The sequence below is a fragment of the Sphingobacterium sp. SGG-5 genome, from assembly GCF_011043525.1.
In the GTDB taxonomy this organism is placed as follows: Bacteria; Bacteroidota; Bacteroidia; order Sphingobacteriales; family Sphingobacteriaceae; genus Sphingobacterium.
The window spans coordinates 173,014-288,356 of the sequence record NZ_JAAKGO010000006.1 but is presented as its reverse complement, the minus strand read 5'-3'; the positions used below and the strand labels follow the sequence as shown (position 1 = coordinate 288,356).

Sequence of the window (115,343 nt, the reverse complement as noted above, 5' to 3'; positions counted from 1 at the left end):
GATGGTCACATCTACAGTGTCTCCTAGTTGTTTCTCGTCTTCAAAATACTTGAACTCAACTAGTTTACGCTTAGGACTAGTCCCTGCTTTCGCAAAGTGTCCTTTTAAAGGAGCTGTCGTGTTCTTTTCTTTGGCCTCATCATAGCCAAGCTGAACAGCGGAATAGCCATCCTTTTCTACCGTACGTATCTGCGTAACCACGCACGGCCCAGCCTCGATTACTGTGCAAGGGATATTCTTCCCTTCAGTGTTGAACAGGCTGGTCATTCCTACTTTTTTACCAATAATTCCTGACATGTTATAAATTAAATTAATTAAAGTCCATCGAAGCAGTAGGGCTTCGCTCAAGACATACTCTCCCCAATAAGGGATTGCAAAGGTAAAAATATTTTTATAAGTATCAAACAGTAAGCAGATTATTTTTTTAAGGACCCCATTTTTATTATATTGCCCGTACAGCCAACAATGAACATGAGTAAAACCGGTTTTGTACAATTTTCAGATGATGATGCTACATATAATAATGACAAACCCTTCGATGGCTATTTAGCTTTTCTTCCCGAAACAGATCTATCCTACCGCTATTTCAGTGGAAAAGACTTCTGCTGGTTTGAATTTAAAGATACCCAGCTGACCACCGATTTATCGATGCAGGTTACGGCTCAAGGAAGCTATCTCTGGCTCCTCATCAATATGCGTACGGGAGTTTCGGTGACATTGGACAACCTGCAATTAGTCCCCACAGATCAACTGCTGTGCTACCAAACACAGACGAACAATCATAAAATCTTCTTACCCAACAAAAGCACATGGTTTATGCTATTGGGCATAGAGGGACACATGCTACAAGAGCTCACAGCAGAGTACACGCAGCTGAAATCATTGTTGGACACCACAACGAACAACAGTATGTATCATATCATTGGTACGGTGGCCCTAAAAGTCAAAGTCAAACGCGTACTGGAAAGCCTGCATCAGATTAAGTTTCGGCCATTCAGTACCTACTACCAGCTGGCAAACTGGAACACCCGCTTTTTTCAACATGTATTCCAGGAAATAGAAGCTCATTCTGTGGAAAAGACAGACCATGAAATCGAGCTCTATTATAAGGCCCTTGATTACATCCGAGAAAATTTCTACGATGATCGTACAAATACCGAAACTGTTGCCAAAGCCTTATACGTGAGCGAAAGCACATTAAAAAGATCATTCCAGGACAAAGCCCTATCGGTCACCGAACAAATTATCGAGTTTCGGCTTCAGGAAGCCAGGGAACTCATCCGCACATCGGACACCTCCATCTCAACCATAGCAGCTTCTTTAAACTTCGCCTGTCCGAAAAACTTCAAACGTCTTTTTACCAAACGTTTTAAGACCAGCCCACTGCAATACCGCGACAGCATGCAACTAAAACGCCTGTTTTAAGACACGTTTACATCCTTAAGTATATACCGCTACCCGATTCCTGCATACAGTTGCCTCATACGTCCTATATTTTAGACGAAACCACATCTACTCTGACTCAATCCACCATACCGATGAGCCTTCCTGTGATACGGATGTCCGATCCCAACAGTGTGTTGTCCCAACCGTATGCACGGAAGACGCAGCACATAGTGCGGCTGGATCAACCTACAGTACAGATGTCTCCGCATATATCACGCACCATTCAATAGGTATCAATGCTGGCTCAACCGTATGATATGCTGCTCCAAAAGTCATATGGAATACCTCATCTTACTGTACCGATGCCTCAAAACACATCACTGATGGGTCAACAGTAATGTATTTTGGCTCATCAGTGATGCATAACCGTGAGTCTCCACTCACCAAAAAATAAGCCTTCATGAGCTGTAAACACCGGTTTTGGGTCAAAAATCGAGACAGGGGGGCTATTTGGGTCACAAAAAAACGGAGTTGCACGCAAAATTGACCCAAATAGCCCCCCTCGTAGGAAAGCCCCCTCCTTATATTTGAGGCGTTAATTCATTTTTTTATAAACAATTTAAATTTTATCTATTATGGCAAAGCCAGTACTAACATCAAAAACGGGTACCGAAGCAAAGTTGGTTCAGTACGCCTCCAACGTGGTTAAAAAAGTAACGGAAAATGCACCGCTATTCCCGGACGCCACAGAGAAAGTAACGCTATTGGAAACAGCACTCGCAGATTACACAGCTTCCCTATCGGAAGCCGCTTTTAGAGACATGCGCCAGGTGGTCATCAAAAACCAGCAGGCGACCGTCGTAAAAGAACTACTCTACGACCTGTCCCTACATGTCGAGTCTGTCGCCAAAGGGGATCCCAATATCCTGTTGGCTGCGGGTTTTATACCCAGCAAAGAACACACAGAAAGCATAGGGATATCGCCCAAGGCTAATGACCTGCGTGCAGTGGTCACCCACCCGGGTACAAATACGATACAGCTGCGCGTCAACACTTGGCGTCCGGCGAGATTCTACCAATTTGAATTCCGCAAGGCAGATAGTCTCAACGAGTGGACGAAGGTGCTCAGCACCAAATCGAGAATAGCCATTTCCGATCTGGACTACCTGCAGGAATACGAGTTCCGGGTAACCTATCTCGGCAGTATTCCGACACCCAACTACAGCGACCCCGTACGTTGTGTAGTGGTCTGACACTTTCTAAACTATCTCGGGGGACGGCGCCTCGAGATAGTTTATTTACATTTACAAACTCATACACATATAAACTTGACAATTACCGTTGTTTTTTTGTATGTTTAAAACCTATATTCTAACATGAAGACGATCACAATAGACCATCCACTCCGCACGATCAGCTATCAATTGCGCGACAATAACTTTATGACAAAACATGAGCCTCTTGCTTTGGACAAGTACCGACTGGCTCATGATCAGGTCTGGCGCATGAAACGCTTATTCGAACAAGAAAAAGGCGAAGTTCAGCTTGCCCTTATAGACCTTCACAAATTGGATGCAGAGCGAGAAGAGCTAAACGAGATGCTTGGCTTTTATAAGGAGCAGGTCGACCTCTCCAGCGAAAACCTACATCTTGAAATGGACGTCAAGTTTCAGGTCGAAGTGCGAAGTTTCTTTAACGATGTCAATGAACAACATCGGAAGGTGATACGGTTTTATGATGTTATCGGCGAGCGCGATACGGAGTATATCACGATCACAGACACCTACTGCCGGGGAGAAAAACCTATTGACCCCTTACATTTCAAAGTCCTTGATTCGGTCTTCGAACATCATAGCGATATGCAGGTCGATGTCGCTTCCCTCGACAAGGACCTCCAGCAGTTCCTCGCCGTACTTCAAGACACCTACCTCCTGCTGGACACCTACATTCAATACTATAACAAGTTGTATAAAGCCTACGGCAATGTCTTACATAAGACAGCGCAGCTAACAAAGGATGCACAGGTATTACAACGGGTGTGGGGGGATAATTAGGAATTATTCTGAATTTCAAGCAACCGTTTGCATTCCAAAAACACTTTCTATCTCGGATGGATTTATCTAAATTCATGATGAATCAATATATCGACAATGAAAAAATTATTTTTGATCAGCCTGTTCATTCCCGGCTGCTTTCTGGCTTTCTCTCAAAGCAAAAACGACCTGAAACGATTTGGCCGTGAAGATCTGACCACATTAGACAGCAAGACCTCGGCAAAAAAAATTTCCACCATACAAGATTCGGTACTAAAAGAAGTAGCCACAGCTATATATCAGCACAATTACCCCCTATCCCAACGTTATAAATCATATACAAATTACTTAGATCCCAAGCTGCTCTCCGCACGACAAAAAACAACCGCCTATTCGCAGTTTGAAAACCCAACCGGCATCTATTTCCCCGCCGGCGAAGAGGCACTAATCTGGGTGGGCCGCACTTCGGGGCAACAGATCGCATTGGTGGTGGCCAACTGGGACGATGAGCATTTCAAAAAAAATACCTACCCTCTTTCCCCCGGCTTGAACCGATTTACGATCACCAACAAAGGGAATAGTTATATTCAGTATTTTACAGCAGATAACAAAGAACATCCAGATATCGATGTACACATCCTTTCCGGAAAGATCAATGGCGTATTTGACATTGCGAAGGACGACAATGCCGCCTATCAACAGGTACTCGCTCACACCTACGGCCCGGTCGTCGATCTGGTGGGCAAAAAGGTACATCTCGCCTATGCCGTAGAATCCTTAAAGAAAGAAAATCCCAAAAAAGGTGTAGAGCTCATGCAACTCTACGACTCCATCATCCACATACAACATGAAATGATGGGATTGGTCAAATATCACCGGGAGCCGAAGAACCATATGTTCGGGCGCGTGATCTGGAAAGGCTTTATGCACGCCGACGGTATGGGTGCCGCATTCCACAACAACACCATGAAAAATGTAGCTAATATCCCCCTTCTCCGCAAAAACTCCTGGGGAGTAGCACATGAGTTCGGACATGTCAACCAAGTACGCCCCAATATGAAGTGGGTGGGTACGACAGAAGTCACCAACAACATATATTCGGTCTGGACACAATATGTATATAACCCCAACCATCCGAAACTTGAGCGCGAACAACTGAAGGATTATGACGAACGCACTATAGGTGGCCGCATCACCGCCTATATGGAATCCGCTTTTGTACACCATCAACCCTGGCTCACACAGGCCGGCCCCGATCGCTGGAAACGTGAGCGCCCTCGGGATTGGGGTGGCGACCACTTTGTCAAGCTGGTACCTTTATGGCAGTTACAGCTCTATTTTGCTGTGGCTGGTGAAGGTAACGAATGGGGCAACAGGGATTTTTATGGAGATATTTTTATCAAGGCTATAGACAACCCCGTGATTAAGGCCGAACAGAACAGCTATTACCAACTGGAGTTTGTCAAAAATGCCTGTGATGTTGCTCAACTCGATCTCACCGATTTCTTTGCATACTCCGGTATTTTGGCGCCTATCGACCTGATCGTAGATGATTATACCGTAGGTCGAATGAAAATCACCGCCGATGATATCCGGCAGGTCAAATCCTACGCATCAAAATATCCAAAGCCCAGTACACCGGTGCTGCATTATCTCACCGCAAATAGTGTAGATATATACAAAAATCAGGCGACTATTTCCGGAACGAAAGATATTGGTTTCGAAAAACAGGGAGATAAAATCATCGTGGACAACAGCATGTGGAAAAACGCGGTAGCTTTCGAGACGTATGCCGGAGACCGACTGATCAAGGTTGCTTTTCGGGGAGCGGGTTCAGCCGATGTGAAAACCACAACCGTACGGACACCGAGAGGAACGACCGCTGTAAAGGCCGTGGGATGGGACGGAAAGAGGATAGATGTTTTGTGAAAGATAGATACCGCGTATGTTATGCCGTGCATAACATACGCGGTATCTATCTTTAGAAATACTGACCTGCCAACGGATGTTGGCCTTTTCCGAAGGAAACGCCCAAAGTCACTCCATGGACACCGCTTTTCGCACCGCTCGTCCTATTGCCCAACTGATGATCGTAGGAATATCCTATTCTGAACTTTTGGTTTACGGCAAACAATAAGATCGCATTCAATGAGCGTGACCGCTTGATTACCGTGTTCGACGTAGCAACGTTATCAGGTTGTGTAAACCAGTACGCTTTTGTACGGTACCCTATTCCTGTCCACAATTTATCACCGAATATCAATACCGTATTCACATCCAATGTCGTGGGTCGCTCAAAATCCTCTTGGATCAAAGCACTGGACCGCATCACGACATCGCTGGCCAATCGTACCAATGCTCCTCCCATCAGATAACTCTGCGGATTACGTGAAGTATTTCCAAGAGAATTTTGCACAAACTCACGGCCTTCCTCACTTTTCGCCCTATTGAACAGATCTTGTACAGACAGGCCCACAAACCAGTGTGGATTATGATAATAGACCCCCAGACGTAAATCGGGCTGCATAGTCGTCTGTTTATCAGTAGGCACAAGCGCATCGTCCTGTTCGACAGAAGAAAATTTATCACCATTCAGGCCGTATTGCGTGATTCCGGCCGCCAAACCCAGACTCAGGCGCTCGTCGCCATCTGCACTCAATTTCAGCCGAAGAGCATAGTTTGCATACGCACTGAGCACACTCTCCGCACCAAACCGATCGTTAGTCACCTGTAGACCGACACCATGCTTCTTTTCCACCGGATCCAATACCCCATCTACCGCCAATGAGCTGGCAAACGGTGTACCTTCCCATCCTGACCATTGACTACTCACGCCTAGCTGTCCGTACCACTGTTCTTTATAGCCCGTATAAGCCGGGTTGACCGACATGCTGTTCAATATATACTGTGTAGAAGGCTCCTGCTGCCCATAGACATCCGCAGTCATCCATAGTGCACAAAATAGTATAACTATATTTCTTTGTATCATTTTCATTTCAGATCAATTGTATAATTGCCGTCCGAAAAGAATAATCTCTAACGGAGACCATTCTTTTCGGACAGTCTCAGTACCATTAATAACGTTTTATCGTAACATATCCCCTTATAGTTTTCGTCTCTTGACCACTGATGGCTTTGACAAGGTACAGATAGGTACCACTATCCAATCCTTTCCCATCCCAATGATTGTCATACATCGCATTCGTATACAGGCGATCCCCATCTTTACTCAAGATGGTCAGTTCCACACGATCGTACGCTTCGAGACCGACGATATGAAAATATTGATTTTTTACATCTCCGTTTGGTGTGAAGATATTCGGTACAAACAATTCGTTAGTCCCTCTCACTTCGATGGTCGCAATCGCCTGCGAGCAGTTGCTTGGGTTCATCACCTCACAGACCAGATACGGATAGCTATACACGCCCATTCGCAAGCCTGTAGGCACAGTGATTACACCAGTATTGTCCATACGCAACCTACTCTCGTTGGATTCCAACGGCTGGAGTACATACTCCCCTGTCACCAGTGCGGCTCCACCCAGCTTATCGTTTTCCAAGACACTTGCTGTCCTAAACACGTCGGACGAGAGGTCCACCACAAAATGGTCTGCCCTGATGTCCAGATCCGCCCCTTCCACCAGGATAGTCGCTGTTGTCCACATACAGTTTTCAGTCGATGATCCATCTTCACACAACTGGTATTTGATCTCATAGCGACCTGCCGGAGTACGAGCACCGACAACGATATCGCCCGATTCGGTATTCAATACGGGCACCTGGCCTCCGCGGATAGGCACTGCCGGAACAAGTATCGCCAGCGTCGTACCTACAGCTGGGATCGGCCCACCATTGAACGTATCGTTGTCCAAGACATTGTATGTTCCTCCTGTATAGCCACTGATCGATCCTGTAACGTCTGCTACAGCCTGCAATACGTTGCGCACCACAACCTGTACGTGTGCCATCTCACAGCCAAGATCGCCCTCTCCATTCAGACAGATAGTATAGTCAAAATCATAGTTACCGCTCGGTATACCCAGCATAGCCGTGATCACGCCCGTCATGCTGTTCAGTTGCAGTCCCTCCGGAATATTGTCACTGCTCAGCGTGAAAGTACCGGCAGTCGTCCCGAGAGTTACCGCATGTTCATTGTGCGTATCGTTGGCCAATACACTTGCCGTAGATGCGCCCACACCGATAGGTGTACTGCTGAAATCGTCGTCGAGTACGACCACCCGTTGGTCGAACACTTTGAGATTGACAGCTACGGTTGCACAATTGGCAGGCGAGGCTCCGTTTTCACACACCGTGTAGTGGGCGGTATACAGTCCATTCACGGCATTGGCTCCTGCGGAGATGGTTCCGGTAGCGGGATTCAGACTGAGTCCGGCCGGCAGATCGGTACTGCTCACGGTCACGGTGCCGGGTACTGTACCGACTATGAGAGCATTGCCATTGTATGTATCATTCTCGAGGATACTGGGCGATGGTGTTCCGGTGGTGATGGAGATTGCCCTAAAATCATCCGGCTCGACGGCCAACTCGTTGAGTATTCTAACCTTGACAGTCGCAGTCAGGCAATTGTCCGGATTTCCGTTTGCACACAGGTTATAGTCAAAAGTATAGGTACCGCTTGCGGCGTCAGCCTTGGCACCGACGATACCCGTAGAAGTATTCAGCGTCAGCGTTGCCGGTATATTGGTACTGCTCAACGCGTACTCTCCGGGCTGCGAACCGATGATGGCGAGCGAACCGTCCACAAAATCGTTGGCTGTCACGCTGGGTGTACTTTCGCCGGCACGTATAGGTCTCTCTGTATAATCATCGTTGATAGAAGCGCGGATCCGGATATACTCCGAATAAGTCGTCGCTCCCGTATTGTCCACGATCCGCAGTTGATAATACCGTTCATTGTTCGTCGGATTATCATCCAAAAAACTATAGTTATTGGCCGTGGCCTGATTAAGGGCAGGTTTCTGACCGATGGATATCGGCATCATACCTTCTTCTTTGACCCATACCTCTATCCTGTTCACATTGACCTCATTCGTCGTCTGCCATTGCAGCTTGACGGTCTCGCCCTGCCGCTGTCCCGTGAAGCTCACGATATCCAATGGCATGGTCTGTTCCTCTTCGAGGTAAGCCACCACCGATTTTCCCGCTTGGGCTGCCGTAGTCGGCAGATTGACGGTCACTTCTTTGGTACCGTTGAAACCCGGCCAGGTGACCTTCACCGTCACTTGTGTCAGTTCTTTTGTCGGATCCGAGACATGCAGCCGTAGCTTGCCGCTTTTGATCGGCTGCACCATCAACAGACAGGGGCTGCTCACCTGTATATTCACGGTATCGCTGGTGAATTGAGCTGCCGCATCATGGAAAACAAACCCATGCAACCCCAAGCGCTTGTGCTTGACAGCCTGAAGGGTCTTCTCATTTTTCAATATACGGATATTGTCTTTCGCTTTATAGTTTTGCATCTGGACTGCTTCCCGGATATTTGGCACGACGATATATGCATATTTAGCATCGCTGTCAGCCTGCAATACACCATGTTTCATCCACAGGGTAAACACATCCTCCGTCTGCACAGCAGTAGACTGTCCGCTGCTGATGTCCGACCACTTGCCGCTCTGTGGCTGTGCGGTGAGTCCCAGCTGTCCGCCCTCGGGCAGCATATAGCCTATATTGCCCTGTACGACCCAGTCCAGATTGTTGTCATAGTCCAGACTTGTCGTATTGCCGCTGTAGGTCTTGACCGTGCCCCCTTCGGAGGTAATCACATCCGTCTGCAATAAGCTTTGGTTCAGCGTGGTCACGACTTCCTCCGAAACATTGTTCGTCGTAAAGATGCCTGCTCCGAGGCAGACGATCTCATCCTCAAAAAAGAAATAGGATTTCTTTGCCCGGGTATAGCTTTCGACCATATCGTATACGCTGACACCGTGTGTCGTATCCGACACCCCACCGACGAATTCCGTACCACCCGCTGTGCCCCATTGTGCGGGCTTGGGTATAGACGAATTTTTGCGGGTGGTGGTACCCGGTATCATGGTCCAGTTCCAGACCGGAAAGATATTGTAATACTCCGTACCGGTCACTGTGATCGAGGTCACGCCATCTGCCAGGAAGAATCCCTTGACATTCTCTCCGTTACCGTTTTCGTTGCGCAGAGTCCTGGTGGATACCGTACGCAGTTCAAAGGTATACTCCGGTCGGGTCTGCAGGGTATAGTCCGCCCTGTAAAAATGCGTATGTTGCGGCTCCACTCCATATCCGGCCGGCTGGCTCTTGTTCAACCGAGCCATCGCTGCATCCCAGGTCGACGTATAAGCAGGCTCCACCACCTTCATTCTCTTCAGCATAGTACCGAATCCCGACTGACTGATACCGCCGGACCGGGCCACGCCACGTCCCAGGGCATTGAACATAAAATTCTGTCCCCGTATAACCCGCAGGTATGCCTGGCGCAAAAAGGCCCCCAGGTTATCCAGATTAGCGTTTCCTTCCGCGTAGGGCGTACCCACTGTATACAAGGAGACCTTGGTCGCCACATTGACAATATCCCAACCGTAGCCACCGATATAGAGCTGCATACCGTGCTGCAGGTATGAGTAGTCGGGTTGCAAACCTTCACCGGTGACAAACGCTAAGGGCAAAAACACCTGCTGTACCCCTTTGTCCACGACCGCCTGATCCTCGGTCAGGCAGCCTCGGTATATCCAATGCATCGCAATATTCATCTTGTTGGCTCCCGTGCCCTGCGAACCGCCCTGATCCGGCGCACCACCCTTGCTCGCCATACGGCCGAGCGTGCCGATCTCTACTGCAAACGGAATCTTCTTCTTCCCGTTGCGCATCAATACCAAAGTTTCACCTATGCGCTGCGGATAGGCGATCTGATCATAAAACCAGTTGCTATGATCGGGATTTTTGTCATACCACCACTGTATACCGTTGACGATAGCTGTATATAGCTCATCATTGCCATAGAGCGAACTCTGATCATTGGTATAGGCCAAGGCCATGGTCTTCAACCGATCCAGATGTGCAGTAGGTACATCGCCTGTATAACTCAGTCCCGGCCACGAGCCGTCTGCATTCATGTCATCCAGGTAGCCCTGTGCGCTTGAGCTGATGGTATTCCAATTTCCTGCTTCCTCGTACAGTACCGTACGGATATTTTCCATGATCTCATCGTATACAGTAGGTACAAAATCCCCCGGCACGGTAAAGGGCTGTTCAGCGTCCTGAGTAATCACAATCCGTGGTACATAAGCCGGATTTCCATTCTCCCTACTATGGAAGTAAATGGACCAGTTTGATCCTGTAGCAGGAGATGAGGTCACAACAAGAGATAGCAATTTTCTGAAATCGTTGAAGTAGTCTTGTCGTAATGCCTCCGTGATATCCCAAGTCGCAGGACTACCGGAAACGACTACGTTGTTATTATCTAATGGAATAGAACTCCCGTATACCTTTCCTCCTATTTCACTGGCCACATCAGCATAGCTGGCATAATTGCTCCAGGTAACACCCATCTCCTCCCAAATATCTACTTTGGAGTAAGCTACCACAAACGGTGTGTTCTTAAAATCATTTGCTTTGGCGCTAGTCATCGCATCAGAGCCACTGGCAAACAACTGCAACTCTGCTTTGACGATACGTCCTTTACTTTCGTCGATATCGGATAGATCAAACTTCAATACGGAAGTTCGATTATAAGTAGGACTAGTTGTACTTGTACGCTTAATCTGCAACATTTCCCTGGCTCCATAATTACTTCCTGCACTAGCGGCATTTCCAATTAAGTACGCGTCAGCAATAACCGGTATCGTCAGCGTCTCCACAGGCGCGGCTTTCGTGGTAACAGCCGTGAGCAGGATCGGTTTCCCTTCCGTCCCATAGCTTGGTTCGGGCGATAGCCCGGGGACCTTCCATTCCGATACGCCCGGTATTCCACCGAACAACAGTGCAGCAGACAATAATACCGCCGCAACTAAGATTGATTTTACACTTTTCATATCAGGTTAACTCTATGTTTTTAGATTATCTTACAAACGTCCTTTCCATCGTCACTTCTCCCGTACTGTTCACGGTCTTCACATGTACCCCTTTTGCGGAGACTGTATAGAGGGACATGCTGTCGTTGTCATTGATGAGGATCGGAAAATTGTTGACATTTTTATTCTTTTCGATCAGTTGGAACCGGTGCGTATGCCCCGAGATCATCAGGTCTATCTTCTCTTTGTTCAGGATAGGCAAATACAGTTTGTACACCATATCCGGACCATGTACGCTCACCCTTGTGCTCGTACCGTCATCCTTGATCGGCGGGATATGCGCCATCACGATCCGATGCTTTGCCGCTTTGAATGCTTTTGTTTTGACCACTTGTTTCAGCCACTCTGCCTGCTCTTTGCGGTAATCTTCAAAAGCTGTCAGTCCCGAATAGTCGTGGTGCGAATCGGGCTTGTCCTCTCCGGTATCCAATAGGATAAAAAATGTATCCCCCAGAGAGTAGACACCGTAAAAATGTTTGTCTGGACGCTGTATATACCGGTCGTACGTGCGCGAGAGAGATCCTCGCGTATCGTGGTTGCCGCGGATCAGCACAAAGGGAATTTCCTTGGCAAACTTATCAACAGAGACATCGATAAAACTGCTGTAGGGCTGCCCCTCCCGGCTGAAATGGCTGAGGATATCCCCCAATAAAAACACCATATCCGCCTGATCTACGGCAGTATGCGACAGCAGTCGTTCGTATTTCTTGGCATCGTCGTGGATATCGCTTGTCGTCACAAATGTACAGCCCGCAGCCTTCGGGTTCACAGTCTTAAAGCTATACCAGTCCGTGCGTATCGTGTCCGTATACACATTGCGGGACAGCCTGAACTGCTTGATCCGCGTCGAGAACAAGCGGTACTCATACCGTGTATCGGGCTTTAATCCCTTCAATGCAATAGCATTCAAAGTATTGTTGGCCTGTATCAAGCCATCATCTATCGTTACATGCCGTGTGATCGTCCCGTCGTTGGGCTCACGCAATTCTATGCTCGAAAAACCTTTTTCAGAAGTCGTAAAATAGACCGTTACCCGCTCATCGGTCAGCCCCTGCAGGTAGGGGCCGTGATCAAAACGATACGGGCCTACCTCTTTTTGGGCCAGAGCCAACATCGGCCAGACCATGCAGACCATGAGAAATGCTTTATAGTTTTTTTGTAGTACCATTCCTTTTATGAATTATGAATGACGAATTATGAATTATGAATTACTTTGATGTTGAATTCGTAATTCATAATTTTCAATTCGTAATTCCTAAACGACTTTCTCTCCGTTCAACAATCTCCGATAGCGGATCAACGCTTCTACATAGTAATAGTCCGCATAAGTCAAGGGTACATCCACTTCTGTCTTGTGCGGTACCGAGCCTACGCTGTGCTTGAGGATATATCCACCCACTTCCTTATAGGCAGCTTTGTACGGCGCTTTCGACAAGGATTGCAGCATGATCTCCGCTTTCGAAAGATAATTTTGGCTTTCCTTGCCTTTGGTATACTGTGCCAGTTCGATCAGTGCCGAAGCCATTACAGATGCCGCTGATACATCCTTCAGATCTTTTTGCTTATAATATTTACTATCCGGTGTCAATTTATTCTGGTCCATATCCCAATAGGGTACCAGATCTGCCGGAAGATTCGGATGATTCAGGTAATACTTCGCAATTCCTTTGGCTTGCTCAAGATATTTTTTGTCTCCTGTCTCACGGTACATCATCGTATAGCCGTACAATGCCCAGGCTTGTCCCCGTGACCAGCCCGACTCATCAAATGCTCCTTGTGCCGTTTTCCTGGCGATCACTTCTCCTGTCTTTTTGTCGTAGTCGACAACATGGTAGGAGCTGTAGTCTTTACGGAAGTGATGGGTCATAGTTGTATTGGCGTGCGTTATCGCGATATCCATATACTTCTTGTTGCCCGTCATCTTGGACACCTCTGCCAAAAACTCCAGATTCATCATGTTGTCGATGATGACCGGATAGGCCCAAGGCTTGCCATCCCAGTCCTTTCCGCCGTCCCACGAACGGATGGCCTTCGTGGCATCCTTATACCGGGTGGACAAGGACTCTGCTCCTGTTGTCAATATCGGTACATACTTCGCCGAATCACCCGTGAGCCGCAAGGCATTGCCGAAACTGCAATACAGCATGAAACCCAAGTCATGCGTGCCTTTGTTATTTTTTTCTTTTTCCAACTCATGCAATTTGCGGTTGGCCTCCGCCAGCAACGCAGGGTCTTTGGAAAATTCGTAAAGGTACAGCACCGTACCGGGATAAAAGCCCGAACACCACCAGCTGCTTCCCCAATTGATATACCTGCCTTTGGAAAAAGTCGTCGGCATATCCTTTTCTTGTATAGATGATGCCAAGTATTTGATCTGTTGGGTAGCATCCTCCAGCTGCTGTTCAACAAATCCCTTATCCAGAGATAAATGGAAGCTCTTAGCCGGCTTCTGGCTTGCACATGACGTAAGCCCGATAAAAAAAGTAAAAAGCGTTAAAACGTAAATGGTTTTCAGCATGATATTGTTTAGTATGAAACTGTTAATTTGTAAAAGGGTAAAATTGTTAAATCGTTAATTTGCTAAATTGTAAATAAGCGGCTTAAGCTTGTCAAATTCGTAATTCGTAATTCGTAATTCGTAATTCTAATAATTCACATAATAATCTTTCGGAAAGGGTTCCCCTTCCCATATTTTCTGACTAGTCCATTGTTGCGGAACACATGTCCAAAATTCATCTGCAGCGGGCAGGCCCAACGGCAGAAAAGACAACGACGCAACATACATGGAACCAGCGTTCGTATAATAATCCGCCAGATTCGTCTGTCGGTCACCGACAACCCCCATGGTCAGCCATCCCGACTTGCCGAATGTCTTTTCGACATAGATATGGTGGAGTACGGCCGTAAGCGCTGCCCTGGCCTGCCCCCTGCTGATGTCCTTGGGCAACTTGTTGTCCAGGATCACCGCCGCCAAGGGTTGGAAAGCCGCATTCCTGTACGTAGAGGATCGACCTACCACCAAAGGATACCCTTGTGGCGATATCATCCGCTCCAAGTGATGGGCATAGCGCTGCATACGTTTGTACGCCCGGTCGTACATCTCTTCGTATTTAGCGTTGGCGGACAGATTATGCTTTAGCGCCTCTGTCTGCATACAATGGATCACATAGCCATTGTAATGATCAAAACTGAACCGCGCGCCGTCACTGTACCATCCGTCTCCTACATACCACTCCTGATCAAATTTATGCACCGCGTAGTCAATTTTTTGCCGTACCGGTTCCTCACCGATGCTATACAAGAATGTTTCGGTCATGGCCGCAAACAACAGCCAGTTGCTTTCGTTGGGCCGTATCTTGCGCAATAGCTTAAACTCTTCAATGACCCGCTCCTTCGTCCGATCGGACAGGGGTTGCCACAAGGCTTGCGGTGCACGCAGGAAAGCCTGCGCCAGATGTGCCGCATCTACCAAAGTCTGCGACGAAGGACCTCTCCAGGTGAAATAATCCGGAGATGCGGGGTCTACACCATATTGTATGCCCAACAAGGCCTGTTCTCTGAATTTCTGCCGGAGCTTGCCTTCTTCCGACCCGTCATCGGGCAGGGCCAGCCAGGGAGCCATTCCCGCCAGCAGACGTCCGAAGGCTTCAAGATAGCCTACACCCGGATCACGCTTATCAAAAGTAGGGCTCACCTCCATCGGCATGTTCCTACGCAAGGTCTGTTTGCTGATATTGTCCAGTATCGGCGTAGCGATGCGGCTCAGCACAGACACCCAGTAGGCGCGATCGCCTATAGGCTTCGTCTCCGTACGATGGCTATCCGAAGCCAAAGCATCGACAGCGACTCCTCCCAGACCAAATAGGGTTCCTAATTTGATAATATCTCTTCTGTTCATCATCTTAATTATTCTCTTCCGTACACATAAAATTCGGCTAAACGAACTACAGCATCGTTACTGGCACTACGGTCTCCGGCTGTAATATAAACCCGTATATACCTTGCCAACAGTGGCTCATCGAGATAATGATGTGTTCGGGCATTCGCTCCTGCATTTGTCCTCGTCATCGTCTGTCCATCATGGAATGTCACTCCATCAAAGCTATACTGTATGGTAAATGTTCCCGGTCCGTCCTGTACACCATTCGTATGGTTAACAAAACTAATCCCGGTCACATATTTGACTTCCAGCATATCTACCTGAATGTAATGAGGAAACACGTTACTAGGTTTTCCCAATGCATCAATATCGCTACGTCCCCATTCGTTCACCCAGCCATTGTCTACATTTGTAGCTCCAAAAAGTCCATCCAAAAGCCTGTCTGCAGTATAACGAACACCAGCACCTGAAATTCTGAATGAACTGGAGGTTGCTCCCCATCCTGTTCTATTGAGTTCTATATTGGTCGGACTAAGAGGGGCATCGCTTATCGTAGAACTAATCGTTCTGTTCAATGTTCCGATATCATCCGTAATCTCTACATCAATACTTGACCCCGCCATCACACGGTGCAAAGGCACCGAATACTTTATAGTATTGGCAGGGACAGTAAAGGTTTCTTCCTGATCACTTCCGGTTTTGTCCTTATAGGTCACTTTCACATCTACGGGTATAGATGCAGGATTTTTGACCCTTAGTGCTCCCAAATTGAATCCATACGAACTCACCGTCACGCCCTCACTCACCGTCTCTTTCACGCCCTTGTCTACAGTTACGGCTACCGTCTTATTATCAGACTCTTCGTCGGCTTCCGTATTGGTGAATTTGGCGACAATATTCATCGCACCTTCCGGCAGGTTGACGAGGGTATAAGCACCATCTTCTGCCGTGCTTTCGTAGGTTGCCGTCTTGGTCTGTCCGCTGACCACATAGGATAGATCCAATCGCAAATCTGCCTGCTGTGGATTTACCCAGGTCAAAAATGCCCGTCCAAATCCCGTAGCAGCTTCCAACGTGGAAAGCGCATAATCTTCTACCGACAGACCCGCATTGATGGTCAGTTGTTTCACCTCCGAAGCATACTCACGTACCGGATCCTTGACCTGTACATCAAAAGCAACATCCGCATTGGGTAGATTACGAATAGCAAGGGTATCGCGCAGCTTGGCACTCAACTTGGATGCCGATTTGGTCTGTCCGCCTTCCTCATACTTCACCACTACCTCCACTTCACGATCGGTTACATTTTCCCAATGCACATACACGACACCAAACTCACCATACCCCTCCAGTGTGGCAAAAGGATAATCCGTCAGCGCGGCGTACGGGGTCGCTTTTTTGACCACTGTCCGGGAAGTTACCCCGTCTGCCGTCACATAGGTGATCTTAAACTCATACTCCCGCAGGCTGAGGTTCTCTATCGTGACGACCTGATCAAAATCAGTCACTTCGATCGTCTTCACCTGGTTATCGTCTCCCATATATGTGATGATACTTTTCACAGCCCGATCGGGTTGTACTTCGGGATACTGAATCTCTATCGAATGATAGAAGGCAGAATACACCTCCACTTCACTCGGTCTCAAAGGCGGGCGTGTGGGCAGTATTTCCAGATTGTCGGACGTCTCCTCCGGCAAGATCAATACCTTCTCTGTACAGGCATACCATGTACTGAACGTAAACAGTACCAGCAATATGTTGCAAATTCTCTTCTTCATGATCTCATTAATTATTGTCTCCCCCTAAAAACTCTAACTCAAAAGGTTTTAAGAGATCGGCTGTAGACCAGCCATAGGTCTCATAGCGTTGTCTCAACCAATAGAAAATCAAAGGTGCAGCGTCTATGTTGGTCAATACGGTCACCTTTCTGGGATCCGTATCGCAAAAGGTAGCTACTCCGGTTGCCGGAAGGTGTTCGAGCGGTGCGGTCCCCATCTGTACCAAATTTGGTCCGGTCGCTATCCTATTGTTAAAGTCCTCTTTCAACGGATAGTAGCCGGTCAGATCCGCATAAGACGGATCCGATTCGGGCAGCTCCAACAGGCAGGCATGTCGCTCGATATCCGCTCTTGTGAGTGCCTTGTTAAAAATACGGATCTCGGAAAGCTCCGTATCTTGATTGTGGAAAGAGTTGTGTTCAAGACCATGTTGTATACGAAACGGCGCCGTATTGTTGAGCGTCGCATTGGCGGCCACCGTAAAGTCTGTCGACGAGATCAGCACTCCATTGCTGTACATACTTCTGTTTACTGTTGTACCTGTCTTTTTAATTGTCATCGCCATGTGGTCCCACTTTCCTTTGGTATAAGGAGTTGCAAAACCATCGAGTGTGGTCAAGGAAGTTTTGTCACTCATGACAACATAAACACCAGTTCCCTTGCTTCTTTGCAAGATGAACCATCCTTCATCTGTTTTGTTATTTTGGTTTGTTATACCGGCTTTTCCAAAAACAAACGTATTACTGACAGACTCATATATCTCATTGGCTTTCAAAAAAAACTCTACTGTCATTTCATCACCAGTCATATTGTAGGAGGTGCTGTTGGTCGCTTCTACACCATTTGCATCGTAGTCGGTACGGCTTCTACTTGTTTTGTAAAACCGTGCCCCCGACAGATAGTGCGGCACGTACTCGTAAGGTTGAAAACGAGGATGGTTCAGGATCACAAAGATATTCTTCGATTCAAAATCCCCTCCTCCTGTCTCCAGACCGGAGCCTCCATTGTTGGACTGGACGATGATCAGCCACTCTTCGTCGGCGTAGGTCTCCCGTGCTTTGACCGCATCGACCAATTGCCCGATATAACCGTCTACCGTCTGTATGGCCGCGGTGTAGTCTCCATTTGTGCCGGAGAAGCCCGTAGCACGTCCGGCCTCCATGACCGAAGACAACTGAACGATCGTCAGCATATCCTTTGAGGTCTTGAGGTAGTTTTCAGTATAGTCGGCTACTTCTGCATCCGTGGCAAAGAAATGCCTGTTTTCGACCTCGTTAAAAAGTTCTTTGGCCATATTCTCATCCCTCATCACGATACTGGTTTTGTAGTGCGGCTTGATCTCTTCCAGCCTGTACATGAAGCTAGGGAAATAAGGTATAGATTCGTGCGATTCGTCATCGCCTGTGTGCACCGCAAAATCATCGCTGGTGATCTGATGCTTAGAGACCGGCACCCCTTTGGCTATGCTCGCCCAAGTCGAGGCATAGTTGGTATTCGCATCGGATAACCCACCGAAGGTATACTTACTATTTGCAAGCAGTGCTGCAATACGTGGAGGCATCACTTCCTGTACGATCTCACCGACTGCACCATCCACATTGATCAACAGCACCCTACGTTTATTGATCTCCAATGAGGACACCTCTTCTTCGAATATAGGTGCTGGATCGTCAAATACGGTGCAGGACAGCACAGACAGAAGCCCTATTCCTAAAAATATCTTATTTAACAAATTTTTCATATTCATCGTCGTCGTTTAAAAATCAATAATCGCATCCCCACCGGTACCGTCCAATGGCTGGTATTCCCACAGCTTGGTCGTCATCCGCGGATACTTAATAGCCATACGTTCTCTCGAATAACTGCTCAACTTGATATCCCAGGCGTTAAAGAAAGGATACATATCCTGCTTTGCGTAATCACACAGCGCCTCATAAAAGAAGTCCCGCTTGTCGAGGTCGGAGATCGCCGTGTACTCCACGTGCCGCGCGCGTTTGTACAAGAAGGGCATAAAGCTCCAGCCAAACTCTTCGTCCGAAGGGTTGTCCAAGCTCCGTAGTTTGGCAAAAATCTGTGCAAAAGGCGTGATCTTATAAAAGGGATTGCCTGCGGCATGGTGTCCCGCATTCAGGGTAGCACCATCGGCACCTCCGCGTTCTTTCGCTGCCTGTACGGCTAGCGGAAACTGTGCACGCACCTGTGGGTGCTGCCCGACCCGATTAATGCCATTGCGGTGTGCGATCTTAAAACTAAACAGGTTGTTGGAGGTCTCACCCAATCCATTCCAACTCCAAACAGCAGTTTGCTGGTAGTTGTGTCCAAACTCATGTGCAGTACCCCACACATTTCCTTCACGAACCGCCTGTGCTCCTACAGCTTCGCTCAACCAACCGTTGTCGTCCTGTGCCACCACCGGCGAACCGTTGTGCCCATACCCGACGACGGGGTGAATATCCAATACCATCCGCTCGGGTGAGAGCGGCTTGCGGTCGATCAAAGGTGCGCTGATATCTGTCTCAAACCCCATCCATTCGTAATAGTCCTTGGCAAACACGTTCTCCCACTCGCGCATCGCATCTTCCATCGAGACCAATCGTCCTGTACGGATAAAATTTTGAACGCGTTCTGTGGGTACCGAGAATACAATAGAAGAAGCCCTCAATTCGAGCCAGGGCACCTTAGACTGCATCACTTCTTCTTTCCAGCTCGCATCGTCTGACTCGCCATAGACAAAATCGGGCGATTTGACCACACCCGATAAGGTCAGCTGGATCGGCTCGGCATAGGGTACCGTAGCAAAGATCCAGATCAAGCCTCCATACGGATTGCGTACATAGTTGGTTCCTCCCGGTATCAAGGCCTTTCGGGTGAAGATCAAAGGATCACGGCGTGCTGCCTCGACGGCGGACAGATTGTCCGTATGTACGCCTATCTGCGCGTAAAGACCATATTTACCCTCAGGCACCGTGATTTTGATCAATTCTCCTGCCGGAGCATAGTAGCCTATACTGAAAGCCGGTATCTGGGAGACCGAGATACGGTACACACTTGCCGGCTGTGGCAGTACGCTGACGTCAATTTCGGCCGTCACGTTGTCCAGTCGCGGCACATCCAGATCGACCAACCCTGGATAGATACGGGCACTGCCGTATTTCGAGCGGTCGACCAAGGCCGAAGAGGTATCGACATCCATGCCTACGGAGTCTCCGCCAGTAGGATTAAAACCGTCTACATAAGACAGGTCATAATTCCGGGCACAGGAGACTATTCCTATAGCCAAAATCAAGACACTCGCTATATATTGTATGCTTTTCATCGTGTGTATAGATTAATCTTCGTTAGTTACATAAAGAAAAGGCCATGCCTGTCCATCCATCTTGCTCATGACTGCTCTGTCCATCTGTAGCCAGTTGGCCACCACAAAGGGGTTGTCTACAGCGATCGGAACCACTTTAAAACTGGCGTCTACAAAGGGTGGACAAAAGACAGAAACAAATTCGTTGATCGACACTAAACCGGCATTTGTAATCGTAAACTTCTCCGAATTATCATCGGGATTGCGCAAGTTGGGTATCTGCGTTCCTTCTTGATTGCTCAGTAGCCAGTACCCTTTTAGATTGTCGTGATAGGGTGAAGATTCGTCCATCACGGTCTTGCAGTAGTTGTTCAGAATATATGTCTCCGGTAATGGGATATCATATACTTTTAGATCATAGAAGTCAGCGACCGGTGTACCATTTACAGTAGCGTTATTTCGACCCAAACGCAACGGGTATGCGTCGCCGATCTGCTGAGGTGAAAAAGCAAAATCTATTTTACCTCCAACATTTCCGTCGTGGTAGGTTCTCACCTGAACCCGACCCGAAGACAATTTTTCCCAGACCAACGTAATGGTATGCCAGGAGCCATCCCCGAAAGGATTGAGTGTAGTTATCGTATTTCCTCCTCCGGTTTTGACCTGTATGGCAGATGAGGTTCCACTACTGGACAATACATCAATACTATTGGCTCCACTAGCCCCCGATGTCGTGTTTTTGGAGATCAAGGTCGGCCAACTGCTCGTAGCACCGTTTCCGCTCATCCTGACTTTGAACTGATAGGTCGTTCCCTTTTCGGCAGCAGATACGTCTGCACTGAATTTGTTGGAGTTCAAAGTAAGGACCGATTGGTCACTCCCAGTATAAGCAAAATGCACACTTTGCGCAATAAAATTGAAATCGTCCGGTGCGACATACTCACGTTGAACGACTTTGGTTGAATAGTACATCGTAAATATATTTTTCGCCGGATTCAGAAAGTGATTGTTCGATGGATTGACAGGGCTATCTCCCCCTTTGTTGGATGTCACGACAATCAGCCAGTTCTCGTTGCTGTATGTCGTACGCTCCGAGACAGCTGTTGTGAGCTGGCCTATGTAGGTATCCAATGTAGTTATAGCTGCCATGTAGGCTGTATTTGCCGCTGTATATCCACCTGCCTGTGCAGCTGCCTCGGCCTCGCTAAACTCGACCATGATCAGATCATCATCTGATGAAGAAATCCGTTCCAACGTTTTTTGATAGGCTTCCTCATCGTTTGCAGCAAGCGACGACGAAGTTGTTTCTGTCCCAAAAGTATCGTAAAACAAAGCTGATGAAGCCACCATACTACTGCTCTTGGCCATGGACAAGATGGTCGGATTGGTATGCAGGTCCGGCAGTGCTCCTCCTCCTATAGCTCCGTGCTCGGATGGCTTCTTGCCGGTCAGCAAGTTGGACCAACCCAGCAGATCGTCCACAGCGTAGTTTTCTATATCGAGTAGTGCGTCGTAAGAATACAACGCATGTTCACTCATCTTTTGAATAGCCTCAGGCTGCACATTTCGCAATACCTGCCCATTGACCCCATCCATAATGATATACAAGACTTTCTCCTTATTCTTCTGTAGCTCAGGTTCGGCATATTTGTCCTGCAGCAGGTTCTTGTACTCCTCATTACATGCAGTTGCGAAAACCAGTACCAGCCCGAAGGTTAGACCACGTCTCAGTTGATATAATATTCCTTTCATATCTTTAATCTTTAACTTCCAAAACCAATAATCCCGACACATCCTTATTGTCAAACCGGCGTATACTTCCCATGATCACCACCGACGGGCGGGCGGCGATCATCGTCTCGTAGACGTTGTAAACCGTGCCCTCGAATGAGCCTACATTGTTATACTCCTGCAACGCGGTACCATCCTGCTCCAGAAACAACAGCCCGCTGCGCTTTACATTATCGTATTCGCCAAATGAGCCTGACACCAATACCTTTCCGTTGTCCAGCAACTTGGCGAAGGTGACCACACCTTCATCGATATTCCGAAACTGAAATGTCGGTACGACAGAACCATCTGTGTTCAGCATCACGACGCCATTGCAGGCGACTCCGTTGAAGCTTGAAAATAGGCCCGTAAGGAGTATTTTTCCGTTTGCGCGCTGTATGGAGAGAATCATGCCATTGGCACCCGTACCCACAGCAAAACTGGGGTCCACCAACCCATTCTGGTCTATACGTACGATACTAGGTGCATCTTTGTCTTGAAACTTGGTGAATTTGCCCACCAGGATCACTTTATTGTCTTCTTCCTGTATAGCCGCATCAAACACGATACCATTGGCACCACCTACCCCTTTTTGGGTGGCCAGATCATAGTTGTAAGCCGAGTCCAAGGTACCATCTGTCTCCAGACGGATAACATTGTCGATAAAGCGGTACTCTACATGCCTATTCTCCCGTGTAGGCCGGAAATCGTATCTATACTTGTAGTAAGTGCTAAAATTGCCTATACAAATGATCTTCTCTTTTCCGTCTTCAGTGACCAAAAAGGACTTACGCACCTCACCCAATATGTTCCCGTTGAATGCGGGTACGGTATCCAGATTGAACAGCGGATTTTCGGTCTCGTTGATCACGCGTATACTCATGGTATCCAGCTTGCCATCGTGCTGCAAACGGGTAATTCCGCTCGACAATGCACGCCCTTCGTATGTACTAAAGCTTCCCGACACAATCAGTTTTCCGTCGGCCAAAGGATGTACGGATGTGAGGTAACCACCCCCTTCTACGCCAAGAAAGGACTGTACCGTGGTGATTTTGTCACCCTGGTTGTTGAGATTGACTAATCCGTTGATGGGGTTTTGTGTGACGGCAAGTGAATTGTAGTCGGTAAACAGACCTGTATACACATACGACGACGCTGAAAGACGGGCATAATCAAATACTGTACCACGCCCGATTCCTCCGCCTGTACCTCCGGCACTGTATCCAAAGCCGGTAGTCAAGTTATAGTTGCTGTTTACACCGATCTTGCCATTGACGACAAAGCGGGGGCCAAAAATCACCTGTCCGTCCACGACGATGGAGGCCCCACCTGTACTGACCAACTCGGGCACGATCACTCGTATCGTACTGTCGGTCATATCCACGATATCGGCAAGCTCTTCATTAATATAAAATGCAACCCGCCCTCTGTAGGCCTCTAATCCCTGTACCTTAAACAGGATTTCATCTCCGGGATTGCCCGAGCTCGGGCTGGGGTTGGCATTCTTAAATTTTATCCCTAAAGCTTCCTTTCCTCCAGCATAAGGATCCTCACCAATCATATTCGGGTCTTTACACGCCTGTAACAGAACCAGGGAAAACAATATATATTTCAGTATTTTCATTACTCTTCGATTAGTCTTCTGTTAAACCTCCATTGATGATTGAATCGTACAGCTTCTCGACAACAAAACCAAAGACATGGTTCTTAGCGCGCAAGACATGCACCACCCCGTTATAGGGTTTGATGTTGGACGACGATACCGGCACATTGATACGGGTGCTCCGTACATCCGCGAAGTCACGGATATACGTATAGAGAACCATGCGGTATCCGGCATATTCTACACCACCTGCATTGTGGTACATCACGCCTGCATTCATAACGCGTCCGTTGTGAGAGATAAAATTTTGCCCTTCAAAGCGGAATGTGGTGGTGTCGACTTGTGCAATATCCTTGAGCATATAACTATTGTCAATGATATACAGATCTAAGTAGTTTTTCCATACGTCGGGCTTGACATCTCTGACATCTCGGATAGTGTCGATATTGTTGATATAAAGCGTAGCATTGATGATATCCAATGCATTGTCGATACTGACGTCCTGAGGGGCAAAGAAAGTGATATCTTCTTTTTCAAACATCTCCTGCATATGCGTATAGTCGATGATCTCCACCAGTTTTTTGAAATGCTTGGGATGCGCTCTCAAGTACTGCATCATGCTGCCCTCATAGTTTGCTTCATGCACACCCGTGTCTTCAAAATAATCGTTTTTCTGACAGGACGCTAACAGTATCGTCCCTAATATCATATATAATAGTGCTCTTTTCATGGTCTTATAGCCAAAATTTGTTAAGTGTCATATATGAATTATTATACTTGGCCGTCGGCGTAATGGGCCAGGTCCAGGCACCGGCTTCAAAATCTTCGACATTGATCGTGCTTCCCCAAAATACATACTCCGGATCCACCGCTTTTTTGGTGCGTACCAAGTCAAAGTAAAACTGTGCCTCTCCCATAAACTCCCGGTTTCTTTCCCAAAAGATATCGTCTTTCAGATCCTTGCCGATATTCTCCGTATTGTCCAGCCCGGCTCGGTTGCGTACCATATTCAGATAAGTCTGTGCCTCTTCATCATACCCCAGCTCTGCCAGTGCTTCTGCCCGTAACAGGATAGGATCGGCATAACGGAATATCATCTGCGAGTCGTTGGGTACAGCATCCTGACCTGTGGTCACATAGAAATTGGAAAATTTAAGAAATACAAACTGCCCATCACCACTGAACATATTGGTCGGGTCAAACCACAGCTGCTGCCGCATATCGGTATTGCCTTCGGGATAGAGCTTTTTCAAATATGCAGGCATATAAAACACGAAAGCTTTACCCGTGGTACTCCCGCCAGTAAACTTGTACGGCGGACGCAACACCTGATTTGGAAAAAACGGAGGATTTCCAAACTGCTCACCATAGTTCAGATCCTGTGTGATCTCAAAAAGAGACTCTTTCGATTTGCCGATAAAAATATCCCTGAAGTCTGCTATCGGCAACAAGGTATAGGCACCGTCGGACTCTTCCATGATCTCTCTGCCCAGATCAGCCGCACGTGCATAGTAGGTGTTTTTGACATTGCCCTTAGAAAAGCCCGCGATCCACATATTCATGTGCATCATCAGGGTCACTGCTGCACCGCGCATAGCACGCACACCGATGATATTGGGGTCATCAAAGGTCCAAGGAAGATCATCCTTGTGTGCAGCCATATCGTCTATGCAGTACTGAAGTACATCTAGCATATTCTCGCGGCCCAACGGAGCGGTATGGTAGGCATCTGTGTAGTACGCGACATCTCCAAACTGCCGTATGATAAAGAAGTAACATAGGTTGCGCATAAAAGAGGCCTCTGCTTGGTACTGCCGCTGTTCCTCTTCGGTCAACAAACCGGACTCCAGCCTGCCCACCTCAAACTCCAGAATGTTGCACATCCCGATGATGTCGTAAAAACGTTCCCAAGAGGTGTTTTTGGACAGTCCATAGCTTTCTACCGTGGCGTAATACGACCGCAATGGATCTAAAAGGGCCCGGATGTCATTATTTTTTAAATGTATACTATACGTTCGGTTGGCATTCTCACCGACCCCCACCGGAGCTAGGCGCAAGTCCCCCACTGCGGGAAAATAAAGGTTACTCATCGTCGCCGATTTGAACTGATGGTACAAACCCCAGGTGAAACGCTCTACGTCTTGGCGCGTCTCCCAATAATTGTTACCCGAAAGATCGTCGATAGGGTCGATGTTCAGGAACTTCCGGCATCCTCCTGTCAGGATAAGCATGGAGCTTATTAATGTTATAACTAATATATTTTTCATGATCGTTCTCCTTCTGAATTAAAACTGTACATTGAGACCAAAGGTGAAATTTCGTTTATTCGGATATCCTCCGGAACTGTCTCGACCGGCTGAGGACACAATCTCCGGATCGGGTCCGCTGTACCGATTAAAATTGTACACATTACCCATTGTGCCGTACACGCGCAGGGACGATATCCCGTACCGCTGTGAAAAATCTCTGTTGATATTGTAAGACAGTGTAATCTGGTTGATCTTGACATAAGATCCGTCTTCCATCCACAACGTCTGGTCATAGCGGAAAGGCTGTATAGAACCATAGCGCATATAATCAAAAGGATTGGGATAAGCTGCGCCTGTATCGCCGTACTGTTTCCAAAAATCAAATGCAGTAATAGGAACCAAAGCCTTGATGTTGCCTTGATTGTTATCGTAATCCAATCCACCATTACTGGTATTTGCGGGATTCGAATAAGCGCGTAACAGATCAGCATTGGCATTATTCAGCACATCACGGATCAAGGTAAACGAGGTATTGACATTCAGGGTCCATGATTTATACTGCAGGTGTGACGATATACCCCCTGTCAGCAAAGGCTGTGAGTTTCCAATGACGACGTAGTCATTTTCATCGATGATGTAGTCTCCGTTCAGGTCGGTCCATATCGGATCCCCTGCGCCAAAAAACAATCCGCTGGAAGTGCGCAACCGCAAACCTGTCATGGGATTCACAGGTACATCATCATCGGTAGCGTAGACTCCTCTGTAGTGTAGCAATAAATTGGAGAAAGCGTTGCGCCCTAAGCGGTTCAGAATAGCCTGTTTAGTATCTCCACCATCGATGACCCACTGCCGCATATTGTCCGGCAAATGTGTCGTGACATCCTTATTGTACGCCATATTTCCACTCAACGTCCATTTAAACTGGCTTTCCGAACTTAAAGGGCGAACCATCAGACTCAGTTCATGCCCGTAGTTGACCAAAGCTTTCTCATTGGTCGTTACCTTATCAAAGGCTGCAATATCCGAAATATCTTTCTTGTCCATGATACCCATGGACTCCTTGTAGTAGGCCTCGTACGTAAAACTAAAGCGTCCATCCATAAAACCACCTTCCAGTGCAAAGTTCCACTGGGTATTGGAGGTAGGCTCTAAGTGCAGGTTTGGTGCGGTGCTTCTATTCAAAGCGGTAGCCAACTGGTGGTTGTACAGACCTCTCAAACTGATATAACGGCCGTATATATCAAATATATTTCCATTCGGGTTAATATTCCGCCCCCAGGATACCCGGAAAGAAGCATAATCCAACCAGGATACATCTTCCATAAAGCGCTCCTTGCCAAAGTTCCAGCGTGCACCTGCCGATGGATTGATCTTGTATGGATTGAGCGGTCCATTGGACGAGGTACCGTCTACCCGGTAGTTGAAATCGAACACGTAGCGGGTATCGTAATTGTAGGAAGCGGATCCGGCAAATGCAACGGAACGCACTTCAGATAGATTGTCTAATGTACCACCACGAGAAGACGCATAATTCAGACCGATAGGTCCCAGGATCTGATCATTAGCGGTACCTATATTACGGATCTGATCGGCAGCAAATGCGGTCATATTCAACTCGTTGAAGATATTAGCAGAGAAATTATGTACTGTGGCAACCTGTTTTACATACGAGATCATGTTACGGTTATAGAGCGTCCTTCTGTTATCGTTGTACGCGTCATATAGATTGGAATTGTCATTCAGGCTCGATGGGGTGAACTTATCTTTTGTAGATACCATATAGTCATAACTACCTGTACTGATCATCCGCAACCCTTCCAGCGGCTCATACTGTAGCTCCAGATTGGCCTTGATATTAGTAGATTTGTTTGTACTGGCTACATTGAAAGCGGACAATACATCATTGCTGGCTGTGTATAAGGACGGTGAAGGCAACAGTGATGAGGTGTTGGCTCCATCGGCCACACCGGACTGCCGTAGGGAGTTGCCACTACCTTCTGAGTTTTCACCCACATTGGTGCTGATAGCCGATACCATTTTGAACTTGTTGCTCGGCATATACTGTCCGTTCATCTGCAACGAATACCGTGTAAATCCCGTATTGCGGACGATACCCTTTTCATTGTAAAGGCCGGCATTCATCTTGTAGTTGAAATTGATATCCCCACCGGAGATATTGACATTGTGCGACTGGTTGTAGGTCGTCCGGTAAAAGACAGACTGCCAGTTTGTACTATTGTTGTAGTAGGGGTTCAAACTGTCGGACAGAAAAGCCGTCTCATCGATCGTTTCATAAGCCATTGATCCGTCCAAACTCAAATCATAATCGATGAGCTGATTGATACGCATACGGCGTTCTCCCTTACCACCTATGATATTGCGGAGACGCGGAGGCGTATTCATAAAAAAGTTGCTCGTGTACTGTACGATCGGCACTTTGGATTGTCCTCTCTTGGTGGTGATGATGATAACACCATAGGCTCCCCTACTCCCATAGAGAGACGTTGCCGAGGCATCCTTCAGGACCTCTATCTGCTGTATATCTTCGGTAGGGATCAACGAGATCGGGCTGATACCAGGACTCGCCTCCTCAAAACCGTACGAATAGCCTGAGTTGTCGTCGATAGGCACGCCATCGACAATGTACAAAGGAGATGTAGGTGACAGAAAGGCATCATTACCACCTCCGGTCACATTCAGTGTCGACACGCCCCGTATAGTCACTGCTCCGCGCATACCGGGAGCACCATTATTGTTTTGGATATTCAGACCGGGTACACGTCCCTGCAACAGTTCCATCACGTTACCAACAGGAAGGTCCTGTATATCCTTGCCCGAAATGATCACGTTGGATCCGGTCAGTGTCTCTCTGGAGCGCTGTGCATACCCCACGACGACGACCTCATCCATCGCATTCTTAGCGGTCTCCATGACGATATTGACTTGGTTGGTTTTCGAGTCTATAGCCAGGGTATAATCTTTATAACCCATCAACTTGACGATCAATGTTTTGGTCTTATCATTGACCGGTATAGAGAAGCGTCCATTATTGTCTGTTGACCCCAAGGCGATCTTGAGTTCACGCGAGTGTACAGTCGCACCCGACAAGGCCAAATTGGTCTCTCCATCTACAACATGGCCAGACATCATCCTGCTCTGTGCAAACACAGCAGTGGTCAGGACTGTCATCAAAATGGCTACATATATCTTTATAATTTTCATATCAAGTCTATTATCGGCTATTAATCATCTTCAAATTTGGGGCTCTCTCTCGGAAACAGGAAGACGATCTCCCAGTCTCCCGGCTCGTATATAGCAAACTCAAAGTCCATTCCGCCCATGGTCACCATCTGACCGAAACCTAAGCGCTCATACATAAATGATACGTGAGCAGCCGTACCCTGACCATTGGTGTACCATGTTGGAATTTCGGTCAAAGGAATAGGATATGCTACCCGATAACGTACATATTCCGAAGTTTTCTCCATATCAAACCCATGCACAAGGTATTTCCATGCTGTCTTATTGAATTTGTCAGGATTGATATTGTTACCTACCGAATCGACGAAACGGAATGTTAAGGTGTTGCCGCCCAATTTATCATCTTCATCTTTCGTGATGCTGACTCGTATATCTCCACTAAAAAGATAGCCGCCCCGGTCTCCTACCATATTATAGACTGTAGGGGATAAGTATGGATTGGTAATCAAACCAGACACCGCGTTCATATTGATCGGCGCATAAGGGCGCTCTTTGAACGGCTTGAGACGCAAATCCCTAAAATACTTACGTCCGCCGGAATTGCTGACCTCCACGTCAAACATATAGCCCGAATCGGGTTGATTTTTGACGAAAGAAGACTTACCCGATGGCCAGAACAGGATACTGCCGTTGCTTTCGCCGATCTCCAACAGGGAGCGGTACTCCGTAACCCGTTTACTCTCGATCTCAGCCAATGAGGTTTCTAAGCCAGTATATAGCTCCTTCCAGACCTTGACCGGGTATTTTTGTGTCAGTTCGGTAGCCGGCTCTCCGTCAAAACGACGGACGTTGGTTAAGCGAAACTGCAAAGGTAGGGTAGAGTTGGCGGTCGAAAAATTGTTGCGTATCCAATTGTAACGCCCCAATATAGGTTCGTAATCTGTTTGGGTAAAGCGAGCTTCTACTTCCAGAGAATCTCGATCCTCCGGCAAAAATTTCTCACATGAACTCAGTATCATACCGAGTAACAGCGAAGTTAAAAGCAAAGATTTGTTATATATCGATCGTCTCATAAACGCTAATTATTAAACAGTTTAATAAGCTTGTTAAATCCAAAATCATGTCCTGGTGTCAGCATGTGGACATAGCCGTTGCGGGTCTTGACATTGATGGATGCTGTGGTTGTTCTTGTCCAAAACTGATGGAACCTACTCCCATTGGTATCGCTGAATATGATCTGCTGGGGACCAAATTCGACCAGTCCCGATGCGGCTGTATTCTGATATTGCATGTGCATCTGGTACTCATACTTGTAGCCGTACACAAACTTACCGTCCCTCAGGTTGGCTATAGATTCGGTATTGTAAGCCCCCTGGATGATATAGTAACAAAGCAGACGCTCCAGTAGCTCCTCGTCGAGATCTTCCAGATACAGGGGCTTTTTATTTCCCTCTACCCGTACCCTGTTTAGGGTCGCCAGTGATAGCTCAAACCCACGGTTGTTGGGTGCAAACAATGTCATCCCGTCGGATGTCTGCAAGTAGTTCTTTAAGTCGGGGTAACGCTCTATAGCCATCACCAGCGAGTCGTACACACCGTACTGCGAATAGATATAATCCCAGGTACTGCCATCAAATTCGGTAGTCGAAATCTCGAAATCCTTAAAATAAGTGTTCGACTTTTCGCAGGAGGTGAAAAGCAAACCTATCCAGGTGCATGCCAACCAAAATGTATATTGAAATACTTTCATTTGTATACCTTATTATCCTTGTTAATCCCAATAGGGGTTCTGTTTCAAACTCTTGTTATTATCCAACACGCTTTGTGCTATCGGCCAGTATATACCACCATTCGCAATCAGATCGTTGAAGGCTGCATCATCTTTCTTAATCTTGTGATAACGTACCAGATCGTACCATCTCCAACCTTCGCCCATCAGCTCTCGGCGTCTCTCTCCGAAAATCGCATCCAAGATCTCATCATCCGTCTTGCCTGGGCCATTGTATAACCTCAACCCACGGCGACTACGTATATTGTTCAACATTGCCACAGCATCATCTCCCCGCTTGAGGACAGCAAGTGCTTCCGCACGCAATAGGGCCATCTCCTCCAAACGGGTAAACACCATGGCCGACGAGTATTTCGCATAGGTTCCATCATCGACCACAAGGGCTTTGATCTTACTGAATACAGGAGTCTCGCCATTGACGTTGACAAAGTAGGCTGTCCGAAGTTCTCCCGTCAGGGTATCCACACCATACCGCACGTCACCCGGCTCGTCAAAAATCATATTGATGGCGTCCTTGTCCACATAGATATCCGGTGAGGTTTTGGAAATAATCGGCGAGGCCAACGTCAAACTCTCGATATGGCCGTCTGTCGTTGCTTCTCCAAAGTCATAACTAAAGCCAAAACCGATCAGGTGTCCGACCCTCGTACCGGAGAAGAAACTATTCTGACCAGCAGCTGTCAAGGTCCCTGTAGACAGGTAGTCTATTCCGTTGGCCAGCTTGGAATAATCATTGAAAAGCAGACGTGTATAGCGCTCTACAGACAAGTAATCTTCCTTGAGAGCAGACATATGAGCCAAGAGGGCATAGGCTGACACTTTGTTCATGAGTACACCGGTCCAACGCTGCGCATCAAAATAACCATAATAAGACACAGGTGATACACCATAACGATAAGGAAGCTGATCCAACACGCTCTCTATATCCTGGATCAGGAAGTCTAGGACAACTCGCTGATCTGTGGTTTCAATCTGTGGAAAAGAACCATTATCGTGCGAACGTATGATAAGAGGCACATCTCCCCAGATACGCATGGCATAATAATAAGCGAAAGCGCGAAGAACACGGGCCTGCGCTCTATCCAAGATCATATTTTCCTCGGTGTACAATCTATCGGACTCCAGCACTTGAGGTACTTTTTCCAAAAATAGATTGGCTGCGTTGATCACCGCATAAAACCTGCGCCAGTCGGACAGCCGCTGCAACAGGTCGAAGGACGAATTGAGATTCCCGTGAATGATCGCTTCCAGATCTTTCCGATTGAAGGAAGTAAAATCTCCCTGACGCAGGTCTCCGTACATCCAATGTGCATTATTGGCGGTAGTAGCTGTACGCATTAACGAATAAATGCCCAATAGTCCTGCCCGCGAGTCCTGAATCGTCCGCCAGTGGTTTTCTTCCGGAGAGAAACGCTCCGAAGGTACGTCTAATGTCTTGTTACAGGACACCAGACTTTGATACGAAATGGCTAATAATAGCAGGTGTAATATATATCTTGACAACTTCATAGTATGTAATATTATAAACCTAATTGAAATCCTAGGGTAAACGACTTGACCATCGGCAAAGCATACCCTGAATAGTTACTCATCGACGTAATTAGCTCGGGGTCGGTACCCGAAAATTTGGTCCAGGTGTACAGGTTGTTGCCTGTAGCATAGACGGTCACACGGGTGAATTTATTGAATATGCCATCTGTCGCATGGCCTACCGGAAAGTTATAAGCCAGCGTCAAGGAACGTAATTTCATGTAGTCGAGCCGCTCCAGAAAAAAATCCTGCTGTAGCCGATAAGGATTCGTGCCGCTCCAAGGGTTGTAGACCGGGTATCTGCTGATATCGACATCCTGCTGCCAAAAGAAAATCTCTCGTACCGAGTTGATGTCATTTCTATTCTCCAGATTGATAAAATCGTATACATTAGCCGAACGCTGATTGAGTGCCGAATGGCCTAATGCAAAGTAGAGGTCTACATTCAGGGAGAAGTTTTTGTATGAAAAGTTGTTGTTGAAAGAGCCAAATAGTTTGGGCATACGCTGTCCTTTGAGTACACGGTCCTTCTGATCTATTCTACCATCGTTGTTCTGGTCGATCCATTTTGGATCGCCTACTCCCAAGGCTATACCGTCTGCCGTCAGGCGCTGTCCGTCCATCAGCGGTACTTCCGAGAGATACTCATATGCTCCTGATCCTTCTAAGATCCAAAAGTTATCGATACGGTCGCCTACCTTCAGCACACGGTCTCCCAAGATCAGCTGATCATTCCCTTTAGGTAGTGCGGTGAGTTTATTGACGGTATGGTTGAGGTTAAGATGTGTATTCCACCCCAATTTGGTATCTTTCAGTACACGAGCACCAAGCCCCAGCTCTACACCTCTGTTTCTCACATTCAGACCATTGGCATACGCGCCCACATACCCAAACTCTGAAGCTATGGGCACGCTAAGTATCTGATCGATGTCGTCTTTTTGGAAGATACTCAGATCCAATTGGACCCGATCCTGTCCCAAGGCCGTACTCAAGGTCACATCGGCCTGCCGGGTAATAGGCCATTTGACATCATACCCCACCCAGCCTTGTGAATAGGGTCGTGAGATAACTGCAAAGCCATTAAAAGAAGGGATATTGACTTCGTTGTCCCAACCAATGTCAACGCGATATTGAGGTCCTCTGCTAAAACGGTCGTCCAGCAAGGATTTGCCAAACTGGCTCCAGGAAGCACTCAACTTCAAATGGTTGAATAACTGATCGCCCTGGTCTATAAAGGTATATCCAGCTTTGAAGGCCGGTGAAAATATCCAGCGGCTGTCCGGCTGTATATTGGAAGCACCGTCATAACGCAACAGCGCATCGACTTTCAAGGCCTCGAGTGTATAGCCGATATGACTATAATAAGAAGCTATCCGTATGCGTTCTTTGTCGGTATTGCGGTAGATTTCTCCGGATATGGGTTTAAGATAATTGGCATCAGAGGTTTTACCACTCACGACAAAAACTTTGATAAAATCACTTGGCCCTCTGTATCCATATGAGTAGTTGTATTTGTACACATCAAAGGATAGTGTCTGTCCGACTTCAACATCCAGAGCTGAGTTATGTGAAAGCTCAAAATTCCTTTTCAAAAAGTTATTGAAATATACACGCTCGCTGTATCCAAAGTAACGGGATGCGTAATTATTTCCTTCCAACATCGTAGAAGGATAAAAGAGATCTCTCCTGCCTTCGCTATAATCATAGGACAATCTTGAATTTAAAAAATAACCGGCATGGTTTAATGTGAACAGAATGTCTCCCTGGATAACGGTAGATAAATTATCATCTATGGATTTTTTATATTCATCCAGCAAGTTTTGATAAACCGCTCCATTAGGAGGGATAGGAACACTGAGATCTGGCAAGTAACGCATCTCTTCCAGTCTATCCCGCATGTTTTTGTTGCGACCACGGTCGGTCAATTTGCCATTGATCATCCCGGAGACTGTCCACCAGGTAAAAGGAGCCATATTGATCGCAAAGCTGGCATTATAGGCTTTGAGGTTTGTGGCATCTGCGGGATTAGAATTACGGGTATGGCCCCCAAAGAATCTAAAATTGGCACGCTCAGAACCTCCCGACAACCCAAAATCTACGTTGTATAAGGGAGCAGCGTGGTAGTACCTGTCCGACCAGTCGGATGGGCCATAGTAATGGGTATTGGTCGAATCGGCCAAAAAGGAAGGGTATTTCAATCTTTGATCCAAATCGGCATACTTATCATAAAATTGTTGTCTAAACAGGTTTTCATAATAGGCGTTGGTTGGAATGATTGCTGGCTTGGCTCCTATTCCAGTGTAGGCATTGACCGTGATATCATTACGCCCTGCTTTGGCTCCTTTGGTCTTTATCCATATTGCACCATTGGAGGCATAGGGTCCCAGCTTCGCCAAGTTCAACGGATCTTTTATCACTTCTATACGCTCGATATTGTTGATATTGATCCCGGCAAATACATTCGTTGCAGGGCCAATCTTGGTGCTTTTGAACTGTTGTACATCATACACAAATGGGTTGACCGTCGTCACAGGCACACCATTGATATAGACCTGAGGCTGCAAATCGTCTCCTGTACTTGCATTCAAAATTGGAAAACTCAACCCTCTCAAATACATCAACTGCTCTACGCCGGGTTCCCCATTGCTCTCCTGTACATACAGGCTATTGGACTTTCCTTTTAACATTTGTTGCAAAGAAATCAAAGGTAACTTGTCGACCTGATCAATACGGACCGTATCGTAAGAACCTAAATTCGCATAGGGTGAATTAAGCTTGGATGCAATCTTCAACGAATCCTCTAAAGACAGCTTGACGGTATCTTGTTGCCCCAAGGTGCCCGCATGTGACACTCCCGCGGCAGTAACCGACAAAGATAGTAGCATATAGAGGGCAACTGCGGAAACAGACCTTAATGAAGTACAGATTAATTTCATTCTATTTCAAGTATTAATAAATAGGTATTATTTGCATTCTCTTTTTATCAAATCAAGGTGGCTATAGACTGTCATTTTTTAGGCCATCTCACATTTTAGGTATCTTCAAAGTATATCGAAGTTTTACTGTGACACTAATATTCGACAACTTTGGATAGCACAAATAACGATTAAAATTTCTACCCTCGAGGGGTAAAATCTTAAACATATAGGGGTAAAATCTTAAATAAATGAGACTGAGGTCTGTTATGATCGATAATCTATTCAAAAAAGCATATTTTTACATATACGACACGTAAATTGTCGAAACAGACAGCCTATTATGCTCATGAATCCTCTTAAAAGTGCTATTGTTATTTCTCTCCTGACAGGAGTTCTCTCCTTCTGGTCGTGTGGCATCTGCATTGGTCAAAATCTCAAATTCCATCATTTGCAGAACAAAGATCTACTGGACAATCAAAGCATCCTCAGCATAGCTCAGGACAAGGAGGGTCGGCTCTGGTTTGGCGGTAAAGAAAAATTGTATGTATACGACTCACGCAGTATAAAGAATATATTTGAAAACGACAGCACATTCACAGCCGGAGAGTATTTAAACAAAATTGCTATAGACGAACATAACAACATCTTCTTGGGTACCGCATACAGTCTGTTGATATACAATGTTTCGTCGCAGAAATACATTGTTTCGAAAAACCAGAGTCTAATCAATAGGCAGGTCAACGATATCAAGGTGAGTAAGGGAAAGACTTTTGTAGCTTCTTCGGAAGGACTCTACCTCATCACGTTCGACAGCAAGCAGAAGAAATACCGTATTGAAAAACGAATTACGGATCAAAATACGCAAACGGTCACGCTGGTCGATGAGAATACTATCCTTTATGCCATCGGTAAACAAATATATAGACAATCAGGCGATCAAGAGCCTCAACTGGAGATTTCATTGCCACTCCCTCATGATTTTATCACTACTATATATACGCAGGAAGGAGAAACTTGGATAGGCACCCACAGCAACGGGATATTTGTCTACCACAACAATCAATATCTAAAACAGATAAATGAGAATACCTCGACACTTCTGAGCAATAATATTCGAAAAATCACCAAAGCAAACAACACGATCTTTGTCGGTACATTGAAAGGATTAACGACGATCTCGTTGAATGGCCACATGACGAATTTCACACATGAGACGAATATACCTTGGTCCTTGTCTCAAAATTCTATTTACGACATCTATCAGGATAATCAGAACATCGTATGGATAGGTACATATTTCGGAGGGATCAATGCGATCTATCCCAATCCTTTTCCCATTCGTACCCTGACCGGGGAATTGACTTCGACCTATAGATTACGGTCGGACATTGTCAGTTCGATCGTAGAAGACAAGGATAGACTCTACGTGGGAACAGAGGAGTCGGGCCTGCAGATCATTGACAAGGCATCTGGAAAAACACAAAACATTCCGACGCCTTCCAATCTGGTCAAAGCTCTACTATTGCAGGACAACAAATTGTATATCGGCCAACATAATGGTGGGCTCAGCATTCTCGATCTTCGGACTTATAACATCCGAAACGGCATCTTGCCCGGACATTCTAACTCACGGGCCAATAATATTAATACCCTAACGGCAGATCCCAGTGGCCACATATTCTTGGGAACGGACAACGGGATATTTCAATGGGACGGACAAAACGCAGCGCTTTTAAAGGAAACCAACTCTTTGATAGGACAAATCTGTGACAATGGTGTGGACGGCCTATTCACATTATGGAGGGGTGATCTGCTATTTAAAAAATACACAGAGCAAAAATTTGAACCATTGCATATCAAAGGGTTAAAGGAGCCTATACGCTATCTATCAACCGACACCAATGGGGATCTGTGGCTATCCACAGACCATCATATCTATGTCCTCAATGGCACAGATGCCGTATTGATCTATGAGAATTCACTATTTAAATTTGGACGTACCCTGCATCTGAACAACACCCTCTGGATATGCAGTGACAATGGACTTTTGCGCTACAGCATCAGCACAAAGAAACTTCATGTATTGACAGTGGAAGACGGTCTAACCACTAATTTTCTCCAAGACTCACGATTTTATGTCAATGATGATGATCATATCTACCTGACGTCTCTTAAAGGGCTCAATACATTCAATCCGCAAACGCTCAAATTCAACAATCAAGCGCCTATGGTACTGTTCTCTAAATTCTCTGTTTTTGATAAGGAGGTCCTGTTAGAGCAACAGGAACGCGACACCGATATTCCGTACCATATCGACCTGTCCTATGATCAAAATTACTTTACGATAGAATTTGCTTCCTCTAATTTTATTAAACCTCAAAAAAACAAATACAAGTATAAATTGGAAGGTTTTGACAAAGATTGGAAAAGAAGTCCGTATCCTGTAGCCCGATATATGAATATTGCTCCTGGTAAGTACACCTTGTGGATGATGGTCAGTAATAATGACGATGTGTGGAATGAAGTACCCATGGGAATAGCGATAAACATCGCGCCCCCACTTTGGCGAACGTGGTGGGCATATGTATTATATATCCTGATCGCAGCCGCTATTCTCCACTTTATGATTAAGTTTATTGTCGAACGACAACTGTTGATCAATTCGGATAAGGAGCATGAAAAAAAGATAAAATTCTTTACGCAGATCTCACACGAGATACGCACTCCGCTCACGCTTATCACTGTTCCGATAGAGGACATCATCCATTCGACCCAAGATATGCCGGTTATCCAGGCGAAGGCAAAGCGTTTAAAAAACAATGCGGACAAGCTCCTCGGTATCGTCAATGAATTATTGGAGTTCAAGAAGATAGATGACGGAAAAGAAGTTTTAATATTGCGACCTGTTCAGATCAAAACTTATTTAGAGGACTTCTTTTATCTCTTCAGTGATCTCGCAGTTACAAAACATCTACACTTTTATATCAAACAGATCGAAGACATCGGCAGTATTCTATTGGATACCAAACAATTTGACAAAGCGCTCTTCAATCTTCTGTCGAATGCCGTGAAATATAGCCACGATGGGGGAACTGTCTTTCTGGAGGCAAGGACAGAAGATGGCTACTATACGATACGAATCGCTGACAATGGGATAGGCATATCCGATAAAAATCAATTCAAAATCTTCGAAGAATATTACCGTGATCCGAAAGCTCAGGATACTATCGGCACCGGAATAGGCCTGGCCCTAACCAAAAAGGTTGTCGAACAACATAAAGGAGAGATCAGCTGTACAGCACAACTCATCGAAGAGCAAGAATTTACGGTTTTCACGATTAGAATTCCAGTAAAATACTTTTCCAACCAAATCTCCATCCCTTATGATGGGAACGAGGAGGATTATACCGATCCTGTGCTCGCCATGAATAAACTGGACAAAGAAACGCTCCTTTTAGTCGAGGATAATCACGAATTGTCTGAAACAATTGCCAATCTCTTCATGGATCACTATCATGTCCTTAAAGCTTATGATGGGGAAGAAGGATTATTGATGGCTTCAAAATACCTTCCGGACATTATTGTCTCGGACGTCATGATGCCTAAGATGAACGGTATCGACATGTGTGAAAAGATAAAATCAAATATATTGACTACACATATACCGCTTATTTTATTGACCGCAGATACCAACGAGACTTCGCATATATCGGGCTTAAAATATGGCGCCAATGTGTATCTACAAAAGCCATTTAACACCAGTGTTTTGCTTCTAACGGTCAAAAATCTATTGGAACTGGCCTCGAACAAACGGAAGGAGTTTAATATTCGGGACCTCTCCGTACAATCGGACATCGATCAGAACTTTTTACGAAGTCTGGAGAAAATCATCGACCGTAATCTTCTGAACAATGAGTTTAATGTAGAGTTTATATCCAAAGAAATAGGTATGAGCCCACCTATCCTCTACAAAAAGCTGAAGGCAGTCACAGGTCTCTCGGTTAATAATTTTATTAAACAATACCGCCTAAAAAAAGCAGTAACACTTTTAAATACGAATAAGAATATAAGTGAAGTCGCTTATGCTGTGGGATTTTCAGACAGAAAATACTTTAGTAGGGAATTCAAAAAGCTCTTCGGAGTCAATCCTTCGGAGTACCCCATAAACCCTCACTAACGTTTATCTCAATGTTTTATGATACCCTTATACATTTACATCAGTTTCATTTTATGAAAAATCTCTTCAAAACTATTTGTTTTCTATACGTTATTATTTTTATCACTTTTACTGTTCAGGCGCAATCTTCCTTAAAGTCTTCGTATCCCTCCATCGAGGGATTCAGTTATGGCAGAATGAATGCTCCTTCTGGTAAGGAGTGGGAAACGCCTGAAGCACTTTCGCTCAATAAAGAATTGCCTCATGCTTATTTCTTTTCATTCCAAAATAGAGAAGACGCACGTCAGGTATTACCGGCACATAGCCCATACTGGCGGTCTTTAAATGGGACTTGGAAGTTTCATTGGGTAAAAACCCCCGATGATCGTCCTAAGAATTTTTATAAAACAACATTCGACGTATCCCAATGGGATGATGTGCCAGTGCCAATGAGCTGGAATATATATGGTATTCAAAAAAATGGTATACTAAAATATGGAGTACCGATTTATGTCAATCAAAAAGTTATTTTTCAGCATCAAGTCAAAGTAAATGACTGGAAAGGAGGAGTGATGCGCACACCCCCTCAGAATTGGACCACCTATATCTATCGAAATGAGGTTGGTTCATATCGGCGCAATTTTACCGTACCGAATCAATGGGATGGTCGAGAAGTATATATTAATTTTGATGGTGTAGACTCATTTTTTTATTTATGGATTAATGGAAAATACGTAGGATTTTCGAAAAACTCACGTAACCTTGCTTCATTTAATATTACCGCGTATCTAAACAAAAGCAAGGAGAACACCGTAGCAGTAGAGGTATATCGTAATTCAGATGCATCGTTTATTGAGGTGCAGGATATGTTCAGGTTACCCGGTATTTTTCGAAATGTATCCTTAACGTCAAAACCTCAAGTTCAGATCAGGGATTTACGTGTAATTTCTGATTTAGATGAGAACTACAAAAATGGTACGCTAACGATCTCAACCGATATTTTCAATCTGACCAAAAGATCTATCAAAGCCCATAAAATCCATTATAGCCTGTATGCCAATACACTGTATGCTGATGACAACAGCCTCGTTGAGCCCCTCTCGGTTTCACCTACATCCGTCGAACTCGATGCACTCCACAGCAGCACTGTAAAAAGCACTTTAAAAGTCAATCATCCGAATAAGTGGTCTGCTGAACGTCCTTACCGTTATACGTTGGTCGCTGAACTGAAAGATCATAGAAATCGTACTATAGAAACAGTTTCTACGCATGTGGGATTTAGAGAAGTAGAGATTAAAGATACAAAAGCAGAAGACGATGAATTTGGTTTAGCAGGTCGGTATTTTTATGTCAACGGCAAGACCGTAAAGTTGAAAGGTGTAAATCGGCATGAGACCAACCCGGAGAAAGGTAAAGTAGTCACACAAGACCAAATGGAGGAAGAAATTAAATTGATGAAAAGGGCAAATATTAATCATGTTCGTAATTCGCATTATCCAAATGATCCCTATTGGTATTATTTGTGTGATAAGTATGGCATCTATTTGGAGGATGAAGCTAATATTGAAAGTCACGAATACTATTACGGTGAAGCTTCGTTGTCACACGCAGCAGCGTGGAGGAATGCACATGTTGCCAGGAATTTAGAGATGGTTCACGCCACAATAAATCATCCCTCCATCGTCATTTGGTCATTAGGTAATGAAGCAGGACCTGGCGAAAATTTTGAAGCGGCCTATGGTGCTATAAAAAAAGTTGATAACTCAAGGCCGGTACAATACGAAAGAAATAATAGTATCGTAGACATGGGCTCCAATCAGTATCCATCTATAGGTTGGGTAAGAGATGCGGTAAAAGGTACATACAAATTGAAATATCCTTTTCATATATCAGAATATGCCCATTCTATGGGCAATGCAGCAGGCAATTTGATCGATTATTGGAAGGCGATAGAATCGACTAATTTCTTTATGGGAGGAGCAATTTGGGATTGGCATGACCAATCTATGTATTATTACGATAAAGATACGGGGGAGAAATTTTTGGCATATGGCGGGGATTTTGGAGATATTCCCAATGATGGCACATTTGTTAATAACGGGCTGATATTTGCCGATATGAAACCCAAACCGCAGTATGAAGAGGTGAAGAAGGTGTATCAGAATGTAGCGGTAAAAGCAGTAGACATAGAGCAAGGTAAGATCGAAATTTTCAATAAGAATTATTTTGTCGGATTGGACGACTATGAACTCGTATGGTCTCTCTATCAGGATGGTATAGCAGTTAAAGAAAACAAAAACTTCGTAGAAAATTCTTTGACTATAGGTCCCCGTCAACGGAAAGTGCTGACGATTCCATTACATTTCAACACACTGGATCCGCAATCGGAATACTTTGTGAAAGTCCAATTTTTGTTAAAAAAAGACCAACTTTGGGCAGAGAAAGGCTATGTGCAGATGGAAGAACAGATCTTCTTGAAGTCAGCTAATGGAGTCCCTTCTATCGCATCTATACAACCTAAAAATAAAATAAATATCATCGATCAGAATAACCTAAAAATAGTTCGAGGAGACAATTTCATTGTTAAGTTCGATACAGCGAGAGGGACGATTTATAGTTTAAATTATGCCAGTGATACGATTATCCGCGAAGGAGAAGGGCCGAAATTGGATGCCTTGCGTGCTCCGGTGGATAATGACAATTGGGCCTACAAGAAATGGTTTGAAAACGGCCTACATAATCTAAAGCATACCGCTTTATCTAATAAGACTTACATGCGTCCTGATGGAGCGATCGTACTTTCTTTTGTTGTTGAATCACAAGCTCCGAACAGCACTGCATTGCTTGGAGGCACATCCGGCAAGTTTACATTAGTTGAACATACAGATAAGCCTTTTAATAATCATGATTTCAAGTTCACCACCCACCAAATATGGACGGTGTATGCAGACGGAACAATAGAGCTTGAATCAAGTATAGCATCCAATGATGAAACATTTGCTCTTGCACGGTTGGGCTATGCACTACAGCTGCCGAGTAAATATGAAAATTACACCTATTACGGCCGGGGGCCTGTTAATAATTATGCAGATCGTAAATCTGCACAAAATATTGAGTTACACAAAAGCACAGTAAAAGATCAGTTCGTACCATGGACTAATCCGCAGAGTATGAGCAACAATGAAGAAGTTCGTTGGGCATCCCTGACAGATGCACAGGGAGATGGTGTCATCTTTATAGCGAAAGATGTGATGTCAACGTCCTCTTTGCCTTGGAACGAATTGGAAGTGACATTAGCAAGTCATCCATATAAACTACCGAAAAGTTCGGGAACTTATGTGCATTTGGATGCTGCGGTGACCGGTTTAGGGGGGAATAGCTGCGGCCAAGGGCCACCCTTGGAGCAAGATCGCGTCAAGGCTAAATTGACCAATTTTGGATTCATGATCCGCCCCGTTAAAAACTATAATTATTCAGCGCAATCCAAAGTAGTCGTCGCAGGAGATGTCCCACTCGGTATATCCCGCGACCGCCGAGGAGAGGTTACAATTACCAGTGAGGGAAAGAATGCGGTAATTCTATACCAAGTCGGCAATGGCAAGCCAAAGATCTATGGACAAGGTTTTAATCTCCGTGAAGGTGGTAAGGTTACGGCATGGTATAAGGGTAATGAAAGACTTAAAACAATATCTGATTTCCCCAAAATAGAGACCGTGCCATTAGAGGTTGTTTTTGTGTCCAGCCAAGAAACGGGAGAAGGCAATGTAGAGCATCTTGTTGATAATAATCCAAACACGATGTGGCATACGATGTATTCGGTGACGGTAGCACAATATCCACACTGGGTAGATTTTGATATGGGCGAGACTAAAAAGATCAGTGGCTTTTCGTATCTACCTCGTCAGAACGGAACCAACGGTAATATCAAAGATTATCGTATCCAAGTCAGTCAAGATGGGGTGACGTGGAGTAAACCAATCATAGAAAATGCTTTTGATAAGAATACCAACTTACAGACTATCCGCTTTACTCGTCCGGTCTCCGGACGTTATATTCGCTTTACAGCCTTAAGCGCACAGAATGGACAGGATTTTGCCGCTGGTGCTGAATTTAATGTACTGGTCGAATAAGATAGAACACGAGCAACCTCATAAAAAACCCTGCGTAAGTTTCCAATACTACGCAGGGTTTATACATAAAGGGGTAATATGACTACAATGGGTTTTGGGGGACAACAGGTTCCTCCTCCAATAATCTTTTATACCTGACCAACGCCTCTACATAATAATAGTCCGCATACGTCAACGGTACATCGACTTCTGAATTAAGCGGTAAAGCTCCGACACTATGTTTTAAGATATACCCTCCATTGTCACCGTAAGCCGCTTTATACGGGGGCTCCGAAAGATTCTTGATAATCGTCTCTGCTGCTGAAAAAAAGCGGAGGCTCTCCTTTCCTTTTGTATACTGTGCCAATTCCAGTAAAGCAGAGGCATACAGCGCAGCAGCGGATACATCCCGCAGCGTACGATTAGCGTACATCTTGCTTGTCGACGGGATTTTATCCATATCAAAATCCCAATACGGTATCATATCTGCCGGAAGATTAGGATGATTAAGGATAAATTTTGCAATATGACGCGCTTGCTTCAAAAATGCTTTTTTTCCAGTTTCCCTGTACATCATGGTGTACCCATATAATGCCCATCCCTGACCCCGGGCCCAGGCCGATTCGTCCGCAGCCCCTTGATGTGTCTTCTTGGCGATCACTTTGCCGGTATTGCTATCATAATCAATTACATGATAAGAGCTATAATCCTTTCTAAAATGGTTTTTCAGCGTTGTCTCCGCATGCGTTACGGCAATATTATAATATTTTTTATCACCCGTCAGCTTGGATAGCTGTGTCAAAAATTCCAAATTCATCATATTATCAATGATGACCGGATAATGCCATGGCTTATGATCCCACGATCGGATAGCCTTTGTTTTGTCACTGTAACGCGACGAGAGCGACTCTGCACCAGCCACCAAAACCGGCTTATACTCCGCATTACCGGTGAGACGAAGCCTATTTCCAAAGCTGCAGAATAACATAAATCCCAAATCATGTGTCCCCTTATTATTCTTTTCTTTTTCCAGATAAACCAATTTATCTTCTGCCAATTTCCTCAATTCTGCTTTTTGCGTACCTTCATAGAGATACCATAATGTGCCGGGATAAAAGCCGGAACACCACCAGGAAGAACTGGAAAATTTCTGCTGGTTTTTTTCAAAGGTTTTTGGAAACTTATCTTTGGGCGTGGCTGCCGCTAATACTTCTATCTGTTTGGCTGCTTGATCCAAATTGGCCTGGATAAATTCTTTGGAGAGCTGGAATTTATGCTGTGCCAATGCCAAGGTTCCAAAAGCGCTATATACTAAAGCAACAAAAACGAAATGGATTTTTCTCATGATTCGATAATAATAAGTTGACAACGAATATATCCAAAAATCCCTTTCCAAAGAATTGAAAAGGGACCTTTGATCTTATTATTAGAAAACATTCCGAAAACAAACGTTTTCGTAACAACAATATTATTTTAATACTGTCCTGTATTCAACATCACCAAGGTACATCCTTCCACGACCTCAACCCCCTGCTCTTCCAACATTTTCGCCAGCTCTGGATTTTCGGCTCCGGGATTAAATATCACACGATTAGGTTTAGTGTTCAATATATAATCATAATAAGGAGGCTGATTTTTTGGCCCCACATATAATGTAATCGTATCGATATCCGCATGGAGCGTCGTGGCTGTCTCAATGGTAACCCCCGCAACTTCACCTACTTTTCTCCCCACATTGACGATGGGATATCCTTTTCGTACAAGTTTATTTGCCACCAGGTACGAATATCGGGCAGGGTTCGTACTAGCCCCTAATATTAAGGTTTTTTTCATATAGTAAGTATTGATATTATTCTCATTCATGGTCCATAAACCCACCATTCGAGTCGTATGCATTTTTTCTCAAAATAGGCATTTCCAAAATTTTATACAAATTATCGAGATGATTTAGACTCCCATTAACCATATTGGAAAGAAGCACTATCGTAATATCATCTGTCAAATCGCGTACATACAGGTTCTTAAACCCATGCCACCATCCGGTATGATAGACAATCTGTGCATGAGGTGGGGAGAATGTCCTCCATCCATAGCCGTAGCTGAACAGACCACGTTTGGGATCGCTCCTCCCTATATAAGCAGAATCCAACAGCTCTTTTTTCAACAATCGCCCCTCTTTCAACGCGATATCCAATAAATACATATCCTGCACCGTACTATAAACCCCTTTATCACCAACAGGCCCATCCAGATAATTCTGTACAACGGAACGCCTCCATACACGGTCATGTCCTATTACATCCGTAGGTATCTGATCGTACTCCGCTTTCGAAAGAATAGCTGTATTCTTCATGCCCGCTGGCCTAAACACATGCAGCTTCATATAATCGGCAAAACTTAAACCGGTAACCTGTTCGACGACAGCTGCGAGAAGCATATAGTTCGAGTTATTATAAAGAAACCGACCGTCCGGTTTCCCATATCTTGCGGGCTTATGCTCTATAAGCAACTTCACTACATCGCTATTCGTCATGCCTTTCTTTCGATCCGGCCAAACTGTTTCTGCAAAATACACGTAGTTCGGTAGACCTGACCGGTGTGTTAATAACTGCTCGACGGTTACCCCCGGATAGGGAAAGCCCGGAAAAAATTCTTCGATCTCCTGATCAAGCCGGATTTTCTCCTGATCGACAAGCTGCAATACAGCTAATGCGGTCATAGGCTTCGAAACAGAGGCCAATTCAAAACGGGAGTCGATCTTAAGACTGTCCTTATGCAGGTAATCAGCCCATCCGAACGTATTTTGGTAGATAATTTTTCCCTTCTTTGCGATGAGCACATTTCCATTAAAGCCAGACCGTTTATGGAGATTATGCATAAAGGCATCAATTTGTTCATCCGCCTCCAGCGGGTTATACAATAAAGCGATACTGTCTAATTCAGCTTGATTTTTTTCGATCTGTTGCTGTTTCTTCTGGGCATTAGAACAAGCGATGAACAGGAAAAATAAGAATGGGGCAAAAAGAAATAACGTAAATCTCACAAGTCATGGAATTTTATCAGTCAAACATCGCGTAAAAAAAGCCACTTTATCAGGATAGAGTGGCTTTTTTATGCTTAATAACACGAATTTATGCCAACAAGCGGATAGGTGCTTCCAATAACCCTTTTAAGGTTTGTAAAAACTGAGCTCCGGTAGCTCCATCGACAACACGATGGTCACAGCCCAATGTTAACTTCATCACATTGCCCGGTACAACAGCACCATTCTTTACCACCGGAACCTGCTGGATTGCGCCAACAGACAAAATTGCACCATCCGGCGAATTGATGATCGATGTAAACTCATCAATACCAAACATACCCAAATTAGAAACCGTAAATGTAGATCCTTCCCAATCGGATGGTTGTAATTTCTTCGCTTTCGCTTTACCTGCAAAATCCTTCACTTCTGCTGAAATGTGGGAAAGGGATTTACCATCTGCAAAACGTACAACCGGAACGAGTAAGCCGTCTTCTACAGCAATAGCCACTCCGATATTGGTATGTTCGTTAAATCTGATCTTGTCTCCTTCCCATGACGAATTAACAGCAGGGTGCTGTTTCAAAGCTATAGCAACGGCTTTGATAACAATATCATTGAAAGAAACTTTTACCGGAGCTACTTCATTGATCTGTGTTCGTGCTGCCATGGCATTATCCATGTCTATGCTGATTGTCAGATAGAAATGCGGTGCAGTAAACAAAGATTCGGACAATCTCCGTGCAATAGTCTTCCGCATCTGCGAAACCTTTACTTCCGTATATTTTTCTTCACCAATATATTGCGGCAGCGTAACGGTGGTTGCTCCCGAAGCTGCAGATGATGCGCTATCAGAAGCTGTCGCAGCTTTCGCCTTCGGAACGTAATTTTCGACATCCTTCTTCACGATGCGACCGCCATCTGCAGAACCTTGAACATCACTCAGATTAATACCTTTCTCTTTGGCAATTTTACGTGCCAGCGGGGAAGCTTTCACTCTCGAGTCATCCGATGATGTTTCGGATGTTTCGGCCGGTGTATCCGGTGTTGCAGGAGCTGGTGTAGCATCCGCTTTTTCAGCTGCTTTCTCTTCCGCAGCAGGCGCTGCTGCCTTCTGATTCAACAAAGGTGTCACATCCGTTCCTTCCGGGCCTACGATAGCAATAATATCATTTACCTTCGCCGCCTGCCCTGCTTCGAGTCCAACGTATAACAATGTACCTTCCGCATAAGCCGTCACTTCCATCGTCGCTTTATCCGTTTCGACATCAGCAATCGCGTCATCCGATTTAATCGTATCCCCTACTTTAAAATTCCACTGCGCAATAACGCCTTCTGTCATCGTATCACTTAGGAGCGGCATCGTGATTACCGTCACGCCCAAATCCTCAGCGGAGACCGGAGCAGCGGACGACTCTGCTGCCGCATCTTCCTTTTTATCCGCTTTCGGTTCCTTTTCTTCGGGTTTTGGTGCGTCAGAGCCACCTTCCTCCAATAATGCTTTATAGTCCTCGCCTTCCTCTCCCAAAATAGCAATAACTGCATCCACAGCTACAGCTTCCCCTTCTTTCGGACCAATATACAACAAGGTACCTTCCTGATACGACTCAAAGTCCATTGTTGCTTTATCTGTTTCGACTTCCGCTAAAAGGTCGCCGGAATCAACTTTATCTCCTACTTTTTTGTGCCATTTTGCGATTACACCTTCTGTCATGGTGTCGCTCATTTTCGGCATTTTTACTACTTCAGCCATGTGTTTTTAGTAGATTATTTTTTTGTTTTTAACCTGTAAAGTAAATCAATCCATAATGAATGGATAATCCTCTTGTACGTAGATATCCTGGTACAATTCCTCTACGCTTGGATATGGAGACTCCTCTGCAAATTTAACAGCGTCATCCACAATTTGTTTGACTTCCGACTCTACTTTATTGAACCACTCCTCATCGGCATATTTATTTTCGAGGATGGCATGCTTCGTACTCAGAACAGGGTCTCTGTCTTTATATGATTCCAACTCTTCCTTGGTGCGGTATTTTGCAGGATCGGACATGGAGTGCCCTTTATAACGATAAGTGCGGATTTCTAAAAACGTAGGGCCTTCACCGGCACGAGCACGCTGCACAGCTTCATCCATAGCGGTATGAACAGCAACAGGATCCATCCCGTCTACCGGCATACTTGGCATGTCAAACGCCAACCCGATTTTGTAGATATCCTCCATATTGGTCGTACGTTTTACCGACGTTCCCATGGCATAGCCATTGTTCTCACACACAAATATAACAGGCAACTTCCACAGCATCGCCATATTAAAGGTCTCATTCAACGACCCCTGACGCACTGCTCCATCCCCCATAAAACACACATTCACATTATCCGTACCCAAATACTTTTCTGCAAATGCAATACCTGCTCCTAAAGGTATCTGCCCACCCACGATACCGTGGCCTCCCATCATACGATGTTCTTTGGAGAAAAAGTGCATGGAACCACCTTTACCTTTCGAACATCCTGTTATTTTGCCGTACAGCTCTGCCATACATGCATTCGCCGATACTCCTTTGGCTAAAGCTTGTGCATGGTCACGATACGATGTAATGACCGAATCCTCGGGTCTGGTCGCAGATATCGTACCCGCCATGACGGCCTCCTGACCAATGTATAAATGACAGAAACCGCGAATTTTTTGCTGTCCGTAGAGCTGGCCAGCCTTTTCTTCAAATTTACGCATGAGGTACATGGATCTGTACCACTCCAAGTATGTTTCTTTTGTTATCGGTGTTGCACTCATTTCAAAGTTTATTTCTTCTTTAAATCGACCACAAATCTAACAATTTATATCGATAAAAAGGAGACTTTTTAAAGGGGAATTAAGTAAAACATTCAGCTTTTAAATAGTTTTAGAGCAATATGCTTACGCATCAGCTGAAAATGTTTGTCCAAGCTCCATAATTCTAAATTGGAATCCATACAGTGCTGAGCAATCATTAAATCCGGCAAACCCACTTTATTAATACCATTTTTTATGTTCAAATTTTGAACCAACCTAATCCCCTCCCAAAACACCGTGTAAGGCACACATGGTAAAGCTTGCAGGGCCTCGATCAAATCTTTTTGATTTCTATGTAAGAGAGCAGGGAGAAGTTCTGTAAGAATAATTTCGTTTGTACAAACCACGTCCAGTCGAACAAGATTACTTAATTCTTCGGAATATTCCCCTCCTCTAAAGTAGTCTATCCACACGGAAGTATCGACCAAAATCATATATTGGAAACTCTGTTTCTGGTAATATCTAAGTCAATATCCAGATCTATTTTTCCTCTGAAATTAAGTAATTTCAACCGTTTATTGCGTTCGATCATTTCTTGCAAAGCCTGCTTAATAGCCTCTATCTTTGATTTAGAACCGCTTACCCTTACTGCTTCATCTATCAACGCCTCTGGCAAATCGATTGTCGTTTTCATCTTGATTATATATAAAATAACATACGAATATATATAAATTCATATACATATCAAAGTTCCAGCTATTGTCCATTAATAGCCAATTTCTGCACCAGCTCCTTTTCACTGACCTTAGTTTGCGCACCGCTTTCCATATTCTTAAGCGTATAAAGGCTCGATGCGATCTCCTCGTCACCGACAAGCAACACAAACGGGATTCCCTTCGCATCGGCATAAGCCATTTGCTTTTTGAGCTTAGCACTGTTGGGGTACAGCTCGGCAGCAATTCCGTTATTACGCACAACCGACAACAGAGGGAGCGTAACCATTTCTGCGGCCTTATCAAAGTTCACCACCAGTAATTTTGTATTCGACACATGAATATCCGGATACAGATCAAGCTCTTCCAGCACATCATAAATCCGGTCCGCTCCAAAGGATATACCCACACCCGTCAACCCCTTCAGCCCAAACATACCCGTCAGATCGTCATAGCGACCTCCCCCGCCGATGCTACCCATCGCCACCTCATTCGTTTTGACCTCAAAGATACAACCCGTATAATAATTTAAACCTCTGGCCAACGTGATATCCACTTCAACAAACGCGTCCAAAAGATCACTTGAACCCGTAAAAGCACGCACATAATCAAACACTTCATCTATTTCTGCTACACCCCTCAACCCTGTCTCCGACTGTGCCAATACCGCTTTCAACTGCTGCAATTTCTCCGCATTATTTCCTTGCAATTCGATAATCGGCTGCAACAGATTTAAATCATCTGCCGTAAAACCACGCTCCAGAAGTTCTTTATTGACACCTTCTAAGCCAATCTTATCCAGTTTATCGATCGCAACGGTCATATCCACGATCAGCTCAGGCTTACCAATGATCTCCGCAATACCACTCAGTATCTTACGGTTATTGATCTTAATCGTAAAATCTTTTAATCCCAGGTTTTTGAGCGCTTCCTGGTAGATCAGCACAAATTCCGCTTCATTGAGCAGGCTCTCCGAACCCACCACATCCACATCACATTGATAAAATTCACGGTAACGCCCTCTTTGCGGGCGGTCTGCCCGCCATACCGGTTGGATCTGGAAGCGTTTAAAAGGAAGCGCTATGTCGTTTTGATGCATCACGACATAGCGCGCAAATGGCACGGTAAGATCATACCGCAATGCCTTTTCGGTAATATGAGGAATAAGTTGATTATGTTGATTTTTTTGCAACAAATCCTCGGGTACTTTAGATAAATAATCCCCCGAATTTAAGATCTTAAAGATCAGTTTATCACCCTCATCACCATACTTTCCGGTCAACGTATTCAAGTTTTCAAAAGAAGGCGTCTGGATTTCACTGTAGCCAAACTTTTGAAACACCTGTCGCAGTGTCCGAAATATATAATTTCTTTTCTCCATTTCCACCGGAGAAAAATCACGTGTACCTTTCGCTAAAGATGGTTTGATATTTGCCATACCGCAAAGGTAAGATAACGGAACGAATAATAGCTTTTTAGCAGCTACAAAATCTTAAGATGTTCGCAGGCTCGCTCGGCAGCGAGCTTCTCGGCACTTTTTTTATTGAAATCGCGGCCTAACCCACAGGGTTCTCCACCCACTGTGACTTCAATGCTGAACATTTTTACGGATTCGCCTATAGGATTATCAACCTGAACAAAAGATACTTCTTTTCCTTCTTGTTGACACCATTCTATTAACCGGCTTTTAAAGTTGGTTTCTGTATTTTCAAGCAGATGAATATCGACATGGGGTTTGATAATACGGATCCACAGAAACTCTTTGGTAAACCGATACCCCTTATCCAGGTACACAGCTCCGACCAACGCTTCAAATGCATCCCCCAATAGGGAGCCTTGTTTATTGGGATAATGGATCATCCGGGCATCGTATTGTATCAGTTTGTCAAATCCCAGTTTACGTGATAGCTTATTGAGATTGGCACGGGAGACAATCTTTGAGCGCATTTCTGTTAAAAAACCTTCATCTTTATACGGGTAAAGTTTAAACAGCAGTTCTGCGACCACGGATCCGAGAACTGCATCCCCTAAAAACTCTAAGCGCTCATTGCTATTCTTGACGCCTTCTTTAATTGTGGTGGCCACAGACTTGTGCCTGAATGCCATCCGGTAAAGCTTAAGATTACCGGGTACAAATCCGAGGATATTCTTCAGTTGCCTGATGTATTTCCTGTTCGGCGAAAGGTAAAGATTATAGAATTTAAAAGACATGCTTCCCTTTATCATAAGAAAATAGGTAGCCTTTCTTCAAAGCCACCTATTCAGAAATCTTATTATGTATTTACACAGACATTAGTCGAGGTATTTTTTTACGATAACAGTCGCATTATGGCCACCGAACCCAAATGTGTTACTCAACGCGGCTCTTACCTCACGCTTTTGGGCTTTGTTAAACGTAAAATTCAATCGGTTGTCGATTTCCGGATCATCGGTAAAATGATTAATTGTCGGAGGGACAATATCGTTCTTAACCGTTAAAATAGCAGCTATGGCTTCTATAGCTCCGGCTGCACCGAGAAGGTGACCCGTCATCGATTTTGTCGAACTAATATTCAACTTGTAGGCATGTTCACCAAATAAGTCGACAATAGCTTTTGCTTCACTGATATCTCCTACAGGAGTAGAAGTACCGTGTACATTGATATAATCGATATCGGAAAAATCCATTTCTGCATCCTTTACCGCCATAGTCATGGCCAATTTGGCTCCTAACCCTTCAGGATGTGAAGCGGTAATATGATGTGCGTCAGCACTCATCCCGCCACCAACAATTTCAGCATAAATCTTTGCTCCCCTGGCCAAAGCGTGTTCTAAGCTTTCCAATATAATTGCCCCTGAACCTTCACCGGATACAAAACCGTCCCGATCCTTATCAAAAGGACGTGATGCCGTCTTTGGATCATCGTTACGCGTTGAAAGGGCATGCATCGCGTTAAATCCTCCGATTCCGGCTTCATTGATAGTTGCTTCCGATCCACCGGTAATAATGATATCGGCACGACCCATACGGATATAAGTAAATGCATCAATCATCGCATTGGTAGAAGATGCACATGCCGACACGGCCGAAAAGTTAGGCCCACGCAAACCATACCGCATGGAGATATGACCCGGAGCAATGTCAACTAACATCTTGGGGATAAAGAACGGATTAAAGCGTGGGGTTCCATCACCTTTTGAGAAGTTAACCACTTCATCCGTGAAAGTCCTAAGCCCACCTATACCGGACCCCCATATAACACCGATACGATTCCGATCCAACTTATCAAAATCAAGATCGGCATCTTTAACAGCTTCATCCGTAGAAGCTATCGCAAATTGCACAAATGGATCAACTTTACGTGCTTCTTTACGATCCATAATATCGTGTGGATCGAAGCCTTTTACCTCACACGCAAACTGCGTTTTAAATTTTGATGCGTCGAAATGCGTAATAGGAGCAGCTCCACTTACACCATTTATTAATCCGTTCCAATAATCTGTAACGGAATTACCTAACGGTGTAAGTGCACCTAACCCTGTAACAACTACTCTTTTAAGCTCCATTTATGATGTTTAGCCTAATAATTAGTTAGTTAACGTTTTTTTCTAAGTAAGCGATAGCTTGACCAACAGTACTGATGTTCTCAGCCTGGTCATCAGGAATTGCAACATTGAATTCTTTCTCGAACTCCATGATCAACTCAACTGTATCAAGTGAGTCTGCACCTAAATCATTCGTGAAAGAAGCTTCTGGCGTAACTTCATTTTCATCAACACCTAACTTTTCAACGATAATTGCTTTTACTCTTGATGCGATATCTGACATGATTTTATAGTTTAATATGTTTAATAAATCTGTGCAAAGAAAAAATAAATTTCCCCAAAAACCAAACCTTTTTGATTTTTAGACGAAAATATAAGAGCGCCAACCCTTTATCCACACCATAACGACGGAATAAAGCCTATTCAATAATAACAAAATTAGCATATAATAGCAAATTATTTTTTTCACTACAACTTTTATAATTCAAGAAAAACTAGTACCATGTTGTAGGATCGTCCCGATAATTGTAAATTTCCTCTACTTTATCTAAGTTTGTTTCTAATCAACGAGAATATCGAATTGAATAAAATCACTTTCAAAATTGACTTCGACTTTGATCTGGAATTAGATTTCACCTTAATCGGCATTAGTACGTCATTGCGGGACTACCGATTGTGCCATTTTATCAATAAAGAGACAGGGCTAAATCTTATTTTCGGTAAAGAGTCACCATTAGATCATAACGGTAATTTAAAGAACAAGCCTCCTGACGAACTGGATTACCACATATTGCACGAAAAAAGCAAAAGCAAAAAAGAAGTTACTCATCACTATCAAATTTATCGGTATTGTAACGATATTTTTGAATTCGAGTACTATTTGGTCAACAACAAAAGCTTGGAAAATGGCGTTTTAATCCCCGAAGCTTCTAATTTTGATTATTTTTTACTTATCAAACATTACATTGACGAAGAAGACCTTATTCTCCTCATCGAACAGATCCGATCCATTCCGCAAATCATGTTAGTAAAAGAAATTGATCCAATAGCATTGAAATCTAAAGAAAATCTGATATTTTAGCAAACTATTTTCTAAGTGTACAAATTACACCATGCAAAATTATTCAAAAGAACATATTCTTCCTTTACTTGGTTCTTCCAGTAAGGAAGCTAAAATTTTATATAGATGAAAAAAATCCAAAAAAGAACAAAAATAGTAGCGACTCTTGGTCCAGCATCAGCACCTAAGGAAATATTATCCCAAATGATTGCTAAAGGCGTAGACGTGTGTCGCCTCAACTTTTCCCACGGCAGTCAGGATGATCATCTTAAGGTAATAGAGACGATCAACGCCATAAATGAGGAGTTTGGCTATAATGTAGGTATTTTAGCGGATCTACAAGGACCTAAAATTCGTATCGGAAAGATGAAAGAAGGCGGAGCAATCCTCCTGAACGGCTCTAAGGTGGAGATAACAACGCAAGAACTTATCGGAGATGAACGCCGTATTTATATTACGTACGAAAACTTTCCAAATGATGTGCAAGAGAATGAAATAATCCTACTGGATGACGGAAAGTTACAGTTGCGTGTTCTTTCAACAAACTATAAAGACACCGTAACGTGTGAAGTCGTACATGGCGGCGTCCTCACTTCACGAAAAGGTGTTAATCTACCAAATACGAAGGTGTCTATTCCTTCACTGACAGTGGAAGACCTCGACAATCTTAATTTTGCATTAGATCACGGTGCTGATTGGATAGCGATGTCTTTTGTACGGTCAGCAGAAGATATTATTCAAGGTAAAAAAATCATCGCTGATAAGGGAAGTCACGCCAAGATCATTGCCAAGATAGAAAAACCTGAAGCTATTGAAAACATTGATGCCATTATTGAAGCAACAGATGCAATCATGGTGGCTCGTGGTGATCTCGGGGTAGAGATGCCTATGGAAGAGGTTCCTGGGCTACAGAAAATGATCGTACAAAAATGCCGCAACTTGGCTAAACCTGTTATCATCGCTACACAGATGTTGGAAAGCATGATTACAACACCTCGGCCTACACGTGCCGAGGTAAACGACGTGGCCAACTCAGTATTGGATGGTGCTGACGCCGTGATGCTTAGTGGTGAAACTTCCGTAGGTGAGTTTCCCGAAATTGTTATCGAAACAATGGCAAAAGTTATCACACATGTGGAAGCGACTTCTTATCCTTATTATAGTGAAAAAGAAGACAGCTACACCGATGTGAGTTTAATACCGGATGCCATTTGTGGATCATCTATCTTTTTAGCCCAAAAAACCAAAGCATCAGCTATAGCGGTCATGACAGCATCGGGATACACCGCATTTGAAATATCCAGCTATCGCCCGGATGCAAATATCTTTGTATTTACAGGAAATAAACACCTGCTCCGTCAGTTGAGCTTGCTTTGGGGTGTAAGAACCTTTATATATAGTAAATATGAAAGTACGGATGGGTCTGTTCAGGATGTTAACGGCCTGCTAAAAGAATATCACCTCGTCGAACCGGGACAGATTGTCATCAATACAGCTTCCACACCGTTGCACGAAAAAGGAAAAACCAACACGATAAAGGTATCGGAGGTAAAATAATTACAACAAACACCTGACAAGCAAGCTGTTAAATAGTGTTAAATGGATAGTGAGAGCCGTTTTCATTGCTATTTTTGTATAGCTGCATGAAGAAAAGAAGTATTACACTTATAATATGGCTGATGTCTATTGCACTCTTGGGAGTAATGGCTATGCAATATTATTTTATTCGGGAAACGTACCGGCAGAAATCTATTTTATTTGACGAAGCCGTCAATGCATCGCTTTCGAAAGTTGCTTCCATCATTGAGAAAAACGAAGTTCTGAATCTTGCGAGAACACAACGCAAGATCAATCAGGAAAAATATGAAGCGGAACAACGTAAACAGGCGGCATTAGCGGAACAGCTCAAAATACAAGATAGGATACAGCTGCTTCGTACGCAACAGTACGAATATTACCAAAACTTCAAAAACACGGAAGACGAGCTCAAAGCCACTTTTCCGAACCTTATCTATATCGAAAACTGGTTTTATGAAACTTATATCCGGCGACCCCAATATAAGCGGTTCTTAGACATCAACGTCATCCAGGAACCCATACAGGGGACAACATTATATCGGGAATATGTCGACGTCAGTGCGACCCAGACTCTTCCAGTGATAGCAGCAAAGGATGACTCGGTGCGCTATATCGTCGCTGATATTGATCCTTTTCTCAAAAAAGCTTCACGGTATACGGTAGCCACACTGCAGCCCCAAGCGAACGCAAAAATAGCTTTTGAGCTTAGGGATCTGGAAGAGCGGCTTGAGAAATTAAACAACGAATTCCTAGCAAATAACGCTGATAATATTTTTGATACGCTTGCTGTTATCGGTGGAAAAAAACCTACTCTCATCGAAGACGTTGCCTTGGGTCTTACGCTGGCAAACCGCCCGCTCCGCGAGCGCATAAACATCAATTTAATTCATACGCTTTTAGAAGAGGAACTTCAGTCACGGGATATCCGTGCACCCTTCAATATTGAAGTCCGGGATAGCCATAAACTGATCTATCATACGACTAACGTCGCTTCTCTTAGCAATCAGGAACAACCTACCCGGTACACGACAGCATTATTCAAGGGCGATGTCAGCACACCGACAGGGCGATTGTCTATCTATTTTCCGGATAAAAAGGGAGTGATATTCGACAATATGAGCTACCTAATCCTGCCAACCTTAGCATTATTTGCATTACTGGTGGGTAGCTTTGCCTATACCCTGACCATCGTTTTCAGGCAGAAAAAAATATCAGAAATGAAGACTGACTTCATTAACAATATGACGCATGAATTCAAAACTCCTGTAGCTACTATTATGATCGCTAGCGAATCTCTACGCGATCCGGAAATAGCATCCAACGAAAACAGAGTTAATAAATTAGCTAATATCATCTACGATGAAAATGTCCGTCTCGGCTCTCATATCGAACGTGTACTTAATATTGCACGCCTGGAGAAAGAAAATTTAAAAATCGAGCGTGTTGATGTACAGATCAACCCATTGGTAGAAGGTGTATTAGACAGCATGCAGCTCCAGCTCCAAAAGGCAAGTGGCATACTACATGCTGATCTCCGTGCGCAGTACGATCTGGTCATTGGGGACGAATTGCATCTTTCAAACGTATTTTTTAATTTAGTAGACAATGCCATAAAATATAGTCCAAATTCTCCTGAAATAACGGTCACGACCTTCAATCATAAAGGGAATATTATCATATCCGTAGCAGATAAGGGATTAGGAATGACCAAAGATCAACAAGAAAAGATATTTGATCAATTCTATCGGATTCCAACGGGCAATGTACATAATGTCAAGGGGTTCGGCCTAGGGCTGAGCTATGTAAACGACATCGTCAAGCGCTTAGACGGTACCATTCAAGTTAAAAGCGAAAAAGATAAAGGTACGGTATTTGAAATCACATTACCTTTAAAAAAACAGAATTGATAATTAAACGAGTTCAGTTATGCAAAAAATATTACTCGCGGAAGATGATCCTAATCTAGGCGAACTACTAAAAGATTACTTGGAATTAAAAGGTAAATATGAGGTGGTATTAGCACAAGATGGTGACCAAGCACTTGAACAGTTCCGTAAAAATCATTTTGACCTTTGTATTCTCGACGTCATGATGCCTAAGAAAGATGGATTCTCCTTAGGTAAAGATATTCGTAAGATGGACGATACAATACCTATCATTTTTGCGACTGCAAAAGGTATGATGGAAGATAAAACACAGGCTTTTGAGTTGGGTGGCGACGATTATATTACCAAGCCATTCCGCGTGGAAGAGCTTTTACTACGTATCCAAGCGCTCCTAAAACGTGTTTCAAAAGAAAAGGAGGAAGAACTTGCCGACAAGTTCGAAATCGGCGATTATTTTTTCGACTACACCAGCCAGATCATTACCTACAAAGGTCAGCAGCAAAAGCTATCTACAAAAGAAGCCGAACTTTTACGTCTTTTATGTTTGAAAAAGAATGACGTACTTACACGTGAGGAAGCCTTGATAAAAATCTGGCACGATGACAACTACTTTACCGGGCGCAGTATGGATGTCTTCTTAAGTAAACTCCGGAAATACCTAAAAGAGGACCCGAATGTCGAGATTGTAAATGTACACGGAAAGGGCTACAAGTTACTGGTTAGCTAAAATTTAAAAGCCTTGCAGGTTATAAAACCTGCAAGGCTTCTTTCTAATTCTCCTTGATAAATTCAAACTTATCAATAATCATTTCATATGTCTTGCTATCGGAAGGAACTTGGCCTCTAAATAGCCATAAATTCATCCGCAACCGTTCTGCCGTTCTATTTGGTGGAATGTTATCTCCGCGATATGTCCACTCATGAATAAGATTATCGCCATTAACCGCAAGTCCGTGCCCCTGAAGACTGACAAATTCGATCCTATCCGATTGCCAATTGAAGGCATGTGTGGAATATTCCGTGAGAAGATCCAAATTATAACGCACCTTATTCCCCACCAAATGTGAAGGCTGTACAGCAAATTGTGAGTCCTCATTATCCGGATCTGACCATCTTGAAAATTCAATATCGATCTCCTCTTCATCATTAAAGTAGGTAAAGAGACCAGCTACGATATTTTGATCCAATTTACTGACATCATTGCCCACATAGAATACATACTTACCATAGCCCAGCGGCTTTTTCAAAATTACACCGGAGCAATACCATGTCCCTCCTATCCGAACAATCTTCAGGTGTAATCGGCCATCATCATCGACCCAGACGTTATCCTCCGAATCAGAAAAATAATTCGGCCCCGGTCCTACCTTATTATCATTGGATGTGCGCACAATCCATTCGTAGCCCGAGAATTCAATAATTCGATCCGTCGATATAGGCGGAGGAATATCCGTTTCCCCCGAGGACGAACATGAACTGAACAATATAGCTACGCTAAAAAATATTTTAAACCTATTTATAAGATACTGTATCATCTATCATTGAATATTAATCTTGACCTCTATTCCTTCAAGTTCAACACCTGTCCGATCTTTCGCCGACAGCACCAAGGTATCCTCGCCACTACTCTCCCCATCATGGATATAAAGCAGACTCAACGACTGAATATCAGCTTGCGTGAATTGTCCACCCTGACCAAGTATATCTGCGCCCCGGACAAGCCATCCTTTTGCCGGGCCCGTTTCTATCGTATAAATAATATCGGAAGCTTCCGCCCCGGATACTTTCAATATATCATCATTTAGCACAAAAGATCCTCCGTTAAGAACAGTCGCTTGCTCGTTGGTCTCTACAACCAACACGTTCTGCCCTGTCGCCAATGTTGCTATAAGCATAGGTGGAGCTAGCGTAGCATGCTCCTTTGATGCAAAGTCATCTGTTCCGTTTGCCCAAGGCTCGGTATCCAACATAAAAGAAATCCGACCACTGGGTGACTGATTTTTATAAAAATCAGTGATATCAAAGCTCATAGCAGACGCTCCATTCACACTTGGTGCAAATGCGATTCGTCCCCCTTCAGGCGCCGGTGCATTGGCAAATGTAATCGTAGTTTCCGTCCAATTGTTATCCGGCACGTTGTAAAGCTCTACGGCATAGCCACCACGACCAAATGATACCGCCAATTTGACGGTCATATCCACAAGGATACCTGTTTTGTCAAAATCATCTGTATCGAACATAAGGTATGCTTTACGATCATAAGTACCGTTTCCATCAACACTACCACTAGCGGGTAATCTTTTAGGCCGGAGTGTGGTTGCTGTACCGTAATTTGTCGTACTATTATCTGAATCACCAGGGGAATGCCCAGCCACATAAGAATCGTGCAACACATAGATTGTATCTCTAAGAAGCGTAGGGTCTTCGCTATTGTCCACGGCTGGAGCTGAAAAATAGACAATATAATTGACCGCATGCATCACGCCATTGGTCGGCTCCAGATTGGACGTCCGGATTTCCCACTGCCGTGAGGTTCCCTGATTAATCAAGCCTATATAATTATTGTTACGGGATAGAAACATATTCTGTCCATTTTCGGTCTCATAGGCGACCGGCACATCCCGGGCAATATTGGGATCCGTAAAAATAGCACGGCCCTTGACAATATGATACCGCAACATATTGCGCAGAATCGGCAATGGAATATCGTCTATCGAACTGTAGCCACCACTTTGCAGGTAGGTATTGAAAGCCGTATTGTTGGGAATAATGAATGTCCTCTCCTCATTTTGATAGAGGTTTTGGAGGCCCGCTCGTATAATCGCACTTTCCAGCTGCTCAAAATCATCATTTGTCTGGATAAACTCCCACGCTGTCATATCCAGTTTCCCGGTTACTCCAGAAGGTTCATATTTAAAATTTTCCTGAACCTCACAGCTCGCCATCCAGAAGAGTACCGCGACGCAAGCTGCTAAAAATCCTTTTAAAGTTCTTTTCGTTTGCATAATAAATTATCTTATTATCCATGCCGGTGCATCGGATTATTTGTAAAACTCATTTTGTTCCAGACCCGGATTACGATTGATCGCATCCTCATGTATTGGCCAGAGGATATTGTCGGGATCGGTCAATTCGTTGATCGGTCCCATAACCTCTATTGCTTTATCTGTTCGCACGAGGTCAAACCAACGATGCCCCTCGTAGCAAAGCTCTATCGATCTTTCATGCATAACCGCATCCTCTACTGTACCATATAGCTGCTCTGCTTCATCCTGATCCAATGAGGCAAGTCCTGCACGGTTTCGGATTCTGTTCAACAGAGGCAAGGCCAGATCCGCTTCGCCTAGACGAGCATGTGCCTCCGCTTTCAGCAACATGATATCAGCCAGTCGCACCAAAATAATGTTATTCTGAGAGGGATCAGGACTTTCGTCATTAAAGCCTTCGCCAAAAAATTTCCATATTTTCCGTGGAGGTATCTGGGCATTATCCCAAATCTTTGGTTTACGTAAATCACCATCTTCGAAAGAGGTCATAAATTTTTCGCTCGGGAAATACTGTGCATCATTACCCTGCGCATACAGAACACGCATCATATTCGTCTGCGTTTCGTTGTAACCCACCTCGAATATGCTCTCAGTACTCAAGCCTGCGGAAAACATATTGTTCCAATTGCCGATCGAGACCAAGGAGTACAACGGATTATCCAATACAAGCTCCGCTGCTGCTATGGCCTCTTCATACTGCTTACGCCACATGTACACCTGTGTCAACAGACCGTTGGCACCCCCTTGGGTAATCAAAACCCGATCCCGTTCACCTCCGTATCCAGGCGAACAGTATTCCGAAGCATAGAGAAGATCATCTACGATCTGTTTCAGAATAATCTCCTTATCTGTTCTTATAGAGAATAAGTCCTGATCTACACTTTCATAAGGCTCTAATGTATAGGGCACATCTCCCCAGACCCTGACTAAGTAGAAATAAGCAATTGCGCGCAAAGCTCTTGCTTGCCCAAGCAACTGGTTTCTTAACGCTGTTTCATTCTCAAAAACTTCCGGAATATACTTTATCGCATAATTCGCTCGGCTAATTACTCGATAAAGATTTGTCCAATTGGCGGAAGTGTTGGTATTCGATGAGGCAATAATACTTGTTAAGTTATTGCCGTGCAATGCAGAAGGGTCTCCTGTCTGATTGGTTTCTATATTGTCCGCTCTTCCCTCTCCCCAATACGCAAAATTGATGCGGAGTGCAGACTGCAAACCATTATATATCCCATATACCCCAGCTTGTGCATCACTCACCGTTTTATAAAAGCCTTGTGCGGAAAAGCTCGTGACCGGCTCTTTGTCCAAGAAAGAACAGGAACCTATCAATAGCACAGAAAAGAGAGCTATCAGTTTTATCACATTATTTTTCATCTTCTTATTTTTTATAAAATATTAAAGACCTATATTCAAACCAAAAACAAACGTACGGCTCTGTGGATAGGCCCCTTCGTCCACACCGACCCGCAATCCTGCATAGGAATTGACATCGGGATCGAATCCTGTATATTTCGTCCACGTAATCAGATTCGTGCCGCTGACGAAAGCATCCAGGCTTCTCAGTCTTATCTTATTGACCAGCGTAGATGGGAAACGGTAACGAAGGTTAACATTTTTCAGTTTAATGTAGGACCCATCTTCCACCCACCGACTCTGCACCCGGCTATCACTCTGCATAGGGTCATCCCTCACTGGCCGCGGATAATCTGTAATATCGCCCTGCTTACGCCACCTTCTCAGCGCATCTGTAGAAAGGTTGTTGTACCGGACGATAGAATTCCGCTGATGATTGATCTCGCTATATATATCATTTCCATAGGCATACTGCAACAGTACATTTAGTGAAAAATTCTTATAGCTGAAATCGTTGGAAAACCCTCCAAAGAATGTAGGCTCGGCGTTACCAATAATCTGTCTGTCATCTTGATTGATGACCTTGTCTCCATTGAGGTCATGCCAAATCGGGTCTCCTCCTTTAAACAAGGGTCCTGATAAGCCATTCGTAACCGCTTGCACGTTATCTTCATCACGGGCATAAACCCCATCAAATCTCCATCCATAGAATATTCCAATGGGCTCCCCCTCTTTCAATATATGGTAGGTGCCATTCTGAATATAGCCGTTGGTAAGCAACTCCTTCGGAAGCGACACGATTCTATTTCTATTTGCACTGATGTTAAAGTTTGTCGTCCACTCGAAGTTGCCCACTAAATTTTTGGTGGATAGCAAAAACTCTACGCCCTTGTTTTGGATGTTACCGATATTCTGGGTGATTGTACCAAACCCTGTTGTGGTGGGAATAGGAACACTATAGAGCAAATTCCGTGTATTTTTTATATAATAGTCGGCATTCAATGTAATTCTATTTGCTAAAAATGATAAGTCTATTCCGCCATTGTATTGCGTTGTGGTTTCCCAAGTGAGGGCAGCATTGGGCATGACCGTAGGTGCAGCGCCCGAATAATCTAAATAATTGAGCCCAACTAAAAACTCGCCTTGAGCGGTATAGTTACCAATAGAATGATTTCCGGTACTACCCATGCTAAAGCGTAGTTTACCATCATTTATGATATTTCTTACGTTGTTAAAAAAAGCCTCGTCCGAAAAACGCCATCCTACTGAAGCCGAGGGAAAGAACCCGAATCGTTTATCCCGGCCAAACCGCGAAGAACCGTCAGCCCTTAGATTTACTTCCGCCAGGTATTTTCCCATATAATCATACGACATCCGGCCAAAATAGGAAAGCATGGCACTCTCCCCAACTGCATTGATATCCTCCCCATCTGAATCTTTGTTGGAAATTACGCTCGCGGCATTTAGTGTCCTGATATCATCACTCGGAAAAAACATTCCATCCAAGCCGGTACGTTCATAGCGCCAGTCCTGCAGACTAAATCCGAGTAATGCACCAAAATTGTGGTCCGCATTAAACACTTTATTGTACCGCAAGATATTCTCATTCGCCCAAGTAATATTGTTCGTGTTTCTTACGCCTCCCGTATTATAGCCTTCCCTATAATCCAATATTGACGGCATAAACTCATCCTCCTTCATCGTAATCAGATCAAAATGCAGGTTACTCCGAAAACTCAGTCCATCCAGAATTTTGAAATCTATATATTCACTCCCAATAAGACGATGACTCTTATTGTAATGCGTTGCGTGCATAGCTATTCCTACCGGATTACGCCTCCCCAATTGATAACCATTCAATGATCCGTCCGGAAAATACATGGACATGACCGGGGGTCGGACCAGGAGTTCACGGATGACGCTTAAGTTCCCTACTCCGCCCGCATTTATACGATGATTCGTCGCGTTTGTATAGGCCAAGCTCTGTCCGATTGTCAACCAATCCGTTACGTCAAAATCGACATTCAACCGCGAGGTTATACGCTTGTAATTATTACTGATAATAATACCATCCTGATCCAAAAACGAATTGCTCCACGCATACTGCACCTTGTCACTACCGCCACGAATAGCCAAATCTACTTTATATTGCCCGGCAGATCGCAACAATTCGCGCTGCCAGTCGATATCACCATTGTTGGATGGGTTTAAGGAATCAAGCACCGTCCAATAAGGTTCTTCAAAATTGTCCATATTATAGTACGAATCGAGTACCGCTGCACGATATTGACTAGCGTTCAACACGCTCAGATGACGGGTAATCGAACTTACGCCTGTCATAAAATTGGCCGTTACCTGCGCCTTACCCTCTGCCCCCCGCTTGGTCGTTATCAGTACCACACCGTTAGCGGCACGCGAACCATAGATGGCTGTTGACGCCGCATCTTTAAGGATCTCAATCGAAGCAATATCAGCGGGATTGATATCGGCTAATGGGTTTAGCCCGAAATTTTCCGATCCATTCAAAGAAGACAAAGAATTAGACTCTATCGGTACTCCATCCACTACAAACAAGGGATTATTTCCTGCATTGAGCGAAGAGTTCCCCCGGACGCGGATCGTCATTTCCCCACCCGGAGCTCCGGAATTGGATGTAATCTGTACCCCTGGCGCTCGACCCTGCAAAATGGAAATCGGATCTTGAAGCGTTGTTTTTTCAATCTCATCACTGCCCACCGAAACAACAGACCCGGTCAGATTTCTCTTTTTCTGCTGACCGTAAGCAACCACGACCAGATCATCCATGACAACTGTTTGATCGCGAAGTACAATCAGCAACTCCTTTCTATCTCCCACAGTAATCGTGACCGACTCTTTACCGATATAGGAAAATGTAAGTCTATCTTTTGAACTGGCAAGAATAGAAAAATCTCCATTTTGTCCCGTCAAGGCGCCTTCGCTCATACTATCATTAAGGCGTATAGTAACGCCCGAAATCGGTGCACCATTTGTATCTTGAACTTTCCCTCTGATCCGATCCTGCTGATGTATCGGAAGCGGCTTTATGGACGCCTCTTTGTTCAAAACGATATTTTTTCCCGTCTGCTTATATTTAATCCCAAAAGGCGCCAGCACTTCGTTAAGCACCTTGTTGAGTTGTGCATCTTTATAATTCAGGTTTACCCTTGCAGAAGCAGGAATAATGCGTTGATCGAAGAGGATATTATACCCGGTCTGCTTCTGCAGCTCCCGGAGCACATAGTCTAACTTGACATTTTTTCGCTGAAGGGTAACTTCTTGTCCAATAGCAGATGCACTGACCTGCAGTGTTGCCGCGAGTAGAAAAGGGAGGGCTAAGGATAGCTTCATTACTACCGGATTTATTTTCGTACGGCATATTTCCCATAGCAATATGCCCAACCAATTTTTTTTATACATTTGTATTCGGTTGATTTATAATTTAACACGTTAGTTTCAATCGCTAGTCTATTTGACTAATTTATTAGGGGGTGCTGGTAACACCTCCTATTTTTATGGCGGTTTCTTATTTCATGACTATTACCCTCCTTCCACTCAATTGTAGTTTTACAGATCCCGTCCATTCTATCGTCCGAAGTAGCGTTTCAATATCCTCAAACTTAGACACCTTTCCTGAAAATCGTACGTCATCTACTTCTGACTTATATTCTACACCGATGTCATACCATCTGGCAATATCTTCCATGACATCTTTCAATGGTACATTGTCGAACGCAAAATCTCCACTTTTCCATGCTGTTACATAATATGGATCTATCTGTGCAATTTTTACCTTTTTCGATGATGCATCATAAATTAGCTGATCATTAGGTTTAAGGACATGGGGTTGTCCTAGAGACTCGCTATCAACGGAAACCTTGACACTTCCTTCTATTAATGTGGTGATTATTCGGTTTCTAAAAGTATTCACATTGAATTCCGTGCCCAGTACTTCTAAAATTTGGCCTTTTGATTTTACGACAAACGGAACCCGTTTATTGTTGATCTCCAATTTCGCAACATCAAAATAAGCCTCCCCCTCTAACTCGACTTCCCGCATGCTTGAACCGCTGAACGAGACAGGATATTTCAACTTGGAGTTTGCATTTAGCCAGACTTGGGTACCATCCGCCAATCGAACGGCATATTCGCCACCAATTGGTGTGATTAAAGTATGTATTTGACTTGTCTGTCCCCCCATTCCAGATTGTTCGTGGTAAACAATCCCATCAGCATCATTACCTACCGTAAAAAACCGATTTTCTTTTAAACCTGCCGTTGATGCTCCTCCAAGCTCCTGATACGTTCCGTCTTCAAACACAACCCGAGCTTTGTTGCTACCGGGCGACACTTCTGCTTGCGTTTTTTCCACCTCCGAAAAAGCTTCTCTTGGTCCGGAATTGGACTGAAAAACGATAAGGTACGCACCCCAACAAATTAAAAGCACAGCTGCTATCGCAGCAACCTTTCGAAACCTCTGCCACATAAGCTGCTGGGAATTAGCTTTCAACACATCGCGCACTTCCCACCGGGACAATATCCGTCGATACAGCCTATTACTTTCCTCTGCCGAGATGTCCATAGACTTATCTTCATGCAATTTATCCCAAAGCAGCAGAACTTCCTCTTCTATCTCTGGATTTTGCATGAGCTCATACAGCTCAGCATTTTCAGCATCAGAGCATATCCCCTGTTGGCGTTTCCGAATGAGGTCTATTAATCGTTGCTTATCCAATTGTTGTATGCTTTTATTTACATAAATCGCACAGCATTGGAAATCGTACTAGGTGAGTTCAAAAAAAATCAGAAAAAAAGATACATTAGCCGCTGTAGTTTAACCCGGACGGTTTTTGTGGCTACGGTTAAATGGTTTTTAACGGTGTTTTTTGAAAGGGCAAGCTGTTCTGCAATCTCCTGGTAAGACAGGTCATCCAGCTTGTTTAATACAAACACTTTTTGTTGTTGCTGAGGCAATTCGCTTATAATTTGCTCAAGTTTGTCCTTCAATTCTTTGACCAAAACCGTCTCTTGCGTATCGTATGGATTTCTGAGAGCGCGTTCTGCGGTATACGTTACGGCTTCTTCACGAATGATTTTCCTACGAAAATGCGATATGGCAATCCTTTTTGAAACGGCGTACAGAAAAGGCAATATACTTTCTTCGTCTCGCATTCTATCTCTGTAGACAAAAAGTTGGGTAAAAGCATCTTGTACAATTTCCTCGGCTTCCTCCCTTTGATGGCAAAACCCATAAGCATGCTGTAGAATAGCGTGGTGGTGCAAATCAAACAATATTCTAAAAGCTTTTGAATATCCCGCTTTAAAATCAACAAAAACTGCTTTAGACACTTTCTTCATTCGGTCTATTTTTTAGGCAACTGGTATAGGAATACTAATCCTACAAGTTATTTCGACGAACTGCTCATTCAAAAATATAAAATAACGGTAACCATTACAAAACAAAAACTTAACAATTGGCGATTTTGTTTTTAAAAAATCGTTTAAGTTTGTCCAAACGCTTTAGGGCTGGTCCGATTTATTCCGAGATAAGCGCTGATGAAGCAATCGGATCTTTCTATTACGGTATTCGTTCTCCTGTTTCAGCTCTCCATCATAAAAAGAGTTTTTGTTCAACCGCATAAAACGTTCGTCCAAATTGGCGGTATCCAAGGCTTCTAAATCGGCTAATACACCTGGCACATCTTCCGCTCTAAAATCCACCGAATTCACCCTTTTCTCTATATCCATATATTTCAGATATTGCAAGCGGATATCCGACATCAAACGATAATGTTCAAATTCATGCGCGTTCAAGGTCGGTTTAAGTCGATGCATCGTAGCAGCTACTACCCTTGCACTGTCCAAAAAAGAGGACATGGCAATATTAGGATTGCTGATCTTCCCTTGTACGATTTCATAGGGAATAGCTTTCAAAGCTATCCAAAATTCTTCTGCCTCTTGTTGGTTAAACCCATATCGTTTCTGTGCATACTGATGGACAAAACGTTCGACAGGTAAAGGTTTAGGATGGTTAGCCGCTTCAAAAAAAGCCGTGATTAACATATTGAAGCCTGTGATCGGATATACGCGGCGAATGGCTTGCAGATCCATAATATCTCTCGTCGATTCCCAAATTGTAGAATATAATCCCGAAGTCGACCAAGAAGTCATGACGATACCTGTATATCCGAAACCTCTCGCCAATGGAATAAAATCTCTGATATTATTCAAATGTTTTTCCCATTGGGTTAAAAAATAATTATCGGGATGGCTTCGTATGGAAGGCGCGCCCCATATTTCAAAACCACTGTTCAATAAATTATCATGATTCCCAAACATATGGATATCCCAACCATAGTTCCAGTCTACAAATATCGTTCCTTTGGGCAACCCCTGTAAAGCATCTGGATACTTTAATGCAATGTCAGCCCAAAGCACAGGCCGCTTTCCCAAGCCCACAACAATATCACAAAGCAACTTGATAAAGTCTCCGTAAAGCCTTCCCTTACCCAGTTCTGCCACTTTTTTCTTCGATTCGGGCGAATGTCCCAGCAAGTATGTCTCATCTCCACCTATGTGAATGTATTCCGAGGTGTGTGTAGAAATAAGATCTTGGTAAAGTTCTGTAAATAACTCTCGGTTTAAATCTTCTTTCAACGGATTGACTTGTGAATAATCCTTTTGATCTTCCCGCAGATCTTTATAGCGCGAATGCCGGAGGATATATTCTACATGGCCAAAGCTCTGTTGGAGCGGGATCACATCAATCTTCAATTGATTACAATAGGCTATAAAGTCAATGACTTCTTCCCGCGAATAAGCAAAGCGGTTCGCTATCAATGGGTGCTTCCTAAATGGATATGTTCCTTCCCATTCCATCACAAGCGTATTGATGCCATTTTCACTTAATTTTTTTGCGAAAGCTTTCAACGCAGGCATGGTCATAACCTGTATCCGCATATCCAGGTGGAATCCCTTAATCTTAAAATCGTGAACTGCCCCATTCGAAGATTGACCTTGCAAGGACGGGCAACTCAACAACCAAATGCTGAGAACAAATAAAACGTAATTCTTAAGACGCATAGCGTTGTCATATGCTTGATTCTATAATAGATCGCACAGCAACGAAAATCGTACCAGGCAAGATGTAAAAAAGTCGAGGCACCAGATTGTGTGCCTCTATCTCATTACAAAGATGTTAGCAAGCGCGTAGGAAAATCACTTATCTTATCAATGGATATTTGTTGCATAACCTGATAAAGATGCGCTTTAAACATATTGATGGTATGCTCTCCACCCTGATTGCCTAAGGCACCCACACCATACATAAAAGGTCTCCCCATAAAATTAAAATCAGACCCTACGGCACATGCACGAGCGATATCTACACCGGACCGCATTCCTCCATCCAACATGATTTTCATTTTACCTTTATAGGTCGGGTTATCGACCAAACGCATTAAGGATCGTATAGAAGACTCGCCCGCATCTAACTGTCTTCCGCCATGATTGGAGACAATAACACCGTCTACGCCAATCTGTATCGCATCATCCATATCTTCTTCCGTCGCAATCCCCTTAAGTACCAATGGCCCTTGCCAGATGTCGCGTATCGCTTTGATCTTTTCAAAGGTCACTTTGCCCGTAAATGTCCGGTTCATAAATTGGCCCAGCTGACTTAAATCCATACCCTTCTCCATATAAGGCTTCAACGTCGCAAATGAAGGGATACCATGCTGCAAAGTTTTTACACCCCATGTGGGACGTATCATGGCCTGAAAGATGTTCGATATATTCATCTTAGGTGGCATAGAAAGTCCACTTTTAATCTCTCTATAGCGTAAACCGAAAGAAGGGACATCAACCAATACGACCAGTACCGGATACTGCGCTTCTTTTAGACGTCGCAAAATATCGTCCCGCAATTTGTCTTCGGTAGGGTGATACAGTTGAAACCAAGCCGTACCTTCAGACGCTTCGGCGATACGCTCAATGCCCCCGGTAGATACGGTGCTGAGAATATAGGGTACGCCTTGCCTGGCTGCCGCTTTAGCTAATATTTCTGGCGAATTGGGCCACATCAATCCCTGCAGACCTATCGGTGAGATGCCAAAAGGAGCTTGATACCGGATACCGAATATTTCCGTAGACATATCAATATCACCTGTCTTTTGCAAATACCTCGGTTTAAGGAAGATATCATCAAAATCATTTTCGTTCCGGGACAAATTTAATTCTTCATTACACCCTCCTTCGAGATAATCGAAGGCAAACTTAGGAATCATGCTCTTCGCTTTTTTTCGAAGATCTGCAACAGATGGATATTTAGGGTTGTAAGAGAAAACCTGCTTGCTGGCCATTACTTATTAGATTTATGTTGTTTTGAAAGCCAAATGTACGTAGTAAGTTTTAAAATTGCATCCTGCGCTGTTATTTAAGAGAAACTATTTATACGAAAAGGTTTTCATTTATCTTGACATTATAATCTCCAAGGGAATGTTAAGCATCAAGCGCCTTACGAGCAAACTCAACACATTTTGCTATCTCCTTCACCTCATCGGAGCCATCCGGAATTTTATATTCAAGCTCTATGGTAGCCGGAAACTTATAGTGCGATCTCGCCATTTGCTGTAATACCTCGACAATAGGCGTGTCGCCTTCTCCCCAAGGTAGATTTGCACCGCCATGCTGTTTATTCTTTCGGTCTTTGACATGCATACTCACCATATGTTTATGCTTGGCATGAACAAAGGCTTTCGGGTCGAAGCCCGCAGCGACATAATGTCCCATGTCGAAATTAATTGCATTGTATTTGGATTGGGCTACTGCGGCGTCCCACATATCAAATGTTTGCTGCAGATGACCGTGATAGCCGACAGCGATCTTGTATTTAGAGGCAATAGATGATAGCCGTTGCGTGTGTGCTAGATTATCTGGATATTCTACGTTGACCTGATTAGCCCCTAATGCACGCGCCGCCCGGCAAGCATAATGAATCTCGGCATCCGTATTATTTATTCCCAAAGCGCTCGGTTTGTAGGCATAAATGTTCACGCCAGCTTTGTTGTAGATACGACGCAACTGCTCGAAACGTTTTATATCCACTTGGGCACGCCACGGAGCTAATGCTTTCGCATAGGCCTTCCATGCCTCAACATCTGCGCCTTTTCCCCATTTGGGTGCACTCGGCGCCTTCGGTGCCCCCACGAAAGCCTCTGCGGGGTCACCCATCAGTTCTACACCGCTGATACCACATTCCAAACAATATTTGAGCAACTGTTCTGCATCGTTCGTCAGATGGCGAAAAGAATAGGTGATAACACCAATCTGTACCCCATTAAATACCGAATTTGGTTTCCCGAGATTCTTAATATATGCAGGCATACCCCATACATTCGTGTTCGGGGAGACAGCTCCTAAGGCCGCTATGGACGAAAGCTGCAAAAATTTTCGCCTTGATAGATGATTCTTCATGAGCGCAAGTTATTCAATTTTCACGTTTCTGCCCTTATCGGGACTTAAAAAAATGGTCGTACTGAGCCACCCAGTGATATTGTTCCTCAGGTCGCGATAGGAAGAGCCGCTTTTCTCCCGCCATAAACCACAACATATACAGCGCATCTACCGGAGAGCTTGCTACAGGATGATATCCGTCTGGTATCAGGATCGTATCCCCATTCCGAAGAAGATAAGCATCATCTCTGGTCCTGTCGTCGGTATAACTCAACTGTATCCCAAACCCCGTCTGAGGCTGGATTCTAAAATGATAGATTTCCTCCATATCCACTTCACGTGGCAAATCATCCTTGTCATGCCGGTGTGGGGGGAAAGCCCATTTCCCGGGGGGTAAGAGGGTTTCTCCTAAAAAAAGGTGTTGTGAATTGATGCTTTGATCAATAATAAAGTGTGCTTTACGCTTCCAGTTCCCGCTTCCTAATTCTACTTCTTTGACGTCTTCGGGGTTAATCAACACTGGCGCATATTTCACATTTGCCTCAGCCGAACAAATTGCTAACTCCACATCTGTTATAGCTGTGAACTGATAACTGGTCTGAATAGGGAGATAGACCGTGGCGGGTCTACCCGAAAAAACATCCTTTCTGCTCCCGATATTTGTATATGAAAAGTCATTGCCATTGGCATGACAGGAGCCAGAAAGGACAACAAATGCCGACTCAAGATTCCCGGTATCTCCCGTATACGTTTCTCCCGCTTTGAGATTTAGCAGATCAAAGGTTGATTTTTTTAACCCTCCTTCGCCTAATGTTACAATTTGCTGTCTGCCTGTTCCGGCTTTATATTTTTTTCTCAGTTCCATCACCTGTTTGTTTCTATTTATTTCTGTTAGCCTTTTTTATCTATATTTTGATATGCAAATTCGGCAATATCAAGTACGTTTAAGGTAGTTGTTGCTGAAATATGCTGCTTCGCGGTTGCTGAAAGGACGACGATCATATCCGCCTGAGCTTCTTCCGCCTTAATACTGATTTTTTCGCCGAGATCTTTTCCTCGGTCAAAAACTCTATCATCAAAAGTAAAAGCAGCCTCTCCTGCCGATTGCATGTATTCGTGATGCCATTGCATCTCGACGACCTCTACGCCAGGAACCGATGCTATAACCTCACGAGGAGCTTCATATATTTTGTTCAACCGCCCCAAAAACTCCGAGTCGGCCAACGTCACTTTCCCTGGATTTGGTTTAAGTCGTAACGCACCTGATTGGAGCAGACGCAACAGGTATTCGGAAACATGAAGCACCTCTCCTTCAAAGGAGGTACCCCAAGCCGGATAGTCATTCCGCAAAGCATCATAAAGCAAGGGATCGGAAACGACAACTGTCATACATCCCGTAGCCCGTATGCGCTTTAAGAGCCTACCCGCCTTATCTTTAGCCTCCTCACGGTATCCCAATAAATCCAGTTCTTTCCCGCTTGTCGGTTCATCTTTCAGCAACGTATATTCTTCTCCACAGCTGTCCAACACCTGTGTAAAAGCCCGGGCAATTTCAGGATGCTTATAATTGACCCCCTCTCCTAAAAGATATAATATATTGGCTTGCTTTTCCTGAATACTGGCCGTGTAAGAAAGACTTTTATCAATCCCAAAAGTGTTATCATACGCCAACAAAGCATTTCGGATATTGGCCACAGATTGAGGAGCCAGCCCTTGTTCGACAATATCCCGTCGTGCAAACTTGATGAGTTCAGGAATATCATACCCACCGATCTCTTGCCCTTCGCACCAACTTTTACAAGCACCACATAAGAAGCAGTTGTAGATCGCATCGATGGTCGATTCCTCAAAAGGCTTACCGCCTTTATAAACGCTATACAACAGCATAGCGCGGCCACGTGGAGTGTCCGATTCCTTATAATTTATAAACTCTGAAGGACAAGCGTGCCTGCACATCGGACAGTATCGGCACGCATGTATCGTATTCAGTTCTTTCTCCGTTATTTTCATATCTTTTTCCTTTTTTTCCTTTTTTTGATTACACCCCAAAACCCAGTTTACCCGGATTCATGATACTATTGGGGTCAAGTGTAGTCTTTATATTCCGCAATAACTGGAATGCATTTCCGTACAACTCAGGTGTGAGGCGGCTCAGCTTCAGGCCTATACCATGATGCTCATTTAATACCCCACCGGCAGCCATAGCCGCACGAAGTGCATCATTCCAGATACTATTGTGTAAATAGATTGCTTCATGTGGGTCTTCGGGCGGATTGTCAATAATAAATCGACCATATAACATCGCTCCCCACGGGAACCAATGTGAAAAATGGCCAATAAACCGTGCCATCGGATATTGTTTTTCCACCACATCCTTCATCGCGTTGTAAACATTCTGAATGTTACTATAAGAGGCCACGGTGTCCAACGTGCCAAAGAGTTGGGGCAAGCGGTACATATAAGGAGGAAAGAAAAATTTATAGCGGTTTTCCCACCATTGTGCTCCTAATTCGGCCCCCAGATCTTCGCCCTCTTCACTCATAGCTATCGCATATGCATATTTGAGCTGGAGATCGACCATCTCGCTATTTCCGTCAAAGCCATACACCATATAGGCTCCGGTTTTTTCAATTCCCAGCACTTTCTTGATGACTTCTTTGGTCTCATTCTCACTGTAGAGACGTATGACGGCGGGTTGCAGATTTTCGGAGACCAACCGTTGTCCAACGCGCAGACCTGTTTCCAAATCTTTGAAGATAAAGGCACGGAATTCTCTCTTTTCCGGCAATCGGTGGATGGTCAGGGTAATCTTCGTCACAATTCCCATCGTACCCTCAGCACCGATAAATATTTGATTCAGATCTGGGCCACAAGCCGTCTTAGGGACCGTCAGTGTATGGATGATATCTCCCGTCGGCAGCACAACTTCCATATTGACGATCATGTCTTCTATTTTCCCATACTTCGTAGACAACACACCTGTTCCCCGATGAGCAATAAACCCGCCTACGGTAGCGCATCGAGCTGACCCCGGGTCGTGCATGGTAGAAAATCCTCTCTGTTTCAGTTCTCCCTCCAGAATTTCGTGGATAATCCCAGTTCCTACCTCCACGGTCATGGACAGCTCATCTATTTTATAGATTGTATCCATCCGCTTTGTATCCAAAATAATCCCTCCGAAGACCGGAAGAGCACCCCCTTGCGAACCACTCCCTCCACCCCAGGCCGTAACAGGTATTTTGTAGTTGTTAGCAATACGAAGTATCTTAGAGACTTCTTCTGCATCTGCCGGATGAACAATAAAATCGGCCATCGGACGTGTAATATTACTACGACCCTGACGGTCATGGCACATCTCGGGAAGCCAAAAGTAATCGACAGAATACACCTCTCTATCCGAATCCCGAACAGAAACATAATCTTTCCCAACAATGTCCCGTAACTCAAACAGGAGCATATCAAACATATAAGAAGTTTTTGCTGTTTTCATCTGATTTATTTGTTTTTTCTCTCTTATTTATTCATTTCAGTATATAGATGTTGCAACTTATCACGTATCTCGCTGTAATAGTTGAATTGCTTTTCATAGTAAACATGGTTTTGAAGATCGGGCATAAGTTCGTCTTCCGTATGTACACATCGCTGTACGGCATCCAAAAGATCTTGAAAAATGCCAATACCTACTCCCGCAATCAATGCCGTGCCAAAAGAAGCATCCGTGACTGTGGGTCTGGTTACCTTTTTGCCCAAGACATCACAAACAATTTGTGACCAAAGTCTGCTTTTCGCTCCGCCACCGATAAGAATGAATTCCTCCACCGGTAGTCCTATTTCCTCAGCAAGATTAAAGCAATCCTTCAAAGAGAAGGCTACACCCTCCATGACGGCTCTCATAAAATGTCCTTTTCCATGTGCCATAGACGCACCGATAAAGCTTGCCCTTAAGTTTGGATCCCAATAAGGAGCTCGTTCGCCCATCAGATAAGGATGGAACAATAGCCCATCGGATCCCACCGCGATTTCGTTAGCTGCCTTTTCTATCAGTTGATAAACATGTTGACCTGTACGATCGGCCTCCTCTTGTTCCTGCGCACAAAATGTATCGCGAAACCAGCGCATACTCGATGCTGCCGTATTTGTGGCAACAGCGGTATACCAGAGGTCTGGAACAATGTGAGAATACGTTAACGTCTTCGGATTAGGGGTCGCCTGCGCCGTCATAATATTCAGATTGCCCGCAGTTGCCAGTTTTATGATACATTGGCTGGGCTTTATGGCCCCGGCGCCATAGTCCTCTGCCGTGACATCCGAGGTACCGCATACAACGGGAATACCTTCCCGAAGCCCCGTAAGCCGGGAGGCTTCTGCGGTAACTGCCCCCGTCACATCGGTAGGCTTGCATATCGGTGGCAACACGCGTGACGGTAATCCAATCAAGTCGCACAGCTCGGAAGACCAATTGCCTTTTTTTATATCAAAGAATAAGGTACCCTGGGCATCAATAAAATCTGTTTCCCACGTACCGGTCAGCAGATACCGCACATAATCCTTGATAAACATGAGCTTGTCTATCTTACGAAAATTGTCCGGTTCATTATTCTTTATCCACAACAATTGAGGCAATGTCCAGGTAGATGCAACCTTTTGGTAGCCGATTCTAAAAATATCACCTCCCCAGTGCTGCTCCAAAAAAGCCACTTCTTTGGTGCTTCGCTGGTCCAGCCACATGATGGTAGGGCGGATTATCTCCATATTTTTATCCAAGAGTACCGCATTGTGGGTGGACGAATCTAAACTTAAACCAACAATACGTCCCATATCTATCTCACTTCTTATTTTTGAAAGGCAAATCAAGAGAGCCGCGAACCAGTCGTCCGGATTTTGTTCGCTATAAGAAGGATATGGATGATACGTTCGATAATCCTGAGATGCCTCTGCCATAACCACACCTGTTGTATCGATGACTGTTGTCTTACAACCTCCTGTACCAAAATCGATTCCTAAAAGCAACGTGTTTTCCATCTTCATTTTTTACATGCGTTTCATGACGTTTTTACCGTATTCATCAAATTAGCACGTCTCCCTTTACTTCGCTCTTCTGCATTTTTCAGCGCTTCACCTGCATAAAAGCTAACTATCGTATACCCTTCAATATAAGGTACGGTGATACGAACACGACCTTTCGTCGCCTGTACAGGTACAATCCTAATGTCATCGGGAGCTTCCAAACGAACAATCTTCGCACGCTCTACCACAACGCCATCGGGTAATTGTATGTGCCATGTGCTTTCTTTAACAGGATGAAACACGTCTTGCTTTTCATCAATATTTCCATTCACCAAGTGTAAAGACAAGACTTTTTTTCCTTCGTCAAGCTGCAAACTTGCCCAGACTTCCTTAGGCGCATCGGTTTGGATGAGATGATGGTCTTCCAACAGTTTTGTAACCAAGGGTTGGAACGTTGTATAAAAACGATCATAATCCGCAAGTATGTCAGGGGATAATTTCGTCAGCTGTTTTCCGCTATTCAAAACTGAACTTGAAATAGGTTCGACGTTTTCATCATATAGCTTTGGCATAGACAGCGTAATGATATGTCCACCCCTCTCTTTAAATTTCTTCAACATTGCCAGCTGTTCTTTCGTAAAGCAATCTGCTCCCGGCAAGATGAGCAATTTATAACGAGAAAGTCTCTCCATGGATAGCTGGTCGCTTCCCAACAAAGGATGCCACCAGCAGTTCACTTCGTATGCGACATGCATCTCCTCTAATGCCATCGCGAAGGCGTAAAACCATTTTTGGTATTTTTCAGGACTAAGCTCAAAAGCTGCACTACGTTTCCACATTTGTGTCGGCAAAGAATATATCAATCCCACATTTGCATACCCATCACAGCGTGAAAACAGGTGTCGATGATCTTGCATAAATCGGCATATTGCTGCCTCTGTGTCAAAAAACCAGCCGCTTTGGCCCGGAGCCGTCGCCCAGGTGAATGGTGTGCCGTTATTCGCCAATGATTGGGCAGAAATAAAGCGCAATCGGCTTTTTGCGGCTACAGGTGAATGGAAAAGGGCGGAATATTGCAACCAAACCGGTCTTCTAAATTCACCCGATGCATACCCCAGTTTGACCAACAACAAGGCTTTAATACGGTCGAAATGAGCGAATGTGGCGTTCGTCCCTATATTACTTTCTGTACACACCACGTCTCCGATCTGTGACAAGGCAACAGAAAAGGGCTTTTCGCCGTTATTGCCGTACTGGTTTCCCATCACGGCTATCGGGTGATTGGCATTGCTTTTAATCTTGTCGACAGCATCTTTCCAAAGATGAGCTTGTGACACATATTGGAAAAGAAGGTACACTTTGAGTACCGGATTGCGGAGAACAAACGACTCTCCTTGGTGCTGTATCTCTGCTTTGACGTCGCCTACATACGAGAGTATATCAAAAGATTTAAAATCTTTGATACCTGTACGTTTCACGATATCGGAGGTTTTATTTTTATCTAACCACTGGCAAAACTCTTTTTTACACCAAGTACAGAAGCACCCTTTGCCCCATCCCTGAAACGAAGGCATATTGATATTGTCCTGCGTAAATAAACTGATATCAGGACTGATTCTCGTTACCCGGTCGATATAATACCGGCGATATGCAGGTGCATTATGGCACATCTGGTAACCGGGCCAAAGTAGGCTGGTCCCGATTTTTTGCCCATCAATATCCCGGGCAATGCCGTTATCTTCAAAATCCGCTAGCCTCGGATCGTCTATAGAGACATGATTATATTCTTGTTCCCAATTCCCTCCACCGACAAATACACCCTTATCGGCAAAAAAACGATCCCAGTTGAGATAGACCGCATTGTGGCCTGCTACCGCATCTGGACGAAGCTCCTCCAGCAGTAGCGATCTATTATCTGCTATTTTATCGACCGTTCGGGAAGCATTAAAATAATTTTGTGGATTCCACCATACATAGTCGTCACGTTGGAGGTTGAACTCATCGGCATAGTACAAACACGGGAATTGTTTTACGGATTTGGCATATACAACACACCGGACTTCCCGTGTCTCAGCACTTGAAAAAGCAATACTACCCTTCGTCCAATCTCCCCGTACGATATCCACCTGTTTTTGAGCGATCACCTTATCTGTTATATCAAGTACTGCTATCCACACTTGCATACTATCTTCCTGCTTTGTCCCAAAGTAAGAACCCCCAGGCACATGGATTAAGACCTCGAATGTATAATCTGCATGCGGATCTACAACTGCTGTCAGGCCTGCACCGCTTTCCGGGCCTTCCTGTCGAATCAGCACACCGCCATTTCCACGAACACTCCTGCTGGTCAACCAACGAATGATAGCCTGTTTCCAGGGAACAATACCGTTCTCCGCTGCAGTGTACACGCCTGCCATTTTGCCCCCGACTGCCGCAGCTGGCATCGAAACAACGACAAGATCTCTCACCCAATCGGTAGGAAGCTCTTTTTGTTTGCGTTCTATATCCTCAGGGTCGCTTACCCTATTTTCTTCGCTGTCCATATCCAACCAAGGGACTGCTCTACCCTGAACCGAAAATGGGAATACCAACCCGGCAAGCATTCCTGCCCCCCATTGTAACGACTCACGACGTGTTATTCCTTTTTCACTTTTCTTTTGCATGTGTATTTTTCTTAATCGATGTAAAACTGTAAATCCCAAGGTTGAGGAAAATCTATCGGATCGCCAATCTCTTGTAACACACCGGCATCGGGGTCTATATGGAACCGATGAATCTGATCGGAATCACGAGCTGAGACAAATAACCACCGCCCTGTGGGATCAATATTGAAATGTCGCGGATGTTTCCCGGTCGCACAGTGTTGTATGAGAGATAACTCTCCAGAACGGATATTTCTGCTAAAAACAGCGATCCCATCGACCAAACCGTCGCCAGTGGAACGATTGGTAACATATACATATTTTTGATTCGGATGTAATCGTATCTCCGATGCCATTTGCCTTTCAAAACTGCTATCTACGCCATGTGGCAATGTCGAAAGCACTTGTACGGGTTCGAGTATTCTTCTATCCTTGTTATAACTATAGACTGAAATTGTGTTCTGCAATTCATTGACAACGTAGACATACTGCCCGTCGTTACTGAAGCGCATGATACGCGGCCCTGCCCCTAAATGGATGGAGCTTTGTACGTGACCGTCGCGAACGATTTCTCCTTGTTGCTCATCCAATCGAAAGCGGGTGATCTGATCTGTTCCAAGGTCACTGACAAACACAGTATGGTCTATTGGCTGCATGCTGATACAGTGTGGGTGGGCCTTGGTTTGTCGGATCGGATTCGTACCTCTTCCCTCAAACCGGTGTACTTTACCCGAGCGCATCAACGAACCATCTGCTTTGATTTGTAAAACCGATGCTGCCGCAGTAGAAAAGCTCACTTGAAGCACAAAACAACCATCTTCCGATACCGCAACAAACGTAGGCAAGCCGGCTCCGGTCTGCTGTCGATTCAACCGCTTCAACATTCCGGTATTCGTATCAACCGTATAGGCCGCGATACAACCTTGATTTTCGGCCATAGCACCCTCGATTCCTACACTATACAGATAGCCTTTTGGGGCGTATTGTGTCATAATACCCGCTCTTTCGAGATCGGCGACTTTCTTAAAAGCAGTCACCTCCCCATTCGTGTAATCCAGCCTGGCACAATAGATGCCACCACCCGCCGGACCTGTATGTGTACTTATATATAAAAATGAATATTTGCCCATCTGTACATTTATCTTTCCCAGCTATCTGTCCGGAAAGGCGATGCTGGTAATCCCTCTCTATTGTATAAATTATACCCTTCCGGATTGCTGCCCCATGCATACCGCACAGCCTCGGGATCTTTTATATCTTCACTCCAAACCACGACCTGATCATCTTCAATTTTCGCCGATGCCCAGACAAATTTTTTGTCCTTGCCGGCAATAGCGAATCGAGCAAGCTGACCTCCATCGGCCATTAATCCACTACCGATATTCGTAAACGACAAAATAATTTTATTGCCTTCCTTCTTCATCGACTGATAGGTCGGGCCACTATACACCACATTTTTATCGTGATAAGCTATTCTTTCGGCAGCCAATGCTAACCTCCTGCCCACTTCTTTTTTATTTAAAGGATGGATATCCTTGGCCTCACCAATATCAATAGCAACCGCTAACGCTGTATTGGGAACGGTCTGGGAAACTTTCAATTGGGATTCCCGTATCCATGCCCATCCACCTTCGGAAGGTCGTTTTTGAGGGGCCATATAATTCGCCAATTGTACGATCAAAAATGGCAAATCACCCTGCTGCCAACGGCTACGCCAACCTTCGATCAGCGCGGGTAAAAGTTTTGCATATTCCTCCGCCTTTCTCGTATTCGCCTCCCCTTGATACCACGCAAATCCTTTGATGGTATAAGGAATCAACGGTGCGATCATTGCGTTAAACAATGTAGCCGGCTGGTAATGCATCCTTATTTTCTTTTGGCCATTACGCTGGTCACTCTGTATCTCATTTTCCTGATTTAATGCAGCTTGTAGATTTACCGTATCTCGGTAAAAGTTATATTTTTCCAAATAGTCCGGGAATGCTTTTAAATCTTCCGCTGCAGTCCAAGCTTCGGCAGGCGTACCGCCCCAACTGGAGTGAATGATCCCAATCGGTATTTTATATTTTTCATAGAGATTTTTGGCCATATAATAAGCAACCGCACTAAACCGGAGAACATTTTCCGGATTGGCCTGTTTCCATTTTCCGATGACATTCTCCCGCGGTTCAAAACTGTATTGCCGTTTTACCTGAAACTCACGGATATTCGTGTTGGTAGCATGCGCAATATCATCAGCTTCCTTTTCAGCCAGACTCGACATAGCAAAAGACATATTACTCTGTCCTGAACATACCCATACGTCGCCGAACAGAATTTCCTTTATTTTTATAGATTGACCCGCTGTACTTATCCCAATGCTATAGGGTCCTCCAGCTTGCGTCGCCTCAAGGGTGGCTACCCATTTTTTATCTTTGTCTGGATTGGCCCTATAGATTTTATCTTTAAATAAAATAGTTACTTCCTTGTCCGACAGACTCCATCCCCATATTTTTACCGGTTGGTCCCGCTGTAGTACCATACTGTCAGCGACCAATGCCGGCAACTTGAGTTGGGCAAGAGCTGTAAATCCGGTGAGAAGTAAAATAAAAAATGAAATTCCTTTTTGCATCATAAAAAACATGTTAAATGGATTGACTTGTGTTATTAAAATAATGCCCGACGATCTCTGAAACTCGTCTTCCAGTGTTCTCATCCATAACTTTAAAAGGCACTGTCATGGTACGTCGACAAATCCCCTGTTGCTCCAAGATATATTTTATCGTTTGTATGGATGATGTCGCACCGATACCCGACGAATATATGCGTCTGTAGTCCGAAAGGGTACTTTCCAAGCGGGCTACTTCAGAGACATTGTTGTTTTTTATGGCTTGATAAAAAGAGGACAACAACCTCGGGAAGATATTAGCTCCACCCAATACTCCACCATCCGCTCCGGCTTCCATGGACTTGACCAACAGTTCTTCAGTTCCCGTCAAAACCGTCCAATCTGGACGGGCCTTAGCTACGTTGAGCACATCTTGAAAATACATCCAATCCCGCGAGCTATCCTTAAATCCGATGATATTTTTTTGATCCGCCAAACGTCGTATAGTCTCTATGTCAAAAGCTGTTTTAGTCAAACGTGGAATATTATAAAGTAGGACTGGCAAAGGGGAATGGTACGCAATATGGCGCACATAAGCCTCTAATTCCTCTGGCGTAAAAGGAAAATAAGACGGTGGCGCCAAAACTACGGCGTCGGCACCATTATCTGCTGCTATGCCACTCCATCGGATACTTTCTTCCGGAGAGGTGTCGATAATCCCAACCAAGTTTTTCATACGTCCTCGAAGGTGCTGATTCGTATAGCTAATGAGATCCCTCTTCATTCTATTGCTTAGGCAAGGTCCTTCTCCCGTCGTCCCTAGTGCAAAAACGGCGTCAACACCTCCTTTCACAACATAGTCGATCAAACGTGCCAGGCCCATTTCATCTACCGCTGCCTGATCTTTCAGCGGTGTAATAAGCGGAACAACTACACCTTGTATTTTTTTCTTCATTTGTGACACGTTTTAGTTCTCCTCACTCTCAAACCTAGATTTCCATACGAAACCTTGCGTTTTATCCTTCATCGGCTTTGGCCACAAGAAGCTGAATACCAAACCGATTACATAACAGCTAATCACGCCGATCAACGCATACCATAAGAAGGAAATATCCGTAGCAAATACAACAGCTATAGTGACGAGCGTCCCAGACAACCAACCGATAATAGCACCTTGTGCGTTAGCACGCTGCGACAACATACCCAACAAAAACAAGCCCAGTAACGGACCACCCAACATCCCAAAAATCCGTACCGGCGCTTCTAAGAGTGATCCAAATCGACCAGCAGAGAAAGCAATCAATGTGATGACAATTCCATATATGATTGTCATGATGCGTGCATACCGCACCTTTTTATCTTCATCGATATCCTGTTTTGAATAAGGTGCTATCAGATCAACCAATGACACGGTCGTCATGGAGTTAACGCCCGAAGAAATGCTTGACATCGACGCCGCCGCAATTCCGGCAATTATCAATCCGGCAAAGCCCTTTGGCATCTCATTGACAACGAAATAGGGAAGAATTTGATCCACATTCAACAATGCCCCAGAAGATACCGGATCATATCCGGAGTCCCGGTAGAAGCAATAGATTACAAGTCCGGTGAAATAAAAGAGAAATGCACAAGGCACCCACACAAAAGCTTTGATCCACATCGATTTCCGAGCAGTTTTTAAATCTTTGGCTGTCATATACCGTTGAATAGACGTCTGATCTGTCGCTAATAGGACAAGGTTGTGCACAGCCCCTCCAAGTATAACGCCCCAAACAGTAACCCGGACGGCAGGATTGAAACTAAAGTCGAAAGAGATATGACCTGTTTCCTTACCGATAGCCCAGACACCGTCTAATCCTCCTTCTGTACCCAGTACGGCTACGATGAGTATAGCAATTAGGCCGCCCATTAATACAACAAACTGGAGGACGTCTCCCCATATTACCGCTTTCATTCCTCCCAATGTGGTATAAAATGTCGTAATACAACCCATCGCCAGTACCAATATCCAAAGTGGAAAACCCGTGACATGCTCCAGTGCCAACGCAGGCGCATATATAACCAATGACAGCCATAAAAGCGTCCGACTCAAAAAGATGATGGCAATAGTGGTCCGGAGCTTGCCGGTAAACCTCGCTTCCAAATATTGATAAGCACTAAACAACTTCACGCGATGAAAGAAAGGCATGAATAATGAGTTGACAATCGGTGTCGTGACAAACGATGTGAAAGCCAATAAAGAATACCCCATACCATTGGAATAGACCTCTGCCGGGAACCCTAAAAAGCTAATGCCGGAGAAGACACTGACCATTACCGTAATGGCGACTACCAGCGACTTCATACTCTTGCCGGCCATCAGATATTCTTTAATATCTTTTTGTCCTTTGGAGAAATACAATCCGATGGCAATGGTTATTAAGAGATAAAAGATAAAAATACCATAATCGACCCATCCTAGATGACTCGTTGCATGCAGGGCGATATTACTTTCCATACGTATTGCTATTACGTGTAAACCATTCTTTAGCGCCTTCAGGCCTTATCGCCGTCAGATCTCCCCGGTAGTGACGTAAGGAATGGGATTTGTAAGGGTGCTTTTCTAATCCTTCTTCCCGCAGCGTAATACCAATCCCGGGTTTATTTGGCACAAGCATCTCGCCCTCTTCTACAAAAATCTGTTCATCACTCAGCTCCGTCCGCCATGGCACGTCATTGATCATTGTTTCCAATAGGAAAAAGTTAGGTGTAGACGCTGCAATATGAAGCGTTACGGCATTCGTCAAAGGTCCCATCGGATTGTGCGGACAAAATCCTATGCCACTAGCTTCAGCCATACTGGCAATCGCCCGCATATCGACAATTCCGACCTTGCTCGCATCCGGCTGTATGAAATCGGCATAACCCTGCTTGATAAAATCCATTGCCTGATATTTATTATAAATACGTTCACCCGTCGCTAGCGGAACATTTATTTTACGCCGCAGGTCGGGCATCGTGTATTGGAGCTCAGGAAACAAGGGCTCCTCCATCCACATCACATCAAATTCCTCTAATCCATGTGCAATACGCGTAGCACTTTCCAGATTAAACCGGCCATGGCACTCGATCATCAAATCCACACCTTTGCCAACGGCTTCTCGTACAGCTGCAACACAAGCCAATGATCTGTCCAACTCACTTGTACTGATATCTCGGTAACAACTGCCAAAGGGATCCCATTTTAAAGCTTTCCATCCCCCCTGCATAGCAACTTTTGCTTTTGCTGCGAACTCCTCAGGCGTCTTAGCTCCCACAAACCAGGCATTTGCATAACAGGACACCTTGTCTCGCATTTTTCCACCTAAAAGTTGCCATATAGGTTCACCCCACAGTTTTCCTTTAATATCCCATAAGGCCATATCTATCCCCGACAAAGCGCTACTTAACACAGGCCCACCGCGCCAGAACGAGTCTCGATTCAAATCATGCAAAATTTTGTCGACATCTCTCGGGTCTAACCCAATGATTTTACGTTCAAGATCCTTGAACATGCCGAGGATAGCATGTTCGAACTGCCCTATGGAAGACTCACCATATCCGACTATCCCACTATCTGTCTCAATTTTGACAAAAGCGAAATTCGTCCGATATGCATCACACAGCCAAGTTTTTATGTTTGTAATTTTCATCTATTTAAATTTGTTTTTTATCGGTGATGAAGCTATCAGATTTTTCACCAGCGTTTACATAAGGGGAGTAAGCTCGCAAGCTCAGTTTATTCACTCCCGTGTGTGGTTTAAAATCATGATGGTTTCATCTATTTAAAGTTTCTTAAGGTTTATCAAGACAGCACAAATCGGCCGCCATTGACAAAAATTGTTTCCCCAGTAATAAAATCCGAATCGATAAGAAATAAGACTGCTTTTACCACATCGTCCGGCTTACCTCCTCTGCCAACAGGCACAGAATTGGCGTACTGTGCCATTTTTTCCTTGCCCCATCGTCTTTCCATGACCTCGGTCTCGATATAATCCGGTGCAACAATGTTGGTCGTAATACCCGATGTCATTCCACGTTTTGCAAACGAACGACTCAACCCCAACATGCCTGATTTAGCACTACTGTACGCGATCCAATCCTCTTCTGCTTTCCCTGCGTAGGCTTGTATGGATGAAATATTAATAATACGGCCATAGCCCTGTTGCTCCATTGCATCAAAACAAGCCAAAGAACATAAATAAGCCCCTTTTAAATTCACCGCAAAGATGCGGTCCCACCACTCGCCAAGCGAAAATTTTTCTGGCCGCGGAGGTTCTGTCCGTGCATTGTTTATCAATATATCGATGGGCCCAAATTCGGCTATAATCCCATTAATCATCGTGCGCACGACCCCCTCATTAGAAACATCGGCACATTTCACATAGGCTGTTCCTCCAGCCTTAAGGATCTCGTCAACGACTTGGTTTGCCCTATCGGCATTCACATCGTTCACGAAAACGACAAAACCTTTTGCAGCCAAACTTAAGGCCAACGCACGACCAATACCTTGTCCAGCACCTGTAATCAATGCGATCTGTCTATTCTTTTCTCGAAGCATTCGTATTTGTTATGATCAAAAAACTAGTGTATTGACCGATTGTGCATCCAATGTGAGCGTGCCTGCATTAAGGTTTGCCTTTTTTTCGCTCCACAATTTATGTTCAGTCGACGTTACGACCCGAGGTGTCATCGTAGGGATATTTTCCAACTTTACGACGACAGGTTCGTTCTTCAAATTGACCAATTGTAAAATCATTTTATGATCTGCATTAAATCCGGCTAAAGAAAGAATATCCTTATCCGAACTTTGTGCATCGATTACCTGTACATTATTCCAGAAATCAGTTTGGTGTCTTGTAATATAATAGACGGGGTACTTGGTCAACGTGTCAGCGGACATGATCTCGTAATTATTTTGCCAAGTCCAGAACATGGAGACTTCTGTCCCGGAATACTTAAAAACCCGATGGGATATCTTCGCAAAGCGAAATGCATAATCCCAGTTTTTATTGTAATCCTTCGTTTTATGAGCTACGGCATTATGTCCCAATTCCGTACACCATACGGGTCTCCCCCATTTTTTTGCTAGTGCGGCGATACGTTCAAATTCTGAATCTGGGAGATTCTCAGACCACCAGCTGTGAAAGCTTAGCGGTCCGAGGTATTTCACGATACTGGGATCAGCAGCGATTTTAGAAGCAAAGGCGACTGTGGGTTTTGTTGACGACGTGTCACCCCACAAGAAGACAGTCTTCAGTCCGGCCTGCTCAAATCTTGGTCCGGCCAGCTTAAAGAATTCAATCGTCTCCTCCGGCGTAAAAAGAGTCATGTATCCCCCATTCGATTCGTTGAACGAGAAATAGTCCACTTCGACATCGTACCGTTCTTTGGCTTCAACCAAAAAAGCTTCGATCATATCAATGACTTCACCATAATATTCTGGTTTTATACGTCGTTTGTTATAAGCCTCCGGATTTTCAACCAGTTCGTTAGGCACTCTCCACACGGACAATGTAAAACTAACCACTCCATACTTTTCTTTCATTCTTTTCATGGCCCGTAGCAGGGAGATTACGGCGGGTTGTTTGAGGATCCGTTTGCCCTTATAAACTTTATAATCTAACCAAAACTGTAAAGGGAGCGCGACGCGTACATGTGTCGGTTTAAATTCCTCCAATGTGGCTTCTCCCACCAAGTCCCATGCATCGCCTTTATAATTGGCTTGGCAGTAATTCCCGCCAATTGAAATTATTTTCTGCTTCTTACTTTCTGGGAGAACTTTTACCACTGCACGTGATCGGGTTGCATCGTTGTCTTTTGATCGAGACTGCCCAAATCCGACAGACAAAATGCATCCTAATACAAGCGTCATCGTTACTTTTCTTAAAAATCGCTTCATAAATCTTATCTTAATCTTATATGTATAGTACTTGCATGTAAACTAAAAAACCACGGTATTGACAGACTCTGCTTTTAACTTCAGGTAAATGCTATTTGATCCCGGCACAAATACCATATTCATCCCCTCCCATAAATTGCCTTCGGTGGAGGTTACCATGTATGCCTTGGTGCCGGCGACATCCGGTACTCGTATAGTCACAGGTTCGGATTTCAAGTTGATTAATTGCAATATCAGTTTATTATCTTCATTAAAACCCGTCAATGCAAGAATTTCCTCATCCGAACTTTGCGCTTCCACCAATTGTACTCCATTTAGAAAATCCGTCTGATGTCGGGTTAAATAATAAATCGGATATTTGGTCAATGTATCAGCCGACATGATTTCGTAATTTTTTTGCCAGGTCCAGAACATCGACACTTCTGTGTTGGAATAGCAAAATACACGGTGGGATATCTTCGCAAACCGGAAAGCGTAATCCCAATTCAGGTTATAACCCGGCGTTTGGTGGGCAAGCGCATCATGGCCGAGCTCGGTACACCATACCGGACGGTTATATGTCTTGGCTAAGTTCGCCACCTCTTCAAAAATAGAATTGGGTTCCTCTTCGGACCACCAACTGTGAAAACTTAGCGGTCCCAGATACTTCACCACATCAGGATCGGCCGCAATGGCAGAGGCAAACGGAACTGTGGTTTTTGTGGATGAGGTATCACCCCAAAGAAAGATAGTTTTCAACCCCAAATGCTCGAACCGCTCACCTGCCATTTTTATGAACGTGATAGATTCCTCCGCACTGAACAATGTCATATAGCCCCCATTCGATTCGTTGAAAGAAAAATAATCCGTTTCCACACCATAGACGTTCTTCGCAGCTAAGAGAAAAGCTTCAATCATATCGATCACCTCGTTATACTTGTCGTGCTTAATCCGACGCTTATTTTGATCATCGGGATTTTCGACAAGCTCATTGGCTACACGCCATACCGAAACGGTAAAATTAACCACGCCATAATCTTCCTTCATATCTCGCATGGTCTCCAGCAGCGAAATCACACGAGGCTGATCCAGGATCTTTTCCCCTTTATAGCTTTCATAACTCACGCCATAGAACTGGAGGGGCAGTGCAACCCGGACATGGGTGGGCTTGAACTGCTCGATCGTGTTCTTGCCAACAAGATCCCAAGCTGCCGTTGTGTAGTTGGCCTGTGGATAATTTCCACCGACAGAGACAATCTTCTGCTTTTTGACGTTCGACAGAATCTCCACCACAGGATAATCCGCTGTATCTTTCAACCCTACAAGCGCATCTATTTCCTTTTTTGCAGACTCGCCCGAACAGGCGAATAACATACACGCTAGTACCAAAACTATTTTTCCCGTTGTTCGAAATCGTTTCATAGAGGTATGATATGTCTATATATTAGTGAATCGTCTCCCATCTTACCCATATTTTCCCATCGATAAGTCCATATTTACAGAGATCTTATCTATTCTACTTCGATAGGCTCAATCGCATGGCGTTGATACAATAAAAACCATTTGACGTAGTATTATTATCTCCTTTCGTAAGCGTAATTATAATATTACCCTCAGTGTCCGGATAAACTGCATTGGCGCAGGCAAGCTGAGAAGTATTAGCCAGAGGATCAATAGAAGTAGTAACTTCATTGGATCCGGTTACTGTATACTTCGTCTCACGACCACTTCCACTAGGGTAAGAGGCAAAAAAGCACAGATCATATTGAACATCGCTTTTCAAGCCTTCCAACCGAAATACAGCTACCCCTCCGCCAGCATCTACACCATAAAAGCCTTGTTGAGAAACAACATCAGGCATCGCAAAGCCGGATATATTTGTTGCTGTAGGTCCAGTGGTAAAGCGTGCTGCGGATGATCCAAAGCCTGTTGCATAGACAAAACTCACTCCAGTCGTATTTCCCTCCATATCTACCATGTCCGAAATCGTACCATTTAGGTGGGGAAATGGTTGTGTATAATTCGTCAAGTTATTCCAGCCAGATGCCTCATTATTCATTCCGAAGTTTATAAACACCGGAGCTGCCAATGCCAATGCCCCTACCTCAACGGTCAGCGTGCCTCTCAACATCTCACCCTTATAGATTCGAAATGTATACGTCGTTGCGGGATTCAGTGCGTCCACGAGAATTTCACCATTTTCAATATCCGTCGCGGATAATGATATGGTGCGGGTCGCTGTGCCTGTGGCCGCCACGGTAATCCGATCGGCCTCTTTACTTTTGTCCCAACCCAGTAAGACCGAGTTTATCGTAATATCTTCCTCCTCGGGTGTATAGAATATATTCTCTGCCCCGGTTTGGAAAGTAATTGCCGTAAACTCCGACTCTTTAATGGAAGGATCTTTACTGATTGCTTTAATGCGTGCTGAATAACGTGTAGAACTCCATAACTCCTCTAAAACATACGTGTCCGTCTCTCCCAGTTCGATTTGCTGCACCTCGTTTTCAAACTGAAGTTCATCCTTACTTATTTCCAACAGATACGTTGCATCAGCAATCGGCACCCAAGAAAGCGTGACCTCATTTGCATTCACACTAGCTGCAAACATAGGCGGGCGAAACAGGCGATCGGTCGAATTGTCTGGATCTTCGAGGTTATGCTTTTTACAAGAAACTAAGCCTGCTAAGCAGAATAGCCCCAACACAACAAGTATAGTTCTATATTTATTTTTTATAAGTCTCATAACAATATTTTTTAAACATGACCTTAATATTTTTTAATCGAATGATACATTAAGGCATCTGATCATTTTGCAGCACACCGTTACTGGCTGTTATCGTATTGACATTAATCGGATAGAGGTGGTTATTCTTCGCTTCATTATAGCCATGAGCGACGTTATCCAAGGCCTCCTGAAATGCCTGCTTCGCATTTGCCGACATAGAAGGCAGCCAAGCATTTCGTTCGTATCCCGGTATCGCCGTACTTGGCAATCTGTAATCCGGGTTGAGAATATCAATAGTCTCGCCATCACTTTCCAAACGCCAGAATATATGGGTCGGTACGAGCGTTTGATACTTCGTGTCGTCGTTCACTATCTTAAGACTTTCCTCTTTCATTTCACGGAGTTTTGGTCCTAATAAATTCCATCGTACCAAATCTGTCTTACGCAACATTTCGCCACCAAATTCCCAGGCACGTTCGTCAACTATCGCATCAAAGAACCGCTCTTTATCAGCCGATTCATCTTCGACGTAATCTTCTACCTTGCTCGGCCACAAGCCTTCTGGAAAAGCTCGCTTCCGAACCTCTTTGAGTGCATCTTTCGCCGCTTCGGTCGGGCCGTTATTGATTTCATTTTCCGTTTCGGCATACATCAAAAGAATATCAGCATACCGCATCACAGGCCAGTTGACACCCGTATGCTGTACCGTCTGGTTGTCTCCCCCCATTGCAGGTGTTATCCAAGATTTCCGCCACTTTGTCGGACGGAACTCTGTACCACCCGAGCCTATCATACGCTGAACGTCGGCATATCCGGATTGACCGTACGTATATAGTTCTACCGACACATTTCGGCGTGTATCTTCGGTATCAAAAGAATAGAAATAGTAGGGCGAGGTACGAATAGTTCCCACGCCACGACCATATTTGGTAGACGGCACCGTATATCCAAACAGCATTCCGATATCGTATCCAATACGGCCACTGATAAATCTCCCCAAGGCAATTTCAAACAATACTTCTTTACTCGACAAATCCTGCGAATAAGACTGTAATGTTTTAAATACGCTTTCAAAACTTGAATTCAATGCATGCTCCTTACTATTAATGAGTTCACGACATTCGTCGTTAGCAATTTGGTAATACTCTTCCCAGTGGCGTCCTCTTTTGGTTTCGTGGGTTTTATTGCGCAAAGAAAAGCCTGCATACGAAAGTGCCATTCGGGCCCGTAGCCCTTTTAGGAACCCTTTATTTACACGTTCTGTCGTATTGGTCTCGCGCATCCACGGCAACAGCGGCTCCGCATCCTTCAGGTCCTGAATTAAATATTCATAGATCTCATCTCTATCGGTTTTGGGCAGGTAATAATTATCTTCCGCTTGTGTGGACGTAATTTTAAAGGGTACATCGCCGAAGAGTTTAATCAACTCATAGTAACAGAGTGCTCTTATCGTTTTAGCTTCCGCATAGATACGTTGAGCCTCTTTTGCATGTTCTCCTTCCCAGATAGGGCTTGACGGTAGGTTGTCAATACAAATATTGGCCCTTTCTATGGAGGAATAAAGTAGATTCCACCAAGTGTTCAGATGTGAGATACCTTCATCTGCATCGTAGTGTGCAATATTAAAAGTTCCCCCGTTATTAGCAGCGATGACGAACTCAATATCGCTATCGCAATTGTACCAAAGAAAGTAAGAACCGAACAAATAAGTCGATGCCAGGTTATCATAAGCACCGTTCAGGACCTTCTCTGCAAAATCTACGTTAGAAAATGATGTGGTCTCTGTAAATACCGAAGGTGATTCCGTCTTTAAATAGTCGTTACACGAAAAAAGTACACCGGAAAGCAAAAAGGCCGTCGCAAATATTATATTTCTTTTCATTATTCTTTTATTTAAAATCCGACATTTAGACCAACATTATAGGTACGACTGCGCGGATAAGCACTCCAATCGACTCCTGGCGTTAAAGGTGTACGTCGTATAACATCCACTTCGGGATCATACCCCGAGTAATTTGTCCATGTCCACAAATTGTAGCCCGAAGCGTAGATCCGCAGCTGACTCAGTTTTAACCTGTTTAACACGCTTGCTGGAAAGGAATATCCAATGGTGAGGGTATTCAAACGTAAGAAAGACCCGTCCTCAATAGCCCACGAATGGAGCTGTAAGGTACTCATACCGGGAAACCACATTTTCGCGTCTTTGTTCATTTCAGCTAATGCCGTAGGGTCGCTCACTAAATTTCCGGTTTCGGGGCTATAGTAGGTAAAACGATTATCCATTGTCATCTCGCCCACCATATTTCTATACTTGTAACCGAAAGGCTGGCTGGTGAAAAATATCTTATTTGCATTATAGATATCATTGCCGTAAACCCAGTTGAAAAATGCCGAAAAATCAATACCCTTATATTGACCCGACAGATTAAATCCGCCTATATGCTTTGGATTGGCATTTCCGATGATAACTTTATCTTCACTATCAATGACAAGATCATCATTCTGATTTTTAAATCTCAACGCTCCTGGCCAAAACAGCGAAGTACTCAAAAGCGATTCATTAGAAGGAACACCGTCTTTAAGGGTATAGGTTTGGGCAACGGGATCGTAATTGAAATCATCAAATGTATACATACCGTCTGTTTGATAACCATACATTTGCCCTACTTGCCCTCCCTCTTTAACCAAATAGTCAGCCGCTATCGTTCCAGTTCCGATCCAACCATACCACATACTGTTTTGCTCCCATTCTTTCGCTTCTCCCAGTCTATCAATTTTGTTTCTGTTGAAGCTTATATTAAATGAAGCAGACAAGGTAAAATCCTTTTTCCGTATAATGTCACCGGCGACAGCAACTTCGATCCCTTTATTGGACGTCTGTCCGATGTTTTGCCACTGGGTAGAATAGCCCGTACTCGCCGGTATAGTCGCTGAAATCAAGAGATCCCGCGTGATATTTTTGTAGACCTCCACCGAGCCGGAAATACGTTGATTCAAGAATCCGAAATCTAACCCAATATTTTTTGTCTCTGTCGTCTCCCACTTCAATTTCGGATTAGAGAGCACGCCATCGGGCGCCAGAAACGGCGTATGTGTGCTTTCATCTCCAGAGAGGAAGATATCCCCCGTAGCTACAGAAAAGGTCTTCTGCCAGGCATTGTCAGTAATCCTATTGTTTCCAGACTGACCATAACTCACGCGCAATTTTAAATCACTCAGCCATTCTTCTGTAGAGAACATAAATAATTCCTCATTGATCCGCCATGCAAGCGCTACAGAAGGGAAGTATCCCCATTGGTTTCCTTCAGCAAACTTGCTCGATCCATCCGCCCTAAATGTTCCGGATATCAAATATTTTCCTAAATAATCGTAATTAACGCGTCCAAAAAATGACGACAGTTTATTGGCAGGATCTTCGGCTGTTAATATGGGGTCTGCTGTTCCCAGCTGCATCATACTCAATGCACTGACGGCATCAATATACTTTGGAAAATAACGAGATAAATTGATGATGGAATTGGATCGTTCCGAAACTAGTTCTTGTCCAAGCGTAGCTGTCAGATGGCCTCCGGGATGAATATTCCTCTTCCGGTAGGTCAACACATTGGCTAGGCGTTGCCGATTTCCACTAACTTCTGCAATCCGGGCAAATGGAAGCCCTCCGTAATTATTGACATTAGTCGTATTCAGTCCATAAAAATTCTTGTTCGTCGATTCCCGGTAGCTGTTACCGTACTCCAGACGGTACTTCAACTCACGGGTAAGTTGTACAGACGCTGCACCACTAAAGTCGAAACTCAATCGCTTATAGCGGCGGTAGTCATCTATGGTTTGCTTAATCGGATCTCTGTTGTAGATCACCGACGCTTCAAACTCACCCGGATCAGCTAGTTCAGGATCTACATAATCCGATAATCCATGGATAGGGCGGTATTGTACAGCATGCGATAAACGATTGTTGGAAGATGTTCCTGCCCCTTTTTGATGGTTGTCCGAAAGTCTCGCATTCAAGTCGATAGACAACCAATCGTTGACCTTATTTGTAGTTCTGACGTTCAGATTGGTACGGTTAGACCCCGATCCCAGCATAATCTCCTCGTCATCGTTACGCGTCAGACTGATATTATAGCGGTTACCATTTTGCCCGCCAGAGAAGGCAAGATTATGAAATCCGCTCGTACCCGTTCTTCCAAATAATCTATCCTGCCAATCGATAGGTGTCATTTGTTTATACAGATCGATATCCCGAAAATCTCCGTAGTAGCGCTCGAAAGTAGAAAGTTGGGTCGAAATCTCGTCAACCTCATATTGCCAAAACACATATTCATAAGGGCTTAATACATCCAACGTTTTCGTAATGTTTTTAACACCAAAATAGTTGTTATAGGTTACTGTTCCCTTTCCTGCTTTCCCAATTTTTGTGGTAATCAATATCACACCATTAGCTCCCCGAGCTCCATAAATTGCTGTAGAAGAAGCGTCTTTCAGCACATCAATGGAAGCGATATCGGTCGGCGAGATATCGTTGATATTATCTACTGGAAAGCCGTCGACAATATAAAGTGGCGAATTATCCTGTGTAAGCGACCCTCCGCCACGGATCCGGATTTTGAAATCGGCATCGGGGCTGCCTTCAGACCGGGTGATTTGTACTCCGGCAATACGGCCCGTAAGTGCCTCTGCCGTGGACGTAACTGGAATATCCTTCAAATCAGATCCGCTGACAGAACTGATGGATCCGGTTAAATCGCGCTTATGCATAGTTCCATACCCTACCGCCACAATCTGATCCAGCTCCACGACAATAGCTTCCAACGTCACATCAATATTTTCCTGATGACCTATAGCACGTTCTATCGTCTTGTATCCGACATTCGAAAACACTAAAGTATCTGCTCCATTGGGCAACACCAAACGATAGTTCCCATTAGCATCAGATATAACCGTTCTTGAGGTACCTTTCGCACTTATTGTTACCCCTTGTAACACCATACCCTCTTCATCCTTAATCTTACCCGTGATCGCACGTTGTTTGACGATTTTTGTTTTCCCGCTCAACGCTTCACTGTTTTTTTCTGACGAGGGCGTTATCACGATAGCGTCCTCGGTAATGTGATAAGTCAACGACAATGGATCCAATAATACATTCAAGGCATTTTTTAACGGTACATTGTCAACTTTAATGGATACCCGTTTGGAGGATCGAACGAAGCGATCGTTATAGACAACAACAAAATCCGTTTGCTTTTCAATAGCTTTGAAGACTTTGCTTAAAGCCTCATTTTTCAAACTTAGGGAAATATTTTGAGCTTTAGTAGAAGCACTTACATGCACACAAGTAATAAATAACAAGAATGAAACTAACTTCATAATACGAAGTAATTGATGGGCATGTCTAAAAATCGGTATATTCTCCTTCCATGAGAAGGAAAAACAATAATTTTTCATTAATTTTACGTGTTTACTAGTTTTGTAATCTGTTGTGACTTTGGTTTCAGTCAGACTTGCAGAACGAGGGGGAGGTGTTGGTCGCACTTCCCTTTTCTATTTATTTTTGCTATGTATCTACCATATTATCAAATTTTGGTTTAAATATTTATTGGTTATTATTTTGTTGTCACTCACTCAATTTATAATCAGCTTATTATCCTCTAGTTTAACGTTGATTGTAGAGAGCTGTAGGATTTCCATCAATCCCATTAATGTGGTATTACGCTTAACTTTTCCACTAAACGTGTCGTTGGGCATTTTCCCCTTGTAAACCACTTCGACATCGTACCACCTCGCTACTTCCTTCATCAATTCTACCGTAGGTGTATTATTGAAATAAAAATAGCCATCTTTCCAAGCGATCAGACTTTCGGTATCCACCGTCTTCACGCCAATAGCCAATGCACCTTCGGAAACAATCCCCTGCTGCCCAGGTTTTAAAATGACACTAGGCCCTTTTTCATTTTCGCCTTGCACTAGCCGTACCGACCCCTCCACTAACGTCGTTTTCAACTCCGGTTGGTCACCATATACGGAAACATTAAATTTTGTACCAAGTACTTCTACCCGCTGCCCTCGACTGATTACGATAAACGGTTGTAGCAGGTGACCTCCTGTACGTTTCGCACCTTCTACTTTTGCAACATCAAAATAAGCTTCACCATCCAGCCGTACTACACGTACTCCCGTTCCAAAGTGACTTGGGTATTCTAACGTAGATTCGGCGTTAAGCCACACTTGCGTTCCGTCAGAAAGAGTAACAGAATACATACCACCTTTGGGCGTAGCCAGCCGAAGCTGTTTGGCCTCTTTCGCATCTAAATTTTCAATTTCAATATCATCTTCTTGATAGCTGATACTTTCTCCGTTAACTATAATACCTGTTTGCTCCTCACTAAGGTCTATCGTGCGCCCATCTGCAAAAGTAAGCGTAGCCCTATTCCCGCCTGGTTGGATATCTTGATGTTCCAATGCTACAGTCGTTACCGTTGGGCGAGGCTGCCTATCCATCAAAAACCAGGTGGCTCCAGTGACAACAAGGAGAACAGCCGCAGCGTACGATATCTTTATCAGAATTTTACGTATCGATGCAGGAGATTTTTGCTCTAATGTATATCGACGTTTAAAATCAACAAGTGCCCTTGAGGTATTAATGGAAAGATAAGATGCTTCGAACTCTTGAATATTCTTTGCCTGCAACAACTCTTCAAACAGCTGACGGTTAGCAGGATGCTCGTCCCTCCATGAGATAAGTAATTTCTGCTCATTGGCTGTCAACGTGCCATCCAGATGTTTCTGAATAAGAGATACGATATAAAATACCCGATGCATGCGTTTATTATCCATTGATTAATTTACTAGAGCGCCAGTTGTACTTTCGCTTCCTTATTATAGAAACAGATACATCTGACGGTTTGTCCAAAAAAAATATCTTTTTTTATAAAAAAGGTTTTGGCAAACACGTTCTCAGAAATACAGAAAGATTATCAACAATAACAGGTCTAAATCCTTCCCTTTGAGAAGCTGCTTCAGGAGCATTAACCCTCTCGCCTTCTGGCTGTTTACGGTACTGATGGATATCCCAAGCTCATCCGCAATTTCTATTGGCTTTTTGCCTTCTTCAAACAATAGCTGAATAATTTTCCGACATTGCCCAGGCAGTGTTTGGATAGCAACAGAAAGAGAGGCATATACCTCTGTACGGATTATTTCCTGTAATACAGGCTGCTCGGTCAATTCGTTTTCAGAAGCATAAGCTTCTTGATGTTTATATCGGTTTTGAAATTTACTTATCTCATTATAAGATGCATTTTTCGTAGAAATATATAAAAAAGCTTTTAACGCCTGGGCGTTTGCAAAACTACTTCGTCTTTCCCATACTTTATAAAACACGTCCTGAACAATCTCTTCTGCTAACACATTATTCGGCACAAAACGAGAAGCAAAAGTAACCATCAATGGAAAGTAACGATGAAAGAAATAGTCAAACGCAAGCTCTTCCCCCCGCTTTAAGCGCTGCAATAAAATATTATCTATATGAAGAAGGTTTACATCCATTGGCAAATGATGAGCTGGATTAAAGGTACATTTTTTATGGCAAACAGCCGTAATTTAAAGCAAACACCGGCAAAGCATTCCAGTTAATGGCCTCCTGTTACGACATTGGACACTTTTCTTTTACGAAGAAACATAGCACCGTAGAAAGCAACATACGTATAGCACAAAGCAGGGATAAAAAATGATTCACGTAACCCCACCACGTCTGCCAGCCATCCTTGTAACACCGGAATGAGTGCTCCCCCTAATATCCCCATAACCAGTAACGAAGAGCCTTGACCGGTATGCTTATCCAGTCCATCGATACTCAATGTAAATATATTTGACCACATGACAGAGTTAAATAACCCGACCGCCACCAACGACCATAAGGTCCATATACCACCACCGAGAGCCGTAAAAATCACTAAGAGGATATTCGTTAATGCAAACAACGTCAATACTCGAGCAGAGAACGCTCCCGCTACGACAAAGATCAAACAGTTCAATAGCATAAATAATAAAAAATACACGATTTGTGTATACGAGATGTCAATTATGGTATAGATCAATCCGAAAACCAAGACCATAGTTATAATCATGAAAGCTACCCGCTTAAACACATTTATCTTTCCATTAAGCCAAATAGATCCGGCAAATCTACCAATCATCGCTCCCCCCCAATATAAAGCCAGGTAATTTTTACCAACATGCTCATCTACACCCAGTATGCTTGGATCATTGATAAAACTAATCATAAAACTTCCGATAGCAACTTCGGCTCCTACGTAAAAAAATATAGCCAAGATACCCGCCCGCAGTTGGGGAAAGGATAAAGCCCCTAAACCCTTTTGCTTCGTAGGCATAGATTTAAACTCCGGTAATTTGGTAAAGTAAATTTTGACGGCAAATAAAATAAACAAAAGTCCAAATAAAATATACGAAATTCCCGTGGCTTTAGCCGATTCTTCTGTCGTTCCAGCAAATAATTCAAATACCAGATATCCCCCTAAAATTGGAGCTATAGTCGTTCCCAAAGAGTTAAATGCTTGTGCCAAATTGAGCCTGCTAGATGCGCCATCTGGCGTTCCCAAAAGTGCTACATAAGCATTTGCCGAAATCTGCAATAGCGTAAAACCTAATCCTAAAACAAATAATCCTAAAAGAAAAACCCCATAAAGCCCTATACTTTCAGCTGGATAGAATAAGAAGCAACCCACTGCCGACGTCGATAGTCCTAATAAAACCCCACCCTTATAACCGATCGCGTTGATAGGGTCCCGGTAAAAATAAGACACGATAAAATATATTAACGAACCCACAAAATATGCCCCAAAAAAGGAGAACTGTACTAACATAGCCTCAAAATAGCTTAGATTGAAAAGGCCCTTGAGATGTGGGATCAGAACATCGTTCATACAGGTTACAAACCCCCACATAAAAAACAGTGTCGTTAAGATCGCCATCGGATATTGGTAACCTACCTGGCCCTTAGCTGAGAAAAAAGATTTATTTTTTTGCTTGATCATTTAGTTCTTGGTTTATCACACTCTATTTCCAATTTATAGAAACAGATAGTGCCGCTATTTTGTCCAAAGCTATCAAAGAATTTTTCACCTTATCCCATTTTTTATTTTTTCCCTTTTAACTTTTGATATTTATAACTATCTTTGCGACGCTTATAGGGAAAGGCAGAGGGAATAGACCCGAAGAAGCCTTAGCAACCTGTCTCTGGACAAGGTGCTAAATTCTACTCCGCAAGGGGAAAGATAAGCCGAAGTTTCTAATCCGAGAACCTTCTCTACAGCACCAAAATCGTTTAAGATTAAAATTTAATAGGGATAAAAGTATGTTAATTACCAACAACTTAGGTTACCCAAGAGTGGGACCTTTCCGCGAGTTAAAAAAAGCTAACGAAGCTTACTGGGCTAAGAAGATCTCGGCGGAAGAATTATTACAAGCAGCAAAATCTATTCGTGAAAACAACTGGAAATTGCAAAAAGAACATGGAATCGGTTTAATTCCGTCAAATGATTTCTCTTTCTACGATCAAGTGCTGGATTTGTCATTGACTGTAGGTGCCATTCCCGCCCGCTACAACTCACTGCTGGACAAAATCGACCGTCAGTACAATTTAGATTTGTATTTCGCCATGGCACGTGGCTTCCAAGAAGGCGGCGTAGATGTGACAGCAATGGAAATGACCAAATGGTTTGACACAAACTACCATTATATCGTTCCTGAATTCACAAAAGATCAAGCGTTCAAATTAACTTCCGAAAAATTCCTAAACGAATTTAACGAAGCTAAAGCATTGGGTATTGACACAAAACCTGTTCTGATTGGCCCCATTACTTACCTTCTATTAGGTAAAGAGAAAGAAGCTGGCTTTGACCGTATCGATTTGATCGATAGATTATTGCCTGTCTACGAAGAAATATTAGGAAAATTAGCTGCAACAGGAGCACAATATGTACAGATCGACGAGCCTTTCTTGGCTTTGGATATTGACGCGAAAGTCAAGGCTCTATATGCTACTGTTTTTGAGAAGCTAAATACGGCTGCAAAAGGCATCAAACTTGTTGTAGCCACTTACTTCGAAGCATTGCGCGACAACGAAGATATTGCTGTCAGCTTACCTGTACACGCATTACATCTTGATTTAGTACGTGGTGAAAATCAATTGGATACTATTTTAGCAAAAGTCCCTGCTTCTTTAACTCTTTCTTTGGGGATAGTCGAAGGACGTAATATCTGGAAGAACGATTATGAGAAATCATTAGCTAAAATCAAACAAGCGGTAGATGCATTAGGCAAAGAACGTGTGTGGATCGCTCCATCTTCTTCTTTACTACATGTTCCTTTTGATCTGGATAACGAACATAACGAAGAGTCGCTTCCTGCTGAGGTTAAAAACTGGTTAGCCTTTGCCAAACAAAAGTTGGCCGAAGTAAAAGACTTGGCGATCTTAGCTGATGGTGAAGTGAACGCCACAACGGCAAAACGTTTTGAGGATAACAAAGCTGCTGCTGAAAGCCGTCGTACTTCACCGTTGATCCATAGACCAGAAGTGAAAGAGCGTGTAAGCAACATCACCGATGAAGATGCAAAACGTACTTCTTTGTTTGCAGAACGTAAAGCTGCACAACAAACTAAATTTGGTCTACCTGCCTTTGCTACCACAACCATCGGTTCATTCCCACAAACAAAAGACGTACGGAAGTGGAGAGCTGACTTGAAAAAAGGAGCAATCACGCAAGAACAATACGACAAGGAAATCGCAGAGGAAACCGAAAGAACAATCCGCCTACAAGAAGAGTTGGATATCGATGTATTGGTACACGGTGAGTTCGAACGTAACGACATGGTGGAATATTTCGGTGAGCAATTAGCTGGCTATGCTTTCTCGCAAAACGGTTGGGTCCAATCTTACGGCTCACGTTGCGTGAAGCCACCGATTATTTACGGAGACGTCTACCGTCCCGCTGATATGACTGTTCGTTGGTCTGCATATGCACAATCATTGACTAGCCGTCCTGTTAAAGGAATGCTGACTGGTCCTGTGACCATTCTGCAGTGGTCTTTCGTACGTAACGATCAGCCTCGTTCGACGACAACTTACCAGATCGCTTTGGCTATTCTTGATGAGGTACAAGCATTGGAAAAGGCAGGTATCAAAATCATCCAGATCGATGAGCCGGCTATCCGCGAAGGTCTTCCATTGCGGAAAGCGGATCAGCAAGACTATCTCAACTGGTCTGTACGTGCTTTCCGCGTGTCTTCGTCCAACGTGGATGATGATACACAGATCCATACACATATGTGCTATTCCGAGTTCAACGATATCATCCGTGATATTGCTGCTATGGACGCTGACGTAATCACCATCGAAACTTCCCGTTCACAAATGGAATTATTGGACGCATTCGCCGGCGAATTCAAATATCCGAATGATATCGGTCCTGGCGTATATGACATCCATTCACCACGCGTACCAAGCACGGAAGAAATGGTAGAATTATTGCGTAAAGCAAAAGCGGTAGTTCCAGCTGAACAACTTTGGGTAAACCCTGACTGTGGTTTGAAAACCCGGGCTTGGCCTGAAACCAAAGCAGCACTTGAATCGATGGTAGAAGCTGCGAAAATTCTAAGAGCAGAATAGAACCAAAAGATTAGTAATATTAAATAAATAAGCCCGAGGTGTAAAAACTTCGGGCTTTATTTATTTGTTGTAAAAACATGTTCTTTTTATACGCTCCTCTTTCTATTCACAAAATAATATACAGGAAGTCCCAACAAAATTAAAATAAATCCCGGCCATGTATAATGAGGTTTGTAGATAATCAACAATACACAAAACAAAGTACCGATCAATAGATACATGATGGCTGGTAACGGATATAAAAATGTACGATAAGGCCGCTCAAGCTCCGGTCGTTTCCAACGCTGATATACCACACCGAATACAGTAACCATATAGAAGATGACGATAACAAAAGACACCATATCGAGTAGATTTCCATACTGCCCACTTACACACAGCAAAGAAGCCCAAATGCCCTGTAGCCAAAGTGACCGACTGGGAACATCGTATTTATTATTTGGAATAGCCCTTTTCAAGAAGAGCCCATCCTTCGCCATGGTCTGAAAAACCCGGGCTCCGGATAACACCAGACCGTTGACACATCCAAATGTCGACACCATGACCAACAATGCCATAGCCAGCGTACCGGCCTGCCCCAATAATTTTTCGGCCGCAGCGACAGCAACCCGATCGTTAGCTGCAAAGGCCATTTCATCCCGACTTAAAGCAGCCAGATAAATAAAATTACACATTAAATAAAGCAGCATGACAAGAGAAGTCCCTAACACCATTGCACGTACCATATCCCGTTTGGGATTCTTCATCTCGCCGGAGATAAAAGTCACGTTCTCCCAAGCTACGCTACTAAATATCGCCCCCACTGCAGCGGCTGCAAGCCCGCCCATTAAAACTCCTCCGGATATCGGAGTCCAGTCCCCATTATCCAGATTTTGAAAGGCAGACCAACCTACCTGCATATTCTCCCAAAAGAAATTATGTTTTATTAAAAATGCCCCTCCAAATATCAAAACAACCAGAGCTAATATTTTGGAGACCGTAAAAAAAGACTGTACGAACTTGCCGATTCTTATTCCCTTTGTATTGATAAAGGTTAATAATAGAATAACACCTATAGCTACAATCTGAATCCACGTAATCATAAAAGTGCCGTTTTGATACAGCGGAGGAGCATCATTCAGTCCGGGAAAAACATAAGCTGCAAACTTACCAAAGGCTACTGCTACTGCAGCAATAGTTCCAGTCTGGATAACCGTAAAAAGACTCCAGCCATACAGAAATCCCGTCATTTTCCCAAATACCTCGGTAAGGTAAGCATACTGTCCTCCTGCTTTAGGATACATTCCCGATAGTTCACCATAACAAATTGCAGCTGCTATCGTCGCCAAGGCCGTGATCACCCACACCGTCAATACCCAATAGCCGGAGCCTAACTGACGCATCATATCGGAAGAAACAATAAAGATACCACTACCAATCATGGAGCCCATCACAATCATTGTTGCATCCCATAAACTAAGTTGTTTTCTCATAAAAGTTCAGGTCTAATGCCGTAAACCTACATAAATAAATCGAAAAATGAATGAAATAATAAAATTTCTGAATATTTAATCTAAAATTAAAAAACAACTCCTATATTCATAACGTTATACCAAGTATATGAGAGCCTTACTATTCATAGCCCCCGTCTTGTTCTTTACCAAAATGGTGTATGGCCAGCAAGGCTACCCGGCCCCTACCCACAGCAAGAACCTTTTATTTTATATTCAACACGACAGAGGACAAAACACATTCGTTTATAAGGCAAATTTAACGAAGTCAAAATCTTTTGTTACAAATAATCCGGTTATCGTCTCCCGGCAGCTCTTTGATGAAAAGGGAGAGATAAAGCCCCTGACAAAAATCCAAAAGCTATTTGCATATGGGATAAAATCTGCCGAGGTTGCTCCGGACAATTATCAGTCTCATATTGTTTCTCTTCCCGATCAAAAGATAACTATTTCACTGGATAGCAATAAAACACCTATTGCAGAAACATGTGTAAACGGCACGAAGATAATTCTGGAAAGGATTTTTATTAAGCAGACCGAGGGAACCAGTGGCTTGGGTACAAAGCTGGATTATATTATTTTCTACGGCCGGAACAAGAAAGGAATATCAACCAAGGAAATACTTCGTTTATAATGCATCAAAAAAGCCGATCCTTCTTCAAGATCGGCTTCCTTACAGACGAAGGTTATTTAACCCTCTGTAGTTTCTTCTGCATTTTCAGCACTTTCTGCTGCCGGAGCTTCCTCTGCCGCTGCTTCAGCAACAACCTCTTCTGTTGTTTCTTCTTCAGCAGGAGCTTCTTCTACCGGTGCATTCTTTGCAGCAATTGCTGCTGCTCTTTCTTCTTTTTTCTTTACTTCAGCGGCGAAAGCAGCTTTCTTTGCTTCATCTTTCGCATTCGCTAAACCTGACTTCTTGCCTTCGATTTGAGTCTCTTTTGATTCTGACCATTTCGCAAACAATTCTTCGGCTTTAGCTTCATCAAAAGCACCTTTTTTCACACCACCTTGCAAGTGTTTCTTGTAAAGAACACCTTTATAAGAAAGGATCGCACGTGCAGTATCCGTAGGCTGTGCACCTTTGTTCAACCAATCCAATGCACTGTCGAAATTTAATACGATCGTTGCAGGATTAGTGTTCGGGTTGTACGAACCTAGACGTTCGATAAACTTACCGTCACGTGGAGCACGTGAATCGGCTACCACGACGTGGTAAAATGGTTTTCCTTTTTTACCGTGTCTTTGCAATCTGATTTTAGTTGCCATGTTTTAATTTATTTATGTATTCAACATATCCCCCGTACTCCATGTAAGAGGGGATGCAAAGATAAAAATTAAAAAGGAAAACTTAAAATCTAAAAAACAATTGCAAACTTCCATAATGTGGTTGTACACGTGTCACGAGATGCTTGTCCCAATTGTAGGGAACGAAATGATAGGCTCCTTCCAACCCGATATAGGTCCTCCCTACAAGATGTCTCATTACGGCTAACGCGATGGTGGTGCGCATCGTATTGATATTGTAAGGGTCTACAGACTCTTCTTCATAAGATTCATCCCCATCTTCATAATACGTTGTCACCAATTCCCCTAATCCCGTGTCCGACTGTTCCCAGAACAATCCTAATTTGGGGGAAATAATAATTTTATTGTTGTCAAAAGCTTTGAGACCTACCGTTCCTCCTACACCCATGCTAAAATCAGCATGCGCTATTTCTATTTCATCATGTGACAAATACTCAAGGTCTTCATTTTGAGGAGTGTTGAAACGCAACTTAAATCCCAATTCAACCAAGACAGGATTAGAAAGTTTGGTCGAAAAAAACATGCCTAATGTAGGACTGGTTTTAAATAGCGGATATATTCCGGTCCAGGGAAGCTCAGCACCTGCATATATGCTCACCCCTCCCCGCTGTTTATTTATATACGCTGAGCGAACTGCTTTTCGGGCAGGCGGCTGTAGAACTGCCTTCTGACTCTCCTGATTAGCAAATAAGTGCATAATTGACTCTTCTTGTTCAGTAAGAATGTAAGATTCAGTGTTCAATAAGGCTACTGCCTTTGCTTTGGCCAGTAAATCAATGGGATGTTTTAAAGGAACAAAATCAAATATTGCTTTATCATCTTGATATATTTGCGCATACTTTTCTTGCATTGAATACTTCCATCGCCTTTCCAACTTCCCTTTATACCCCTTTATTATATACTCATCAATCATCTTTTCGGTCAATTTATGTTCAATTACCGCACAAAGAATACGAATACGCACCGTAAATTCGCTTTCGCCACACGTACTTTGGATTGTGTTTAAAATGGATTCCACACTTTCAAGATCATTTTTTTGAAAAGCAGGCACGAGCTTCTGCAAAGCCATGTGAGTTACCTGTTCACAATCTTGCATTTCCACGGTTACACCCTCCACTTTCGCCTGTGTATAAATGGGCAGGAAAGCAAACTGGATGAACAGAAAAAATGTTAAAATCTTAGTCATGGTTTCGTACTATCAACCAAAATAAGAAAATTAATTGGCCTATAAAAGCGAATACAAAAGTTTCACCGCCGATAGTCTTTTGAAAAATAATTTTTAATCACTATTTTTCAACATGAATAGTGCAAGCAACGTAGCTCCTCTCAAAATCCTGAAAGCATCGGCAGGTTCCGGCAAAACCTTCAGCCTCACCTTACACTATCTTTCACTTTTGTTAGCCAATGAAAGCAGCTACAAAGAAATCCTCGCCGTAACCTTTACAAACAAGGCCACTGCGGAGATGAAAGAACGTATACTTTCCGTATTGCAGGGACTAGCTGTGGGTGATGAAAGCAAGCCTATCCAAGCTTTTCGGGAAAAGCTCGTTGAACAGTTCCCGGAATGGTCGACACAACAGATTGAACAAAAAGCATATCGGACCTACCGTAGAATTCTCCACGATTACAGCCATTTTACCGTCAGCACTATTGATGGCTTCTCACAAAAGGTTATCCGTAGCTTCACCTATGAGCTAAATCTTGATGCAGCCTACAAAATAGAAATGAATACGGGCAAGGTTAAAGCGGACCTCACCGTCATGTTAAACCAATTGTTAGACGATCGACCTGATCTGCTCGACTGGATCATTGATTTCGCAGAAAAAAAAATCAACAACAACGAGAACTGGAATTATCGGCAGCAACTGACAAAATTAGCCGGCTTGATCTTCTCCGAAAATTTTCAGGAATTTAACGGAAACCTGGCCACAGCAGACGCACACCACATATTCCATTTGCTGAATAAAGATATCGTTGAAAAAACGCAATCTTATTTGGATAGTCTGCATACAGCCATTACGGCTTTTCAGAAGACATTTCATACCTTACAGGTAGATCCCGAGGATATGAAAGGCAAATCCAGGAACAAGCTCGTCGCTGCCGGAAAGGTATCACCCCATGTTTATAAGCTATCTTTATCTGACCTGCAAAAAACCTTGGACAGGTTTCTTGTATTGATCGATAATGAAGACGCTTTTACCGATGGTCAAAAAAATATCCGGCACGACCTTATTCAGGGCTTTGCACCTATTTTAGCACGGTTCGAGGAACTCCATACTCTTCTTCCTATATATATTGCGTATCAGGCAGTTCAGGGAAATCTCTATTACCTCCGACTGCTCAAAGAAATGAGCGATCTTCTGAGCGTCTGGCGTAAAGAAAATAATGCGCAGTTGATCTCCGATTCACAAATACTACTCAATAGACTTGGGTTGGACAACAATAACGACCCCACTTTCATCTGGGAGAAAATCGGCAACAGATACAATTACTTTCTCTTTGATGAGTTTCAGGATACATCACGCATCCAATGGAAAAATTATAGTCCTTTATTATTAAATGCACTCGGCAACACCCAAGGAAAGCGGCATGAACATCTCCTTGTCGGTGACGTCAAACAAAGCATCTACCGTTGGCGAAACGGCGATTGGCGTATCCTGCTTCAGCAGGTTGAAGAACAAGTGGCCAGCGCATTCCATCTAACAGCTGATACCAAAAAGCTATTTATCAAAAACGATACACTGGACACCAATTATCGTAGTTTGCCGAATATTATCCGGTTCAATAACTACCTCTACGAGCAAGTACCCCGCTTACTCCAACAGGTACTCAATGATAAGGTCGAGTCCGAAATTTCTGATGAAGGTCTACAATGGTGGAAACAGGCACAGAACGACGATATGCTGATGCGTGCTTATGCCGACTCCTGCCAGACTATTCCCACAGATAAACAGGAAAACGAAGCCGAGCAGGGATCCATAGAAATTGCGTATTTCCCCGTGGAAGATGGCAGATACCGCGCAAATCAAGTCATGGACATTTCCGTAACAAATCTCTGCCAAAAGATCGGTGAATGGATAATATCCGGACAATATGAAGCCAAGCAAATCGGCATTCTGGTACGAAGCAATGCACAAGCGCTCTTCGTCATACAGGAACTTATAGCGTATAAAGATAAGGCAGGACTAAACTTTGAGGTCATCTCCGGAGATGCTTTGTCACTGGTGTCCAATGATGCCGTTACATTGATTGTCGAAACGTTAAAGGCATTTGTATATACCTCGGATCAGCACACCATTCACCATGCACGCATGGCCTATCTCTACCAGCTTATCCAACAACAACCGGTTTTCGATCCCGATGCATGGCTGCTATTCCGGGACAATGACATACATAAGCTCCGGACATTACTCCCCGACGAGCTGGTAACGAATTGGGAACAATTGCAAAAACTTCCCTTAGCGTATTTAGTAGAAAAACTGATCGAAATATATCACTTCACCACGGAAGATAATCCACATCTTCCCTACCTGCTCACGTTCAAGGATAGTATAGACAATTTTACCGTAAGGGGAGAGCGGGGTATCCTACAGTTTCTTGAATTTTGGGAAGAAGAAGGAAGTAAAACCGTATTACCTTCCAATGGCAAAATCAATGCAATCGAAGTGACTACCATCCACAAATCCAAGGGTTTGGCCTATGACGTTGTCATGATACCATTTTGTTCCTGGAAAATCGATGGCATGGTCAACGGAGATTTCTGGATCCATACGGAACAGACACCTTTTGCTCAACTTGGCAAGATACCAGTTAAGTACAACAGTCATCTGGCCAACTCCATTTTCTATAAGCAGTACTATGAGGAACTATTGTTCAACTACATGGACGCCTTGAACACCTTATACGTCGCCACAACACGGGCAGTGCAGCATCTATATATCTCCGCTCCTGCGTTCAAGGAAAATATCGATAAAAAAAACGGAACAGTGTGTGGAATGGAGATTAAAAACGAATATATCGGGGATCTGCTTTATCAAGTATTGGACCGAGAAGATTCACCTTTCCCCTTAGCAGACGGTTCCCTTGCCATCCATGCTGTCCAGCCTTCTCCGAGCAGACCGCAAAATCGATTAGACGACGAGTATATTGCGCTTCACAACTATCCGACTTCAGGCGTTTTGGAACAAGCGTTAAGCAAGTCCGGAAAACGGAATATCAATGCCATCCTGATGATGGAAAAGGCTTCCCAATATGGAATACTTGCACACGAAGTCATGGCTGAAGCCCGTTCGGAGGCCGATATCCATCAAATTATCAATCGTTATATGGAAGAGGGTATATTAGCCGAAGAAAACAGAGGCATGCTGTTAAACGAAACACAACAAATATGGCATCATCCGATCATCAATCGATGGTTAACCGGAACCTATAAAGTTTGGAATGAAGCCGCCATTATTACTGCGGAAGGCAAAACCATCCGACCCGACAAAGTATTTACGAGTGAATCCGAAACCATTGTGCTGGATTTTAAGTTTACCAACGATGATTACGTCGCACACAAAACGCAGGTCGATCAGTATAGGAACACCCTGCGAAACCTCGGGTATCAACGGGTCAAAGGATACCTGTATTACGCGAAATCCAACCAACTTGTAGAAGTCAACGAAGAGTAACCATGAACGAACCTTTTTTAAAATTAGTAGCGGCAGACATTAAAGATCGGTTTGGACACGATTTATCCGACGTTGCTATCGTCTTTAATAACAAGCGGCCAATTACCTATTTGAAAAAACATCTGGCCGACGTATATGGACGTGCTATATGGTCACCACAATTCTTTACCATACAGGAGTTTTTCAGACAGTCTTCGCAAGCCGCAGAGGCCAGTCAGATGACACAGTTCTTTTATCTATACGAACTTCATAACAGACTGCTGGAACAAGAAAACATCCAGCCAGAAACTCTGGAAGAATTTTACCCTATCGCTGAAATCATTTTAAGTGATTTTAGTCAGCTGGATTACGACTTGGTTTCCGTCGATCATATCTACATGGAGCTGTATGATACCAGCCGGATCGACTTGGAGTTTCAGTATCTCACCCCGGAACAGCAAAATTTCATCCGTCAGTTTTGGCAATCTTTTAGTGCAGCAGGTCACACCGGTGTACAATTGCGCTTTCTAAAGTTATGGAAGCGCTTGCCTCTACTTTACCGTGCATTTAAACAGCAATTAGCCGAGCATAAACAGACCAACTTCTCCACCGTGTATCGCCATCTTGCAGAAGGCACAGCCGATAATCCGGACTTTATCCATACGTACAAAAAGGTGTTATTTGTAGGTTTCAATGCGTTAAACAAAGCTGAAGCGACACTATTCAAAAAATGGCAGGAAGAAGAACGGGCATTATTTTATTTTGATGCAGATGCCTATTACCTCGAAGACCAGCAACAGGAAGCAGGTTTATTTATCCGCAGAAACATGTACCAAACCGGACTTCACAACGCACTCGGTGACAGTCCGGATATCATCGGCAACCGTACGGATGATGTCTACATGTATGCGTCGACCGGAAAAGTCAGCCAGACCAAACTGCTACATGACATTTTGCTCCAACAAGAAAAAGAGGGTAAATCTTCCGTTATATTACTGGCCGACGAGAGTCTTTTAGTCCCTCTATTACAAAGCCTACCGGATCTAAAAATCAATATTACGACAGGCTTTCCCCTGACACAATCCCCGCTATTTGGCCTATTGGATTTATGGATGAAAGTACATGAGCAGATTTCGCATTTCAAAAAGGATAAGATTCCGTTTCAAGATCTGGAGTCATTTCTCAATAATCCACTGACCAAGATAGCCGCTTTTGAAAGGAAAAAGAACCAGGCGAGTATCGTCGAACAACAGCTTTTCGAAGTTACGCTCGGGGATATAACAATCCGTACATCCGTGCTGCCTCATTTCTTTCGTCCTTTGTCCTCCAACGAGGACGTTATCCCGACGCTCTTACATATGTTGGACAATATACTGTTGTCCGCAGCACAGGACAGCCCGATCAAACAAATAGAAGCGAACTTATTGATCGAGACGAAGAAAGTGTTACACCAACTGCAGCTCGGTTTTGCCCGCATGCCCTCCCTAAGCATTTTATTTCAGATCGGACTGATCCGAAAAGCAATTGCCCCTGTTAATGCAGCCATCGAAGGAGATCCACTGGACGGTTTGCAGATCATGGGGTTATTGGAAAGCCGCTGTTTGAATTTCGACCAGGTTTATATCTTAGGTGCCAATGAAGGTATCCTTCCGGCTACATCGGGTACAGCTACATTTCTGCCCAACAATCTTCGAAAAGCTTACGGTTTACCGGTTCTGGAAAATCAGGATGCCTTATCTGCCTATCTGTTTTATCGCCACTTCCAATACAGCACCAACATCCACCTTTTCTACAACAGTATCGTTGACGAGAGCAGTACAGGAGAAGAAAGTCGATTTATCCGGCAATTGGAGTTTGAAAGCAAATTCCGGTTTATCAAACGGCTTCAGCAGCAACCGATTCTGTTTACGGCACCTACTGATGAACTCATTATCCCGAAGACAGGTGAAATTGGACAAAAAATGTACGATAGGTTTATCCGACAGGGACGAAGGATTTCTGCGACAGCGCTGACAACCTATCTGCAATCACCGCTACAGTTTTTTCTGAAGCATATTGCTGATATTAAGGAGCCACCGTCGATCAGTCAGGAATTTGAGATGAACAAGTTGGGTACAGTCATCCATAATGTCATGGAAAGTATTCTTCGACCGTACAAAGGGAAGACTGAGTTTACCGCTACAAAGGTATTGCTCGACAAGATGGACGATGTCGACCAACTCACCCTCGCCGAAATCGGTGGGCAGTATCATACCGTATTCCATACGATGGAAGAACTAAATAGCCTGCAACGCATTATGCACAAGATCGCCAGTGCTTACGTGAAAATGTATGTGCAATACGATGTAGACAACTATCGTGCTTTTCGTATCATCGAGCTGGAAAATGATGAAGACTATACACTGGACTTCCCGATTCAGATTCAAGACCGGATAGAGACCGTCACGCTATTCGGTATTATAGATCGCGTCGACGAAGTATTAACCGAAGATGGCGAAATCAAAACACGTATTGTGGACTATAAGACAGGCGGGGATTCCGTGAGCTTCAAAACTATGGACAAGGTATTTGCTGCAAACACTGAAAACAAAGCATTGGTACAGACATTATTCTATGCTTACGTTTTTGAACAGGTCACCGGTAGACGCCATATAGAACCCCATCTCTATGTAGCCCGCCGCATGCGCGAAGAAGGGACACTCTTCTGTAGTACCAAAGGTGTGGTCCTGGAAGGAAGCTATTTAGCCGAACAAAAAGAAACCTTCCGGGATTTCCTGAAAGCCACATTGGAAGAAATTTTCAATCCGGATGTTCCCTTTCGGCATCATCCGGAAATGCATGTCTACGAGAGCGATCCATATACGCTGTTTTACCGCTCTGCTGTACACAGTCAAGGAGACGGTGAACAAGAATAACGGAAATAGACGACTTATTTCTGACGGCGCTTCATGGCCCTATTCGCACGCCTCTTTGCCGTATCGATTTTGTAATGAAGCCATTTATCTTTAAAAATCCGGCGCATGGTATCATCGAAATAACGGGTCACAAAAAGGTTCCTCGCTCCTTTTATCTTTTCTCCCAATGAGTTTGCCAATGCCCGTACAGAGATGGAATAGCCTTCTGTTTCATATTGAATATAATGCCACCAACCTGCCGGCATATAGAGTGTCTCTCCCGGGCCGATGACGGCCTCATAACCATCCAGATATTTCAAAGCCGGATACTCTTCCAGGCTACTTGTTTTTAGATTGGCGATACTGTGAAAATTATAAGGCAACTTATACATCAGGTCCGACTGCTCATTCGGAAAGACCCAGATACGCTTCTTGCCCTGAAATTGAGATATAAACACATGCGACATATCAATATCGAAATGATTACGTGTTGCCGAACCCTGCCCACCAAAAAACATGTACGGCAAAAACTGCAAGACCTTTCCTCCGGTCACATCGTTATAAATAACATCTTTTTTCAGCTCCGGACGTATTTTCATCAGGTTAAACAAAAATAGTCGTAATTCAGTAGGTTCCGAACTGATCTTATCCAGATACTGACCAAAACTCATCCGGCCCACAGGAGGACTAGCGGCATGATTCTGCGATTCTTCTTCTCGGCCATAAACATCAATTTGCTCATTCCCTGCTATTTCTTTAAAATAGTCATAACTCCACTTGGTCCAACAAGGGCTGTCCGGGCTAATAAAATCCTGAATCACTACAGGCTGACCTTTGTTAAGATAATCGTTCACAAAATCCTTTGGAGCGACCCCCGAAATGCTATCGACAGGTTTCAGTTTCACAAGCTATCTATTTAAAAAACTATACATACAAACATAAAAAAAAATATTCCTACATTTTAACGTTTAAAAAGTATTTTCTAAACGCTAATTTGTAGAAATATTGCGAAAAGACAAGTGATTTTTATCACTTACACTAATACGACCATAGATCCTGTTCGTAGTCCATCAATGCAGTTTTAATGCGTTCTGACTCTAATAAGCGATCTACATCGCCTTGAACATAATCTTTAATACGCAGATCGTCTGTGTTTGACTGTTTGACGATATAACTTGCAAAAAGCCTTTGTATGAATACGTCATCATAACTCAGACCTGTAGCATCATTATGTCTATTAACAACTTCTTTATTTACCAATATATGTCGTGCTTCCGGGAAATAAATCCAGAATGCTGGCGTAGGCTCGACTTGCGGTGTTGCAACGGCATCTTCTAGGGCAGCAGGAGGCGGAGTATTTGCATCGGCAGTATTATTTTCCGGCTGTACCGCAAACGGGTCAGAACCAGCCCCTGCAGCTCCCGCATCGTCCACCTGTCCAGTCTCTAAACCCGCAATCTGTGGTGTAATCAAAGGCGCGATACCGACAATGCGCGGCTCAAAAATAGACCGTTGCTTGTCAAAAATCCAGTCCTCTTTTATTCTGAATTTAATCACATTCTCGCCACTAAACTGACGTTTTTCATAATGCGAGCTTATCACTTCATTATTCTCGTTAAACTGCTCCACCAAAACACTATCTCCTCCTAACCGGGCCATCACCTGATCGATGGTAAGCTTATTTTTAAAACTATCACCCGTCGGGTCATTTTCTGTAGGTGTAGGATCGTATGCTGTCAATTCACCCGCTTGTATAGCATCCACCAGAATATCGATCAATCGTGCCTTTGGCGATGCAAATACTTTGTTCATTTTCAACCGAAGATCGATCTCCCGCCACACGCGCCTGCTGAAAGCAACATCAGTCTGTCGGATGGGGGGGTAAGGTATTACCTTACGGTTCGCGATATCCGATTTCGCCACATAGCCGTCTATCGGTGGTTCATCCAACTGCACAGGCTGGGTACTGTTAGCGAGATTTTCCTGTTGTGCCAAAGCGGCCAATGAAAAACCCAAAATAACCGTCGATAATAATATTTTCTTTCTCATAGAATTACCTTCTATTAGTTCGTTACTTGGAATGTTATAGGGTTAAGATTTTGTGCTGTACCATCAGGTCCTACGCCGACAATATCATAGATCATGACAACAGACCCCGCTGTCAATCCCGATAGCGCTGTTTTCATCTGTCCCGTAAAATCATTACCCGAAGCCGCATAGGGTCCAATAGGATCTACCCGTGGCTTAGAAATATACATA

At 44.1% G+C, this 115,343-nt stretch carries 78 protein-coding genes and 1 riboswitch (2 of these 79 only partly in view); of the genes, 15 read left to right on the top strand and 63 right to left on the bottom strand.

Translation table 11 applies throughout. The features are described 5' to 3' along the window. Window positions 1–297, bottom strand: the 5' portion of a protein-coding gene (gene rplC, locus G5B30_RS11470; RefSeq protein ID WP_165320132.1) for a 50S ribosomal protein L3. 321 nt of this gene lie to the left of the window's left edge; 297 of the gene's 618 nt are visible here — the first part of the coding sequence; its start codon is at window positions 295–297; the stop codon falls past the left edge of the window. 168 nt (window positions 298–465) lie between these two features. Here rplC and G5B30_RS11465 point away from each other — a divergent pair, with 168 nt between their 5' ends. The 5 genes from G5B30_RS11465 (at window position 466) to G5B30_RS11445 (ending at window position 5,348) form a co-directional block, all read left to right on the top strand. Then, window positions 466–1,425 (top strand): helix-turn-helix transcriptional regulator, encoded by a 960-nt coding sequence (locus G5B30_RS11465; RefSeq protein ID WP_165320131.1) that lies wholly within the window; start codon window positions 466–468, stop codon window positions 1,423–1,425. A 113-nt stretch (window positions 1,426–1,538) separates the two neighbouring features. Next, window positions 1,539–1,676: a hypothetical protein gene (locus G5B30_RS11460; protein ID WP_165320130.1), complete on the top strand. Its 138-nt coding sequence runs from the start codon at window positions 1,539–1,541 to the stop codon at window positions 1,674–1,676. 345 nt (window positions 1,677–2,021) lie between these two features. After that, window positions 2,022–2,639, top strand: coding sequence for a hypothetical protein (locus G5B30_RS11455; RefSeq protein ID WP_165320129.1), 618 nt, complete (start codon window positions 2,022–2,024; stop codon window positions 2,637–2,639). Between the two features lie 123 nt (window positions 2,640–2,762). Then, a complete protein-coding gene (locus G5B30_RS11450; RefSeq protein WP_165320128.1) occupies window positions 2,763–3,440 on the top strand; it encodes a hypothetical protein in 678 nt (225 codons plus the stop codon). A gap of 96 nt (window positions 3,441–3,536) precedes the next feature. Continuing rightward, window positions 3,537–5,348: a M60 family metallopeptidase gene (locus G5B30_RS11445; RefSeq protein ID WP_165320127.1), complete on the top strand. Its 1,812-nt coding sequence runs from the start codon at window positions 3,537–3,539 to the stop codon at window positions 5,346–5,348. 52 nt (window positions 5,349–5,400) lie between these two features. Here the strand turns inward: G5B30_RS11445 and G5B30_RS11440 are convergent, their stop codons facing one another. From G5B30_RS11440 to G5B30_RS11360, 17 genes are all read right to left on the bottom strand, one after another. Continuing rightward, the gene (locus G5B30_RS11440) at window positions 5,401–6,414 is read right to left on the bottom strand and encodes a PorP/SprF family type IX secretion system membrane protein (RefSeq protein WP_165320126.1); all 1,014 of its coding nucleotides are present in this window, start codon (window positions 6,412–6,414) and stop codon (window positions 5,401–5,403) included. A gap of 79 nt (window positions 6,415–6,493) precedes the next feature. After that, a complete protein-coding gene (locus G5B30_RS11435) occupies window positions 6,494–11,443 on the bottom strand; it encodes a polysaccharide lyase family 8 super-sandwich domain-containing protein (protein ID WP_165320125.1) in 4,950 nt (1,649 codons plus the stop codon). Window positions 11,444–11,468: 25 nt separating this feature from the next. Further along, the gene (locus tag G5B30_RS11430; protein WP_165320124.1) at window positions 11,469–12,650 is read right to left on the bottom strand and encodes a metallophosphoesterase family protein; all 1,182 of its coding nucleotides are present in this window, start codon (window positions 12,648–12,650) and stop codon (window positions 11,469–11,471) included. Window positions 12,651–12,737: 87 nt separating this feature from the next. Continuing rightward, window positions 12,738–14,000, bottom strand: coding sequence for a glycoside hydrolase family 88 protein (locus G5B30_RS11425; protein WP_165320123.1), 1,263 nt, complete (start codon window positions 13,998–14,000; stop codon window positions 12,738–12,740). Window positions 14,001–14,126: 126 nt separating this feature from the next. Next, entirely contained in the window at window positions 14,127–15,383 is a 1,257-nt protein-coding gene (locus G5B30_RS11420; protein ID WP_240903189.1) for a DUF2264 domain-containing protein, read from the bottom strand. A gap of 5 nt (window positions 15,384–15,388) precedes the next feature. Further along, entirely contained in the window at window positions 15,389–17,140 is a 1,752-nt protein-coding gene (locus G5B30_RS11415; RefSeq protein ID WP_165320122.1) for a discoidin domain-containing protein, read from the bottom strand. Window positions 17,141–17,147: 7 nt separating this feature from the next. Beyond that, complete coding sequence (locus G5B30_RS11410; RefSeq protein ID WP_165320121.1) at window positions 17,148–18,881, bottom strand: LamG domain-containing protein; 1,734 nt, start codon at window positions 18,879–18,881, stop codon at window positions 17,148–17,150. A gap of 15 nt (window positions 18,882–18,896) precedes the next feature. After that, the gene (locus tag G5B30_RS11405; protein WP_165320120.1) at window positions 18,897–20,456 is read right to left on the bottom strand and encodes a M60 family metallopeptidase; all 1,560 of its coding nucleotides are present in this window, start codon (window positions 20,454–20,456) and stop codon (window positions 18,897–18,899) included. A gap of 12 nt (window positions 20,457–20,468) precedes the next feature. Next, window positions 20,469–22,187: a LamG-like jellyroll fold domain-containing protein gene (locus tag G5B30_RS11400; protein WP_165320119.1), complete on the bottom strand. Its 1,719-nt coding sequence runs from the start codon at window positions 22,185–22,187 to the stop codon at window positions 20,469–20,471. Between the two features lie 4 nt (window positions 22,188–22,191). Further along, the gene (locus G5B30_RS11395) at window positions 22,192–23,829 is read right to left on the bottom strand and encodes a DUF5008 domain-containing protein (RefSeq protein ID WP_165320118.1); all 1,638 of its coding nucleotides are present in this window, start codon (window positions 23,827–23,829) and stop codon (window positions 22,192–22,194) included. A gap of 10 nt (window positions 23,830–23,839) precedes the next feature. Beyond that, complete coding sequence (locus G5B30_RS11390) at window positions 23,840–24,538, bottom strand: fasciclin domain-containing protein (RefSeq protein ID WP_165320117.1); 699 nt, start codon at window positions 24,536–24,538, stop codon at window positions 23,840–23,842. A 4-nt stretch (window positions 24,539–24,542) separates the two neighbouring features. Continuing rightward, window positions 24,543–26,075, bottom strand: a complete 1,533-nt coding sequence (locus G5B30_RS11385) for a RagB/SusD family nutrient uptake outer membrane protein (protein WP_240903188.1) — start codon at window positions 26,073–26,075, stop codon at window positions 24,543–24,545. A gap of 18 nt (window positions 26,076–26,093) precedes the next feature. Next, a complete protein-coding gene (locus tag G5B30_RS11380; RefSeq protein ID WP_165320116.1) occupies window positions 26,094–29,279 on the bottom strand; it encodes a SusC/RagA family TonB-linked outer membrane protein in 3,186 nt (1,061 codons plus the stop codon). 20 nt (window positions 29,280–29,299) lie between these two features. Then, window positions 29,300–30,331, bottom strand: coding sequence for a DUF5007 domain-containing protein (locus G5B30_RS11375; protein WP_165320115.1), 1,032 nt, complete (start codon window positions 30,329–30,331; stop codon window positions 29,300–29,302). Window positions 30,332–30,336: 5 nt separating this feature from the next. Next, a complete protein-coding gene (locus G5B30_RS11370) occupies window positions 30,337–31,008 on the bottom strand; it encodes a fasciclin domain-containing protein (RefSeq protein WP_165320114.1) in 672 nt (223 codons plus the stop codon). A gap of 21 nt (window positions 31,009–31,029) precedes the next feature. Continuing rightward, window positions 31,030–32,556, bottom strand: coding sequence for a RagB/SusD family nutrient uptake outer membrane protein (locus tag G5B30_RS11365; RefSeq protein WP_165320113.1), 1,527 nt, complete (start codon window positions 32,554–32,556; stop codon window positions 31,030–31,032). Between the two features lie 11 nt (window positions 32,557–32,567). Further along, a complete protein-coding gene (locus tag G5B30_RS11360) occupies window positions 32,568–35,513 on the bottom strand; it encodes a TonB-dependent receptor plug domain-containing protein (RefSeq protein WP_165320112.1) in 2,946 nt (981 codons plus the stop codon). Window positions 35,514–35,841: 328 nt separating this feature from the next. On the opposite strand from G5B30_RS11360, the gene G5B30_RS11355 reads away from it, so the two are divergent. After that, the gene (locus G5B30_RS11355) at window positions 35,842–39,672 is read left to right on the top strand and encodes a hybrid sensor histidine kinase/response regulator transcription factor (RefSeq protein WP_165320111.1); all 3,831 of its coding nucleotides are present in this window, start codon (window positions 35,842–35,844) and stop codon (window positions 39,670–39,672) included. 53 nt (window positions 39,673–39,725) lie between these two features. After that, window positions 39,726–43,781, top strand: a complete 4,056-nt coding sequence (locus G5B30_RS11350; RefSeq protein WP_165320110.1) for a glycoside hydrolase family 2 TIM barrel-domain containing protein — start codon at window positions 39,726–39,728, stop codon at window positions 43,779–43,781. A gap of 82 nt (window positions 43,782–43,863) precedes the next feature. On the opposite strand, the gene G5B30_RS11345 is transcribed toward G5B30_RS11350, so the two are convergent. The 11 genes from G5B30_RS11345 to G5B30_RS11295 form a co-directional block, all read right to left on the bottom strand. After that, a complete protein-coding gene (locus G5B30_RS11345) occupies window positions 43,864–45,105 on the bottom strand; it encodes a glycoside hydrolase family 88 protein (RefSeq protein WP_165320109.1) in 1,242 nt (413 codons plus the stop codon). A 128-nt stretch (window positions 45,106–45,233) separates the two neighbouring features. Next, complete coding sequence (locus G5B30_RS11340; RefSeq protein WP_165320108.1) at window positions 45,234–45,593, bottom strand: CoA-binding protein; 360 nt, start codon at window positions 45,591–45,593, stop codon at window positions 45,234–45,236. 22 nt (window positions 45,594–45,615) lie between these two features. Continuing rightward, window positions 45,616–46,803 (bottom strand): serine hydrolase domain-containing protein, encoded by a 1,188-nt coding sequence (locus tag G5B30_RS11335; RefSeq protein ID WP_165320107.1) that lies wholly within the window; start codon window positions 46,801–46,803, stop codon window positions 45,616–45,618. Window positions 46,804–46,891: 88 nt separating this feature from the next. Then, the gene (locus G5B30_RS11330; protein WP_165320106.1) at window positions 46,892–48,535 is read right to left on the bottom strand and encodes a dihydrolipoamide acetyltransferase family protein; all 1,644 of its coding nucleotides are present in this window, start codon (window positions 48,533–48,535) and stop codon (window positions 46,892–46,894) included. 45 nt (window positions 48,536–48,580) lie between these two features. Then, entirely contained in the window at window positions 48,581–49,576 is a 996-nt protein-coding gene (pdhA, locus tag G5B30_RS11325; protein ID WP_165320105.1) for a pyruvate dehydrogenase (acetyl-transferring) E1 component subunit alpha, read from the bottom strand. Between the two features lie 92 nt (window positions 49,577–49,668). Beyond that, a complete protein-coding gene (locus G5B30_RS11320; protein WP_165320104.1) occupies window positions 49,669–50,049 on the bottom strand; it encodes a PIN domain-containing protein in 381 nt (126 codons plus the stop codon). Beyond that, entirely contained in the window at window positions 50,046–50,249 is a 204-nt protein-coding gene (locus tag G5B30_RS11315) for a type II toxin-antitoxin system VapB family antitoxin (RefSeq protein WP_165320103.1), read from the bottom strand. The genes G5B30_RS11320 and G5B30_RS11315 overlap by 4 nt, the downstream gene beginning before the upstream one ends. 62 nt (window positions 50,250–50,311) lie before the next feature. Beyond that, window positions 50,312–51,706 carry a histidine--tRNA ligase gene (gene hisS / locus G5B30_RS11310; RefSeq protein ID WP_165320102.1) on the bottom strand — a complete coding sequence of 465 codons (1,395 nt, stop codon included), beginning with the start codon at window positions 51,704–51,706 and terminating at the stop codon, window positions 50,312–50,314. Window positions 51,707–51,750: 44 nt separating this feature from the next. Next, window positions 51,751–52,479 carry a ribonuclease III gene (gene rnc / locus G5B30_RS11305; RefSeq protein WP_206367092.1) on the bottom strand — a complete coding sequence of 243 codons (729 nt, stop codon included), beginning with the start codon at window positions 52,477–52,479 and terminating at the stop codon, window positions 51,751–51,753. Between the two features lie 81 nt (window positions 52,480–52,560). Next, window positions 52,561–53,814 (bottom strand): beta-ketoacyl-ACP synthase II, encoded by a 1,254-nt coding sequence (gene fabF, locus G5B30_RS11300; RefSeq protein WP_165320101.1) that lies wholly within the window; start codon window positions 53,812–53,814, stop codon window positions 52,561–52,563. Between the two features lie 25 nt (window positions 53,815–53,839). Beyond that, complete coding sequence (locus tag G5B30_RS11295; RefSeq protein WP_079643602.1) at window positions 53,840–54,076, bottom strand: acyl carrier protein; 237 nt, start codon at window positions 54,074–54,076, stop codon at window positions 53,840–53,842. Window positions 54,077–54,373: 297 nt separating this feature from the next. On the opposite strand from G5B30_RS11295, the gene G5B30_RS11290 reads away from it, so the two are divergent. The 4 genes from G5B30_RS11290 to G5B30_RS11275 all read left to right on the top strand — a co-directional run bounded on the left by G5B30_RS11290 (window position 54,374) and on the right by G5B30_RS11275 (window position 59,044). Further along, window positions 54,374–54,874: an IPExxxVDY family protein gene (locus G5B30_RS11290; protein WP_165320100.1), complete on the top strand. Its 501-nt coding sequence runs from the start codon at window positions 54,374–54,376 to the stop codon at window positions 54,872–54,874. A 105-nt stretch (window positions 54,875–54,979) separates the two neighbouring features. Next, entirely contained in the window at window positions 54,980–56,410 is a 1,431-nt protein-coding gene (pyk, locus tag G5B30_RS11285; protein ID WP_165320099.1) for a pyruvate kinase, read from the top strand. Between the two features lie 86 nt (window positions 56,411–56,496). Further along, complete coding sequence (locus G5B30_RS11280) at window positions 56,497–58,338, top strand: sensor histidine kinase (RefSeq protein WP_165320098.1); 1,842 nt, start codon at window positions 56,497–56,499, stop codon at window positions 58,336–58,338. A gap of 19 nt (window positions 58,339–58,357) precedes the next feature. Continuing rightward, the gene (locus tag G5B30_RS11275; protein ID WP_165320097.1) at window positions 58,358–59,044 is read left to right on the top strand and encodes a response regulator transcription factor; all 687 of its coding nucleotides are present in this window, start codon (window positions 58,358–58,360) and stop codon (window positions 59,042–59,044) included. 43 nt (window positions 59,045–59,087) lie between these two features. Here G5B30_RS11275 and G5B30_RS11270 read toward each other — a convergent pair whose 3' ends face one another. From G5B30_RS11270 to G5B30_RS11135, 28 genes are all read right to left on the bottom strand, one after another. Then, entirely contained in the window at window positions 59,088–59,852 is a 765-nt protein-coding gene (locus tag G5B30_RS11270; protein ID WP_165320096.1) for a glycoside hydrolase family 16 protein, read from the bottom strand. A gap of 3 nt (window positions 59,853–59,855) precedes the next feature. Then, on the bottom strand, window positions 59,856–61,322 hold the full coding sequence (locus G5B30_RS11265; protein WP_206367091.1) for a DNRLRE domain-containing protein: 1,467 nt from the start codon (window positions 61,320–61,322) through the stop codon (window positions 59,856–59,858). 36 nt (window positions 61,323–61,358) lie between these two features. Further along, window positions 61,359–62,741 (bottom strand): RagB/SusD family nutrient uptake outer membrane protein, encoded by a 1,383-nt coding sequence (locus tag G5B30_RS11260; RefSeq protein WP_165320095.1) that lies wholly within the window; start codon window positions 62,739–62,741, stop codon window positions 61,359–61,361. 21 nt (window positions 62,742–62,762) lie between these two features. Beyond that, entirely contained in the window at window positions 62,763–66,089 is a 3,327-nt protein-coding gene (locus tag G5B30_RS11255) for a TonB-dependent receptor (protein ID WP_165320094.1), read from the bottom strand. A 175-nt stretch (window positions 66,090–66,264) separates the two neighbouring features. Further along, window positions 66,265–67,473 carry a FecR family protein gene (locus tag G5B30_RS11250; protein WP_165320093.1) on the bottom strand — a complete coding sequence of 403 codons (1,209 nt, stop codon included), beginning with the start codon at window positions 67,471–67,473 and terminating at the stop codon, window positions 66,265–66,267. Between the two features lie 68 nt (window positions 67,474–67,541). After that, the gene (locus tag G5B30_RS11245; RefSeq protein ID WP_165320092.1) at window positions 67,542–68,096 is read right to left on the bottom strand and encodes an RNA polymerase sigma factor; all 555 of its coding nucleotides are present in this window, start codon (window positions 68,094–68,096) and stop codon (window positions 67,542–67,544) included. A 162-nt stretch (window positions 68,097–68,258) separates the two neighbouring features. Next, window positions 68,259–69,821, bottom strand: a complete 1,563-nt coding sequence (locus G5B30_RS11240) for a beta-N-acetylhexosaminidase (RefSeq protein WP_165320091.1) — start codon at window positions 69,819–69,821, stop codon at window positions 68,259–68,261. Window positions 69,822–69,925: 104 nt separating this feature from the next. After that, window positions 69,926–71,098 carry an alpha-hydroxy acid oxidase gene (locus tag G5B30_RS11235; RefSeq protein ID WP_165320090.1) on the bottom strand — a complete coding sequence of 391 codons (1,173 nt, stop codon included), beginning with the start codon at window positions 71,096–71,098 and terminating at the stop codon, window positions 69,926–69,928. 139 nt (window positions 71,099–71,237) lie between these two features. Next, window positions 71,238–72,212, bottom strand: coding sequence for a sugar phosphate isomerase/epimerase family protein (locus tag G5B30_RS11230; protein ID WP_165320089.1), 975 nt, complete (start codon window positions 72,210–72,212; stop codon window positions 71,238–71,240). A 34-nt stretch (window positions 72,213–72,246) separates the two neighbouring features. Further along, window positions 72,247–73,056 (bottom strand): 5-deoxy-glucuronate isomerase, encoded by an 810-nt coding sequence (gene iolB, locus G5B30_RS11225; RefSeq protein ID WP_165320088.1) that lies wholly within the window; start codon window positions 73,054–73,056, stop codon window positions 72,247–72,249. A gap of 26 nt (window positions 73,057–73,082) precedes the next feature. After that, window positions 73,083–74,201 (bottom strand): (Fe-S)-binding protein, encoded by a 1,119-nt coding sequence (locus G5B30_RS11220; RefSeq protein WP_165320087.1) that lies wholly within the window; start codon window positions 74,199–74,201, stop codon window positions 73,083–73,085. A 28-nt stretch (window positions 74,202–74,229) separates the two neighbouring features. Next, on the bottom strand, window positions 74,230–75,681 hold the full coding sequence (locus G5B30_RS11215) for an FAD-binding oxidoreductase (protein WP_165320086.1): 1,452 nt from the start codon (window positions 75,679–75,681) through the stop codon (window positions 74,230–74,232). A 23-nt stretch (window positions 75,682–75,704) separates the two neighbouring features. Continuing rightward, on the bottom strand, window positions 75,705–77,219 hold the full coding sequence (xylB, locus tag G5B30_RS11210; protein WP_165320085.1) for a xylulokinase: 1,515 nt from the start codon (window positions 77,217–77,219) through the stop codon (window positions 75,705–75,707). A 14-nt stretch (window positions 77,220–77,233) separates the two neighbouring features. Beyond that, a complete protein-coding gene (locus tag G5B30_RS11205; protein WP_165320084.1) occupies window positions 77,234–79,861 on the bottom strand; it encodes a hypothetical protein in 2,628 nt (875 codons plus the stop codon). An 11-nt stretch (window positions 79,862–79,872) separates the two neighbouring features. Next, window positions 79,873–80,970 carry a lactonase family protein gene (locus tag G5B30_RS11200; RefSeq protein ID WP_165320083.1) on the bottom strand — a complete coding sequence of 366 codons (1,098 nt, stop codon included), beginning with the start codon at window positions 80,968–80,970 and terminating at the stop codon, window positions 79,873–79,875. A gap of 8 nt (window positions 80,971–80,978) precedes the next feature. Beyond that, window positions 80,979–82,454: a sialate O-acetylesterase gene (locus G5B30_RS11195; RefSeq protein WP_165320082.1), complete on the bottom strand. Its 1,476-nt coding sequence runs from the start codon at window positions 82,452–82,454 to the stop codon at window positions 80,979–80,981. Between the two features lie 10 nt (window positions 82,455–82,464). Then, a complete protein-coding gene (locus G5B30_RS11190) occupies window positions 82,465–83,382 on the bottom strand; it encodes a dihydrodipicolinate synthase family protein (RefSeq protein WP_165320081.1) in 918 nt (305 codons plus the stop codon). Window positions 83,383–83,394: 12 nt separating this feature from the next. After that, complete coding sequence (locus G5B30_RS11185; protein ID WP_165320080.1) at window positions 83,395–84,924, bottom strand: sodium:solute symporter family transporter; 1,530 nt, start codon at window positions 84,922–84,924, stop codon at window positions 83,395–83,397. Further along, on the bottom strand, window positions 84,914–86,098 hold the full coding sequence (locus tag G5B30_RS11180; protein WP_165320079.1) for a mandelate racemase/muconate lactonizing enzyme family protein: 1,185 nt from the start codon (window positions 86,096–86,098) through the stop codon (window positions 84,914–84,916). The genes G5B30_RS11185 and G5B30_RS11180 overlap by 11 nt, the downstream gene beginning before the upstream one ends. A gap of 152 nt (window positions 86,099–86,250) precedes the next feature. Then, the gene (locus G5B30_RS11175) at window positions 86,251–87,006 is read right to left on the bottom strand and encodes an SDR family NAD(P)-dependent oxidoreductase (protein ID WP_165320078.1); all 756 of its coding nucleotides are present in this window, start codon (window positions 87,004–87,006) and stop codon (window positions 86,251–86,253) included. 15 nt (window positions 87,007–87,021) lie between these two features. Continuing rightward, the gene (locus G5B30_RS11170) at window positions 87,022–88,347 is read right to left on the bottom strand and encodes a hypothetical protein (RefSeq protein ID WP_165320077.1); all 1,326 of its coding nucleotides are present in this window, start codon (window positions 88,345–88,347) and stop codon (window positions 87,022–87,024) included. A 42-nt stretch (window positions 88,348–88,389) separates the two neighbouring features. After that, entirely contained in the window at window positions 88,390–89,748 is a 1,359-nt protein-coding gene (locus G5B30_RS11165; protein ID WP_165320076.1) for a hypothetical protein, read from the bottom strand. A gap of 94 nt (window positions 89,749–89,842) precedes the next feature. Continuing rightward, window positions 89,843–91,072 (bottom strand): fibronectin type III domain-containing protein, encoded by a 1,230-nt coding sequence (locus G5B30_RS11160; protein WP_165320075.1) that lies wholly within the window; start codon window positions 91,070–91,072, stop codon window positions 89,843–89,845. Window positions 91,073–91,121: 49 nt separating this feature from the next. Beyond that, window positions 91,122–92,936, bottom strand: a complete 1,815-nt coding sequence (locus tag G5B30_RS11155) for a RagB/SusD family nutrient uptake outer membrane protein (RefSeq protein ID WP_165320074.1) — start codon at window positions 92,934–92,936, stop codon at window positions 91,122–91,124. Between the two features lie 11 nt (window positions 92,937–92,947). Beyond that, the gene (locus G5B30_RS11150) at window positions 92,948–96,424 is read right to left on the bottom strand and encodes a TonB-dependent receptor (protein WP_165320073.1); all 3,477 of its coding nucleotides are present in this window, start codon (window positions 96,422–96,424) and stop codon (window positions 92,948–92,950) included. A 255-nt stretch (window positions 96,425–96,679) separates the two neighbouring features. Next, entirely contained in the window at window positions 96,680–97,891 is a 1,212-nt protein-coding gene (locus G5B30_RS11145) for a FecR family protein (RefSeq protein ID WP_165320072.1), read from the bottom strand. Window positions 97,892–98,011: 120 nt separating this feature from the next. Next, complete coding sequence (locus tag G5B30_RS11140) at window positions 98,012–98,602, bottom strand: RNA polymerase sigma-70 factor (RefSeq protein ID WP_206367090.1); 591 nt, start codon at window positions 98,600–98,602, stop codon at window positions 98,012–98,014. A gap of 83 nt (window positions 98,603–98,685) precedes the next feature. After that, on the bottom strand, window positions 98,686–100,110 hold the full coding sequence (locus tag G5B30_RS11135) for a sugar MFS transporter (protein ID WP_240903187.1): 1,425 nt from the start codon (window positions 100,108–100,110) through the stop codon (window positions 98,686–98,688). A 147-nt stretch (window positions 100,111–100,257) separates the two neighbouring features. Beyond that, a riboswitch (SAM riboswitch) is annotated at window positions 100,258–100,357 on the top strand. Window positions 100,358–100,430: 73 nt separating this feature from the next. On the opposite strand from G5B30_RS11135, the gene metE reads away from it, so the two are divergent. Further along, entirely contained in the window at window positions 100,431–102,743 is a 2,313-nt protein-coding gene (metE, locus tag G5B30_RS11130) for a 5-methyltetrahydropteroyltriglutamate--homocysteine S-methyltransferase (protein ID WP_165320070.1), read from the top strand. 86 nt (window positions 102,744–102,829) lie between these two features. Here metE and G5B30_RS11125 read toward each other — a convergent pair whose 3' ends face one another. Continuing rightward, complete coding sequence (locus G5B30_RS11125) at window positions 102,830–104,215, bottom strand: APC family permease (RefSeq protein ID WP_165320069.1); 1,386 nt, start codon at window positions 104,213–104,215, stop codon at window positions 102,830–102,832. A 127-nt stretch (window positions 104,216–104,342) separates the two neighbouring features. Between G5B30_RS11125 and G5B30_RS11120 the strand changes: the two genes are divergently transcribed. After that, a complete protein-coding gene (locus G5B30_RS11120) occupies window positions 104,343–104,867 on the top strand; it encodes a DUF4833 domain-containing protein (protein ID WP_165320068.1) in 525 nt (174 codons plus the stop codon). 56 nt (window positions 104,868–104,923) lie between these two features. Here the strand turns inward: G5B30_RS11120 and G5B30_RS11115 are convergent, their stop codons facing one another. Together G5B30_RS11115 and G5B30_RS11110 are read right to left on the bottom strand one after the other, a co-directional pair. After that, window positions 104,924–105,499, bottom strand: a complete 576-nt coding sequence (locus G5B30_RS11115; RefSeq protein WP_165320067.1) for a 30S ribosomal protein S16 — start codon at window positions 105,497–105,499, stop codon at window positions 104,924–104,926. 82 nt (window positions 105,500–105,581) lie between these two features. Further along, window positions 105,582–106,724, bottom strand: coding sequence for a hypothetical protein (locus tag G5B30_RS11110; RefSeq protein ID WP_165320066.1), 1,143 nt, complete (start codon window positions 106,722–106,724; stop codon window positions 105,582–105,584). 112 nt (window positions 106,725–106,836) lie between these two features. Here G5B30_RS11110 and G5B30_RS11105 point away from each other — a divergent pair, with 112 nt between their 5' ends. Together G5B30_RS11105 and G5B30_RS11100 are read left to right on the top strand one after the other, a co-directional pair. Beyond that, a complete protein-coding gene (locus tag G5B30_RS11105) occupies window positions 106,837–110,211 on the top strand; it encodes a UvrD-helicase domain-containing protein (protein ID WP_165320065.1) in 3,375 nt (1,124 codons plus the stop codon). Window positions 110,212–110,213: 2 nt separating this feature from the next. Beyond that, window positions 110,214–113,105: a PD-(D/E)XK nuclease family protein gene (locus G5B30_RS11100; protein WP_165320064.1), complete on the top strand. Its 2,892-nt coding sequence runs from the start codon at window positions 110,214–110,216 to the stop codon at window positions 113,103–113,105. A gap of 14 nt (window positions 113,106–113,119) precedes the next feature. Here G5B30_RS11100 and G5B30_RS11095 read toward each other — a convergent pair whose 3' ends face one another. The 3 genes from G5B30_RS11095 to gldM form a co-directional block, all read right to left on the bottom strand. Continuing rightward, complete coding sequence (locus tag G5B30_RS11095) at window positions 113,120–113,989, bottom strand: cupin-like domain-containing protein (RefSeq protein WP_165320063.1); 870 nt, start codon at window positions 113,987–113,989, stop codon at window positions 113,120–113,122. Window positions 113,990–114,122: 133 nt separating this feature from the next. Next, window positions 114,123–115,133 (bottom strand): gliding motility protein GldN, encoded by a 1,011-nt coding sequence (locus G5B30_RS11090; RefSeq protein ID WP_165320062.1) that lies wholly within the window; start codon window positions 115,131–115,133, stop codon window positions 114,123–114,125. 14 nt (window positions 115,134–115,147) lie between these two features. After that, window positions 115,148–115,343, bottom strand: partial view of a gliding motility protein GldM gene (gldM, locus tag G5B30_RS11085; RefSeq protein WP_165320061.1) — the end only. The gene runs 1,328 nt beyond the window's last position; only the last 196 of its 1,524 coding nucleotides appear in the window; its start codon lies beyond the right edge, outside the window; it ends in the stop codon at window positions 115,148–115,150.

Coding starts and splice junctions, on each gene's coding strand:
- G5B30_RS11465 (WP_165320131.1), top strand. CDS start 466: ATGAACATGAGTAAAACCGGTTTTGTACAATTTTCAGATGATGATGCT.
- G5B30_RS11460 (WP_165320130.1), top strand. CDS start 1,539: ATGAGCCTTCCTGTGATACGGATGTCCGATCCCAACAGTGTGTTGTCC.
- G5B30_RS11455 (WP_165320129.1), top strand. CDS start 2,022: ATGGCAAAGCCAGTACTAACATCAAAAACGGGTACCGAAGCAAAGTTG.
- G5B30_RS11450 (WP_165320128.1), top strand. CDS start 2,763: ATGAAGACGATCACAATAGACCATCCACTCCGCACGATCAGCTATCAA.
- G5B30_RS11445 (WP_165320127.1), top strand. CDS start 3,537: ATGAAAAAATTATTTTTGATCAGCCTGTTCATTCCCGGCTGCTTTCTG.
- G5B30_RS11440 (WP_165320126.1), bottom strand. CDS start 6,414: ATGAAAATGATACAAAGAAATATAGTTATACTATTTTGTGCACTATGG.
- G5B30_RS11435 (WP_165320125.1), bottom strand. CDS start 11,443: ATGAAAAGTGTAAAATCAATCTTAGTTGCGGCGGTATTATTGTCTGCT.
- G5B30_RS11430 (WP_165320124.1), bottom strand. CDS start 12,650: ATGGTACTACAAAAAAACTATAAAGCATTTCTCATGGTCTGCATGGTC.
- G5B30_RS11425 (WP_165320123.1), bottom strand. CDS start 14,000: ATGCTGAAAACCATTTACGTTTTAACGCTTTTTACTTTTTTTATCGGG.
- G5B30_RS11420 (WP_240903189.1), bottom strand. CDS start 15,383: ATGATGAACAGAAGAGATATTATCAAATTAGGAACCCTATTTGGTCTG.
- G5B30_RS11415 (WP_165320122.1), bottom strand. CDS start 17,140: ATGAAGAAGAGAATTTGCAACATATTGCTGGTACTGTTTACGTTCAGT.
- G5B30_RS11410 (WP_165320121.1), bottom strand. CDS start 18,881: ATGAAAAATTTGTTAAATAAGATATTTTTAGGAATAGGGCTTCTGTCT.
- G5B30_RS11405 (WP_165320120.1), bottom strand. CDS start 20,456: ATGAAAAGCATACAATATATAGCGAGTGTCTTGATTTTGGCTATAGGA.
- G5B30_RS11400 (WP_165320119.1), bottom strand. CDS start 22,187: ATGAAAGGAATATTATATCAACTGAGACGTGGTCTAACCTTCGGGCTG.
- G5B30_RS11395 (WP_165320118.1), bottom strand. CDS start 23,829: ATGAAAATACTGAAATATATATTGTTTTCCCTGGTTCTGTTACAGGCG.
- G5B30_RS11390 (WP_165320117.1), bottom strand. CDS start 24,538: ATGAAAAGAGCACTATTATATATGATATTAGGGACGATACTGTTAGCG.
- G5B30_RS11385 (WP_240903188.1), bottom strand. CDS start 26,075: ATGAAAAATATATTAGTTATAACATTAATAAGCTCCATGCTTATCCTG.
- G5B30_RS11380 (WP_165320116.1), bottom strand. CDS start 29,279: ATGAAAATTATAAAGATATATGTAGCCATTTTGATGACAGTCCTGACC.
- G5B30_RS11375 (WP_165320115.1), bottom strand. CDS start 30,331: ATGAGACGATCGATATATAACAAATCTTTGCTTTTAACTTCGCTGTTA.
- G5B30_RS11370 (WP_165320114.1), bottom strand. CDS start 31,008: ATGAAAGTATTTCAATATACATTTTGGTTGGCATGCACCTGGATAGGT.
- G5B30_RS11365 (WP_165320113.1), bottom strand. CDS start 32,556: ATGAAGTTGTCAAGATATATATTACACCTGCTATTATTAGCCATTTCG.
- G5B30_RS11360 (WP_165320112.1), bottom strand. CDS start 35,513: ATGAAATTAATCTGTACTTCATTAAGGTCTGTTTCCGCAGTTGCCCTC.
- G5B30_RS11355 (WP_165320111.1), top strand. CDS start 35,842: ATGAATCCTCTTAAAAGTGCTATTGTTATTTCTCTCCTGACAGGAGTT.
- G5B30_RS11350 (WP_165320110.1), top strand. CDS start 39,726: ATGAAAAATCTCTTCAAAACTATTTGTTTTCTATACGTTATTATTTTT.
- G5B30_RS11345 (WP_165320109.1), bottom strand. CDS start 45,105: ATGAGAAAAATCCATTTCGTTTTTGTTGCTTTAGTATATAGCGCTTTT.
- G5B30_RS11340 (WP_165320108.1), bottom strand. CDS start 45,593: ATGAAAAAAACCTTAATATTAGGGGCTAGTACGAACCCTGCCCGATAT.
- G5B30_RS11330 (WP_165320106.1), bottom strand. CDS start 48,535: ATGGCTGAAGTAGTAAAAATGCCGAAAATGAGCGACACCATGACAGAA.
- pdhA (WP_165320105.1), bottom strand. CDS start 49,576: ATGAGTGCAACACCGATAACAAAAGAAACATACTTGGAGTGGTACAGA.
- G5B30_RS11320 (WP_165320104.1), bottom strand. CDS start 50,049: ATGATTTTGGTCGATACTTCCGTGTGGATAGACTACTTTAGAGGAGGG.
- G5B30_RS11315 (WP_165320103.1), bottom strand. CDS start 50,249: ATGAAAACGACAATCGATTTGCCAGAGGCGTTGATAGATGAAGCAGTA.
- hisS (WP_165320102.1), bottom strand. CDS start 51,706: ATGGCAAATATCAAACCATCTTTAGCGAAAGGTACACGTGATTTTTCT.
- rnc (WP_206367092.1), bottom strand. CDS start 52,479: ATGTCTTTTAAATTCTATAATCTTTACCTTTCGCCGAACAGGAAATAC.
- fabF (WP_165320101.1), bottom strand. CDS start 53,814: ATGGAGCTTAAAAGAGTAGTTGTTACAGGGTTAGGTGCACTTACACCG.
- G5B30_RS11295 (WP_079643602.1), bottom strand. CDS start 54,076: ATGTCAGATATCGCATCAAGAGTAAAAGCAATTATCGTTGAAAAGTTA.
- pyk (WP_165320099.1), top strand. CDS start 54,980: ATGAAAAAAATCCAAAAAAGAACAAAAATAGTAGCGACTCTTGGTCCA.
- G5B30_RS11280 (WP_165320098.1), top strand. CDS start 56,497: ATGAAGAAAAGAAGTATTACACTTATAATATGGCTGATGTCTATTGCA.
- G5B30_RS11275 (WP_165320097.1), top strand. CDS start 58,358: ATGCAAAAAATATTACTCGCGGAAGATGATCCTAATCTAGGCGAACTA.
- G5B30_RS11270 (WP_165320096.1), bottom strand. CDS start 59,852: ATGATACAGTATCTTATAAATAGGTTTAAAATATTTTTTAGCGTAGCT.
- G5B30_RS11265 (WP_206367091.1), bottom strand. CDS start 61,322: ATGCAAACGAAAAGAACTTTAAAAGGATTTTTAGCAGCTTGCGTCGCG.
- G5B30_RS11260 (WP_165320095.1), bottom strand. CDS start 62,741: ATGAAAAATAATGTGATAAAACTGATAGCTCTCTTTTCTGTGCTATTG.
- G5B30_RS11255 (WP_165320094.1), bottom strand. CDS start 66,089: ATGAAGCTATCCTTAGCCCTCCCTTTTCTACTCGCGGCAACACTGCAG.
- G5B30_RS11245 (WP_165320092.1), bottom strand. CDS start 68,096: ATGAAGAAAGTGTCTAAAGCAGTTTTTGTTGATTTTAAAGCGGGATAT.
- G5B30_RS11240 (WP_165320091.1), bottom strand. CDS start 69,821: ATGCGTCTTAAGAATTACGTTTTATTTGTTCTCAGCATTTGGTTGTTG.
- G5B30_RS11235 (WP_165320090.1), bottom strand. CDS start 71,098: ATGGCCAGCAAGCAGGTTTTCTCTTACAACCCTAAATATCCATCTGTT.
- G5B30_RS11230 (WP_165320089.1), bottom strand. CDS start 72,212: ATGAAGAATCATCTATCAAGGCGAAAATTTTTGCAGCTTTCGTCCATA.
- iolB (WP_165320088.1), bottom strand. CDS start 73,056: ATGGAACTGAGAAAAAAATATAAAGCCGGAACAGGCAGACAGCAAATT.
- G5B30_RS11220 (WP_165320087.1), bottom strand. CDS start 74,201: ATGAAAATAACGGAGAAAGAACTGAATACGATACATGCGTGCCGATAC.
- G5B30_RS11215 (WP_165320086.1), bottom strand. CDS start 75,681: ATGAAAACAGCAAAAACTTCTTATATGTTTGATATGCTCCTGTTTGAG.
- xylB (WP_165320085.1), bottom strand. CDS start 77,219: ATGAAGATGGAAAACACGTTGCTTTTAGGAATCGATTTTGGTACAGGA.
- G5B30_RS11205 (WP_165320084.1), bottom strand. CDS start 79,861: ATGCAAAAGAAAAGTGAAAAAGGAATAACACGTCGTGAGTCGTTACAA.
- G5B30_RS11200 (WP_165320083.1), bottom strand. CDS start 80,970: ATGGGCAAATATTCATTTTTATATATAAGTACACATACAGGTCCGGCG.
- G5B30_RS11195 (WP_165320082.1), bottom strand. CDS start 82,454: ATGATGCAAAAAGGAATTTCATTTTTTATTTTACTTCTCACCGGATTT.
- G5B30_RS11190 (WP_165320081.1), bottom strand. CDS start 83,382: ATGAAGAAAAAAATACAAGGTGTAGTTGTTCCGCTTATTACACCGCTG.
- G5B30_RS11185 (WP_165320080.1), bottom strand. CDS start 84,924: ATGGAAAGTAATATCGCCCTGCATGCAACGAGTCATCTAGGATGGGTC.
- G5B30_RS11180 (WP_165320079.1), bottom strand. CDS start 86,098: ATGAAAATTACAAACATAAAAACTTGGCTGTGTGATGCATATCGGACG.
- G5B30_RS11175 (WP_165320078.1), bottom strand. CDS start 87,006: ATGCTTCGAGAAAAGAATAGACAGATCGCATTGATTACAGGTGCTGGA.
- G5B30_RS11170 (WP_165320077.1), bottom strand. CDS start 88,347: ATGAAGCGATTTTTAAGAAAAGTAACGATGACGCTTGTATTAGGATGC.
- G5B30_RS11165 (WP_165320076.1), bottom strand. CDS start 89,748: ATGAAACGATTTCGAACAACGGGAAAAATAGTTTTGGTACTAGCGTGT.
- G5B30_RS11160 (WP_165320075.1), bottom strand. CDS start 91,072: ATGAGACTTATAAAAAATAAATATAGAACTATACTTGTTGTGTTGGGG.
- G5B30_RS11155 (WP_165320074.1), bottom strand. CDS start 92,936: ATGAAAAGAAATATAATATTTGCGACGGCCTTTTTGCTTTCCGGTGTA.
- G5B30_RS11150 (WP_165320073.1), bottom strand. CDS start 96,424: ATGAAGTTAGTTTCATTCTTGTTATTTATTACTTGTGTGCATGTAAGT.
- G5B30_RS11145 (WP_165320072.1), bottom strand. CDS start 97,891: ATGGATAATAAACGCATGCATCGGGTATTTTATATCGTATCTCTTATT.
- G5B30_RS11140 (WP_206367090.1), bottom strand. CDS start 98,602: ATGGATGTAAACCTTCTTCATATAGATAATATTTTATTGCAGCGCTTA.
- G5B30_RS11135 (WP_240903187.1), bottom strand. CDS start 100,110: ATGATCAAGCAAAAAAATAAATCTTTTTTCTCAGCTAAGGGCCAGGTA.
- metE (WP_165320070.1), top strand. CDS start 100,431: ATGTTAATTACCAACAACTTAGGTTACCCAAGAGTGGGACCTTTCCGC.
- G5B30_RS11125 (WP_165320069.1), bottom strand. CDS start 104,215: ATGAGAAAACAACTTAGTTTATGGGATGCAACAATGATTGTGATGGGC.
- G5B30_RS11120 (WP_165320068.1), top strand. CDS start 104,343: ATGAGAGCCTTACTATTCATAGCCCCCGTCTTGTTCTTTACCAAAATG.
- G5B30_RS11115 (WP_165320067.1), bottom strand. CDS start 105,499: ATGGCAACTAAAATCAGATTGCAAAGACACGGTAAAAAAGGAAAACCA.
- G5B30_RS11110 (WP_165320066.1), bottom strand. CDS start 106,724: ATGACTAAGATTTTAACATTTTTTCTGTTCATCCAGTTTGCTTTCCTG.
- G5B30_RS11105 (WP_165320065.1), top strand. CDS start 106,837: ATGAATAGTGCAAGCAACGTAGCTCCTCTCAAAATCCTGAAAGCATCG.
- G5B30_RS11100 (WP_165320064.1), top strand. CDS start 110,214: ATGAACGAACCTTTTTTAAAATTAGTAGCGGCAGACATTAAAGATCGG.
- G5B30_RS11090 (WP_165320062.1), bottom strand. CDS start 115,133: ATGAGAAAGAAAATATTATTATCGACGGTTATTTTGGGTTTTTCATTG.